Source organism: Nonomuraea sp. NPDC049709, assembly GCF_040674815.1.
GTDB lineage: Bacteria > Actinomycetota > Actinomycetes > Streptosporangiales > Streptosporangiaceae > Nonomuraea.
Genome location: NZ_JBFANM010000004.1, coordinates 57,672 through 170,318 on the forward strand (window position 1 = coordinate 57,672; position 112,647 = coordinate 170,318).

At 71.7% G+C, this 112,647-nt stretch carries 100 protein-coding genes and 1 tRNA gene (2 of these 101 running past the window's edge); 46 read left to right on the forward strand and 55 right to left on the reverse strand.

What is annotated here, in order from left to right; genetic code table 11:
- Window positions 1-532, reverse strand: partial view of a LacI family DNA-binding transcriptional regulator gene (locus AB0J69_RS05245; protein WP_364113061.1) — the 5' portion only. Its footprint begins 536 nt before the window's first position; only the first 532 of its 1,068 coding nucleotides appear in the window; it begins with the start codon at window positions 530-532; the stop codon falls past the left edge of the window.
- A gap of 68 nt (window positions 533-600) precedes the next feature.
- Here AB0J69_RS05245 and AB0J69_RS05250 point away from each other — a divergent pair, with 68 nt between their 5' ends.
- Complete coding sequence (locus AB0J69_RS05250) at window positions 601-1,431, forward strand: hypothetical protein (RefSeq protein ID WP_364113063.1); 831 nt, start codon at window positions 601-603, stop codon at window positions 1,429-1,431.
- A complete protein-coding gene (locus AB0J69_RS05255; RefSeq protein ID WP_364113065.1) occupies window positions 1,413-3,050 on the forward strand; it encodes a PQQ-binding-like beta-propeller repeat protein in 1,638 nt (545 codons plus the stop codon). Before AB0J69_RS05250 ends, AB0J69_RS05255 begins: the two co-directional genes overlap by 19 nt.
- A 91-nt stretch (window positions 3,051-3,141) precedes the next feature.
- Here the strand turns inward: AB0J69_RS05255 and AB0J69_RS05260 are convergent, their stop codons facing one another.
- Window positions 3,142-3,858 carry a DoxX family protein gene (locus AB0J69_RS05260; protein WP_364113067.1) on the reverse strand — a complete coding sequence of 239 codons (717 nt, stop codon included), beginning with the start codon at window positions 3,856-3,858 and terminating at the stop codon, window positions 3,142-3,144.
- Window positions 3,859-3,866: 8 nt separating this feature from the next.
- Window positions 3,867-5,396, reverse strand: coding sequence for an MFS transporter (locus AB0J69_RS05265; RefSeq protein WP_364113069.1), 1,530 nt, complete (start codon window positions 5,394-5,396; stop codon window positions 3,867-3,869).
- Window positions 5,397-5,657: 261 nt separating this feature from the next.
- Between AB0J69_RS05265 and AB0J69_RS05270 the strand changes: the two genes are divergently transcribed.
- From AB0J69_RS05270 to AB0J69_RS05305, 8 genes are all read left to right on the forward strand, one after another.
- On the forward strand, window positions 5,658-7,385 hold the full coding sequence (locus AB0J69_RS05270; protein ID WP_364113071.1) for a hypothetical protein: 1,728 nt from the start codon (window positions 5,658-5,660) through the stop codon (window positions 7,383-7,385).
- Between the two features lie 15 nt (window positions 7,386-7,400).
- The gene (locus tag AB0J69_RS05275) at window positions 7,401-8,297 is read left to right on the forward strand and encodes a haloalkane dehalogenase (protein ID WP_364113073.1); all 897 of its coding nucleotides are present in this window, start codon (window positions 7,401-7,403) and stop codon (window positions 8,295-8,297) included.
- 64 nt (window positions 8,298-8,361) lie between these two features.
- On the forward strand, window positions 8,362-10,725 hold the full coding sequence (locus tag AB0J69_RS05280; protein WP_364113075.1) for an AAA family ATPase: 2,364 nt from the start codon (window positions 8,362-8,364) through the stop codon (window positions 10,723-10,725).
- Window positions 10,726-10,880: 155 nt separating this feature from the next.
- Window positions 10,881-11,867: an ABC transporter permease gene (locus AB0J69_RS05285; RefSeq protein ID WP_364113077.1), complete on the forward strand. Its 987-nt coding sequence runs from the start codon at window positions 10,881-10,883 to the stop codon at window positions 11,865-11,867.
- Window positions 11,864-12,775, forward strand: coding sequence for an ABC transporter permease (locus AB0J69_RS05290; protein WP_364113079.1), 912 nt, complete (start codon window positions 11,864-11,866; stop codon window positions 12,773-12,775). Before AB0J69_RS05285 ends, AB0J69_RS05290 begins: the two co-directional genes overlap by 4 nt.
- On the forward strand, window positions 12,772-14,793 hold the full coding sequence (locus tag AB0J69_RS05295) for an ABC transporter ATP-binding protein (protein WP_364113081.1): 2,022 nt from the start codon (window positions 12,772-12,774) through the stop codon (window positions 14,791-14,793). Before AB0J69_RS05290 ends, AB0J69_RS05295 begins: the two co-directional genes overlap by 4 nt.
- 30 nt (window positions 14,794-14,823) lie before the next feature.
- Window positions 14,824-16,527 (forward strand): ABC transporter family substrate-binding protein, encoded by a 1,704-nt coding sequence (locus AB0J69_RS05300; RefSeq protein ID WP_364113083.1) that lies wholly within the window; start codon window positions 14,824-14,826, stop codon window positions 16,525-16,527.
- Between the two features lie 31 nt (window positions 16,528-16,558).
- Window positions 16,559-17,653, forward strand: coding sequence for a winged helix DNA-binding domain-containing protein (locus AB0J69_RS05305; RefSeq protein ID WP_364113085.1), 1,095 nt, complete (start codon window positions 16,559-16,561; stop codon window positions 17,651-17,653).
- 7 nt (window positions 17,654-17,660) lie between these two features.
- On the opposite strand, the gene AB0J69_RS05310 is transcribed toward AB0J69_RS05305, so the two are convergent.
- Window positions 17,661-17,912 carry a hypothetical protein gene (locus AB0J69_RS05310; protein ID WP_357867527.1) on the reverse strand — a complete coding sequence of 84 codons (252 nt, stop codon included), beginning with the start codon at window positions 17,910-17,912 and terminating at the stop codon, window positions 17,661-17,663.
- A 76-nt stretch (window positions 17,913-17,988) separates the two neighbouring features.
- A complete protein-coding gene (locus tag AB0J69_RS05315; protein ID WP_364113087.1) occupies window positions 17,989-19,101 on the reverse strand; it encodes an MFS transporter in 1,113 nt (370 codons plus the stop codon).
- 484 nt (window positions 19,102-19,585) lie between these two features.
- Here AB0J69_RS05315 and AB0J69_RS05320 point away from each other — a divergent pair, with 484 nt between their 5' ends.
- Window positions 19,586-19,753, forward strand: a complete 168-nt coding sequence (locus AB0J69_RS05320) for a hypothetical protein (protein ID WP_364113089.1) — start codon at window positions 19,586-19,588, stop codon at window positions 19,751-19,753.
- Window positions 19,754-19,755: 2 nt separating this feature from the next.
- Here the strand turns inward: AB0J69_RS05320 and AB0J69_RS05325 are convergent, their stop codons facing one another.
- Together AB0J69_RS05325 and AB0J69_RS05330 are read right to left on the reverse strand one after the other, a co-directional pair.
- Window positions 19,756-20,376 (reverse strand): pyridoxamine 5'-phosphate oxidase family protein, encoded by a 621-nt coding sequence (locus tag AB0J69_RS05325; RefSeq protein ID WP_364113091.1) that lies wholly within the window; start codon window positions 20,374-20,376, stop codon window positions 19,756-19,758.
- A gap of 20 nt (window positions 20,377-20,396) precedes the next feature.
- On the reverse strand, window positions 20,397-20,930 hold the full coding sequence (locus tag AB0J69_RS05330) for a helix-turn-helix domain-containing protein (RefSeq protein WP_364113093.1): 534 nt from the start codon (window positions 20,928-20,930) through the stop codon (window positions 20,397-20,399).
- Window positions 20,931-20,976: 46 nt separating this feature from the next.
- Here AB0J69_RS05330 and AB0J69_RS05335 point away from each other — a divergent pair, with 46 nt between their 5' ends.
- Together AB0J69_RS05335 and AB0J69_RS05340 are read left to right on the forward strand one after the other, a co-directional pair.
- Entirely contained in the window at window positions 20,977-22,323 is a 1,347-nt protein-coding gene (locus AB0J69_RS05335) for an MFS transporter (protein ID WP_364113095.1), read from the forward strand.
- A 19-nt stretch (window positions 22,324-22,342) separates the two neighbouring features.
- Window positions 22,343-23,197: an alpha/beta hydrolase gene (locus AB0J69_RS05340; RefSeq protein ID WP_364113097.1), complete on the forward strand. Its 855-nt coding sequence runs from the start codon at window positions 22,343-22,345 to the stop codon at window positions 23,195-23,197.
- A 15-nt stretch (window positions 23,198-23,212) separates the two neighbouring features.
- On the opposite strand, the gene AB0J69_RS05345 is transcribed toward AB0J69_RS05340, so the two are convergent.
- Both AB0J69_RS05345 and AB0J69_RS05350 read right to left on the reverse strand, forming a co-directional pair.
- Complete coding sequence (locus tag AB0J69_RS05345) at window positions 23,213-24,298, reverse strand: PrsW family intramembrane metalloprotease (protein WP_364113099.1); 1,086 nt, start codon at window positions 24,296-24,298, stop codon at window positions 23,213-23,215.
- Window positions 24,299-24,356: 58 nt separating this feature from the next.
- Window positions 24,357-25,568: an amidohydrolase gene (locus AB0J69_RS05350; protein WP_364113101.1), complete on the reverse strand. Its 1,212-nt coding sequence runs from the start codon at window positions 25,566-25,568 to the stop codon at window positions 24,357-24,359.
- 37 nt (window positions 25,569-25,605) lie between these two features.
- On the opposite strand from AB0J69_RS05350, the gene AB0J69_RS05355 reads away from it, so the two are divergent.
- Together AB0J69_RS05355 and AB0J69_RS05360 are read left to right on the forward strand one after the other, a co-directional pair.
- Window positions 25,606-26,004, forward strand: coding sequence for an ester cyclase (locus AB0J69_RS05355; protein WP_364113103.1), 399 nt, complete (start codon window positions 25,606-25,608; stop codon window positions 26,002-26,004).
- A gap of 29 nt (window positions 26,005-26,033) precedes the next feature.
- The gene (locus AB0J69_RS05360; RefSeq protein ID WP_364113105.1) at window positions 26,034-26,507 is read left to right on the forward strand and encodes a TIGR03618 family F420-dependent PPOX class oxidoreductase; all 474 of its coding nucleotides are present in this window, start codon (window positions 26,034-26,036) and stop codon (window positions 26,505-26,507) included.
- Here AB0J69_RS05360 and AB0J69_RS05365 read toward each other — a convergent pair.
- On the reverse strand, window positions 26,458-27,861 hold the full coding sequence (locus AB0J69_RS05365; RefSeq protein WP_364113107.1) for an MFS transporter: 1,404 nt from the start codon (window positions 27,859-27,861) through the stop codon (window positions 26,458-26,460). The two genes, AB0J69_RS05360 and AB0J69_RS05365, sit on opposite strands and share 50 nt — an antisense overlap.
- A 214-nt stretch (window positions 27,862-28,075) precedes the next feature.
- Here AB0J69_RS05365 and AB0J69_RS05370 point away from each other — a divergent pair, with 214 nt between their 5' ends.
- Window positions 28,076-28,909: a glycerophosphodiester phosphodiesterase family protein gene (locus AB0J69_RS05370; protein ID WP_364113109.1), complete on the forward strand. Its 834-nt coding sequence runs from the start codon at window positions 28,076-28,078 to the stop codon at window positions 28,907-28,909.
- On the opposite strand, the gene AB0J69_RS05375 is transcribed toward AB0J69_RS05370, so the two are convergent.
- The 4 genes from AB0J69_RS05375 to AB0J69_RS05390 all read right to left on the reverse strand — a co-directional run bounded on the left by AB0J69_RS05375 (window position 28,886) and on the right by AB0J69_RS05390 (window position 34,080).
- Window positions 28,886-29,716 carry a PQQ-binding-like beta-propeller repeat protein gene (locus AB0J69_RS05375; RefSeq protein ID WP_364113111.1) on the reverse strand — a complete coding sequence of 277 codons (831 nt, stop codon included), beginning with the start codon at window positions 29,714-29,716 and terminating at the stop codon, window positions 28,886-28,888. The two genes, AB0J69_RS05370 and AB0J69_RS05375, sit on opposite strands and share 24 nt — an antisense overlap.
- 24 nt (window positions 29,717-29,740) lie before the next feature.
- Window positions 29,741-32,560 (reverse strand): vitamin B12-dependent ribonucleotide reductase, encoded by a 2,820-nt coding sequence (locus AB0J69_RS05380; RefSeq protein ID WP_364113113.1) that lies wholly within the window; start codon window positions 32,558-32,560, stop codon window positions 29,741-29,743.
- Window positions 32,557-33,012, reverse strand: coding sequence for a transcriptional regulator NrdR (nrdR, locus tag AB0J69_RS05385; protein ID WP_364113115.1), 456 nt, complete (start codon window positions 33,010-33,012; stop codon window positions 32,557-32,559). Before nrdR ends, AB0J69_RS05380 begins: the two co-directional genes overlap by 4 nt.
- A 756-nt stretch (window positions 33,013-33,768) precedes the next feature.
- Window positions 33,769-34,080 carry a LysM peptidoglycan-binding domain-containing protein gene (locus AB0J69_RS05390; protein WP_364113117.1) on the reverse strand — a complete coding sequence of 104 codons (312 nt, stop codon included), beginning with the start codon at window positions 34,078-34,080 and terminating at the stop codon, window positions 33,769-33,771.
- A gap of 1,300 nt (window positions 34,081-35,380) precedes the next feature.
- Here AB0J69_RS05390 and AB0J69_RS05395 point away from each other — a divergent pair.
- The gene (locus AB0J69_RS05395; RefSeq protein ID WP_364113119.1) at window positions 35,381-35,659 is read left to right on the forward strand and encodes a hypothetical protein; all 279 of its coding nucleotides are present in this window, start codon (window positions 35,381-35,383) and stop codon (window positions 35,657-35,659) included.
- A gap of 28 nt (window positions 35,660-35,687) precedes the next feature.
- On the forward strand, window positions 35,688-36,395 hold the full coding sequence (lexA, locus tag AB0J69_RS05400) for a transcriptional repressor LexA (protein WP_364113121.1): 708 nt from the start codon (window positions 35,688-35,690) through the stop codon (window positions 36,393-36,395).
- A gap of 235 nt (window positions 36,396-36,630) precedes the next feature.
- On the opposite strand, the gene AB0J69_RS05405 is transcribed toward lexA, so the two are convergent.
- Entirely contained in the window at window positions 36,631-38,085 is a 1,455-nt protein-coding gene (locus AB0J69_RS05405; RefSeq protein WP_364113123.1) for a family 43 glycosylhydrolase, read from the reverse strand.
- A 409-nt stretch (window positions 38,086-38,494) separates the two neighbouring features.
- A complete protein-coding gene (locus AB0J69_RS05410) occupies window positions 38,495-39,337 on the reverse strand; it encodes an aminoglycoside adenylyltransferase domain-containing protein (protein WP_364113125.1) in 843 nt (280 codons plus the stop codon).
- A 164-nt stretch (window positions 39,338-39,501) separates the two neighbouring features.
- On the opposite strand from AB0J69_RS05410, the gene AB0J69_RS05415 reads away from it, so the two are divergent.
- Complete coding sequence (locus tag AB0J69_RS05415; RefSeq protein WP_364113127.1) at window positions 39,502-40,515, forward strand: aminotransferase class I/II-fold pyridoxal phosphate-dependent enzyme; 1,014 nt, start codon at window positions 39,502-39,504, stop codon at window positions 40,513-40,515.
- Window positions 40,516-41,142: 627 nt separating this feature from the next.
- Here the strand turns inward: AB0J69_RS05415 and AB0J69_RS05420 are convergent.
- Window positions 41,143-44,289 carry a PDZ domain-containing protein gene (locus AB0J69_RS05420; protein ID WP_364113129.1) on the reverse strand — a complete coding sequence of 1,049 codons (3,147 nt, stop codon included), beginning with the start codon at window positions 44,287-44,289 and terminating at the stop codon, window positions 41,143-41,145.
- A 147-nt stretch (window positions 44,290-44,436) separates the two neighbouring features.
- On the opposite strand from AB0J69_RS05420, the gene AB0J69_RS05425 reads away from it, so the two are divergent.
- Together AB0J69_RS05425 and AB0J69_RS05430 are read left to right on the forward strand one after the other, a co-directional pair.
- Entirely contained in the window at window positions 44,437-44,865 is a 429-nt protein-coding gene (locus tag AB0J69_RS05425) for a hypothetical protein (protein ID WP_364113131.1), read from the forward strand.
- Window positions 44,866-44,914: 49 nt separating this feature from the next.
- Window positions 44,915-45,883 (forward strand): TIGR03557 family F420-dependent LLM class oxidoreductase, encoded by a 969-nt coding sequence (locus AB0J69_RS05430; RefSeq protein ID WP_364113133.1) that lies wholly within the window; start codon window positions 44,915-44,917, stop codon window positions 45,881-45,883.
- Here AB0J69_RS05430 and leuS read toward each other — a convergent pair whose 3' ends face one another.
- The gene (gene leuS / locus AB0J69_RS05435) at window positions 45,884-48,364 is read right to left on the reverse strand and encodes a leucine--tRNA ligase (protein ID WP_364113135.1); all 2,481 of its coding nucleotides are present in this window, start codon (window positions 48,362-48,364) and stop codon (window positions 45,884-45,886) included.
- A gap of 458 nt (window positions 48,365-48,822) precedes the next feature.
- A complete protein-coding gene (locus AB0J69_RS05440) occupies window positions 48,823-49,047 on the reverse strand; it encodes a hypothetical protein (protein ID WP_364113137.1) in 225 nt (74 codons plus the stop codon).
- A 67-nt stretch (window positions 49,048-49,114) separates the two neighbouring features.
- Here AB0J69_RS05440 and AB0J69_RS05445 point away from each other — a divergent pair, with 67 nt between their 5' ends.
- Window positions 49,115-50,575 carry a hypothetical protein gene (locus AB0J69_RS05445; RefSeq protein ID WP_364113139.1) on the forward strand — a complete coding sequence of 487 codons (1,461 nt, stop codon included), beginning with the start codon at window positions 49,115-49,117 and terminating at the stop codon, window positions 50,573-50,575.
- A 9-nt stretch (window positions 50,576-50,584) separates the two neighbouring features.
- Here the strand turns inward: AB0J69_RS05445 and AB0J69_RS05450 are convergent, their stop codons facing one another.
- The gene (locus AB0J69_RS05450) at window positions 50,585-51,826 is read right to left on the reverse strand and encodes a cytochrome P450 (protein ID WP_364113141.1); all 1,242 of its coding nucleotides are present in this window, start codon (window positions 51,824-51,826) and stop codon (window positions 50,585-50,587) included.
- Window positions 51,827-52,055: 229 nt separating this feature from the next.
- On the opposite strand from AB0J69_RS05450, the gene AB0J69_RS05455 reads away from it, so the two are divergent.
- On the forward strand, window positions 52,056-53,072 hold the full coding sequence (locus AB0J69_RS05455; RefSeq protein ID WP_364113143.1) for a methyltransferase domain-containing protein: 1,017 nt from the start codon (window positions 52,056-52,058) through the stop codon (window positions 53,070-53,072).
- Here AB0J69_RS05455 and AB0J69_RS05460 read toward each other — a convergent pair.
- From AB0J69_RS05460 to AB0J69_RS05470, 3 genes are read right to left on the reverse strand one after another with little or no spacing between them, the layout of a single operon-like run.
- Entirely contained in the window at window positions 53,067-53,906 is an 840-nt protein-coding gene (locus tag AB0J69_RS05460) for an alpha/beta hydrolase (protein ID WP_364113145.1), read from the reverse strand. The two genes, AB0J69_RS05455 and AB0J69_RS05460, sit on opposite strands and share 6 nt — an antisense overlap.
- A 60-nt stretch (window positions 53,907-53,966) precedes the next feature.
- Entirely contained in the window at window positions 53,967-55,220 is a 1,254-nt protein-coding gene (locus AB0J69_RS05465) for a cytochrome P450 (protein WP_364113147.1), read from the reverse strand.
- Window positions 55,221-55,251: 31 nt separating this feature from the next.
- Window positions 55,252-56,799 (reverse strand): GMC family oxidoreductase N-terminal domain-containing protein, encoded by a 1,548-nt coding sequence (locus tag AB0J69_RS05470; RefSeq protein WP_364113149.1) that lies wholly within the window; start codon window positions 56,797-56,799, stop codon window positions 55,252-55,254.
- Window positions 56,800-57,049: 250 nt separating this feature from the next.
- Between AB0J69_RS05470 and AB0J69_RS05475 the strand changes: the two genes are divergently transcribed.
- From AB0J69_RS05475 to AB0J69_RS05495, 5 genes are all read left to right on the forward strand, one after another.
- Window positions 57,050-58,588 carry a long-chain fatty acid--CoA ligase gene (locus AB0J69_RS05475; RefSeq protein ID WP_364113151.1) on the forward strand — a complete coding sequence of 513 codons (1,539 nt, stop codon included), beginning with the start codon at window positions 57,050-57,052 and terminating at the stop codon, window positions 58,586-58,588.
- Between the two features lie 74 nt (window positions 58,589-58,662).
- Window positions 58,663-59,322 carry an HAD family hydrolase gene (locus tag AB0J69_RS05480; RefSeq protein ID WP_364113153.1) on the forward strand — a complete coding sequence of 220 codons (660 nt, stop codon included), beginning with the start codon at window positions 58,663-58,665 and terminating at the stop codon, window positions 59,320-59,322.
- 10 nt (window positions 59,323-59,332) lie between these two features.
- On the forward strand, window positions 59,333-60,292 hold the full coding sequence (locus tag AB0J69_RS05485) for a phosphotransferase (RefSeq protein ID WP_364113155.1): 960 nt from the start codon (window positions 59,333-59,335) through the stop codon (window positions 60,290-60,292).
- Between the two features lie 126 nt (window positions 60,293-60,418).
- Window positions 60,419-61,702, forward strand: a complete 1,284-nt coding sequence (locus tag AB0J69_RS05490) for a PHB depolymerase family esterase (RefSeq protein WP_364113157.1) — start codon at window positions 60,419-60,421, stop codon at window positions 61,700-61,702.
- 157 nt (window positions 61,703-61,859) lie between these two features.
- On the forward strand, window positions 61,860-62,033 hold the full coding sequence (locus tag AB0J69_RS05495) for a hypothetical protein (RefSeq protein WP_364113159.1): 174 nt from the start codon (window positions 61,860-61,862) through the stop codon (window positions 62,031-62,033).
- Between the two features lie 72 nt (window positions 62,034-62,105).
- On the opposite strand, the gene AB0J69_RS05500 is transcribed toward AB0J69_RS05495, so the two are convergent.
- The 4 genes from AB0J69_RS05500 to AB0J69_RS05515 all read right to left on the reverse strand — a co-directional run bounded on the left by AB0J69_RS05500 (window position 62,106) and on the right by AB0J69_RS05515 (window position 67,371).
- Window positions 62,106-63,365 carry a class I SAM-dependent methyltransferase gene (locus tag AB0J69_RS05500; RefSeq protein ID WP_364113161.1) on the reverse strand — a complete coding sequence of 420 codons (1,260 nt, stop codon included), beginning with the start codon at window positions 63,363-63,365 and terminating at the stop codon, window positions 62,106-62,108.
- Window positions 63,366-63,369: 4 nt separating this feature from the next.
- Window positions 63,370-64,719 (reverse strand): FAD-binding oxidoreductase, encoded by a 1,350-nt coding sequence (locus tag AB0J69_RS05505; protein ID WP_364113409.1) that lies wholly within the window; start codon window positions 64,717-64,719, stop codon window positions 63,370-63,372.
- A gap of 130 nt (window positions 64,720-64,849) precedes the next feature.
- Window positions 64,850-65,833: an NAD(P)-dependent oxidoreductase gene (locus AB0J69_RS05510; RefSeq protein ID WP_364113163.1), complete on the reverse strand. Its 984-nt coding sequence runs from the start codon at window positions 65,831-65,833 to the stop codon at window positions 64,850-64,852.
- Window positions 65,830-67,371: a serine/threonine-protein kinase gene (locus tag AB0J69_RS05515; RefSeq protein ID WP_364113165.1), complete on the reverse strand. Its 1,542-nt coding sequence runs from the start codon at window positions 67,369-67,371 to the stop codon at window positions 65,830-65,832. The genes AB0J69_RS05510 and AB0J69_RS05515 overlap by 4 nt, the downstream gene beginning before the upstream one ends.
- A gap of 207 nt (window positions 67,372-67,578) precedes the next feature.
- On the opposite strand from AB0J69_RS05515, the gene AB0J69_RS05520 reads away from it, so the two are divergent.
- Both AB0J69_RS05520 and AB0J69_RS05525 read left to right on the forward strand, forming a co-directional pair.
- Window positions 67,579-68,700 carry a CaiB/BaiF CoA-transferase family protein gene (locus tag AB0J69_RS05520; protein ID WP_364113167.1) on the forward strand — a complete coding sequence of 374 codons (1,122 nt, stop codon included), beginning with the start codon at window positions 67,579-67,581 and terminating at the stop codon, window positions 68,698-68,700.
- Window positions 68,697-69,848, forward strand: coding sequence for a cytochrome P450 (locus AB0J69_RS05525; protein ID WP_364113169.1), 1,152 nt, complete (start codon window positions 68,697-68,699; stop codon window positions 69,846-69,848). The genes AB0J69_RS05520 and AB0J69_RS05525 overlap by 4 nt, the downstream gene beginning before the upstream one ends.
- Here AB0J69_RS05525 and AB0J69_RS05530 read toward each other — a convergent pair.
- A complete protein-coding gene (locus AB0J69_RS05530; RefSeq protein ID WP_364113171.1) occupies window positions 69,805-71,028 on the reverse strand; it encodes an FAD-dependent monooxygenase in 1,224 nt (407 codons plus the stop codon). The two genes, AB0J69_RS05525 and AB0J69_RS05530, sit on opposite strands and share 44 nt — an antisense overlap.
- Before the next feature lie 80 nt (window positions 71,029-71,108).
- Between AB0J69_RS05530 and AB0J69_RS05535 the strand changes: the two genes are divergently transcribed.
- Window positions 71,109-71,627 (forward strand): TetR/AcrR family transcriptional regulator, encoded by a 519-nt coding sequence (locus tag AB0J69_RS05535; RefSeq protein ID WP_364113173.1) that lies wholly within the window; start codon window positions 71,109-71,111, stop codon window positions 71,625-71,627.
- Between the two features lies 1 nt (window position 71,628).
- Here AB0J69_RS05535 and AB0J69_RS05540 read toward each other — a convergent pair whose 3' ends face one another.
- Window positions 71,629-72,081 carry a GyrI-like domain-containing protein gene (locus AB0J69_RS05540; protein ID WP_364113175.1) on the reverse strand — a complete coding sequence of 151 codons (453 nt, stop codon included), beginning with the start codon at window positions 72,079-72,081 and terminating at the stop codon, window positions 71,629-71,631.
- Window positions 72,082-72,178: 97 nt separating this feature from the next.
- On the opposite strand from AB0J69_RS05540, the gene AB0J69_RS05545 reads away from it, so the two are divergent.
- Window positions 72,179-73,618 (forward strand): GuaB1 family IMP dehydrogenase-related protein, encoded by a 1,440-nt coding sequence (locus tag AB0J69_RS05545; protein WP_364113177.1) that lies wholly within the window; start codon window positions 72,179-72,181, stop codon window positions 73,616-73,618.
- A 15-nt stretch (window positions 73,619-73,633) separates the two neighbouring features.
- Here AB0J69_RS05545 and AB0J69_RS05550 read toward each other — a convergent pair whose 3' ends face one another.
- The gene (locus AB0J69_RS05550) at window positions 73,634-74,389 is read right to left on the reverse strand and encodes an SDR family oxidoreductase (RefSeq protein WP_364113179.1); all 756 of its coding nucleotides are present in this window, start codon (window positions 74,387-74,389) and stop codon (window positions 73,634-73,636) included.
- 76 nt (window positions 74,390-74,465) lie between these two features.
- Between AB0J69_RS05550 and AB0J69_RS05555 the strand changes: the two genes are divergently transcribed.
- The 3 genes from AB0J69_RS05555 to AB0J69_RS05565 all read left to right on the forward strand — a co-directional run bounded on the left by AB0J69_RS05555 (window position 74,466) and on the right by AB0J69_RS05565 (window position 77,732).
- Window positions 74,466-74,840: an FKBP-type peptidyl-prolyl cis-trans isomerase gene (locus tag AB0J69_RS05555; protein WP_364113181.1), complete on the forward strand. Its 375-nt coding sequence runs from the start codon at window positions 74,466-74,468 to the stop codon at window positions 74,838-74,840.
- A 153-nt stretch (window positions 74,841-74,993) separates the two neighbouring features.
- Window positions 74,994-76,517: an ATP-dependent DNA ligase gene (locus AB0J69_RS05560; RefSeq protein ID WP_364113183.1), complete on the forward strand. Its 1,524-nt coding sequence runs from the start codon at window positions 74,994-74,996 to the stop codon at window positions 76,515-76,517.
- 498 nt (window positions 76,518-77,015) lie between these two features.
- Window positions 77,016-77,732, forward strand: a complete 717-nt coding sequence (locus tag AB0J69_RS05565) for a septal ring lytic transglycosylase RlpA family protein (protein ID WP_364113185.1) — start codon at window positions 77,016-77,018, stop codon at window positions 77,730-77,732.
- Between the two features lie 497 nt (window positions 77,733-78,229).
- Here the strand turns inward: AB0J69_RS05565 and AB0J69_RS05570 are convergent, their stop codons facing one another.
- A complete protein-coding gene (locus AB0J69_RS05570; RefSeq protein WP_364113187.1) occupies window positions 78,230-78,823 on the reverse strand; it encodes a DUF1707 and DUF4870 domain-containing protein in 594 nt (197 codons plus the stop codon).
- A gap of 133 nt (window positions 78,824-78,956) precedes the next feature.
- On the opposite strand from AB0J69_RS05570, the gene AB0J69_RS05575 reads away from it, so the two are divergent.
- Window positions 78,957-79,301, forward strand: coding sequence for a hypothetical protein (locus AB0J69_RS05575; protein ID WP_237109850.1), 345 nt, complete (start codon window positions 78,957-78,959; stop codon window positions 79,299-79,301).
- A 427-nt stretch (window positions 79,302-79,728) separates the two neighbouring features.
- On the opposite strand, the gene AB0J69_RS05580 is transcribed toward AB0J69_RS05575, so the two are convergent.
- The 6 genes from AB0J69_RS05580 to AB0J69_RS05605 all read right to left on the reverse strand — a co-directional run bounded on the left by AB0J69_RS05580 (window position 79,729) and on the right by AB0J69_RS05605 (window position 86,296).
- Entirely contained in the window at window positions 79,729-81,069 is a 1,341-nt protein-coding gene (locus AB0J69_RS05580) for a DUF4192 family protein (RefSeq protein ID WP_364113189.1), read from the reverse strand.
- A gap of 351 nt (window positions 81,070-81,420) precedes the next feature.
- On the reverse strand, window positions 81,421-82,155 hold the full coding sequence (locus AB0J69_RS05585; RefSeq protein ID WP_364113191.1) for an EI24 domain-containing protein: 735 nt from the start codon (window positions 82,153-82,155) through the stop codon (window positions 81,421-81,423).
- Window positions 82,156-82,165: 10 nt separating this feature from the next.
- Entirely contained in the window at window positions 82,166-82,747 is a 582-nt protein-coding gene (locus AB0J69_RS05590) for a nucleoside triphosphate pyrophosphatase (protein ID WP_364113193.1), read from the reverse strand.
- 16 nt (window positions 82,748-82,763) lie between these two features.
- Window positions 82,764-83,360: a DUF937 domain-containing protein gene (locus AB0J69_RS05595; RefSeq protein WP_364113195.1), complete on the reverse strand. Its 597-nt coding sequence runs from the start codon at window positions 83,358-83,360 to the stop codon at window positions 82,764-82,766.
- A gap of 69 nt (window positions 83,361-83,429) precedes the next feature.
- A complete protein-coding gene (gene ftsH, locus AB0J69_RS05600; protein WP_364113197.1) occupies window positions 83,430-85,427 on the reverse strand; it encodes an ATP-dependent zinc metalloprotease FtsH in 1,998 nt (665 codons plus the stop codon).
- A 38-nt stretch (window positions 85,428-85,465) separates the two neighbouring features.
- Entirely contained in the window at window positions 85,466-86,296 is an 831-nt protein-coding gene (locus AB0J69_RS05605; protein ID WP_364113199.1) for a hypothetical protein, read from the reverse strand.
- Between the two features lie 170 nt (window positions 86,297-86,466).
- Between AB0J69_RS05605 and AB0J69_RS05610 the strand changes: the two genes are divergently transcribed.
- Window positions 86,467-87,435, forward strand: coding sequence for a DUF3616 domain-containing protein (locus tag AB0J69_RS05610; protein ID WP_364113201.1), 969 nt, complete (start codon window positions 86,467-86,469; stop codon window positions 87,433-87,435).
- On the opposite strand, the gene AB0J69_RS05615 is transcribed toward AB0J69_RS05610, so the two are convergent.
- Window positions 87,425-88,096, reverse strand: coding sequence for a peptidyl-tRNA hydrolase (locus AB0J69_RS05615; RefSeq protein WP_364113203.1), 672 nt, complete (start codon window positions 88,094-88,096; stop codon window positions 87,425-87,427). The genes AB0J69_RS05610 and AB0J69_RS05615 overlap by 11 nt on opposite strands.
- Complete coding sequence (locus AB0J69_RS05620; protein ID WP_364113205.1) at window positions 88,093-89,361, reverse strand: MFS transporter; 1,269 nt, start codon at window positions 89,359-89,361, stop codon at window positions 88,093-88,095. The genes AB0J69_RS05615 and AB0J69_RS05620 overlap by 4 nt, the downstream gene beginning before the upstream one ends.
- 70 nt (window positions 89,362-89,431) lie before the next feature.
- On the opposite strand from AB0J69_RS05620, the gene AB0J69_RS05625 reads away from it, so the two are divergent.
- The gene (locus AB0J69_RS05625) at window positions 89,432-90,382 is read left to right on the forward strand and encodes a helix-turn-helix domain-containing protein (RefSeq protein ID WP_364113207.1); all 951 of its coding nucleotides are present in this window, start codon (window positions 89,432-89,434) and stop codon (window positions 90,380-90,382) included.
- 83 nt (window positions 90,383-90,465) lie between these two features.
- Window positions 90,466-91,287 (forward strand): SAM-dependent methyltransferase, encoded by an 822-nt coding sequence (locus AB0J69_RS05630; protein WP_364113209.1) that lies wholly within the window; start codon window positions 90,466-90,468, stop codon window positions 91,285-91,287.
- 9 nt (window positions 91,288-91,296) lie between these two features.
- On the opposite strand, the gene AB0J69_RS05635 is transcribed toward AB0J69_RS05630, so the two are convergent.
- From AB0J69_RS05635 to AB0J69_RS05645, 3 genes are read right to left on the reverse strand one after another with little or no spacing between them, the layout of a single operon-like run.
- Complete coding sequence (locus tag AB0J69_RS05635) at window positions 91,297-92,745, reverse strand: FAD-dependent monooxygenase (protein ID WP_364113211.1); 1,449 nt, start codon at window positions 92,743-92,745, stop codon at window positions 91,297-91,299.
- Complete coding sequence (locus AB0J69_RS05640) at window positions 92,733-93,380, reverse strand: TetR family transcriptional regulator (protein WP_364113213.1); 648 nt, start codon at window positions 93,378-93,380, stop codon at window positions 92,733-92,735. Before AB0J69_RS05640 ends, AB0J69_RS05635 begins: the two co-directional genes overlap by 13 nt.
- A 46-nt stretch (window positions 93,381-93,426) precedes the next feature.
- A complete protein-coding gene (locus AB0J69_RS05645) occupies window positions 93,427-93,876 on the reverse strand; it encodes a MarR family transcriptional regulator (RefSeq protein ID WP_364113215.1) in 450 nt (149 codons plus the stop codon).
- Window positions 93,877-93,958: 82 nt separating this feature from the next.
- On the opposite strand from AB0J69_RS05645, the gene AB0J69_RS05650 reads away from it, so the two are divergent.
- The 4 genes from AB0J69_RS05650 (at window position 93,959) to AB0J69_RS05665 (ending at window position 96,371) form a co-directional block, all read left to right on the forward strand.
- The gene (locus AB0J69_RS05650; RefSeq protein ID WP_364113217.1) at window positions 93,959-94,360 is read left to right on the forward strand and encodes a hypothetical protein; all 402 of its coding nucleotides are present in this window, start codon (window positions 93,959-93,961) and stop codon (window positions 94,358-94,360) included.
- Between the two features lie 47 nt (window positions 94,361-94,407).
- Window positions 94,408-94,980, forward strand: coding sequence for an ABATE domain-containing protein (locus tag AB0J69_RS05655; RefSeq protein WP_364113219.1), 573 nt, complete (start codon window positions 94,408-94,410; stop codon window positions 94,978-94,980).
- Between the two features lie 84 nt (window positions 94,981-95,064).
- Entirely contained in the window at window positions 95,065-95,508 is a 444-nt protein-coding gene (locus AB0J69_RS05660; protein WP_364113221.1) for a VOC family protein, read from the forward strand.
- Entirely contained in the window at window positions 95,508-96,371 is an 864-nt protein-coding gene (locus AB0J69_RS05665) for a pyridoxamine 5'-phosphate oxidase family protein (RefSeq protein WP_364113223.1), read from the forward strand. The genes AB0J69_RS05660 and AB0J69_RS05665 overlap by 1 nt, the downstream gene beginning before the upstream one ends.
- A 28-nt stretch (window positions 96,372-96,399) precedes the next feature.
- Here the strand turns inward: AB0J69_RS05665 and AB0J69_RS05670 are convergent, their stop codons facing one another.
- The 5 genes from AB0J69_RS05670 to AB0J69_RS05690 all read right to left on the reverse strand — a co-directional run bounded on the left by AB0J69_RS05670 (window position 96,400) and on the right by AB0J69_RS05690 (window position 101,127).
- On the reverse strand, window positions 96,400-97,284 hold the full coding sequence (locus tag AB0J69_RS05670) for a MarR family winged helix-turn-helix transcriptional regulator (RefSeq protein ID WP_364113225.1): 885 nt from the start codon (window positions 97,282-97,284) through the stop codon (window positions 96,400-96,402).
- Between the two features lie 9 nt (window positions 97,285-97,293).
- Window positions 97,294-97,545 carry a hypothetical protein gene (locus tag AB0J69_RS05675; protein ID WP_364113227.1) on the reverse strand — a complete coding sequence of 84 codons (252 nt, stop codon included), beginning with the start codon at window positions 97,543-97,545 and terminating at the stop codon, window positions 97,294-97,296.
- A 73-nt stretch (window positions 97,546-97,618) separates the two neighbouring features.
- A complete protein-coding gene (locus tag AB0J69_RS05680; RefSeq protein ID WP_364113229.1) occupies window positions 97,619-98,935 on the reverse strand; it encodes a hypothetical protein in 1,317 nt (438 codons plus the stop codon).
- Window positions 98,936-99,423: 488 nt separating this feature from the next.
- A tRNA-Ala gene (locus tag AB0J69_RS05685) sits at window positions 99,424-99,496 on the reverse strand.
- A 116-nt stretch (window positions 99,497-99,612) separates the two neighbouring features.
- The gene (locus tag AB0J69_RS05690) at window positions 99,613-101,127 is read right to left on the reverse strand and encodes a von Willebrand factor type A domain-containing protein (protein WP_364113231.1); all 1,515 of its coding nucleotides are present in this window, start codon (window positions 101,125-101,127) and stop codon (window positions 99,613-99,615) included.
- Between the two features lie 223 nt (window positions 101,128-101,350).
- On the opposite strand from AB0J69_RS05690, the gene AB0J69_RS05695 reads away from it, so the two are divergent.
- On the forward strand, window positions 101,351-103,021 hold the full coding sequence (locus AB0J69_RS05695; RefSeq protein ID WP_364113233.1) for an asparagine synthase-related protein: 1,671 nt from the start codon (window positions 101,351-101,353) through the stop codon (window positions 103,019-103,021).
- Here AB0J69_RS05695 and AB0J69_RS05700 read toward each other — a convergent pair.
- Together AB0J69_RS05700 and AB0J69_RS05705 are read right to left on the reverse strand one after the other, a co-directional pair.
- Window positions 102,990-103,520 (reverse strand): isoprenylcysteine carboxyl methyltransferase family protein, encoded by a 531-nt coding sequence (locus tag AB0J69_RS05700; protein ID WP_364113235.1) that lies wholly within the window; start codon window positions 103,518-103,520, stop codon window positions 102,990-102,992. The genes AB0J69_RS05695 and AB0J69_RS05700 overlap by 32 nt on opposite strands.
- Window positions 103,517-104,536: a 3-oxoacyl-[acyl-carrier-protein] synthase III C-terminal domain-containing protein gene (locus tag AB0J69_RS05705; protein WP_364113237.1), complete on the reverse strand. Its 1,020-nt coding sequence runs from the start codon at window positions 104,534-104,536 to the stop codon at window positions 103,517-103,519. Before AB0J69_RS05705 ends, AB0J69_RS05700 begins: the two co-directional genes overlap by 4 nt.
- 42 nt (window positions 104,537-104,578) lie before the next feature.
- Here AB0J69_RS05705 and AB0J69_RS05710 point away from each other — a divergent pair, with 42 nt between their 5' ends.
- Entirely contained in the window at window positions 104,579-105,550 is a 972-nt protein-coding gene (locus tag AB0J69_RS05710) for a helix-turn-helix domain-containing protein (RefSeq protein ID WP_364113239.1), read from the forward strand.
- Here AB0J69_RS05710 and AB0J69_RS05715 read toward each other — a convergent pair.
- Window positions 105,540-106,625, reverse strand: coding sequence for a class I SAM-dependent methyltransferase (locus AB0J69_RS05715; protein ID WP_364113241.1), 1,086 nt, complete (start codon window positions 106,623-106,625; stop codon window positions 105,540-105,542). The two genes, AB0J69_RS05710 and AB0J69_RS05715, sit on opposite strands and share 11 nt — an antisense overlap.
- 89 nt (window positions 106,626-106,714) lie before the next feature.
- On the opposite strand from AB0J69_RS05715, the gene AB0J69_RS05720 reads away from it, so the two are divergent.
- Window positions 106,715-107,461 (forward strand): DUF2071 domain-containing protein, encoded by a 747-nt coding sequence (locus tag AB0J69_RS05720; RefSeq protein WP_364113243.1) that lies wholly within the window; start codon window positions 106,715-106,717, stop codon window positions 107,459-107,461.
- Window positions 107,462-107,643: 182 nt separating this feature from the next.
- Here AB0J69_RS05720 and AB0J69_RS05725 read toward each other — a convergent pair whose 3' ends face one another.
- The 5 genes from AB0J69_RS05725 to AB0J69_RS05745 all read right to left on the reverse strand — a co-directional run.
- Window positions 107,644-109,167 carry a carboxyl transferase domain-containing protein gene (locus AB0J69_RS05725; protein WP_364113245.1) on the reverse strand — a complete coding sequence of 508 codons (1,524 nt, stop codon included), beginning with the start codon at window positions 109,165-109,167 and terminating at the stop codon, window positions 107,644-107,646.
- Between the two features lie 55 nt (window positions 109,168-109,222).
- Window positions 109,223-110,728: an FAD-binding oxidoreductase gene (locus AB0J69_RS05730; RefSeq protein ID WP_364113247.1), complete on the reverse strand. Its 1,506-nt coding sequence runs from the start codon at window positions 110,726-110,728 to the stop codon at window positions 109,223-109,225.
- 22 nt (window positions 110,729-110,750) lie between these two features.
- The gene (locus AB0J69_RS05735) at window positions 110,751-111,143 is read right to left on the reverse strand and encodes a DUF3224 domain-containing protein (protein WP_364113249.1); all 393 of its coding nucleotides are present in this window, start codon (window positions 111,141-111,143) and stop codon (window positions 110,751-110,753) included.
- A 35-nt stretch (window positions 111,144-111,178) separates the two neighbouring features.
- On the reverse strand, window positions 111,179-111,961 hold the full coding sequence (locus AB0J69_RS05740; protein ID WP_364113251.1) for an LLM class flavin-dependent oxidoreductase: 783 nt from the start codon (window positions 111,959-111,961) through the stop codon (window positions 111,179-111,181).
- A gap of 90 nt (window positions 111,962-112,051) precedes the next feature.
- On the reverse strand, window positions 112,052-112,647 hold the 3' portion of the coding sequence (locus tag AB0J69_RS05745; RefSeq protein WP_364113253.1) for an FAD-binding protein. Its footprint extends 613 nt past the window's final position; only the last 596 of its 1,209 coding nucleotides appear in the window; the start codon falls outside the window, past its right edge; its stop codon occupies window positions 112,052-112,054.

Below are 112,647 nucleotides of genomic sequence, written 5' to 3' on the forward strand. Positions count from 1 at the left end.
CCGACACGGCCACGATGTCCTTGGGGGGCGGCGTCCTCGGGTCGATCACCACGAAGGGGAAGCCGCGGTCGCGCAGGCGTACGAGCTCGTCGCCGGGCTCCGGCGGCAGGATCAGGATCGCGCCCGCGACCCCCGGGCGGTCGGGCAGGCCGGGCAGCACCGCGCTCCCCTGGGCCGCCTCCCCGGCGCCGAGGATCATCTGCCGGCCGTGCAGCTCGATGGTCTCGCCCACCGAGGAGACGATGAGCCCGAAATAGTCGGTCAGCACGTACGGGCAGCGCACGTAGACGGCGCCCCCCGGGGCGTCGGGCGCCGCGCGGGGCCTGGGCGCCTGGTCGCCGAGCCGGCCGACGGCGCGCAACACCAGCTCGCGGGTGTGCGGGGCGACGTTGGACTGGCCGTTGAGCACGCGCGAGACGGTGGCGATGGACAGGCCGGTCTCGGCCGCGACGTCACGCACCGTCGCGCGCGCCCTGCCCTCCCTGGCCGCCATCGCACGCTCCCAGCTCGGCTGTGCCGCCAGGATATTCACCGGGCGAAGCCCATCTCCACCTCGACCAATCCTCACCGAATGTATTCGGTGCGTTACATTGAGTTCTCGTGCCGGAAAAGAATGAGCCCGAAGGCGGAAAGCGCACCAAGATCCTGCTATGGGCCGGTGGGATACTCACCGCGGTCATCACGGCGTGGGCGACCGACGCGCTCAGCCTGATCGTCCGGCCGGCCGACCTGCTCGGCCTCGGCAAGCCCGCGCTGCGTGCCACGGTGCTGCCCGCCACCGGCCGCAACCCGCACCTGGCCGTGCCCGCCCTGCCCGTGACGCCGCGGGACCGGGCGATCTTCCTGACCGGCCGCTTCGACGATCCCGCCTTCCTCGACCTGGCCGGGCGGCTGGGCGGCGCCTGGGTGGAGTGGATGCGCGTGCGCGTCGTGTTCGAGGCCGACCGCGCCCCCGTCCGCATCACGGACGTACGCGTGAAAGAGGTCACCGGCGACCGGCCGAACATCACCGGCGCCTTCGTCGAGTTCCCCAGCGAGACGGCGGAGCAGAACCCGCAGCTCACCGTGGACCTCGATGCTCCCCGCCGGTTCTTCACCAGCGCGGGCAGGCCCGGACAGCCCTACTTCGGGCGGCAGAGCCTGTCACTGAAACAGGGCGAGCAGACCGAGCTCGGCCTCGAGATCCGCGCCGGAGCCCGCAGTCACGCGTTCAACCTGGAGGTCGAATACGTGCCCGGCGGCGGCGACCGGGCGGAGCGCATCACGGTCACCGATCAGGCGGGACGGCCGTTCCGGGTCACCGGGGCCCCCGAGCGCCACACCGGTTACGGCACGGTCTACCTCAACACCGGCGTGGGGCTGCGGGCCGCCACCGGCCGGGCGGCCTGCGTGTTCTTCGAGCCGGACCGGGCATGCGACTCCGGGCGCTGATCGCCGGCGCGCTCGTCCTCGCCTGCGCCGCCGGGAGCCGGGCGGCCGAGCCGGAGCGGGCGGGGGTCACCGCCGCCTGGAGCGTCGACCTGGGGCCGCTGGGCGACGAGGGCATCGACCTCCACGTGCCCACGGCGACGATCCGCGGGCGCTCCCTGCTGGCCGTACGATCCGCCCGGCCGCGCTCCGTCCGCGTCCACGACGCCGGGACGGGGCGGCTGGTGAGCACCTTCCCGCTGGCCGAGCCTCCGCTCGGGGCCACGATGGACGTGCGTTTCGTCGGGGAGTCCCTCGCCGTGCGCGTCGACGAGGGGACCGGGCAGCGCATCAGCCTGCACGACCCGCTCGCCGGCGCCACGACGTGGTCCCGCGCGCTCCCGCACGCCAGGGCCTCGGCCCTGACGCCCACCGGCATCGCCTGGGCCGCGCACGACGGCCTGCGCGGGCTCGACCCGGCGACCGGCCGCGACACGTGGACCCTGCCGTGGCCGCCGGGCTGTGCCTCACCTGGCCTGAGCGGCGCCGGCCTCCCCGTCCTCACCGCGGACTGCCGGGGCAAGGGCGTGGTGCGCGGCGTGGACCCGCGCACCGGACGGGTGGCCTGGACCCGTGAGGTCCCCGGCGCGCCCGACCAGATCCTCAACACCGAGATCTCGTCCACCGGGCTGATCACCGCCTCGATCGACGGGCTCCTCACCGTCCTCGACTCCCGCGGCCGGCTCGTCGCGCGGGTGCCGGACACCTTCCCGCAGGTCGCCAGGACGACGGCGGTGCACGCCGGCGCGCTCACGCTGGTCGTCCACAGCGTGGGCGGCGCCCGGCTGATCACCGCGCTGCGCGACGGGCGGGTCGCCTGGCGGACGTCGCTGAGGCCGCGCACCGGAGCGGAGAGCCTCGAGGACCACCTGCCCGGCGCCGGCCATCTGACGGCTCGCCACGCGGTGGGAAATCTCTTCAGCGGGCTCGAACCCGGCCTGGTCGAGGTCATCTCCCTGGCCGACGGGACACGGGCCGTGCTGCGCCTGCCGGTCGCCCAGCGGGCCGCGTCCGTCGTCGGCTCCACCGCGCGCGACGTGCTCGTGTACGAGATCCGTCCCGGTGGTGGCCGCCTGACCGCCTACACCTTCCACGGGCGGACCGGGCTGCCGCCGTCGTTGCCCGTGCCGCCCGGGCGCTGGCCCGACGCGTGCGCGCTCCTCGGCCCGGCGGCGCCGCCCGGGTACCTCCCGGTCCCGGGCACCGGCGGGCATCTGGGGCTGCGCTGGCCGCGGCCGAGCACGTGCACGTTCGTCCCGCCGGACGACGCCGGGGCCCAGGTGCGGGTGGCCATCACGTGGGTCGCCGCGACGGAGGCCGACGTCCGGCTGCTGGCCGCCACGAAGGCCGCCGCGGACCCGGCGGTGCTGCGGCTCGGCGAAGGGGCCTACCTCGGCTCGGCACCCGACCGCGCCGGCCGGCGTACGTACGCGTGGGCGGCGGGCGGCCGGGTCCTGGCCGCCGTCCAGGCCGTCGGCGACCCGGCCCTGACCCGGCGCACGGCCCTGGCGGTGGCCGCCCGCCTCAGCAGCGCCGACGCGACGTACGGCCCTGGGGGTGCGGCGCACCTCCAGGGCCGCTGACACGCCCTGGGGTGCGGCGCACCGCCTGGGCCGCTGACACGCCGCATGCGCCATCACCCCTGGGGTGCGGCGCCGGAGCGAGCCCTCGGGGTCAGTCGGTGGAGGCGGGGCGGCGGCCGCGGGCCGCGGGCTTCTTGCGGCCCGCCACCAGCGTGTCGCCCGGCGCGGCCGACGGCTCCTCGTTGCGCTTGGGCTCCCCCGCCGGTACGCGGGGCCGCGGGTGCGGCGCCGTGTCGTCCGACTCCGTGACCGCGGTTCCGTCCTCCGGGGACGGGGCCGGGTCCGCGGCCGGGGTGCTCCCGGGCGGATCGGGCCGGTCCGGATCTCGGAACGAGGCGATGACCCGGTCGGCCTCCGTGTCGGCGGCGAACTCGTCGGCCGCCTCCGACTCCCTCCGCCGGATCACGACCATGTGGTCCACCGACACGCGCCCCGCGCCGACCACGGCGAGCAGGAGCGAGGCGGCTCCGAGGAGGATCAGCTCGTTCATGGTGATGGGATTGAGCGGAGGGGCCACCAGGAAGACCGCCAGTGCCTCGGCGAAGAGGATCAGCCCCGTGGCGGAGACCACGAGCCCGGCGATGAGCAGCGCGCCGCCGATCAGCTCGGCGAGCATGGTGACCGTGGCCCAGGCGCGGGGTGCGGGGGCACCCTGCTGGAGGAAGTTCGCCCCGGTGACTTTCAGACCGTCTTCCAGCTTGGTCCAGCCGTTGGCGAAAAAGATACCGCCCACACCAATGCGGGCGACTAAAGCGGCAAGATCACGAAGGACCTGTTTCACGGTACTTGACTGCCCTAATCGGGACATGGCACACCTCAATCACGGCTGAGCAGCACGGCCACCGCGACGGCGGTCAGGCTGAGCAGGACGACGCTCACGACCACGGTCGTGTGCAGGGCGTTGACGAAGGCCCACCGGGCGGCGTCGAGCAGCGCGCCGCCCGCGTTGCCGCCGATCTCGTGCGCGACGTGGGCGGCCGAGGCCAGCGACTGCCTGGCCTCGTCCATGCCGCCCTCGGACACCCCGGGCACGGCGGGCAGCCCCGGCGCGTAGACGATCGCGGTGATCGTGCCGAGCACGGCCACGCCCAGCCCGGCCCCCAGCTCGTACGCGGTCTCCTCGATGGCCGCGGCCCCGCCCGCCTGGGACTCGGAGGCCGACGCCATGATCGTGTCGGAGGCGGCCAGCAGCGCCACCTGCACCCCGAACCCGATGCCGATGAAGCACACCGCCAGCATCACGGGATGGCCCTCGACCCCCCAGGTCAGGGTGGGGGTAAGGGCCAGCGCGACGAGCCCGAGCCCGCCGCTCATGGTGGCCCGCATGCCGATCCTGGGCAGGATGTGGGCGGCGGCGAGCCCGCCGAAGATGGCGGAGACGACCAGGGGCAACATCCTGAGCGCCGCGCGCACGGGGCTGTCGCCGAGGACGAGCTGCAGGTATTGGGCGAGCATGAGCTGCAGGCCCACCAGCGCGAAGACGCCCAGCAGCACGCCGGCGACCCCGGTCGTGAACGCGCGCCGCCGGAACAGCCCGATCTCCAGGAACGGCTCGCGCAGGCGGGTCTGCCGCCGTACGAACGCCACGAGCAGCCCCAGCCCCGTCAGGAACACCACCGCCGCGGCCCAGAACGGCATCAGGCTGCCCGAGCCCGCCTCCTTGAGCCCGAACGCCAGCGCCAGGATGCCGAACACCGACAGCGCGGCGCTCACCGCGTCCCATGGCCGGCCCTTGCGCACGCGGGACTCGGGCAGCAGGCGTACGGCGGCGGGCAGCAGCACCAGCAGGATCGGCACGTTGATGAGGAAGACCGCGCCCCACCAGAAGCCGACGAGCACGCCGCCGATCAGCGGCCCGACCGCCGCTCCGGCCGCGGCGACGGCGCTCCAGACGCCCAGCGCGACGGCCCGCTCGCGCCTGTCGGTGAACACCTGGCGGATCAGCGACAGCGTGGCGGGCATGATCATCGCACCGCCCACGCCGAGCAGCGCCCTGGCCGTGATCAGCGTCAGCGGGGTCGGGGCGCACGCGGCGCCGGCCGAGGCCACGCCGAACAGGACGAAGCCCCACAGGACCAGCCGTTTACGGCCGTACCTGTCGCCGAGCGTGCCGAACACGATCAGCAGCGGCGCGACCACCAGCGAGTAGATGTCGATGATCCAGAGCAGCTGCACCGCGGAGGGTTCGAGGGCGGCCGTGAGCGCGGGGACCGCGATGTGCAGGACGGTGGCGTCGACCGTGATCAGCAGCAGGCTCAGGCAGAGCAGCACGAGAATGGCCCAGCGGCGGTCGTGGTGCTCCCGGTCGGCAGTCCGTACGAGGGGTGCGGCCTGTGTGACGGTCATGGGCCTCCTTGCAGGCCGATCCGTTTCCCAGGGCCCGCACGTGCTGTTCATCGACAGGCGGCGGAGCCATGGGGCGGCGCTCACTCCTCCCGAGCTCAGCCGCCTGGCTCCGGCGCTCCGGCTTGCGTGGCAGCTTAGGCCATGCCACGGACTTGTCATAGCGGTATCGGCTGATCCGGGGTCACCCCCTACCTCTCTAGAGAGATACAGCCATATGTCGGTATCTATCCAACATTGCCCCGCCAACCGATCATGGGACTCGTGGGGACCGACGCAAGTGGCACAAAAGGCAACTTTTCCGACTGGTCCTCACGCGAATGGTGTGACGAGGCCCTGACCAGGCTGAACGCCGGCCGCCCCGAGTCCGCGCTGGACGCCGCCCGCCGCGCCGCCGACCTGGAGCCGGCCGCCGAGTGGCCGCAGCGGCTGATCAGTCTCGCCCACGAGAGGCTGGGCCGCGACGCCGACGCCGTCCCCGCCGCGGAGCGGGCCGTGGACCTGGGCCGCGGCTCCTGGCCGGCCCGGCTGCGCCTGGCGGCGGTGCTGCGCCGCGTGCCCGGCCGGTGGGCGGAGGCGGTCGAGCACGCGACGCTGGCCCGGAAGTTCGCGCCGGAGGAGCCGGGACCCGAGGTCATGCTGGGCGACCTGGCCCTGCTGCGCGGCGAGCACGCCCGTGCCGAGCGGTCGTACCGGACCGCCCTCGCCCTGGACCCCGGCGATCCGCAGGCCCGGGTCAACCTCGGCCTGGCCTTGCTGCGCTGGGACCGGCCCCGGCCGCACCACGACCCGGCCTGGCCGGTCGACCCGCGCGACACGGGCCGGGCCAGGCGCGCGCTGGAGGTGTGGTCCCGGCAGGTGCGCCTCGTGGTCGCCCTGGCCACGGTCGCGGTCGCCGCGTGCGCGCTCTTCCTCGACTGGGGCGTCCAGGCGCAGATCGGCGGCTTCGCCATGCTCGTGCTGCTGGCGCCGCTCACGGTCAGGCAGGCGCGGCGGGTCGGGGTCTGGCCGTACGCGCGGGCGATGCTCTGCAGGGACCCCTGGCTCGGGGTGTCGGTCGCCTCGGCTGCGCTGGCGGTGGCCGCGTACGCCGCCTGGCTGCTCCTGGGGGCGGTGCCGGCGCTGCCGTCCTCGCTGGATCCGGTCTGGGCCGGGCTGGCGGGCATCGTGGTGCTGGGCTGGCCGGCGCTGGCGGCCGTGCGCGCGCTGGCGGAGACGTGGCGGGGGCGCCCGCTGCTGGCGCTGGCCGAGACGGTGCGCGCGACCGAGCGGACCGCCAGGCGGAACGCCGGGGTGACGCTCTGGATCGTGCTCGGCAGGACCTGGTCGGTGCTGGTGGCGCTGGCGGGCGTGGCACTGGTGCTGGAGCCGAGGGCGGCGGTGGCGGCGCTCGCGGTGCCGTACCCGATGGTGCGCGGCTACCTGCGCGCCCGGCGGGGCGGCGACCGGTGGCTGGCCACCGCGACCGGGCTCGTCCTGCTGTCCGCCGCCGCCTGCGCGGCGGGCGGGCTGCTGGGCTCGGCGTGGGCGTGGCGGATCGGGCTGGGCGCGCTCGGGGCGGCGGCGGTCGTGTTCGCGGCGCGCGCCGTGCGCGCGTGGTGGCGGGGCGGTCCGGGGCCGTGGCGGGCCTCCCTGCTCATGTGCGACCTGCCCATGGGGGCCGAGCCGTCGGTGGCGCTGGACTCGGAGGTACGCCAGACCTTCTCGTACGCCCGCAGCATCGTCCTGTCCTACGGCGACGCCCTCGGCCCCCGGGTCGCCGGGGCGGTGGCCTCCGTGACCTCCTCGGGCGAGCTGCGTCTGATCGCCGAGACGGAGGCGTGGGAGGCCATCGAGGAGGACCCCAGGGTGGCGGTGTTCGCGACCGACCCGCTGCAGCGGCGGTTCTGGGTCGAGGTGCGCGGGATCGCCCTGGCCGACTCGGACGTCCTGCGCGTCACGCCCAAGCAGGTGCTGGTGGGAGAGTTCCCGGGACGTCACCAGCGCCGCTGAGTAGAATCTTGTTCTATGCGAACCCTGCGCACGCCCGAAGAGCGCTTCGCGAACCTGCCCGACTTCCCCTACGAGCCTCACTACGCCGAAGTCGCCGACGGCCTGCGCATGGCCTACGTCGAGACGGGCCCCGCCGACGGGCAGCCGGTCGTGCTGCTGCACGGCGAGCCGAGCTGGTCGTTCCTCTACCGGCACGTGCTGCCGGAGCTGGCCGCGGCCGGGCTGCGCGCGATCGCGGTGGACCTCGTCGGCTTCGGCCGCTCCGACAAACCCGCCGACCTGGCCGACCACACCTATGCCAGGCACGTCGAGTGGACCCGCGCCCTGCTGCTCGACGCCCTCGGCCTCGGCGGCATGACGATCGTGGGCCAGGACTGGGGCGGCCTGATCGGGCTGCGGATCGCCGCCGAGCACCCCGAGAGCGTCGCCAGGATCGTGGCCGCCAACACGGGCTTGCCGACGGGTGACATTCCCATGCCTGACGTGTGGCACCGCTTCAGGGACGCGGTGCTCAAGGCACCGGTGCTGGACATCGCCCGGCTGGTCCAGGCGGGCTGCCGGAGCGAGCTGCCGGAGGAGGTACGGGCGGCCTACGACGCGCCGTTCCCCGACGAGTCGTACAAGGCGGGACCGCGTGCCATGCCCGGCCTCGTGCCGATCACGCCGGCCGATCCCGCCGCGCCCGCCAACCGCGCTGCCTGGCAGATCCTCACCACGCTGGACCGGCCGTTCCTGGTGGCGTTCTCCGACAGCGATCCGATCACGGGGGGCATGGCGCCCATTCTGCTCAAAACGATGCGCGGCGCGGCCGGCCTGCAACATCCCGTGATCAAGGGCGCCGGGCACTTCCTCCAAGAGGACGCGGGGGCGGAACTCGGGCGTCAGATAGCCCTTTTCGTGACCTCCACCTAGCGTGTCAGGTCCGCCCAATAGTCGGTCCGGTGCGGTATAACCGGGGGCGGACCGGGGAGGCGTGATGCGTGAGTCCGACAGCGCCGCTGACAGGGGCCAGGCCTTGGGGCGGGCCGCGGCGCGGGATCTGTTCGAGAAGGTTCGGCTGCGTTATTTCCAGATTCCCCCGGCCGTGCGCCGGGTGCTCTACGTGGTCGCCCTGGTGGCCGCCATGGGGGTGGGCGCGGCGCTCGGGTGGGACCTGCTCAAGACCTTCCCCCTGGTGCTCCTGCTGCTCGCGTTCGTCGCGCTGACCATGCGCTTCCCGCGCGCCGCCGCCACCGCGCTGGTGGTCGCGGGCTGGATCGTCCTGGCTCTGGTGGCGTTCTCCGGGCTGTTCCCCCCGGGCGCCGCGACCGTGCACGCGATGGTCGCGCTGGCCCTGCCGGTCGCCGCCGCGGCCCACCTGATCCGCTGGGTGACCCCGTGGATGAGCACGCTGATGGCGCTCGTCCCCGCCGGCCTGCTCGCCGCCGCGCTCTCGCCCGTCTCCGACGGCACCGCGGTCTGGGTCGCCTACGCCGCCGCCGCGGCCGTCCTCGTCCACCGGTTCGTGCTCGCCCGCAAGGCCAAGGCGGAGAGCGTGGCCGCCCAGGAGCAGCAGGTCCGCGTCAGGGCCCGCGAGGGCAGGCCCGAGGCGCCGCACGACAAGACCGGCGCGCCGCCGCAGATCTCCGTCGAGGAGGCGCTCGGCGAGCTGGAGAGCATGATCGGGCTGGCGCCGGTCAAGGAGCAGGTGCGCTCGATCGCCGCCTCCATCGAGGCCTCCAGGCTGCGCGCCGAGGCCGGTTACACCACCGGGCGGCCCACCAGGCACTTCGTCTTCGTCGGCCCGCCCGGCACCGGCAAGACCAGCGTCGCCCGCGCGCTGGCCAAGATCTTCTACGCGTTCGGCCTGCTGGAGACCCCCTACGTGGTCGAGGCGCAGCGGGCCGACCTGGTGGGCGAGTTCCTGGGCGCGACCGCGATCAAGACCAACGAGCTGGTGGACCGGGCGCTGGGCGGCGTGCTGTTCATCGACGAGGCGTACGGGCTGGTCAACTCCTCCGACGGGCAGCCCGACAGGTTCGGCGCCGAGGCCGTGCAGACCCTGCTCAAGCGGGCCGAGGACGACCGCGACCGGGTGATCATCATCCTGGCCGGCTACGAGCAGGAGATGGGCTCGTTCCTGTCCAGCAATCCGGGCCTGGCCAGCAGGTTCGCCACCCGGGTGCGCTTCCCCGGCTACTCCCCCGCCGAGCTGGTCGAGGTCACCGAGCTGCTGCAGCGGCGCAGGGGCGACACGATGGGCTCCGAGACCCGCCGGGTGCTGCTCGGCCTGTACGACGACGTGCACCGGCGCGGGCTGATCGACGAGCTGGGCAACGCCAGGTTCGCCCGCAGCCTGGTCGAGGCCGCCGCGCAGGCCCGCGACGTACGCGTGGTGGGCGCCGGCGGCACCCCGACCACCCAGGACCTGGTGACCACCACCACGCCCGACGTGACCAAGGCGTTCCAGGAGCTGACCGCCCGCTTCCGCGGCTACGTCGCCACCCCCACGCTGGAGGAGGCGCTGGCCGACCTCGACAGGATGGCCGGGCTGGCCCCGGTCAAGCGGCAGGTGCACGCGATCGCGGCCCAGCTCCAGGTGGCCAGGATGCGGCAGGAGCGCGGGCTGCCCACGCCGCAGCAGATGCGGCACTTCGTGTTCGCCGGCCCGCCCGGCACCGGCAAGACCACGGTCGCCCGGGTCCTGAGCCGCATCTTCGCCGCGCTCGGCCTGCTGGCCCGGCCCGACGTGGTCGAGGCGCACCGGGCCGACCTGGTGGGCCAGCACCTCGGCGCGACCGCGATCAAGACCAACGAGCTGGTCGACCGGGCGCTGGGCGGCGTGCTGTTCATCGACGAGGCCTACAGCCTGGTCAACCCCGGCTACCAGGGCGGCGACGCGTTCGGGGCCGAGGCCGTGCAGACCCTGCTCAAGCGGGCCGAGGACGACCGCGACCGGCTCGTCATCGTGCTGGCCGGCTACGAGCGCGAGATGGACGCCTTCCTGGCCACCAACCCGGGCCTGGCCAGCCGGTTCAACCAGCGGGTGGCCTTCCCCAGCTACTCGCCGGCCGAGCTGTCGCAGATCGCGGTGCTGCTGGCGGAGAAGTCGGGCGACTCGTTCGACGAAGAGGCGCTGAGCCGTCTCGACGAGGTGTTCGCCTGGGTGTGCGAGGAGCGGCTGATCGACGGGCTCGGCAACGGCCGCTTCGCCAGGTCCCTGTTCGAGCGGGCGGCCATGCGGCGCGACGTGCGGCTGGCCGCCCACGCCGCGCGCGGCGGATCGGCCAGCTCGGCCGACCTGACCACGATCACGAGCGAGGACGTCCGCACGGCCGTGGACGAGCTCGCCGGGCGCTGAAACGGCCGCCGCGCCCCCTCCCGGAACCCCACAAGGTAGGGGTCCCAGTCCATGGCATGTTGCCTCATAGTGTCCGCGTGATGTCGTAGAGTGAGCGGGTCGGTGATGGCCAAGCCCGGCACCGCTACGTGCGGGTGCGCGTCGGAGGGGGAGCGATGGCGGGGTTCCTGGCCCGCAGGCTGCTCAACTACGCCGTGCTCGTCGCCGTGGCGGCCAGCCTCGCCTACCTGCTGGCGGCCACCGCCCTGGATCCCCGCTCCAACTACGCCGACCGCACCCCCAAGCCCCCGCCGGCCGTGGTCGACGCCCAGCTCAGCGCGCTCAACCTCAACGACAAGACGCCGCTGCTGCAGCGCTACGCCACCTGGGCGGGCGGCCTGCTGCACGGCGACTTCGGCAGGACCGTCGCGGGCGCGCCGGTCAACGAGGACATCAAGCGCCGCATGGGCGTCACCTTCCGGCTGGTCGTGCTGGGGCTGCTCTTCGGCAGCCTGCTCGGGGTGCTCACCGGCGCGCTGGCGGCGGTCCGGCAATACGGGTGGTTCGACCGGCTCTCGACCGGCCTGTCGTTCGTGGTGCTCGCGGTCCCGGTGGTGGTGCTGGCCAACATGCTCATCCTGCTGGCCTCGTGGGCCAACGAGCACCTGTTCGGCCGCCAGGTGTTCCTGGTCAGCGGCGAATACAGCGACGGCCTGACGACCGGGTTCTGGGGGCACGTGGTCGACCGGCTGCAACACCTGGTCCTGCCGACGATCTCGCTGTCCATGGGGCTGATCGCGGTCTTCAGCCGCTACCAGCGCAACATGATGCTCGACGTGCTGGGGGCCGACTTCGTCCGTACGGCCAGGGCCAAGGGGCTCAGCAGGCGCAAGGCGCTGACCCGCCACGCGTTGCGCACGGCGATGATCCCGGTGGTGACCTATTTCGCGTTCACGTTCGGGGTGCTGCTGACCGGGGCCACGTTCACGGAGAAGATCTTCGGCTGGCACGGGCTGGGCGAGCAGCTGATCAACTCGATCTTCGGCAACGACGTCAACACCGTCGCTGCCATCTCCTTCCTGGCCGCCATCGCCGTGTTGTGCGCCTCGCTGGCCGCCGATCTGCTGCACGCCGCGCTCGACCCGAGGGTGCGGGCCCGATGACGCTGTCCGACGAGGAGCGGGCGGAAGAGCTCACCGACGGCGTTCTGACCAGGGCGCCGTCGAGGGCGCGGGTGGTCACCGGGCGGTTCTTCCGCTCCGCGCAGGGCCGGATCGGTTTCGCGGTGCTCGCGCTGATGTTCCTGCTGGCCTTCGTGGGGCCGCTGTTCAGCCCGTGGACCTACACCGACAAAGACTTCACCGCGTTCATGCAGCCGCCCTCGCCGCGCCACTGGTTCGGAACGCTCCAAACAGGCTCCGACGTCTTCGCGGTGACGCTGCGCGGCATGCAGAAGTCGCTGGTCGTGGGGTTGCTTGCGGCGCTGGTGTCCACGGCGCTGGCGGCCGTGGTGGGGGCGTTCGCCGGCTATTTCCCGGGGTGGACCGACCGGGCGCTGAGCTGGGTGACCGACCTGCTGCTCGTGCTGCCGGCGTTCCTGATCCTGGCGATCCTGTCGCCGCTGTTCGGGTCGGGGCAGTGGTGGCTGTTCGTGATCATGCTGGCATTGTTCCTGTGGATGGTGACCTCGAAGATCGTGCGCGGGATGGCGATCTCGGTGAAGGAGCGGGAGTTCGTGCAGGCCGCCCGCTACATGGGCGTGCCGCCGGTGCGCATCATCTTCCGCCACGTGATCCCCAACCTGTCGTCGCTGCTGATCGTGGACGCCACCCTCAACGTCAGCAGCGCCATCCTCACCGAGACCTCGCTGTCCTACTTCGGGTTCGGCATCCAGCCGCCCGACGTGTCGTTCGGGACGCTCATCGCCGACGGCTCCAAGACCGCGGTCTACGCGCCGTGGACGTTCTGGTTCGTGGCGGGGCTGCTGGTGATCACCGTGCTGGCGGTCAACCTCGTCGGCGACGCGCTGCGCGACGCGTTCGACCCGTCCTCGGCGAGGGGGGCGCGATGACCCCGGTCCTCGAGGTCAACGACCTCAACGTGTCGTTCGGCGACGTGCGCGCCGTGCGGGGGGTGAGCTATTCCGTACGTCCGGGCGAGGTGCTCGGCATCGTGGGCGAATCGGGCTCGGGCAAGTCGGTCACCTCGGCCGCCGTCATGGGGCTGCTGCCGCCGGGGGCGCGCGTCACCGGCTCCGTGCGCCTGCACGGCCAGGAGCTGATCGGAGCGCCGGAGCGCAGGCTCAACGCCGTCCGCGGCAAGTCCATGTCGATGGTCTTCCAGGATCCGCTGTCCGCGCTCACCCCGGTCTACCGGGTGGGCGACCAGATCGCCGAGGCCGTGCGCGTGCACCAGCGGGTCAGCAAGGAGACGGCCCTGGTCAAGGCGATCGAGCTGCTGGAGCTCGTCGGCATCCCGCACCCGGCCGAGCGGGCGCTGGCCTTCCCGCACGAGTTCTCCGGCGGCATGCGGCAGCGCGTGGTGATCGCGATGGCCATCGCCAACGACCCCGACGTGATCATCTGCGACGAGCCGACCACGGCGCTCGACGTCACCATCCAGGCACAGGTGCTGGAGGTGCTGAAGCGGGCGCAGGCCAAGACCGGCGCGGCGATCATCATGATCACGCACGATCTCGGGGTGGTGGCCGGGTTCGCCGACCGGGTGCTGGTCATGTACGCCGGGCGGCCCGTCGAGGTGGGCGGCGTGGACGACATCTACTACCGGATGCGGATGCCGTACACCGTGGGCCTGCTCGGCTCGATCCCGCGCGTGGACCGCGACGGGCGGCAGCCGCTGGTGCCCATCGAGGGCAACCCGCCGTCGCCCTCGGCCCTGCCGCCCGGGTGCCCGTTCGCGCCGCGCTGCCCGATGCGGATCGACGCGTGTGACGAGCGGGAGCCGCCGCTGTTCAAGGTGGGCGAGGAGCACCGGGCGGCGTGCATCCGCTGGGAGGAAGTGGGGCCGCGTGGCCCCGGCCGGCACGCGGCGCCGGGCGACGGCACCGCGCTGCGGGTGCGCGGCGAGCGGGCCGTGCTGGAGGTGCACAACCTGGTCAAGGACTACCCGCTGCTCAAGGGGGCGGTGTTCAAGCGGCGGGTCGGCACGGTGCACGCGGTGGCCGGGGTCAGCTTCGACCTCCGGCAGGGTGAGACGCTGGGGCTGGTCGGCGAGTCGGGCAGCGGCAAGACGACCACGCTGACGCAGATCCTGGAGCTGACCCCGCCCCAGGAGGGCGGCGTCGTCGTGCTCGGTCACGACACCGCCCGGATGAGCCGCGCGGAGCGCACCGAGGTCAGACGCGACATGCAGGTCGTCTTCCAGGACCCGCTGGCCTCGCTCGACCCGCGCATGACCGTCTACGACATCCTGGCCGAGCCGCTGCGCACGCACGGCCGGCGCGACCCCGGGCGGCGCATCGGCGAGCTGCTCGCCCTGGTGGGGCTGGATCCCGCGCACGCCGCCCGCTACCCGCAGGACTTCTCGGGCGGGCAGCGGCAGCGCATCGGCATCGCCAGGGCGCTCGCGCTGGAGCCCCGGCTGCTGGTGCTGGACGAGCCGGTCTCCGCGCTGGACGTGTCGATCCAGGCGGGGGTGATCAACCTGCTCGACTCGCTGCGGGCCAGGCTCGGCCTGTCCTACCTGTTCGTGGCGCACGACCTGGCCGTGGTGCGGCACATCGCCGACCGGGTGGCGGTGATGTACCTGGGCAGGATCGCCGAGATCGGCCAGGTGGACGCCGTCTACGACGCCCCGGCCCATCCGTACACGCAGGCTCTGCTGTCGGCGATCCCGCTGCCCGATCCCGTACGCGAGCGCTCCCGCGCGCGGATCCTGCTCGAAGGCGACCTACCCAGCCCGGCCAACCCTCCGACGGGCTGCAGATTCCGCACCAGGTGCCCCAAGTTCCGCGCCGAGCTCACCGACGAGCAACGCAGGCTCTGCGTCGACGTCGAGCCCGAGGTGCGGCTGCTGGGCGACGACCAGGGGGCGGCCTGCCATTACGCAGAGAGGCGCGAAGTCGTATAGACCTCGCTCGATCCAGGAGGAATTCGCTCGATGAAAGCATCACGTCTGGTCGTGGCCGCCACGGTGGTGGGCTCGCTGGCGGGCTCGCTGCTGCTGGGGGGTTGTGGGGGCAACCAGGGCGGCCCGGAGGTCCAGGACAGCGCCGGGGACGAGCGTACGATCAAGGCCTTCGACATCAACCCGCAGCCGCGGGACAAGGTCAAGGACGGCGGGACGCTGCGCTGGGGCATCAACGAGTTCCCCTCGCAGTGGAACAGGAACCACGTCGACGGCAACCTGGCCATGGCCGCCGTGGTCAGCAACGCGCTGCTGCCCTCGCCGTTCACGTCCAACGAGAAGGCGGAGATCTCGGTGGACCACGACTACGTGGTCGACGCCAAGGTGACCGACCAGCGGCCCAAGCAGGTGGTGACGTACACGCTGAACCCGAAGGCGAAATGGTCCGACGGGAAGCCGATCACCTGGGCCGACTACCAGGCGCAGTGGCGGGCGCTCAACGGGCGCGACTCGGCCTTCCGGATCGCCTCGTCCACGGGCTACCAGGACATCGAGAAGGTGGCGCGGGGCAAGGACGACCACGAGGTGGTGGTGACGTTCGCCAGGCCGTTCGGTGACTGGCAGGCGCTGTTCGGGCCGTTGCTGCCGGCCTCCACCAACCACGACGCCGGGGCGTTCAACACCGCCTGGCTGAACAAGATCCCGGTGACGGCGGGGCCGTTCAAGTTCGGCGGGTTCGACCAGACGGCGAAGACGATCACGCTGGTGCGGGACGACGCGTGGTGGGGCGACCGGGCCAAGCTGGACAAGATCATCTATCGGGCCTCCGAGCACGACGCGCTGATCAGCGCGTTCAGCAACGGGGAGCTCGACATCATCGACATCCAGCCGTCCGCGCCCGACTACGCGCGTGCCAAGGCCACCACGGGGGCCCAGGTGCGCGAGGCGGCCGGGCCCGACTTCCGGCACTTCACCTTCAACGGCTCCAGCGAGCTGCTCCGGGACCGCAGCGTGCGCCAGGCCATCCAGCTCGGCATCAACCGCCAGGCCATCGCCCAGTCGGACCTGCAGGGGCTGGACTGGCCGATCGCGCTGCTGAACAACCACTTCTTCATGAACACCCAGGAGGGTTACCAGGACAACGCCGGAGAGCTCGGCGCGTACAACCCGGGCAAGGCCCGGCAACTGCTGGACGCCGCCGGCTGGAAGCTGAGCGGGTCCGTCAGGCAGAAGAACGGCAAGCCCCTCGACCTGCGGTTCGTGGTGCCCTCCGGGGTGCAGATCAGCAAGTCGGAGGGGGAGCTGGCGCAGACCATGCTCGGCCAGATCGGGGTCAAGCTCACCATCAAGGCCGTGCCCAGCGACGACTTCTTCACCAAATACGTGATCCCCGGGAACTTCGACATCACGCCGTTCGCCTACATCGGGACGCCGTTCCCGGTCTCCAGCAGCTACGGCATCTACGCGAACGCGACCAACGGCCAGAACTGGAACGCGAACTTCGGGCGCACCGGATCGGCGGCCATCGACCAGGCCATGAGCCGGGCCGCGCAGAGCCTGGAGCCGGTGCGGGCCCGCTCGGCGACGAACGCGGCCGACAAGCTGATCTGGCAGGAGGTGAACGTGCTCCCGCTCTACCAGCGGCCGCAGATGGTGGCCGTGCGGCAGACGCTGGCGAACGTGGGGGCGCGGGGCTTCTACGACCTCCAGTACGAGGACATCGGCTTCACGGGCTGAAGTGTCGGCGGCCCGGTGTACTACTGGACGTATGACGACGAGGTTGACCTGGCCCCAGATCCTCTCCTGGCGCCTGCGCCGGCAGTTCGTGAGCGGGGCCGGCGCTGAGAACGCCGTGGCCGTCGCCCGGCGGTTGTGCGGCGTGCAGAGCCAGGTCGCCTCGTCGGCCCGGCTGGCGGTGGCGGTCAGGAGCGCCAGGCCCGATCCCGAGGAGATCGACAAGGCGCTGTGGAGCGAGCGCACGCTGGTCAAGACGTGGATCATGCGCGGCACCCTGCACCTGGTCCCCGCCGACCAGCTCGCCGACTACTGCGCGGCGCTGAGCACGCTGCGCTTCTGGGAGAAGGGCTCCTGGCAGCGCGGCCACGGCGTCACCGCCGATGAGATCGAGGCGATCATCGACGCGGTGCCCCGCGCGCTGGGCGAGCGGGCGCTGACCCGGGAAGAGCTGGTTGACGCCGTGGTGGAGGTGACCGGGGACGCCCATCTCCAGCAGGCGCTCACGTCCGGCTGGGGCGCCCTGCTCAAGCCGCTGAGCCGGCTGGGCGAGCTGTGCTACGGGCCGCCGCTCGACGGCCGGGTGGCCTTCACCGCCCCGCGCGCCTGGGTGCCCGGCTGGCCGGCCGGGTTGCCGCCGCACGAGGAGGCGGGGCCGCGCCTGGTCCGTGCCTTCCTGGGTGCGCACGGCCCGGCCACGCCGGAGATGTTCGACACCTGGCTGTTCGGCGGCGTGGCCAGGAAGGCCGTGCTGAAGGGCTGGTTCCGTGACCTGGCGCCGGAGCTGACGCAGGTCGAGACGGACGACGGCATGACGCTGACGGCGCTGACCGAGCACCTCGACGACGTCGCCGGCACCGAGCCGTCGGCCGAGGTGCACCTGCTGCCGGGCTTCGACCAGTTCGTCCTGGCCGCGCCCCGCGGGCTCGCCCCGCTGCTCCCGCCGGAGCTCAAGCCCAAGGTCAGCAGGCAGGCAGGGTGGATCTCCCCCGTGGTCGTCCACGAGGGGCGGGTCGCCGGAGTGTGGGAGGCCAAGGGCGGTGACATCACCCTCGACCTCGCCGCCCCGGTGCCGCAGGGCCCGCTCGACGAGGCGGTCGCGCGGATGCGCGCCCTGATCGCGGGCTAGCGGGTGCCTACGCCGAGGTGCCGGCCATCACGCGGTCGACGATGCCCTTGTTGCCCTCCTCGCGGGCGCAGTGGGCGCAGCAGTACCAGTGCTCGCCCGACTGCACCCCATGTCCGATGACCTTGGTGCCGCAGTGCTCGCAGATGGGCGCCATCGCCTCGATCGCGCACTGGAAGCAGTCGAAGGTGTGCACCGCTCCCTGCGCGTGCACCTCGAACGCCATGTCGTAGTCGTTACCGCAGGTCTCGCAGACAGCCATGGTGATCCCCTTTGCAGTCGATCCGCCGGGGGGATACCCGGTTCCTGGGTCTCTTTTCCCCAAGAAACCACCATATTCAGACCGCCTTCCTCCGTCGCGGGCGCTCGACGGCGAAGCGGGCCACCAGGGGCAGGCCCAGGAGCCCCAGCGCGCCCAGGGCGGCGGGCAGGCCGAGCCACCCGCTCAGCCCGGCCACGAGCAGCGGGCTCACCACGAACCCGGTGTAGGAGATGGTCGACACCCCCCACACCATCGTCCCGCTCGCGTCGTCGGCCGCGGCCCGGCTGAGCAGGGCGGGCACCAGCGGGCCGAGGGCCAGCCCGGTGACCGCGAACCCGGCCAGCGAGAGCGGCACGCCGCCGCCCAGCCCCGCCAGGGCGATCCCGGCGCCGCCGCCGAGGCCGGCCACCAGGTACAACGCCCTGAGCGGCGTCCGGGGCAGCGCCTGCACGATCAGCCGGCCGGCCGTCAGCGCCGCCATGTAGACCGAGGGCGCGGCGCTGGCGACCAGCGGGGTGGCGTCCCGGTGCTCCTCCAGCAGCAGCACCGACCACTGCTCGACCGAGTTCTCGATGACCAGGACGCAGGCGGCCAGCACCCCCAGCACCACCGCCGAACCCCACAGGCGCCGGCCGGCGCCGGCGGCAGGGGCGTCGGGCCGGCCGTGGCCCAGGGGCAGCGCCAGCAGGGTCAGCGACGTGGCGGCCACGATCAGCGCGACGATCAGGAGCACGGCGGCGACGTCGAGGCCGTACGAGCGGGCCAGGCCGGTGAGCGGCGCCGCCGCGATGACCACGACCGGGAAGGCGGCGTGCACGGGCTGGAAGAGGCGTCGGCCGCTCTCCCGCTCGGCGCGGCCGGTGGCCAGGTTCAGCGCGATGTCGAGGGCGCCGCTGGTGGCGCCGACCAGCAGCAGCGCCAGCGCGAGCTGCCAGGCGGAGGCGGCCAGCCCGATGGCGGCCACGCTGAGCGCGAACAGGCCCATCGTGACCATCAGCGCGGCGCGTTCCCGCCCGCGGGCCAGCCGACCCGCCAGCGCCATCGCGGGCAGCGCTCCCACCGGTACGGCGCTCAGGGCCAGCCCGAGATCCCCCGCCGACAGGCCGAGCTCCAGCTTGACGGCGGGAAGCAGGGCCGACCACGACCCCCAGAACACGGCCCACGCCGCACAGACCGCGATCAGCGGCATCTACCGGCCCCCTTCGGATTTCGGTCAGGCCATAGTAAGGATCTTCTTCCGGGCTCGGCCGCGCACATCCGGGCAGGGGGTGCGCGTCGAATCTCTTTCGCCGGAGTTGTCACAGAGGGCGGGCCGTCGCGGTCTATAGGGGCGTACGACGAATGTGTGCGCACTCGTACAAATGCATTGAGCGAGCCGGCCGGCCCGGATTAGGTTGGCGCGCATGGCGGGCGGCAAGCTCCCGCCGGCACGCCGCAGACCGGCGCGGCGCGGGATCTTGAGAAGGAGAACGGAACGCGCTTTCGGAAGGGGAGACCATGAAACGCGTCAGAGTCACGAAGTCGGCCGCCAAGCGGCGCACCCGGCTGAGCACGGAGCTGGACCTGCGGTCGCCGGCAGGTCGCAGACTTCCCTATTGACTTACTCCTTACACCAAACTTACGGGGGTATCTGTAGATAACATAGGTAACAGAAATATCACGGGGGGCTCACGATGAAGAGGCTTGTGGTGGTGCCACCACACGTTGCCAGGCACAAGATCCGCGACATCCGCTCGGCCGGGCACCGTAAGCCTCCCGCCGATCCCAAGGTGATCGACCTCCGCGCCTACACCGGCCGGAACATCATCCGCTTCCCCAGCGGCCCCACCCCCGCCGCCTGAGGTCAGCCGTACAGGCGCTTGGCGTACGACTCGCCGTAGTAGCTCTCGAGCTCCTCGAGACTCTCCTCCACCTTCTGCACGTCCTTGACCAGCCTCGCGTGCGACGGCAGGGCGTCGGACCCCCAGCTCTCCGGCTTCCACAGCGCCGAGCGCAGGAACGCCTTGGCGCAGTGGAAGAAGATCTGCTCGATCTCGACGACCAGCGCGAGGTGCGGGCGGTGGCCCTTGACGATCAGCTCGTCGAAGAACGGGGCCTCGCGGACGAGCCGGGCCCGGCCGTTGACGCGCAGGGTCTCGTTGCGCCCGGGGATCAGGAAGAGCAACCCCACGTGCGGATTTTTCAGGATATTGAGGAATCCGTCCGCCCGGCGGTTCCCCGGGCGGTCCGGGATCGCGATCGTCACGTCGTCGATCACGTGGACGAAGCCGGCCGGGTCGCCCTTGGGCGAGACGTCGCAGTTGCCCGCTTCGTCCGAGGTGGCGATCAGGCAGAAGGGCGAGGCCGCCAGCCACTCGAGGTCGCGCTCGTGCAGGCGCACCCGCTCCTTGGTCGCCGCCCTCGGCATGACCTCGCCGAGGAGCTCACGCAGCTCGGCCTCCGACTCGATCTCCGACCAGCTCATGCGATCTCCCTTCGGGGGTTTCACCCAATTTTGTCAGGAATCGGGGCCAACATCCGGTGGGGCGTCCGAAGGGCGAGACTCACCTGGTCCTGCCGCGTGTCTGTGCCGAGCCCCGGGCCGGGGCGGACCTCGACCTCCTCGATCGGGACGCTCCTGCCACAGGTGCAGCAGACCGACAGCGGGTCGAGCCGGGTGCCGCAGGGCACGTGGTGGAAGACGCGGCGGGGGCCGTTCGCGGCCAGGTGGCGGTCGCTCCACTGGCCCAGGGCCAGCACGGGCTGCCAGAGCTCGCGGCCGACGGGGGTCAGGAGGTATTCGTCGCGGGGCGGCGCGTCCTGGTAGCGGCGGCGCTCCAGCAGGCCCGCCTCGACGAGCGCGGCCAGCCGCTGGGACAGGACCGCCCTGGGGATGTCGAGGTGGGCCTGGAAGTCGCCGAAGCGGCGCACGCCGTACATGGCGTCGCGGATGACCAGCAGCGTCCACCGCTCACCGATCACTTCCAGGGCACTGGCCAGCGCGCAGTCCTGGCCGTCGTAGTTCTTGCCGAGCGCCATGGGACCCATGTTAGTTCATTCACCGAACCGTGCTAGCGTGCGCGGCATGAGTTCAATGACCGAACCGATGACGTCGCAGCACCGGGCGACGCTCGCCGTGGCGTCGTGGGCGCCGCTGCTCGTGCTCACCAACTTCACGCTGCCGATGGTGACGTTGCCGCAGACCGCGCGATCGCTGGGCGCGGGGCCGACCGGGCCGGTCTGGATCCTGGGCTCGATCGCGCTCGGGCTGTCCTCGATGTTGCTGGTCGCGGGCGGGCTGGCCGACGACTACGGGCGCCGGCGGGTGCTCGTCGCGGGCACGGGCGTGCTGGCCGCCGCCAGCGTGGTGGCCGCGGTGAGCCCGACCGTGCCGGTGTTCGTGCTGGCCCGGCTGGTGCAGGGCGCGGCGAGCGCGGCGATGCTGGCGGCGAGCCTGGGCATCGTGGGACATGCCTTCCCCACCGGGGCGGAGCGGGTGCGGGCCACCGGGCGGTACGGGGCCATGATCGGGCTGGGCACCGCGGTGGGGCCGCTGGTGTCCGGGCTGCCGGCCGCGGTGACGAGTTGGCGGGCTGCGTACTGGCTGATGGCGGCCGGCGCGCTGGTGCTGGCGATCATGTCGGCCCGGGTGCTGGAGGAGTCGCGCTCCGAGGTGCCGCGCAGGCTGGACGTGCCGGGGGTGGTGCTGCTCAGCCTGGGGGTGGCGGCGCTGGTCGCGGGGGTGACGGAGGGGCGCGCCGGGTGGGGCCGGCCGGTCGTGCTCGAGGCGTTCGCGCTGGCCGTGGTGCTGCTGGCGGCGTTCGTGGCGGTCGAGCTGCGGCGGCCGGAGCCGCTGCTGGACCTGGAGCTGTTCGGGCGGCCGGCGTTCCTGGTGGCGACCGGCGGGGCGCTGGTCGTGGGGGCGGCGGTGGTCGGGCTGCTCAGCTACCTGCCGACCGTGCTGCAGACGGCCCACGGGCTGGCGCCGCTGGACACGGCGCTGCTGTTCTGCGTCTGGTCGGGGCTGTCGTTCGTGGCGTCGCTGCTGACCCGGCACGTACGCCTCGGCACGGCCGCGCGGCTGGCCCTGGGCCTGGGGCTGAGCGCGGCCGGGTTCGCCGCGCTGCTGGGCGCGGGCTCCTCGCTGTCCCTGCCGCTGATCGCCGGCGGGCTGGCGGTGAGCGGGGTGGGATCGGGGCTGATCAACTCCTCGATCACGCACCTGGCGATCGAGAGCGTGCCGGCGCACCGGGTCGGCATGGGCTCGGGGGCGAACAACACCGCCAGGTACGTCGGCTCCTCGCTGGGCGCCGCCGGGATGGCGGCACTCGTGGGGGCCTTCGGCCTGGCCCAGGGCACGGCGGTCGCGGTGGCGGCCTGCGTCGTGCTCACGGGTGGCACGGCGCTGGCCGTGCTGGCCGTCCGGAAATGACCATGATGGAGTGGAGACCATGACCGAATCGCGGATGGCCGACCTCGACGGGCTGCGCATGCACTACCTGATCGACGGCGCGGGCCCGCTGCTCGTCCTGCTGCACGGATGGCCGCAGACCTCCCACTGCTGGCGGCACCTCATCCCCGCGCTGGCCGCGCACTTCACCGTGGTGGCACCCGACCTGCGCGGCTACGGCCACACCGACAAGCCGGCCACCGGCTACGACAAGCGCACGATGGCGGCCGACGTCCGCGCTCTGGCGCGCTCGCTCGGCCACGACCGGGTGCTGCTCGCCGGGCACGACCGGGGGGCCAGGGTCGCCCACCGGTACGCGCTCGACCACCCCGGCGAGGTGGACCGCCTGGTGGTCATGGACATCATCCCGACCAGGGAGATGTGGCGCAGGTACGACATGACGACCGGGCTGGCGGCCGGCACCTGGCACTGGACCTTCCACCTGCAGCCCGACCTGCCGGAGCGGCTCGCGGGCCAGGACGTGCGCGGCTACCTGGGCTACTTCTTCGACAAGTGGACGGTTCAGCGGTCGCGGCTGGAGGTCGACGAGTACGTGCGGGCCTTCGAGCGGCCGGGGGCGCTGCGGGCGGGGTTCGAGGACTACCGGGCCTCGTTCCCGTATGACGCCGAGCACGACGACGCCGACTGGGAGGCGGGCCGGCGGCTGGAGCTGCCGGTGCTCGCGCTGTGGGGCGCGGCCGGGCTGCCCAGCAGGGTGCCGGTGCTCGACATCTGGCGCGATTACGCACTTGACGTGCGGGGAGCCGAAATTCCCGACTGCGGGCATTTCCTGGCCGAGGAGCAGCCGGACGCCGTGCTCGCGCACCTGCGGGACTTCCTGCTGCCGAGGGACTGACCAGCCTTCGAGTGACTACCAGCGGCGGGCGTGCGCCATCACGCCGAGGAGCGCGTCGCGCTCCAGCCCGAACCTGCGCGGCTCCACGGCGTGCCGCTCCGCCCGCAGGTGCAGCAGGGTCAGCTCGGTCGCCGCCTGCTGGTAGTCGCTCATGGCGCGGCCGAGCCCCGCTCCCCTGGCCCACTTGCGGGCCGTCTTGCGGGTGGACAGCGTGGTCAGCATGCGGACGTCGGCGTCGGTGATCAGGCCGGTCTGCTGGTAGGCGGGCAGGTAGTAGGCCATCCGGGCGACGAGCTGGCGGCGCTCGACGACGGTCACCACGATGAGCAGGACCAGCGCGGCCATGATCACCAGGTAGGCGGCGCCCAGCCAGGTGAGCGAGCCCGTGGTGGCGGCGCCGTTCCAGAGGCCGTGCAGGAGGACCGCGCCCAGGTAGCCGAGCGGGATCGCGGCGAACCTGGCCGCCGTGCGGTGGGTCAGCGCGTACGCGACGCCGAGGCCGATCATGGAGGTGTAGATGGGATGGCCGAGCGGGTCGATCAGCCCGCGCACCACGAAGAGCTGGACCGCCGCGCCCGGGCCGTCCTCGCCGAACGCGAGCAGGTAGTAGCCCACGTTCTCCACGGCGGCGAAGCCGAGGCCGGCCATGGAGGCGTACACGATGCCGTCGGTCAGGCCGTCGATCTCCGCCCGCCGGCGCAGGAGCAGCAGCAGCGCCGAGCCCTTCAGCGCCTCCTCGACCACCGGCGCCAGCACCACGGCGCCGATGTCCTCGACGGCCGCGGAGGCGTAGCCCGCCCTGACGAACAGCTGCTGGCCGAGCAGCGTCAGGGCGATGCCGGCCACGATGGCCACCCCCGCGCCCCACGCGAAGGCGAAGGCGAGGTGCAGCTTCGGCTCGGGTTCGAGCCTGTCCAGCGAGAGGACGGCCGCGAGGAGCACCGGAAGGGGCGCCACGGCCAGCAGCGCGGACAGGCCGAACCCGACGGGACCGCCGGAGAACAGCATGATGGCCAGCACGATCAGGGCGAGGACGCCGGAGACGACCAGTCCGACCAGCAGAGCCTTGCTGGGGCGCGGGGCGAGCAACGGAGCAGTCATTTGGTGCCTCTCTTCCCGTTGGCTTCGCCCACTATGCGCGCCGCGCATCTACATGCGCTTAACGGTCACTTGATTCGCGATAATACGGATCAGCCACGACGGACTCACCGTTCGTGTACGAATACACCTCCCGGCCGGAAATGAACACCCGTAGCGCCCGGCTCATGACGTCCAGCGGGTCGCCGGACCAGATGACCACGTCACCGTCCAGCCCCGGCCGCAACGCGCCCACCCGGTCGTCCAGGCCCATGATGCGGGCCGGGTTCACGGTGATCGAGCGCAGCGCGGCGGCCGGGTCCATGCCCTCCTTGACCGCCAGCGTGGCCTGGTGCACGAGGAAGTTGATGGGCACCACGGGGTGGTCGGTGGTGATCGCCAGCTCGACCCCGGCCCGGTCGAGGATGCCCGGGTTGCGCAGGGAACGCTGGCGCAGCTCGACCTTCGACCGGGTGGTGAACAGCGGGCCGATGATGACGGGAACGTTCCGCTCGGCCAGGGCGTCGGCCAGCAGGTGCCCCTCGGTGCCGTGGTTGATCACCAGGCGGTAGCCGAACTCGCCGGCCAGCCGGAGCGCGGTGGAGATGTCGTCGGCCCGGTGGGTGTGCTGGCACCACGGCAGCTCGCCGTCCAGCACGCGGACCAGGACCTCCAGCGTGCCGTCACGGTCGAACGGCTTGCCCTCGTCCTCGGCGGCGGCCCTCCTGGCCCGGTAGTCCTGGGCCTTCATGAACGCGTCGCGGATCACCGCCGCCACGCCCTGGCGGGTGGACGGCAGCTTCTTCTGGTCGCCGTACACCCGCTTGGGGTTCTCACCGAGCGCGCTCTTGACGCTCACCGGCTCCTTGATCAGCATCTCGTCCACGGACCTGCCCCAGCACTTGATCGCGACCGTCTGGCCGCCGATCGGGTTCCCGGAGCCGGGTTTGATCACCGCGGTCGTCACCCCGCCGGACAGCGCGTCGCCGAAGGCCAGGTCGGCCGGGTTGATGGCGTCGAGAGCGCGCAGGCGGGCGCCGTTGGGGTCGGTCATCTCGTTGGTGTCCTGGCCGGCCCAGCCCTCGGCCTCCTCGTGCACGCCGAGGTGACCGTGGGCCTCCACGAAACCGGGCAGCACCCAGCCGCCCGCGGCGTCCACGACGGGGATCCCCTCGGGTACGGCCACGTCCCGGCCGACCGCGGTGATCTTCCCGTCCTGGATGAGTACGGTTCCGCCGTCGATGGGGTCGCCGTCGACCGGCACGACATATCCACTGGTAATGGCAAGATTCATGACTTGTAACCTACCGGCGAGTGGGTAGTGGGCCTGGATGATCGCGAACCTGTACAGACGATGGCTGCTCGAGATGTGGAACGGCGACTTCGACCTGGCGCACGAGCTGGTCACCCCCGGCTTCACCGGGCACTGGCCCGGCATGGACGTGTCCGGGCCCGACGGGCTGATCGAGGCGCTCCGGCAGGGGCACGCGCCGTTCGCCGACGTCAAGGTGACCCTGGACGTCGGGCCGATCGTGGACGGCGACCTGGTGTCGGCGCGGTGGACGTTCGGCGGGACGTACCGGGGCGGCATCCCCGGCGCGGAGACGGCCGAGGGCACCAGGATCGCCTTCAGCGGGCACGACATCCTGCGGGCCGAGGACGGCAGGTTCGCCGAATACTGGGTGATCTCGGACGCTCAGACGTTCAACCGAGAGCTCGGTATAGGGTGATATTTCCGGATCCGGGCTAAGGGTGATGCATGACGGTGAACTCCGGGGCCGGAGCGGGCCCCGAACCCCGGCCGCTCGGGGACGTGGAGCTGTCGGAGCTGCTGTCCAGGCAGCGGTTCGGCGCGCTGGCGACGAACAAGGGCGACGGCCACCCGTACCTGTCCACCGTCCTGTACGCCTGGGATCCGGAGCAGCGCGTGGTGCGGATCTCGACCCTCGCCGATCTGCCCAAGGTGCGTCAGCTGCACAAGGATCCCCGTGGCGCGCTCTACGTGGCCAGCGACGACTTCTGGTCCTACGCCGTGGCCGAGGGCAAGGCGGAGCTGTCGCCGGTGAGCGCCGAGCCGGGTGACGAGGTGGGCAGGGAGCTGCTGGCCATGCGCCCGTCGTTCGCCGAGCCCGCCGACACGGAGGCGTTCCTGCGGCAGGTGGTGGCCGACCGGCGACTGGTGATCAGGCTGAGGGTGTCGCGGCTGTACGGGACGCTGCTGCCCGCCGGATAGCGCGGCGCCGGTTGTAGGCCACGGTCGAGATCACGACCAGGACGAGGGCCAGGTTGATGCCCGCCGACCAGCGCATGGCCAGGACATGCCGCCCGCCCTCGGCGACGGCGAAGAAGACCGCGCCGATCACGGCCACGCCGCCCGCACCCGCGAACTGCTGGGCCGTGCTCAGGATGCCGGAGCCGATCCCGGCCTGGTGCGGCGCGACCTCGACCAGCGCCGCGCCGATGAGCTGCGGCAGGACCAGGCCGTTGCCCGCGCCGACGAGGATCAGCGCGGCCACGACGTACGGCAGGCCCAGCCCGGCCCCGGCCACCATCAGGCCCAGGCCGAGCGCCGTGACGGTGCCGCCGATCATGACGACGATCAGGCCGTACCTCCTGACCAGCCGTGTACCCAGCAGCGAGGTGATCGAGAACATCACGCCCATCGGCGCGAACACCAGCCCGGCCTGGAAGGCCGTGAGACCGCGCCCGGCCTGCAGCAGCAGCGTCAGCGTGAACATGAACGAGGCGAAGTACGCCATGAACGCCACGATCGAGCCGATCCCGGCCTGGTACGAGTGCACCTTGAGCAGCGCCAGGTCCAGCACCGGCTGCCCGCCGCGCGCCCCGAGCACCCGCTGCCGGCGCCAGGTGAGTGCGAACACCGGGACGCTCGCCGCCATGCAGGCCCAGGTCCAGACCGGCCAGCCCAGGCTGTTGCCCAGGCCGAGCGGCACCAGCACCAGCGCCAGCGCGGCGGCCAGGCCGGTGGCGCCCGGCAGGTCGAGCCTGGCCCGGCGGCCGGTCTCGACCTCCGGCAGCAGCCACCCGGCCAGCGGCACGACGACCAGGCCGACGGGCAGGTTGATGAGGAAGATGACCCGCCAGCCGAGCCCGAGCACGTCGGCGGTCAGCAGCAGCCCGCCGAGCACCTGGCCGGCGATCGAGCCCAGGCCGCCGGTGGCGCCGTACCAGCCGAGGGCGCGCCCCCGCTCCTCCGGCGGGAACGCTGCCGAGATCGTGGCCAGCACCTGCGGCACCATGACGGCGCCCGCCAGGCCCTGGAGCAGGCGGGCGGCGACGAGCTGGGCCGGGGTCGCGGCGATCCCGCACAGCAGCGACGCGACCGTGAACGCGGCCACGCCCCAGACGAACATCCGCCGGTAGCCGTAGCGGTCGCCCAGCCGGCCGCCGGTGATCATGCCGGCCGCGTACGTGAAGGCGTAGCCGCCCACGATCAGCTCCAGGGCGGCGGGTCCGGCCCGCAGGTCGTGCTCGATGGAGGGCGCGGCCACGTTGACCACGAAGAAGTCGAACTGGGCCATGAACCACGCCGAAAGGAGAACGGCCAGCGTTCCACCGACTTTCACGACGAACAGGCTAGAACCACCCGACCGTCCGGGCCTCGGCCGGGCCCTTGCAACCACGCCCGGATCCCCGGCGCCGCGAACCCGGAGCTCCTGAGTACGGGCCGCGTGTCGAATGCTCATCCCTGCGGCATCGCGCGGCTACTCTGCTCTCAACTTCAGGTCATGCGATCTTGTCATTGTCGAGTCGTTTGTCTCTCCCCAGCAGAGGAGACCCATGTTCAGACGACTCGTCGTCATCATCGCGACCTCCCTCACCCTCCTCGCCGAACCCGCTCTCCTCTCCTCCCCCGCCCACGCCGCGACCGTCATCAACGTCGCCCACAGAGGCGCCTCCGCCTACGCCCCCGAGAACACGATCGCCGCCTTCGAGCTGGCCGGCGCGCAGGGCGCCGACATGTTCGAGCTCGACGTCCAGGAGACCAAGGACCACGAGCTGGTCCTGATGCACGACACGACGCTGGCCCGCACCACCGACGTCGAGCGGGTCTTCCCCGGCTTGTCCCCCTGGAACGTCGGCGACCTCACGCTCGCCCAGATCCGCGAGCTGGACGCCGGCTCATGGCTGTCCGGCGAGTACGACGACGAGCCCGTGCCCACCCTTGGCGAGGCGCTGCGCGCGATGAGCGGCTCCGGCATGGGCCTGCTCATGGAGGTCAAGGCCCCGAACCTCTACCCGGGGATCGAGGCCCGCATCGCCGCCGAGCTGCGCCGCCATTCCGCCTGGCTCGCGCCGGGGCGGCTGGTGGTGCAGTCGTTCGACTGGGGGTCGATGCGGGATTTCGACGAGTTGCTGCCCGACGTGCCGATCGGGTTGCTCGGCACGCCCTCGACAGGTGAGCTGCCCGGGCTGGCGGCCTTCGCCGACCAGATCAACCCGCCGTACACCACGCTCACGGCCGCGTACGTGCGGCGGGTGCACTCCCTCGGCATGGACGTCCTGGCCTGGACCGTCGACAACCCGGACACCATGCGCCGCATGATCACCTACCGGGTGGACGGCATCATCACCAACAAGCCCGACGTCCTACGCGACGTGATCGACGCCTGAGCTCCGTGCCGCCGGCACGGCCAGCCGGATCCGGTTGGCCGTGCCGGTCTTGCGCATCAGGCTCGCCACGTACGTCTTCACCGTCGAAACCCCCAGGTGGAGGCGCTCGGCGATCTCCCAGCTGAACAGCGCCACGGCCACCATCGCCTTGATCGGCACCCCCACGCCGGTCCCGATCGCGTCGCCCACGACGAGCAGATCCCGCATCCGCCATCGGACCAGTTCGCGCCCATCACGTGGATCGATCAGCCAGGCCGCCGAACCGCTGCCCAACAGCACACCGTCACCGAACGGCGCCGGTCGTACCGTGGCCATGCGCTGCGGCGTCCGCCACAGAAGCCGCCCGTCCGCCAGGTCGAAGGCCGCCATAGGCGTATAACCGCGCCAACCGCCGACGACGACCGTGCTTCCACTGGCCACGACATGCCCGGTGAACCCCCGCAATCCGGCGCGCCACCGCACAGCCCCCGTCACGAGATCGAGGCAGGACAGCTGAGCTTCGTCCTGAGGGAGAACCAGGCAACAGTCGCCGGCGACCACGACGGCCGACGGCCAGGTCCCCACCGGACGGTCCCAGCGGACCGAGCCGTCGTGACGGTTCAGGCAGACCAGCCGCGTGAGGCGCTCATGCACCACGACCCGGCCTACCGTCGCTGCCGCTCTCGACGCCATACCCGGCTGATGAAGCCGCCGCTCCCACAAGGTCTGCCGATCATCACGGCATTTCACCAGGGAGGCAGTGGCATCACCAGCGGTTGACGGGCCGGGCGGGGAATCAGGGCCGTCCCCGATTCCCCGCCCGGCCACATCGAACTGCCGGCTACTGGATGATCAGCTGCAACCGCTGGTCGAGCCGCAACCCTCGCAGACGTAGCAGCTACCGGCCGGACGCATCTTCGTGCCGCACGTCATGCAGAGCGGCGCGTCCGCGGTGAAGCGCTGGTGGCTCTCCAGCGTCAGCTCCTGGGGCGCCTGCTCGGCCTTCGGCTGGGCCGCGGCGGACTCGATGGGGGCCGACTGCGCCAGCGCCTCACGGTCGACCGTCTCCTGCAGGGCCGCCGGGTCCTCGCCGCGCTGCTGCGCCGCCCGCTCGGCCGCCGAGAAGATGCCCAGCGCCGCCCGCTCGTCGTAGGGCAGGTGGTCCAGGGCCAGGCGGCGGAAGATGTAGTCCATCACCGACGTGGCCATCCGGATGTCCGGGTCGTCCGTCATCCCGGCCGGCTCGAACCGCATGTTGACGAACTTGCTCATGTACGTCTCCAGCGGCACGCCGTACTGGAGCCCGATGGAGATCGCCACCGAGAAGGCGTCCATGACGCCCGCCAGCGTCGAGCCCTGCTTGGACATCTTGAGGAAGACCTCGCCGAGCCCGTCGTCAGGGTAGGACGAGGCGGTCATGTAGCCCTTGGCACCGCCCACCGTGAAGCGGGTGGTCATGCTCGGCCGCTGGTTGGGCATGCGCCGCCGGGTCGGCCGGTTGACCTCGATGACCTTGACCTCGGGCTCCTTGACCTCCTTGGCCTCCTGCTTCTTGGAGCCGTCGCCGGCCGACAGCGGCTGGCCGACCTTGCAGTTGTCGCGGTAGACGGCCAGGGCCTTCAGGCCGAGCTTCCAGCCCTCCAGGTAGACCTGCTCGATGTCGTCGATCGTGGCCGACTCGGGCAGGTTGACCGTCTTGGAGATGGCACCGGACAGGAACGGCTGGGTGGCGGCCATCATGCGCACGTGGCCCATCGGCGCGATCGCCCGCTCGCCCATGGCGCAGTCGAACACCTCGTAGTGCTCCTGGCGCAGGCCGGGGGCGTCGACGACGTGGCTGTGCTCGGCGATGTACTCGACGATGGCCTCGATCTGCTCCTGCTGGTAGCCGAGCTGCCTGAGCGCCCGCGGGATCGTCTGGTTGACGATCTGCATGGACCCACCGCCGACGAGCTTCTTGAACTTGACCAGCGCGAGGTCCGGCTCGATGCCGGTCGTGTCGCAGTCCATCATGAGGCCGATCGTCCCGGTGGGGGCGAGGAGGCTGGCCTGGGCGTTGCGGTAGCCGTTCTTCTCGCCCAGCTTCAGGCACTCCGACCACTGACGCGACGCCTCGGCGTGGATCTTCGCGTCCATGGAGCCGATCGTGCGCAGGTCGTCGTTGGCCGCGGCGTGCTTGCGCATGACCCGCTTGTGCGGCTCGGCGTTGCGGGCATACCCGTCGTACGCCCCCACGACCCCGGCCAGCTCGGCACTGCGCCGGTAGGACACACCGGTCATCAGCGACGTGATCGCTCCGGCCACCGCCCGGCCGCCGTCGGAGTCGTAGGCGTGGCCCGTCGCCATGAGCAGCGCGCCCAGGTTGGCGTAGCCGATGCCGAGCTGCCGGTACGCCCGCGTCGTCTCGCCGATCTTCTCCGTCGGGAAGTCGGCGAACGTGATCGAGATGTCCATCGCGGTGATGATCAGCTCGGTCAGCTTGACGAAGTCGGCGACGTTGAAGGTGTTGTCGTCCTTCAGGAACTTCAGCAGGTTGATGCTGGCCAGGTTGCAGGAGGAGTTGTCCAGGTGGACGTATTCGCTGCACGGGTTGCTGGCGGTGATCCGGCCCGTCTCCGGGGTGGTGTGCCAGTCGTTGATCGTGTCGTCGTACTGGACGCCGGGGTCGGCGCACTCCCAGGCCGCCTTGGCCATCTTGCGGAACAGGTCCTTGGCGTCGACCTTCTCGATGACCTCGCCGGTCAGGCGCGCCCGCAGGCCGAAGTCGCCGCCCTTCTCCACCGCGCGCATGAACTCGTCGGAGACGCGTACGGAGTTGTTGGCGTTCTGGTACTGGACGGAGACGATGTCTTTGCCGCCCAGGTCCATGTCGAACCCGGCGTCCCGCAGCGCGCGGATCTTGTCCTCCTCGCGCGCCTTGGTCTCGATGAACTCCTCGATGTCGGGGTGATCGACGTCGAGCACGACCATCTTGGCCGCCCGGCGCGTCGCGCCACCCGACTTGATCGTCCCCGCGGACGCGTCGGCGCCGCGCATGAACGACACCGGCCCGCTGGCCGTGCCACCGCTGCTGAGCAACTCCTTGGAAGAGCGGATCCGGGACAGGTTCACCCCCGAACCCGAGCCACCCTTGAAGATCACACCCTCTTCCTTGTACCACTCCAGGATCGACTCCATCTGGTCGTCCACGGAGAGGATGAAGCAAGCGCTCACCTGCTGCGGCGACTGGGTGCCCACGTTGAACCAGACCGGCGAGTTGAACGCGAACACCTGGTGCGCCAGCGCGTGCTTCAGCTCGTGGTCGAAGATCTCGGCGTCCTCGTCACTGGCGAAGTAGCCGTGCTCGAGCCCCGTCTTGGTGTAGACGCCGACGACTCTGTCGATCAGCTGCTTCAGGCTCCACTCGCGCTGCGGGGTGCCCACGGCCCCGCGGAAGTATTTGGTCGTCACGATGTTGGCCGCGTTGACCGACCAGAACTCGGGGAACTCGACGCCCCGCTGCTCAAAGTTGATCGACCCGTCGCGCCAGTTCGTCATGACGACGTCGCGGCGCTCCCACTGGATCTCGTCATACGGGTGCACACCGGGCTTAGTGAAGATCCGCTTCATCTTCAGTCCCTTACGCGGACGCTTTCCCCCACGCGCGACTGAACCGCTGGCCGTCTCCGTCATGACTCCCCCTTCTCCGCCTTCAACTGTTTGATCTCGGCCTCGAAGTCCGCCAGGCTCTCGAAACCGCGATATACCGATGCGAACCGCAGGTAGGCCACCTCGTCGAGCTCCCGCAGCGGGCCGAGGATGGCCAGACCCACCTCGTTGGAGGGAAGCTCGGCCGCGCCCTTCGCCCTGATGGCCTCCTCCACCCGCTGCCCGAGCTGCGCCAGCGAATCCTCGCTGACCGGCCTGCCCTGGCACGCCCGCCGCACGCCCGCGACGACCTTGTCCCGCGAGAACGGCTCCGTCACTCCGCTGCGCTTGCTCACCATGAGCAGTACGGTCTCCTGCGTGGTGAACCTGCGCCCGCACTCGGGACAGGTGCGCCGACGCCTGATGGCCGCGCCGTCGTCCGTGGAGCGGCTGTCGATGACCCTGGTGTCAGGGTGGCGACAGAACGGACAGTGCACGCTTTCGCCTCCAAGACCTGCGGCCACCACACGCGCCAGAACCGTCCGCACGGGACGCTCGCGCACACTCCACGGCTATCCATGGAGCGGTCACGGAAACACAAGGTGTGGTGAACTACATCGGTGTAACTACTAGATGTTGTGGTCCAACCGTAGAAGCGCGCGACCATGAACGCAAGTTGAGCGACCCCATCCTGCTGAAGTCGCTGATCAGCCCCGCCGTCCCCACCGGACCCGGGCGTGTCGCCGGTCAGGCGTGATCTTCCCGCAGGTGAGGGCGTCACATGGGTTGTGCTGGGCCTCGCTCGTGAACAAACCTCACAACGGTACCCGAGGACTCATCCACCGCCTGCCACCCCTCCAGGCACCCGCCTTTCGAGGCCCCCTGAGAGCGCCGTACGCATCCCTCCCAAACCCGCACGCACCCCCATATCTGGCCGACTCCGCCCCGAACTCGCCCAAATACGGCCTTCGGGAGCCCCTCACCCCACGCGGTCTCAGTACGAGGAGTCCGGAGTCCTGCCACGGAACCCCAGGAACCCTCCCATCCGGAGGAACGTACTGGCGGTCGCCGGCGGGCAGACATCAGGAACTCCTGGGGCGCAGACACCCCCGGAGCCCTTGACGCCTTGCCACGCTTTCCTGCCGGGCACCACCTATGGGCCGGGACGACTGCGAGCCGCCGGTTCATGGGCCGGGGCGACTGCGAGCCGCCGGTTCATGGGCCGGCGCGACTGCGAGCCGCCTGTTCGACGATCAACGTAAGGCGGCAGTGTCCCCCGGGACGTAGAGACGGGTGCCCGGCCGGATGAGAGAGTCGGACAGGCCGTTCAGCCGCTTGATCTCCGCCACCAGGGCGCCCGGGTCATTCCCCTCGGAGAGCGCATCGGCGATCTTCCACAGCGTGTCGCCCTTGTGAACCTCGACCCACGGCAGCCCGGCCTGACCCGCCACCACGACCTGCACCTCCGCATGCCCGGCCGCCCGTGTGCCGAGCCAGAACCCGCCGAGGGCCAGCAACGCCATGACGATCACCAGCACGACACGCCCACGCCGGGTGAGCCGCACGGGCGTACGATCCCGCCGCGCAGGCGCAGGACCTCGCCGTGCAGGCGTATGACTCGGCCGGGCCGGAGCATGACCTCGCCAGGCAAGCGCATGTCCCTGCCGCCCGGGAGCAAGACCCCGCCGAGCAGAAGCGGAACCCCGCTGCGCGGACGCGGAATCTCGCTGCGCGGACGCGGAATCTCGCTGCGCGGACGCGAGACCTCGCTGCACGGAAACAGCATCTCGCCGCACAGAAGCAGTCCCCTGCTGCCCGGACGCGGGACCACGCTGCACAGACGCGGGACCTGGCTGCACGGATGACGCGGAAGCGGCAGCAGCGCCCCGCCACCCGGGAATGACCCGCCGCAGCCGGGCCGGCGACCGCCTCGCAGCAGCACCGGACAAGCGCCTCACGGCACCCGCAAGTCGTCCCGGCACACCGGGTCGCCGCCGCCCCTCCCCGCGCCCACGCGCAAAGCGCGCACTCGCGAGGCGCCCCTTCCTCGTACGGACAGCTCCTACGCGCAGTCCACCCCGTCGCACCTCACCCCCGCGCGCCCCATCACCCGGCACCGCATCGCCCTGCAGCCCAACACTGCGCCTCGCATCGCCCAGGAGCCCATCACCGCGTACGGCATCACCGCGCACAGCCTCCAGACGCGGGCCGTCCCCATACGCCTCTCCGCCACGCGCCCTCGCGCCACGCGACCCATCACCGCGCAACCTCGCGCTCCGCGCCTTCGCCGCGCGTGTCCTCTTTCCGAGCGCGCCCCCTTCATCGGGGCCACCACCACGTGGTCGCCCTCCCCGCGCAGGAGCTCTGCGCGGGCCGCCCGCGCTCATCTCCCCTCCTTGAGCCCCCTCGCCAGGCGGCGTCGCACCCCGTGCCGGCGCCCGGCGCGTTCTCCTCCCGCCTTTGCCACCTTCGCGCTCCCCGCGCTCTCGGTAAGCCTCGCGACCCTCGTAGGCCTCGCGACCCTCGTAGGCCTCGCGACCCTCGCCACCCCTTCCGCCTCGTCCCCCACCCGCCGAACCGCCATCCCCCTGTGCCCTACCGCCCGGCGCACTGTTCCCGGCGCCGGGCCTTCGGCTCGCCACTGTGTCGTCGCCTCCACCCGGCACTCCGGGCCCGCGACCACCCCGCGAGCCGGCCCTCGCCGGTGGGACGGTGTCGTCCGTGTCGCCGCCCTCGCGGGGCGGGGGGACGAGGCGCAAATGGGATCTTCCCCCACTACTCGAACGGGGCCCCAACCTCTTGCCGGAATTCCCCCGGACACCGGCCGCCGCACGCGTATTGTCTCCCCGTCGATCCCCACTCCGCGTGGCATCGGCGATCAGTGTGAGCTGGTTGACGTCTTCGCTGGTCGTGTCCGTATTTGTGGGCGTTCGCATGGTTGACCTCCTGCCGTGTGGCCTGAGGAAAGGCCAAATAAAGATCAGCAAATCGAACACGGTGTCGATCGAACTCCCGTACGATGTTGTACACCACACCGGCGACAATTTCGAGGAAGACTCGAACAATTGTTTGAAGATGATCTTCAACAGCGATAGCGTCGCTGTGTGCGACATCAAGACCACGGACCGGGAGGTTCGCCGGTGAGGCGGGCCGCCAGGCGAGGAGGAAGAGCATGACCGAGCGGGATGACGCAAACGGGGTCAGCGACCTCGCGGTGCGCCGGCGAGACTCCCTGGGCCTGACGCCCAGGCAGCGCAAGATCCTCGAAGTGATCCGCGACTCGGTACAACAGCGCGGATATCCGCCCTCCATGCGCGAGATCGGTGAGGCGGTGCAGCTGACCAGCACGTCCAGCGTGTCGCACCAGCTCACGGCCCTGCAGCGCAAGGGCTACCTGCGGCGCGACCCGCACCGGCCACGCGCGCTCGAGGTTCGCCTTCCGGGCGAGCCCGTGCTGTGGGTCGATCCCGACGCCACCGACGACGAGCCGACGATCAACCGGCCGACGGCCGCCTACGTCCCGCTCGTGGGCCGTATCGCAGCCGGTGGCCCGATTCTGGCCGAGGAGAGCGTCGAGGACGTCTTCGCCCTGCCGAAGCAGCTCGTCGGCGAGGGCACGCTGTTCCTCCTCCAGGTCGCCGGTGACTCCATGATCGAGGCCGCCATCGCCGACGGTGACTGGGTGGTCGTGCGCCAGCAGCCCGTGGCCGAGAGCGGCGACATCGTGGCCGCCATGATCGAGGGCGAGGCGACGGTCAAGACGTTCAAGCGCAAGGACGGCCACGTCTGGCTCGTCCCCCACAACCCCAACTACGAGCCCATCCCGGGCGACGAGGCCAGCGTCCTGGGCAAGGTCGTAGCGGTCCTGCGCCGGTTGTAGGCGGCCGGCCGACCGGGTAGCTGGCCGACCGGGTAGGTGGCCGACCGGTTGCAGGAAGCCGGAGGTAGTAGGGGCTCGGGGCCGGGCGCGCGTCCAACCGCCGTGCCGCGCACTGGCGCGCGCCGGAGCATGCACCCACGGGGTACGTACGACCCCGGGGGTGCTGACTGCTGTCCCTAGGGGTTGGAGCATTCCCTGAGGGTTCCGGCACCCGAAGGCCCCAGGCCGTAGCAGGTCACTCCAGTACGAAGCTCGCGCTCCCCCGGAACCCGCTGGACCCGTCGTCCCGCTCCACCCACACCTGCCCCGCCCGATGCCGCACGAAATACCCGGGGTAGTTCGCCGACTCCAGCGACACCGTCCCCGCCCCGGCCAGCCCACTCCTCCGTACGAAGCTCGCGTCCGCGTCGAACAGCCCCGACCCGTCGCGCTGCTGCACCCAAGCCTCGAAGTTCCGATGCCGCAGGAAATACCCCGGGAAGTTGGCCGACTCCAAGGACACCGTCCCCGTCCCGGACAACCCGGCCACGAGCCGGAACTGCGAGTCCGCCAGCGGCGTGACGTCGGCCTCCAGCCGGGCCCGGTAGTCCCAGTGCCGCACGGCCGCCCCCGGCGTGTCGTACGACATCAGCCGCACCGGCGTGACCCCGTCCGGCACCGGGATGCCGAAGTCGGGAGTGCCGTCGGCCCGCCAGTACACCTTCTGCACGCGTGTCCGCCGGTTCGGGTCGTTCAGCGGGTCGCCGGAGATGTCCCGGTAGTTACGGTCGTGGTAGACGAGGATGTCGCTCTGCCCGTCCTCCGAGGTGGTGAACGAGTTGTGCCCGGGGCCGTACTGGCTGGTGGCGGCGTTGCCGGCGAAGACCGGGTTCGGGCTCTTGGTCCACGATGACGCCTGGAGCGGGTCGGCCGAGGCGGACGCGGTCAGCAGGCCGAGGCAGTAGTTCGCGTCGGTGGCGCTGGCCGAGTACGCCAGGAAGAGCCGCCCGTTGCGCTGCAGCACCGAGGGCCCTTCGGCGACCTTGTACCCGCGCGTCTCCCAGGCCAGCGTCGGCACCGTCAGCCGGGTCGTCGCGCCGGTGATCGTCCACGGGCTGGCGCCCATCCGGGCGATGTACAGGTTGGAGTTGGTCGAGATGCCCGGCTCCTGCTGCGCCCAGAGCAGGTAGCGCACGCCGTTCGCGACGAACGTGGTGGCGTCCAGGGAGAAGGTGTCCCAGGGGGTGGTGATCCGGCCGCGCTCGGTCCAGGTGCCGGTCAGCGGGTTGGCGGCGGCGCTCTCCAGCACGTACATGCGGATGCGCCACACGTCGTCGGTCCGACCCGCCGCGAAGTAGACGTACCACTTGCCGTTGATGAAGTGGATCTCCGGCGCCCAGATGTGCGCGCCCATCTCGCCGGTCGAGTGCTTGCGCCAGATGACGCTCTCGGGCGCGGTGGCCAGGCCCTGGATGGTGGTGGCGCGGCGCAGCACGATGCGGTCGTACTCGGGGGCGGTCGCGGTGAAGTAGTAGTAGCCGTCGGTGTGGCGGAAGATGTGCGGGTCGGCGCGCTGCGCGGCCAGCGGGTTGGTGTACTGCACCGCCGGCGAGGCGTGCGCCGCGCCCGGCGACAGGAGATTGGCGGTCACGGCGAGCAGCGTAGCCAGGACGGCGAGGACCGCCGTCCGGCGGAGGGGGCGTGCGAGCATGGGCGTCCTTCCAGTACGCGGACAAGACCTTCCGGCTGGTACGCGGGCAAGACCTTCCGGCACGCGGCCCGGCACTCAGGCCGGCGGCGAGACGACCGGGCACAAGGCGTCGGAGGCGAACACCGGCCCCGGCTCCCGCAGGTCCGGCACCGCCCTCCGAACGCGGCGCCTCTCAGGACGGCGGCGGCCGGCAGCGCCGCACAGGCCCTCAGAGCGCTCGAACGACGTGCACGCAACCAGCGGCCCTCCGAGATGTTAGCGCTAACATCCCACCGTCCAGAGATGGGCCGGTGAGAGCATTCGCGGGCATTCGTATCCCGGCCCGGGACCGCCCGTCAATCCCCGCCCGGCGGAGTTGCAGCCGATGTGCAGTGGCAGGCCGGCAAGCCCCGTACAGGCCGAGGCAGGGTCAGCGGGCCTCGTACAACTCGTGCGCCGCCGTGATCGCCTGGCCGGCGAAGTCCAGCACGTCACGCCTGCGCTCGAACGGCGAGCCGTAGAGCGAGCGGCGCGGCGTGCCGAAGTGGTCGCCCAGCCCCGAGACCGCGCTCGCCAGCGTCGGCAGGGCGGCGTCCTCCTCGCGCAGCCGCAGCGCCTCGTTCACCACCCGGTGCCAGCGCTCGGGGAACACCTCCAGCGCGTACCGCCCCGCCCCCGTCTTGGAGGTGATGTCGCCGGTCGCCAGCGTGTAGTGCAGCCGGGCGACCCCGGTGACCACCCACACGACGCCGTAGCCGCCCAGGCAGTTCAGCCACCACGGGGAGGGCGGGTGCGAGGCGCGGGTGACCAGCCGGCGCCAGTAGCCGTCGAGGTTGCCGTCCGTCCAGGCGGCCAGGGCGCCGGGATCGTTCCAGATCTTCAGCTCTTCCGGCTTGGGCCCGCGGCAGGTCAGCCCGTGGCAGGCCAGCGTGTGCCAGGTGACCGGGTTGACCTGGCCCCGCCGGTTGAGCCGGCCCGCGTGCGCCTGGGGGCGTTCGCCCAGTTCGGCGGGGTCGTGGCCGAGATCGTCCCAGGTGAGATAGACGCCGTCGAACGGGTGGACCCCGAGTCTGGTGTGGATCCGCTCCAGCACCCCGGCCGGTGGCGGCTCGGCCGTCACGGCCACGAAGTCGACGTCGCTCGTGCCGGGCCGGTAGTCGCCCAAAGCCGCGGAGCCTTCCAGATAGAGCCCCTCCACCAGGCCGGGAGCCTCCGCGTCGGCCAGAGTCAGGTACGTGTCGACGATCGCATCGATCTTCGGGTGGGGCGTCATGGCCGCCCAGCCTGCCACAATCCGCGCTGCCGCCTCATCACATTCAAGAATCCTAGAATGGCGGAGTGAATGACGCATATCCCCCTTTAGACCTTAAGTCCACACATGATGGTCTGAAATGGGCGGCGGTCGAGCCGGGAGTGATCCCCGCCTGGGTGGCCGACATGGACCTGCCCACGGCGCCCGAGGTGGCCGACGCCCTGCGACGGCGGGCCGGCGGTGACCTCGGCTACCCGGCCTGGCTGCTGGACCCGAGCAGCGGCCCGCTGGCCGAGGCGTTCGCCGAGCGCATGTCCGGCAAGTACGGCTGGCAGGCCGACCCCGGGCTGGTGCGCTCGTTCAACGACCTCAACCAGGCCCTGCAGGTGCTCCTCCAGGTCTGGACCAGTCCGGGCGACGGGGTCGCCGTGCACGTACCGGCCTATCACCCGTTCCTGACCACGCTGAGCACCATGGAGCGCCCGCTCCACCCCATCCAGCTGGAGCCGGACGGCGACACCTGGCGCTTCGAGGTGCCCGACCTGTCGGCCTGCCGCGTACTCCTCCTGGTGAACCCGCACAACCCGACCGGCCGCGTGTTCACCCGCGCGGAGCTGACCGAGCTGGCCGAGCACGCCGAACGCCACGACCTGCTGGTCATCGCCGACGAGATCCACTCCGACCTGGTCTACGAGCCGCACCGGCACATCCCGTTCGCCACGATCCTGCCGGAACGCACGGTCACGCTCACGTCCGCGACGAAGGCGTTCAACCTGGGCGGCATCCGCTGCTCGGTCGCCCACCTCGGCCACCCGGGCGTCCGCAAGGCCCTGGAGGACCAACCCCCGTTCGTGTACGGCTCCGCGAACGTGTTCGGCGTCGAGGCCACGGTGGCGGCGTGGCGGTACGGCGATGCCTGGCTCGCCGAGACCCTGACCCTGCTCGACCGCCACCGGCGCACGATCGCCGACCGCCTGCCCGGCGCGTTCCGGTACCGGGTCCCGGAGGCCACCTACCTGGCCTGGCTGGGGGTGGGCCGGGCGGGGATGGCGGAGGTGCTCGAACGCGAGGCCCGGGTCCGGCTGAGCGACGGGGCGGCCTTCGGGCCCGGCGGTGAGCACTACGTCCGGCTCAACTTCGCCACCACGGAGGCCATCCTCACCGAGATCCTCGACCGCCTCATCGGCGCCTCCGGCTGAGGGGGCGCGTCGGGTTCTCCCTCACCCACCGCACCTCGGCAGAGGTCCTTGAAGGGAGGGAAAAGGGGCCCGCAGCGGCGGCCGGGATGGGGCACGCCCTCGGAAGCAGGCCCCCGCGACCGCCGGGCGGCGGGGAGGGACGGCGGGAGGGACGGCGGGGAGGGACGGCGGGGAGGGACGGCGGGGAGGGACGGCGGGGAGGGACGGCGGGGAGGGACGGCGGGGAGCCCCAGCGGCCGCCGGGAAGGGCCGCATCCCTCGGCAACAGGCCCACAGCAACCGCCGGCGGCGGGGAGAAGCTGCGGGAGCCCGCCGCAGCCGACGGGAACCCGCAGCAGCCACCCGGAGACCCACCGCGGCCGACCGCAGGCCGCGGGTGGCCGACCGAGGGCCGCGGGTGGCCGACCGAGGGCCGCGGGTGGCCAGCCGGAGCCGCGGGCGGCCGGCGCCCGAGGCTCGCGCGGGTCGCCGTCAGCGTGCGAGCGGCGCCCGCGCAAAACCCCAGGGTCGAGCGGCGCCAGCGCGAACCCCCGGAACAGGCCCCAGGATCGACCGGCGCCCGCGCGAACCCCGGAACAGGCCCCAGGGTCAAGCGGCTCCCGGGCGAACCCCGGGGACGCCCGCGGGTCAGGGCAGTGGGGGCAGGTCCGGTGGGGTGGCCGCCGGGGTCTGCTCGATGGCGGCGAGGGCGAGTTCGATCGCCTTGTCGAGCTGCGGATCCCGCCCCGCCACCCGGTCCTGCGGCGTGATCACCACCTCGATGTCCGGATCGACCCCGTAGTTCTCCACCCCCCACCCCGGCCCGTCGAGCCAGAACGAGTAGCGCGGCTGCGTGACCCGGGTGCCGTCCACGAGCGAGTAGCGCGAGTCGATCCCGATCACCCCGCCCCACGTCCGCGTCCCCACCAGCGGCCCGATCCCGCGGTTCTTGATGCCCGCGCTCACGATGTCGCCGTCGGAGCCCGCGAACTCGTCCGTGACCGTCACCACCGGCCCCCGGGGCGAGTCGTCCGGGTAGCGTCTCGGCTGGTACCAGCGGGCGTGTGCCCAGCCGGTCACCTTGCGGGACAGCTTCTCCAGCACCAGCTCCGACAGGTGCCCGCCGCTGTTCTCGCGCACGTCCACGACCAGCCCCTCGAAGGCCATCTCGGTGCGCAGGTCGCGGTGGAACTGCGCCCACCCGGAGGCCACCATGTCGGGCACGTGCAGGTAGCCGAGCCGCCCGCCGGACGCCTCCCGGACGTGGGCCCGCCGGCTCTCCACCCACTCGTGGTAGCGGAGCTGGCCCTCGTCGGCGATCGGGCTGACCACGACGCGGCGTACGTCGCCGCCGGAGGCGTGCCGCACGGTGAGCTCGATGGGCTGGTTGGCGGTGCCGGCCAGCAGGGGCAGCGGGCCGCGTACCGGATCGACCGGGCGCCCGCCCACCGCGAGGATCGCGTCGCCGGCACGGATCGCGACACCGGGCGCGAGCAGCGGCGAGCGGGCGGCGTGGTCGGAGGACTCGCCGGGCAGGATGCGCACGACCCGCCACACCCCGTCGCCGTCCCTGGCCAGGTCCGCGCCGAGCAGGCCCTGGCGGCGCCGGGGGTCGGCGCCGGAGCCGTTGGCCACGGCATAGGCGTGGGAGGTGCCCAGCTCGCCCTGCGTCTCCCACAGCAGGTCGATCAGCTCGGAGTGGGAGCCGATGCGGTCGACCAGCGGCTCGTAGCGGTCGAGGACGCCCTGCCAGTCGACGCCGTTCATGTCCTCGCGCCAGAAGTGGTCGCGCATGAGCCGCCCGGCTTCGCGGAAGCCCTGCCGCCACTCGGCGATCGGGTCGATCTGGACGTTGATCCGGTCGAGGTCGATGGTGACGATCTCGTCGCTCTCGCTCGCGGCGCGGGTCTGCAGGCCGTTCTTGCCGTTGGTGACGAGCCTGGAGCCGTCGCCGCTGACCTCGAACGCGCGCACCTCCCTGCCCAGCTCGGCCTTGGCGCGCTTCTTGAGGTCATAGCGTTCGAGCACGGTCTCCGCGCTCTGCTCGGTGCCGTCGCCGAGCTGCCCGGTGAGCGGGAAGCGCAGCCAGAGCAGCGCGTCCTTGGCGGTGCGCAGGTTGCCGTAGCTGGCCGCGGGCACGGGCACCGGCACGACGCGGGAGGCCAGCCCGTCGGGATCGACCTCGGTGCGTGGCGGCGTGTCGTCCTTCTTGTCGTCCTTCGAGGGCTTGTCGTCCTCGCCGTTGAACCCGCGCCCCTGCAGCGAGGGGTCGAACGGCGAGGGCGTGGTGGCCTGCAGGGGCACGATGTACGGCTTGCAGCCCTGGGGGAAGGACAGGTCGAAGACGTGCGCGTCGTAGACGGGGTCGAACGTCCGGACCGACAGGAACGCCAGGTGCTTGCCGTCCTTGGTGAACACCGGGTCGTAGTCGGCGAACCGGGCGGGAGTGACCTCGATCACCGAGGTCCCGTCCACCCGACCCATCCTGATCTGGGTCAGCCGCCGGTGGTGCGGGTGCTCCCAGGCCAGCCACCCGGAGTCGGGCGAGAACGCCAGCCCGCTCACATCGCCCTCGTCGGTCCGGTCGAGCTCCCTGACGTTCTCGGTGGCGAGGTCGATGACCAGCAGCCGCCCGTCGTGCATGGCCACGGCCACGTGCTTGCCGTCGGGCGCGGCGACCAGCTCCAGCACCCGCCCGAGCTGCCCGGAGGCCATGGTCCTGACCTCGCCGCCCGGGGTGCCGATCTCGAGCCCGTCCTCCCCGCTCGCGTCGGACACCCACACGGCCTTGCCGTCGGCGTCGAGCACCCGAGGCAGGCGGACGCGCACGCCCGGCTGCGCCCGCAGCGCGCCCGCGGGCCCGTCGCGGTGGGTGACCCAGTGCGCGGTCCCGCGGATCTCCACCGCGCTGGCCCGCCCGGTGGCGTCCGGCGAGAACGAGCCGACCCGCGTGGGCACCAGCCGCCTGGACCGCCCCGGCCGCGGCCCGCCCAGCCGGATCTCCAGCGGGTGGGGCTCATCGTCCAGGCTCTCCAGCAGCCACAGGTCCCCGGCGTGGCCGTAGATCACCCGCTCGCCGTCGCTGACGGCGTGCCGGGCGTAGAACTCCTCGTGGGAGCTGTGCTTGCGCAGGTCGGACCCGTCGGGCAAGGCGGAGTAGAGGTTGCCGACGCCGTCGGTGTCGGACAGGAACACGATCCGGTCCCCGACCCAGCTCACCGACCAGTATTGCGCCGTGCTGTCGGCGAACAGCCTGGTGAACTCCCCGTCGCCCTCGGCGTCCACCCAGAGCTTGCCCGCCGTGCCGCCCCGGTATCGCTTCCACTGCGAGGGCTCGCGCCATATCGACGAGACGGTGGCGACCTTCCCGCCGCTGACGGCCGCCTCGCTCACCCACCCGTACGGCAGCCGCGTGGCCGGACCTCCGTCGAGCGGCACCGCGTACGCCCAGCGTCTGCTGCTGGAGCCCTCTCCAGTCGCGCTGATCGCGAGCACGTCGCCGTCCGCGGTCCACCCGCGGACCGAGGTCGTGGCGTCGCCCCAGTGGGTCAGCCGCTCGCCCTCGGCTCCGTCGACCTCGGCCGCGAACACCTCGGGAGCACCCTCTTTGGTGCTGGTCCAGGCGATGCGTGCGCCGTCGGGCGAGAACCTCGGATATGCCACCGGTACGCGGTCGGCGGTGAATCGCCACGCGCGTCCCCCGGCCCGCGGAGCGAGCCAGACGTCGTCGTCGGCGACGAAGGTGACCAGGTCATCGTGCAGGTGCGGGTATCTCAGATATGCGCCAGTTGCCACAGCTGCACACTAGTGCGAGATGCCAAGAGGAGCCCATGGATTCCTCCCCGGGCGGACGTACGACGGCCCGGGAATGACCAAGTCCGGGATGCGGATGTACGTACAGGGAAGGGAGGATATGCCCGATTTAGCGCCCTGTGAGGAATCATGAAGATCTTCGCCCGTACGCATCAGCTCCCGCCCCGCCTGGCCGCCGGGGCCTTCATCCTGAGCTCCGGGCTGGACCTGGCGCACGCCGGCGAGGAGACCGCCGCCTCCCTGCACGGCATGGCCGCGGGCCCCTACCCGTTCCTGCGCCGCATGGACCCGGCGGTCTTCGTCCGGCTGCTGTCGAAGGGCCAGATCGCCGTCGGCACGGCGCTGCTGGTGCCGTTCGTGCCGTCGTTGCTGGCGGGGGCCGCGCTGACCGGGTTCGCGGCGGGGCTGCTCGGCATGTATCTCGGCACGCCCGCGATGCGCCAGGAGGGCAGCCTGCGGCCGAGCCCGGGAGGCACCGCCGTCGCCAAAGATGTCTGGCTGCTGGGCATCGGCCTGGGCCTGATGGTCGAGGAGCTGCGCGCCCGCGGCCACCATTGATCTCCGATCCTTGACCGCTAACGTTGACAAAGTCGGGTAGCCCGGACGCATGGTACAAATCGGCTACACCTTGATGTCCGAACAGACCCCGGCCCGCGAGCTGGTCGACTACGCCGCCGCGGCCGAGCGGATCGGCTTCGACTACGCCGTCATCTCCGATCACTATTTCCCGTGGCTCGAGGAGATGGGGCACTCGCCCTACTGCTGGTCGGTGCTCGGCGCGGCCGCCCAGGTCACCGAGCAGTTGCCACTCATGACGTACGTGACCTGTCCGATCATGCGCTACCACCCCGCCGTGGTGGCGCAGAAGGCGGCCACGATGGGCGTGCTGAGCCAGGGCAGGTTCACGCTGGGCCTCGGCGCCGGTGAGAACCTCAACGAGCACGTCATCGGCGAGGGCTGGCCGCCCGTGGACACCAGGCACCAGATGTTCGCCGAGGCCGTGCAGATCATCAGGGAGCTCTTCAGCGGCGAGTACATCACCTACCAGGGCGAGTTCTACGACGTGGACTCGGCCAAGTTGTACGACCTGCCGGACACCCCCGTCCCCATCGGCATCGCCGCCTCGGGCGGTCAGTCGGCCGAGATCGCCGCGGAGCTCGGCGACGTGCTGGTGGTCAACGAGCCGATGCCCGAGGTGGTCCAGCAGTTCAACGCCGCCGGCGGGCAGGGCAAACCGGTCTACGGGCAGCTCGCCATCGCGTACGACACCGACGCCGAGGCCGCCAAGCAGCGCGCGCACGAGCTGTGGCGCTGGGCGAGCGTCGGCGGCTGGAAGGTCATGGCCGAACTGCCGGGACCGGTGAACTTCACCGCGGCCGCCGGCACGGTGCGCCCGGACGACGTGGCCCAGAGCGTGCCCTGCGGCAACGACGTGGACGCCGTCGTGCAGGGCGTCCGGAAGTTCACCGAGGCCGGATACACGCACGTGGCTCTCGTCCAGATCGGGCACGACCAGCAGCAGCCCTTCTTCGAGTGGGCGGAGAAGGAGCTGCTGCCGGCCTTGCGCGAACTGTGACTACGGGACGATGTTGACCAGCTTGGGCGCCCGCACGATCACCTTGCGCGGCATGCCCTGCAGGTAGGGGGCGACCTTGTCCGAGGACAGCGCCAGCTCCCGCAGCTCGTCCTCGGCGATGCCCGGCGGCACCTCCAGCCGGTCGCGCACCTTGCCCGCCACCTGCACCACGCAGGTGACCGACTCCTGCACCAGCAGCGCGGGGTCGGCCACCGGCCACCCGCCGAACGCGACGGACCCGGTGCGGCCCAGCCGCTCCCAGCCCTCCTCGGCGGTGTAGGGGGCCACCAGCGACAGCATGATCGCCAGCGACTCGGCGGCCTCGCGCACCGCCGGGTCGGCGGGACCGCAGCCGGAGTCGATGGCCTTGCGCGCGGCCGAGGTCAGCTCCATCATGCGCGCCACCGCCACGTTGAAGCGGTAGGACTCGACCAGCTTGGTGACCTCGTCGATCGTGTGGTGGGTCACCTTACGCAGGTCGACGTCGCCGTCCGCGAACGGGACGCCCGGCTCGCTGGCGACCTCCGACATCACCCGCAGCGCGCGGGCCAGGAACTTCTGCGACGCGGCCGGCGACAGGTCGGCCCAGTCGATGTCGTCCTCGGGCGGCCCGGCGAACACCATGGTCAGGCGTACGGCGTCCACGCCGAAGTCGTCGATCTGCTGGCCCAGGTCCACGCCGTTGCCCAGGGACTTCGACATGGCCTTGCCGCCGTTGATCACCTGCCCCTGGTTGAGCATGCGGACGAACGGCTCGGTGAAGTCCACCATGCCCATGTCGTGCAGGACCTTGGTGAAGAAGCGCGAATACAGCAGGTGCAGCACCGCGTGCTCGATGCCGCCGACGTACTGGTCGATCGGGCCCCACTTACGCACCTGCTCGGGGTCGAACGGGCCGTCGGTGTAGCCCGGCGAGCAGTAACGCAGGAAATACCACGACGAGTCGACGAACGTGTCCATCGTGTCGGTGTCGCGCTTGGCCGGCCCGGAGCACTTGGGGCACTCGACGTTGACCCACTCCGTGGCGCTGGCCAGCGGGGAGACGCCCTTGGGCGCCAGCGCCTCGCCGCGCAGGTCGGGCAGCGTGACGGGCAGCTGCTCGTCGGGGACGGGCACCTCGCCGCAGTCGGGGCAGTGGATGATCGGGATCGGCGTGCCCCAGTAGCGCTGCCGGGACAGCAGCCAGTCGCGCAGCCGGAAGTTGACCGCGCCGGCACCCTTGCCCTCGACCTCCAGCAGCTCGATGATCTTGGCGATCGCCTCGGTCTTGGCCAGGCCGTCCAGCGGGCCGGAGTTGACCAGCGTGCCCTCGCCGGGCGTGGCCTCGCCGGTCTCGCCCGGGTCGGCCAGGCCGGTGTGCACGACGACCTTCACCGGCAGGTCGAACTTGCGGGCGAAGTCCAGGTCGCGCTGGTCGTGGGCGGGCACGGCCATGATGGCGCCGTGGCCGTAGTCGGACAGCACGTAGTCGGCGGCCCAGACCGGGATGCGCTCGCCGTTGACCGGGTTGATCGCGTGGCGGCCCAGGAAGACGCCGGTCTTCTCCTTGTCGGTGGACAGCCGCTCGATGTCGCTCAGCTTGGCGACCTCGGCACGGTAGGCCTCGAACGCCGGGCGCTGCTCGTCGGTGACGATCTCGTCGGCCAGCGCGGCGTCGGCGGCGACCACGAAGAACGTGGCGCCGTACAGGGTGTCGGGGCGCGTGGTGTAGACGTGGACCGGCGCGTCGCGGCCCTCGATCTCGAACAGCACGTCGGCGCCCTCGGAGCGGCCGATCCAGTTGCGCTGCATGGTCAGCAGCCGCTCGGGCCAGCCGTCCAGCTGCTCCATGTCGTCCAGCAGGCGGTTCGCGTAGTCAGTGATCTTGAAGTACCACTGCGTCAGCTCGCGGCGGATGACGTCGGCGCCGCAGCGCTCGCACTTGCCGGCCACGACCTGCTCGTTGGCCAGCACCGTCTGGTCGTTGGGGCACCAGTTGACCAGGCCGCCCTTGCGGTAGGCCAGGCCGCGCTCGAAGAAGCGGTTGAACAGCCACTGGTTCCAGCGGTAGTAGTCGGGGTCGCTGGTGTGCAGGCGGCGCGACCAGTCGAAGGCGATGCCGTAGCGCCGGAACGAGGTGGCCTGCGTCTCGATGTTGGCGTAGGTCCACTCGGCGGGGTGGGCGTTGCGCTTGATCGCCGCGTTCTCCGCGGGCAGGCCGAAGGAGTCCCAGCCGATCGGGTGCAGGACGTTGTAGCCCTTCTGCATCCAGAAGCGCGCGACGACGTCGCCGATGGCGAACACCTCGCCGTGGCCCATGTGCAGGTCGCCGGACGGGTAGGGGAACATGTCGAGCATGTAGCGCCGCTCGCGGGTGTCCGCGGCGTCCTCGCTCGCCCGATAGGTGTCCTGCTCCTCCCATCGCTGCTGCCACTTGGCCTGCAGCGCCTGCGGGTCGTACTCACTCACGGCTACTGTCCTTCTGGCTTGATTCGGACCCATAAGAAAACCCCTCGCGCACACAACGAGGGGTGAAGCCGCGACGGCGAGAGCTCAGGGCCGTCGCGGCCCGCTAAGAAGCAGGGTCGCGGAACGCACGTGTCAAGCCTAGCGCACGTCTTCGGCTGAATGCAGAAACTCGATCGAGGTCCGCGGGCACAATGGTCTCTTCAGGTCCGGTGAGACCTGATGGTGATGTATCCGTTGTGACCTCATTCGTCCCAGAAGAATAGCCTTGTCGCCGTGGTATACCCAGCTGAGCCCGATCGACCGGAGGGCGGCCTGCCGTTGCAGGACCCGCCCACCGATCCACATGGCTTCGCTCGTTTCGCTGCGGAACCACCTGGGTCTCCTGGAAAATCCCATGAGATCATGCGTGACACGTCAAATCCGGATATAACGGGACATCCGGACACAACCTCGGGAGGGCCGGCAGCAATGGCAACGGAGAATTCCGGACCTCACCTGCCATCGTCCTGGCCGGAGGCACCACGACGCGACGCGGCGCCCTCCTGGCCGGACTCCCCCCCGGCCGAGGTCCCCACGTCCTGGCCCGAGTCCTCCAGGCCGGCCCAGCCGGAACCGTCCTGGCCGGAGCCGCCGCGCAAGGACACCTCCTGGCCGGAGCCGCCGGGCGCCTCCCGCAGCGGCCCGGCCGGCCCTCCGTCGTGGCCCGACGCGCCCACGCAGGGACCGTCCTGGCCCGACGCTCCCCGCCAGAACGGGGGCCGGCCCGAGAGCTCGCCGCACGACGTGCCCATCGCGTGGCCGGACGCGCCGCCGCAGAGCACCGGGCCTGCCCCCTGGCAGGACGCTCCCGCGCACAGCACCGGGCCCGCCGCCTGGCAGGACGCTCCCGCGCACAGCACCGGGCCCGCCGCCTGGCAGGACGCTTCCGCGCCGGGCATCCCCACGCCCCCGCCGGGCCAGCCGGTCGTCCCGGACCCGGTGCCGGCGTGGGCGCAGCCGCCCACCCCCTCCCCCGGCGCGTGGTCCAACCTCGCCAGCCCCGCCCCCTGGCCCCAGGCCGAGCGCGCGGCGGCGGCCGACCCGTCGGCCGAGCACACGATGATGTACGACAGCCTGAACGCCCCGGCCGGCAACCTGAGCCCCCAGCAGGCCGGCCCGCACACCGCGCCGCCGGCCGCCCCGCCGCAGGACGGGCCGCCCGGTCCCCAGCCGCCCCAGGGCCACCCGGCCGAGGAGCGCACGGTCACCTACGCCCAGCACTCCGAGAACCTGCTGAACGACCGCGCCGTCCCCTCCGCCCCCATGGACTCCGCGCACGTCGGCGCGCCTCCCGGCGAGGACCAGTCCGGCCGCCCCGGCTCGAACCTGAGCCGCGACCCCTCCGACCCGGAGCACCGGTTCGTCACGGCCGGCCAGATCAGCGGCTCCCGCACCCCGCCGCCCGAGCGCCAGCAGGAGCTCTGGAACACCGTCTTCGGCGACAACTACCAGTCCATGGGCGAGCGGGACTCCTTGGACGACGACGAGCCGGGCAAGCCCATCTGGATCTACGCCCTCGGCGGCTCCGTGGCGATCGCGCTGGTCGCCGCGCTGCTGTGGGCGTTCCTGTGGGGGCCGCTGGCCGGCGAGGAGCCGTCGAGCGCGAACGTGGCCGGCGGCAAGGCCACGGCGTCGCAGGAGCCGAAGACCACCAAGACCTCGACCTCGATCGGCCCGCTGCCGAAATACTCCGGCAGGGCCGCCCCCGTGATCGGCCGCGTTCCCGTCGCCGCCGCCGGGGTCTCGATCCCGCGCCTGGGCGGCACGTGGCAGCTCGACCAGCGTGCCACGGTCAAGGGCACGTACGGCTTCGACAGCCGCCAGTACGTCCAGGTGGCGCCGGAGAAGTACGCCGAGCTGCTGGTCGGCCCGCTGTCGCCGAGGCTGGCCTCGTACTACGAGCAGGACAACCTGGAGCCGGTGATCAAGCAGGTCGTGCTGAGCGCCCGCAAGCGCTTCTTCCCGCCGGACAACAAGGTCCGCAAGATCGCCCAGCAGCCGATCAAGGTGAACGGCCAGACGGGACGGCTGATCGCGTACTCGCTGACCTCGGAGACCGAGAAGGCCACGATCGTGACGATGGCCGTCAACACCGGCGCGAACGTGCCGGCCATCGTCTACATGTCGATCCCGTCGGACAGCAAGCAGCTCCTGCCCGACATCCGCACGGTGATGAACCAGATGAGGCTGGCCGGCCAGTCGTGACGGCCGCCGCTAGAAACTGCACTCCATGTGCTTGATCCCGTTGATGAAGCTGGAGTGCAGGCGGTCCGGCCGGCCGCCCTCGATGGCCGGCACGCGGCGCAGCAGCTCGCGGAACATCACGGTGATCTCGCGCCTGGCCAGGTGGGCGCCCAGGCAGAAGTGGGGGCCGGGGCCGCCGTAGCCGACGTGCGGGTTGGGGTGGCGGGTGATGTCGAAGCGCAGCGGATCGGCGAACACGGCCTCGTCCCTGTTCGCCGCCCAGTAGAACAGCACCGCCTTCTGGCCCTCGCGGTAGAGGTGCCCGTTCATCTCGAAGTCCCTGGTGACCTTGCGGCGCATGAAGTTCACCGGGGAGGCCAGCCGGACGATCTCCTCCACGGCCCCGGGCGCGCGCCCGTCGATGTCCTCCAGCCAGAGCGCGCGCTGGTCGGGGTTCTTGGTGAGCAGGCGCAGGCCGTACGAGATGGCGTTGCGCGTCGTCTCGTTGCCGGCCACGACCAGCAGGATGAAGAACGAGCCCAGCTCCTGCATCGTCAGCCGCTCGCCGTCGATGTTGGCGTTGACCAGGGACGAGGTCAGGTCGCCGGTGGGGTTGTCGGCGCGGTGGGCGGCCAGGTCCTGCACGAGCTGCTGCAGCTCCATGCCGGCGTTGAGCAGCCGCTCGGCGAGCTGTTCGAGGTCGCCGCCGGTGTATTCGGGGTCGAAGCCGCCGAGGATGATGTTGGAGCGGTCGAAGACGAACTGGTAGTCGCGCTCGGGGATGCCCATCATGTCGCAGATGATCTTCAGCGGCAGCCGGGCGGCGACCTCGGTCACGAAGTCGCAGCCGGGACCCTTGGCCACGAGGTCGTCGACGATGCCGACGGCCGCCGACTCCACGTCGGTCTCGAACTGCTTGATCATCTTGGGCGTGAAGGCGCGGGAGACGATCCGGCGCAGCCGGGCGTGCCGCGGGTCGTCCATGTTGATCATGGAGCCGAAGTACTCGGCGAACTCCGCCGGCATGTCGGGGATGTTGGTCGCGCCGCCGTCGCCCGAGCAGAAGATCTCCGGGTTGCGGCTGGCCTCGAGGATGTCGGCGTGCTTGACCAGCGCGTAGTAGCCCGGGCCTTGCGGCGCGTACGACATCTCCATCTCTTCGAAGAAGGCCGGGGTGTCACGCGCGCGCAACCGCTCGAACGCCTCCTCGCGCTCGCTCATGGGCTTGGCCCAGAAGTCGCGGTCCGACAGGTCGAAGTCCAGGACGCTCATGACCCAATCATTGGAAAAGCAGCCACTTACGTCAATGGGTGCGACGTACACCGTACGTACGAAGGCGGAAAAACCTGTGGCTCCCGGTACCCCGTGTCCCTAAGGTGTCCTCCATGACCTTCTTCTACCTCCGCTAGCGATCCGCCGGCGGGTCGCGGACGACCCACCGCCGGCGATGCGGGACGGCTGAGCGACCACCGTCCCGGGTCGCGACGTGGGAGAAGGACAGTTGGCTACCTTTGCCGTGGCCAGGGCCGTGCGTGGCATCGAGCCCCTGGTGGCCATGGAGATTCGACGTTCCCGCATCGGCGTGGTGCGCGGTGTGCGCCATCGCGAGGTGTGGTTCGAGGCCCCGCCGGGGGCCGACCTGCTGAGCCTGCGCACGGCGGACGACGTGCTGCTGGCCGCCGCCGTGGTCGACGGGATCGGCCACGACCGCTCGGCGCTGGGCCGGCTGGCCAGGGCGGCGCGCGAGCTGGACACCGGGCTGCTGGCGCGGGCGGGCGACGGGCTGGAGGTGTCGGCGTCGTTCGTGGGACGGCGCAACTACACCAGGTTCGAGATCGAGGACGCGGTGGGGACGGAGCTGGCGCGGCCGCTGCGGCTGCCGTACCACTCAAGGCGGGACGGCGGGCGGCCGCCACTGGACGCGATGTCGTGGCGGGTCACGATCGAGGGCGACCAGGCGGTCATCGCGGTCCGGCCGGGACGGCGGCCGCTGCACCGCAGGGCGTACAAGACGGCCTCGGTCCGGGGCACGCTGCACCCGCCGGTGGCCGCCGCCATGGCGCAGCTCGCCCGGCCGGCCGGGGCCGGGACGGTGCTCGACCCGTGCTGCGGGGCGGGCACCACGCTCATCGAGGCCTGCGCGGTGGCCGGGCCCGGCGTGCGGATGCTGGGCTTCGACCACGACCCGGCCGCCGTCGCCGCCGCCACCGCCAACTCGGGGGACCACCGGGCGTCGTTCGCCTGGGCGGTGGCCGACGGGGGGCGGATCCCGGTGGCCTCCGGGAGCGCGGACCGCGTGCTGGTGAACCCGCCCTGGGGCCGCCAGGTGCCGCCGGCCGGGCGGCTCGCCGGCGGCCTCGGCCCGCTGTGGAGGGAGGTCCGGCGGGTGCTGGCTCCCGGCGGGCTGGCCGTGGCGCTGGTCCACGACGAGATCCCGCGCGGGTTCGCGGTGGAGGAGACGATCCGGGTGAGCCTGTCGGGGCAGCACCCGGTGATCGCGGTCCTCAGCGTCTCATGAGGCCGGGCCGAGCCAGTCCAGGATGAGCCGGTTGACCTCGGCGGGCCGTTCCAGGTGGAGGAAGTGCCCGGCGCCCGCCACCTGCTCGGCCCGCGAGCCCTCCGGCAGGTGGTCGAGCGCGTTCTTCACCAGCTCGGCGCTCAGGCACCCGTCCTGGGCGCCGTGCAGGTAGAGGACGGGACCCGCGACCCCGGGCTCGACGGCCGGGTAGCGGCCCGAGGGCGGCGTGGTGCCGAGCATGGCCCGGTAGTAGCCGATGGCCGCGCTCAGGTTCGCCGGGTCGCCGAGGCTGCGCCGGACGAACTCCAGGTCCTCACTGGCGTCGTAGCCGGGCGACCAGTCGCGCCAGAGGTTGTCGATGAAGCCGGGGGTGGCGGCGGCCGCCTCCGCCAGGCCGGTCTGGAAGAGGAAGATGTAGAACGAGCGCTTGAGCTGCTCGTAGTCGAAGAACACGCCCGCCAGCGAGCCCGGCGGCGGCACCGCGAGCGTGACGGCGCGCCGGAAGCGGCCGGCCGTGGCGTAGACCGGGAAGCTGCCCCAGTCGTGGCCGATGACGACGGCGTCGTCACCGCCGCCGAGCTCCTCGTGCAGGCCCCGCAGGTCGGCGACCAGCGCCGCGTCCTCGTAGGCGCCGTCGGCCGGGACCTCCGTGGGCGCGTAGCCGCGCAGGAACGGCGCGACCGCGCGGTAGCCGCGCTCGGCCAGCGCGGGCATCAGGTGCCGCCAGGTGTGCGCGGTGTCAGGGAAGCCGTGCAGGCACAGCGCCAGCGGCCCCTCACCCAATGACAGATACGCGAACTCCACCCCATTGGCGTGGATAGTCCTGATCTCCATGACTGCGAAACCTAGCATTCGACTCGCTCGGAGGGTGGCACAACACGTGGGACCCGCTGGTCAGAACGTGTAGCGGAGGTGCTTGACGCCGTTGATGAAGTTGGACAGCAGGAAGTCGGGCTCCCCCACGGCCCTGATGTCCGGCAGGCGGGTGAACAGCTCCCGGAACATCACGGTCATCTCCCTGCGCGCGAGATGGGCGCCCAGGCAGTAGTGCGGGCCGGGGCCGCCGAACCCGACGTGCGGGTTGGGGTCGCGGGTGATGTCGAACGTGTCCGGGTCCGCGAACACCGACTCGTCGCGGTTGGCCGAGTTGTAGAAGAGCAGCACCTTGTCACCCTTCTTGTACGCGGTGCCGTTCATCTCGTGGTCCCGGGTCAGCGTTCGGCGGAACTGGATGACCGGCGTGGCGTAGCGGACGATCTCGTCGCAGGCGCCGACGATGCGGCCGTCGAAGTCCGCCAGCAGCAGCTCGCGCTGGCCGGGGTGGTCGGTGAAGAGCTTGAGCCCGTACGCGATCGCGTTGCGGGTGGTCTCGCTGCCCGCCACGACCAGCAGGATGAAGAACGAGCCCAGCTCCTGCGAGCTGAGCCGCTCCTCGCCGTTGACCAGGAGGCTGACCAGGTCGCCCGTGGGCCGCCTGCGCCGCTCGTCGCCCAGGCGGGCGGCCAGGCGGTTGAGCGAGAAGCCGGCGTGCAGCAGCCTGACCAGGCCGCGGGCGACGTTGATGCGGCCGAACTCGGGGGCGATGCCGGTGTATTCGGAGTCGGCGTTGCCGAGGATGACGTTGGTCCGCCGCAACACCATGTCATGAAATTTCGGGGGGATGCCCATCATGTCGCAGATGACCCGTACGGGGAGCCTGGCCGCCACCTGCGTGACGAAGTCGCCCGGACCCTCCTCGATCGCCCGGTCCACGATCTCCCTGGCCGCCCGCGCCAGGTCCTCCTCCATCTTCGACAGGATGCGCGGCGTGAACGCCCGCGAGACGATCCGCCTCAGCCTCGCGTGTCTCGGGTCGTCCATGTTGATCATCGAGCCGAAGTAGACGCTCAGCCAGCGCGGCATGTCGGGGATGCTGTTGGAGCACGGCTCGCTGCTGAACACGGCCGCGTTCCTGCTGGCCTCGGTCACGTCGGCGTGGCGGACCAGGGCGTGGTAGCCCGGCCCGCCGCCGATGAACGGCACCGTCTGCTCCGGCACGAAGGCCGGGCGGTCGAGCTCGCGCAGCTTGCGGAAGGCCTCCATGCGCTCGGCCTGCGGCAGCCCCCAGAACGGGATCTGCGACAGGTCGAGGTCCGCGGGCATCGTCATACCGACGAGATTACGCAAGTGACCACTTACGTCAAGGCTTGCTCCCCCTGATCAGGTCGGCCCCCTTCTCGCCGATCATGATGGCCGGCGCGTGGGTGTGGCCGCGGTTCAGGGTCGGCATGATGGACGCGTCCACGACCCTGAGCCCCTGGACGCCGCGCACGCGCAGGGCCGGGTCCACGACGGAGTCCTCGTCGGCGCCCATGCGGCAGGTCCCGACGGGGTGGTAGAGGGTCTCGCCGCGCTCGCGTACCCACTGGGCGAGCTCCTCGTCGGTCTCCGGCGCCCAGTAGGGCGCCATCGGCCCGCCCGCGTACGGCCTCATCGCGGCGGTGGCGAACACCTGCTTGGCCATCCGCAGCCCCGCGACCAGGCGCCTGACGTCGGCCTCGGCGGTGAGGTAGCCGGGGTCGATCACCACGTCCCTGCCGCTCAGCCCGACCCGGCCGCGGCTCTCCGGCTGCAGCAGCACGACCCCGACGGTGAGCCCGTGGCCGGTCGGCGGGGTGAGGCCGTGGTCGATGAACGGCCCCGGCGCGAAGATCAGCTCGATGTCCGGCGCCGGCTCCCCGTCCGAGGTCTTGATGAACGCGACCGCCTCCCCCACGTTCGTGGTGAGCATGCCGGAGCGCAGGACGATGTAGCGCAGCAGGTTGCTCATCGACTCGGCCTTGGTGAGCGTCACCGGCTGCTTGCACTCGATGAACACGCCGCTCGACAGGTGGTCCTGGAGGTTCCTGCCGACCTCGGGCAGCTCGTGCACGATCGGGACCCCGGCGTCGCGCAGCTCGTCGGGGGCGCCCACGCCGGAGCGCAGGAGCAGGTAGGGGGAGCCGATCGCGCCCGCGGCCAGGACGACCTCGAGCCTGGCCTTGATCTGGGCGCCGCCGCTGTGCTCGATGCCCGTCGCCCGCTTGCCGTCGAACGTCACCCGGTCCACCGTGGCACCCGTGATCACGTGGAGGTTGGGCCGCGAGGTGGCGGGGCGCAGGTAGGCGTCGGCGGAGCTCCAGCGCCTGCCCCGGTTCTGGGTGACGGGGGTGGGGCAGTAGCCCTCGTTGGAGCGGCCGTTCAGCTCGCCGAGGCGGCTGAGGCCGAGCTCCTCGCACGCCCGCAGGAACGCGGCGGTGGTCACGTTGGGGCTGCGCAGCTCCGAGATGTACAGGGGGCCGGTGGTGCCGTAGACGCCGCCCTGGTTGGTGCCGACGCGGCGCTCGGCCCTGGTGAAGTACGGCAGGACGTCGTCGTAGGCCCAACCCTGGACGCCCCACTGGTCGTAGTCCTGCTGGCAGCCGCGCACCCACATCTGGGCGTTGAGCGAGGAGGAGCCGCCGAGCACGCGACCCCGCGGCCAGTAGAGCTCACGGCCGGACATCTCGCCCTGTTTGGCCGTGGTGTAGTTCCAGTCGTAGTCGGTCTTGAACAGTTTGGCGAAGCCCGCGGGCATGCGGATCTCCAGCTTGTCGTCCGTCCCGCCCGCCTCGACCAGCGCCACCGACACACCCGGATCCGTGGATAGTCGGTTGGCCAGCACGCATCCTGCAGAGCCCGCCCCGACGATCACGTAGTCGTACTCCATGACCCCCTCCAAGGGGTAAGTAACTTCCTACTTGCTTACTCGACGTAGGCGGGCGCGTCCATATCCAGTTGTGACCCGCGTTGCCTCGCGTGGTCCGCGTTCAGCGGACTGCTGCAGGTGGCATTGAAATTGCCCCTACAGTGGTCCGCGTCCAGCGGGCCACTGCAGGTGGCAATGAAATTGCCCCTACCAACCGGTATGCACGGCCTGCGAGGATGGCGCCGAAGCCGTTCAGAGGGAGGAAGGCGTCATGCTCAACTTGTCGGTCGTCTTGGAAGACAGCGCCAGGAACACCCCCGACCGCACCGCGATCGTCTTCGGCGACATGCGGCTGCCGTACTCCATGATCGACACGGTCGCCAACCAGGTGGCGAACCTGCTGGTGACGCGGGGCATCGGCAAGGGTGACAAGGTCGCGCTGGCCTGCCCCAACCTGCCGTATTTCCCGTTCGTCTACTACGGCATCCTCAAGGCCGGCGCGACGGTGGTGCCGCTCAACGTGCTGCTGCAGTCGCGCGAGATCGCCTATCACCTCGACGACAGCGACGCCAAGGCGCTGTTCTGCTTCGAGGGCACGCCCGAGCTGCCGCTGGGTGAGCGTGGCAAGGCCGGTTTCGAGGCGGCGCAGGGCTGCGAGCACTTCTTCGTGCTGCCCGCGACCCCGTTGGCGACCGAGTCGGAGTACGGCGAGTCCATCTGGGCCGCGCTCGGCGGGATGGCGGCGGAGTTCGAGACCGTGCAGACGTCACCCGACGACACCGCGGTGATCCTCTACACCTCGGGCACCACGGGCCAGCCCAAGGGAGCCGAGCTCAGCCACCAGAACATGCTGATGAACTCCATGGTCAGCGACAAGATGTTCCCGCGGGAGGAGGGCGCGGCCGACACCTACCTGGCGGTGCTGCCGCTGTTCCACTCCTTCGGCCAGACGGTCGTCATGAACACGGGCTTCCTGCGCGGCGCCACCGTGGTGCTGATGCCGCGCTTCGACCCCGGCGAGGCGCTGTCGATCATGGTGAAGGAGAACGTGACGTTCTTCGCCGGGGTGCCCACGATGTACTGGGGCATGCTCACGAAGATCCACGCCGAGGGGGCGGAGGTGCCGCGCTCGGTGCGGGTGGCCGTGGCGGGTGGCGCGTCGTCGCCGGTCGAGGTGCTCAAGGACTTCGAGCAGACGTTCGGCATCGGCATCCTGGAGGGCTACGGCCTGTCGGAGACGTCGCCGGTGGCCAGCTTCAACCAGCTCGGCCGGCCCACCAAGCCCGGCACGATCGGCACCCCCATCTGGGGCGTGGAGATGAAGCTGATCGACGGCGACTGGAAGACCGTCGAGGGCGAGGGCCCCGGCGAGATCGCCATCCGCGGCCACAACATCATGAAGGGCTACTACGGCCGGGCGGAGGCGACGGCCGAGGTCATGAAGGACGGCTGGTTCCGTACCGGCGACATCGCCACGCGCGACGCCGACGGCTACTACTCCATCATCGACCGGGCCAAGGACATGATCATCCGGGGCGGGTTCAACGTCTACCCGCGCGAGCTCGAAGAGGTCCTCATGACGCACGAGGCCGTGTCGCTGGCCGCCGTGGTCGGGGTTCGGCACGAGTCGCACGGCGAGGAGATCAAGGCGTACGTCATCCGCACCCCCGGGGCCACGATCACCGAGGACGAGCTGATCGCCTGGGCCAAGGAGAACATGGCGGCCTACAAGTACCCCCGGATCATCGAGTTCCGCGACTCCCTGCCGATGACGGCCACGGGCAAGATCCTCAAGCGCGAGCTCCGGTAGCCGGCCGGTCTCCCGATCCTCGAAGGCGCGGGCCCGGCCCGCGCCTGCTTTCTCGCCGGCCCATGGGATGCCCGATGCTCGCGCTCTTCGACCTGGACAACACGCTGATCGACCGGCTGGCGGCATTCGAGCGGTGGGCCGCCGGGTTCGCCGCCGAGCGGGGGCTGGGCGGCGAGGCGGTGGCCTGGCTGGTGGCGGCGGACGCGGACGGGTCGGTGCCGATGGGCACGTTCTTCGCCCTCGTACGCGAGCGGTTCGGGCTCGCCGAGCCGGCGGAGGACCTGTGGCGGGCGTACCGGGCGCGGCTGCCGTACCTGGTGCGGTGCCGGCCCGAGGTGCTGGAGGGGTTAAACCGCCTGCGGGCGGCCGGCTGGTCGGTGGGGATCGTGACGAACGGGATGGCCGACAACCAGACGGGCAAGATCCGGCACAGCGGGCTGGCCACGCGGGTGGACGGATGGGCGATCTCGGACGCGGAGGGCGTACGGAAGCCGGACGTCCGGCTGTTCGAAATCGGCGCCGCGCGCTGCGGGGCCTCGTTGCGCGACGGCGGGTGGATGGTCGGGGACGACCCGGAGATGGACATCGCGGGCGGGCGCGGCGCGGGCCTGCGCACGATCTGGATCGACCGCGGGCGCGTGCCGGAGCCGCCCCGGGCGGACCACGTGGTGACCGACGCCGTCGCCGCCATGGACCTGCTTATCCAGGTGAAGTGGCCCAGGCCGGGCCGATAGCTTGCTCGGTATGCGCGATCGACCGGACGACTTCGACGAGGGGCTGCTGCGGCCCGCACTGGGCGAGTGGGGGATCGAGGCCGCCACGCTGGACTACGCGCCGGTCGGGTTCGGCGACTTCCACTGGGTGGCGGGCGACACGGGCGGGCGGCGCTGGTTCGTCACGGTCGCGGACGTGCGGCGGCGCACCTTCGACGGCCTCCGGCTGGCCATGGAGACGGCGGCGGCGCTGCGCGAGGAGGCGGGCCTCGGGTTCGTCGTCGCGCCGCTGCGCGGCGCCGACGGCACGACGCTGCGCCGCCTCGACCGCCACCGGTACGCCATGAGCGTGTTCCCGTACGAGGACGGCACCCCCGGCCACTTCGGCGACGAGCAGCCCGCCGGCGAGCGGGCCCTCGTCATCGACCTGCTGGCCGAGCTGCACGCGACCCCGCCCCCGCTGCCGACCCCCGACCGCCCGGTGGAGCTGACCGGCCGGGCCGGGCTGGAGCAGGCGCTGCGGAACACGTCCCTGCCCTGGCTCGGCGGCCCGTACGCCGGGCCCGCGCAGGAGCTGATCGCCGATCACACCGGGGTGCTGCGGCGCGGGCTGGAGGAGTTCGACCGGCTGGCGGGCAGGCCCGGGGAGCCGGTGGTCACGCACGGCGAGCCGCACCCCGGCAACCTGCTGCGCGCCCCCGGCGGGCGGCGGCTGCTGCTGGACTGGGACACGGTCGGGATGGCCGTGCCGGAGCGGGACCTGTGGCTGGTGGCCGGGACCGACGACGACCTCGCCCGGTACGCGGAGGCGACCGGCCGCGAGCCGGACCCCGGCGCCCTCGCGCTCTACCGGCTGCGGTGGGCCCTCGACGACGTGGCGGAGTTCGTGGCGTGGTTCCGGGGGCCGCACGGTGCCACGCCGGACGCCGAGCAGGCGTGGCAGGGCCTCACCGGCACGCTGCGCGAGCTGGCGAAACTTTCATCGTCCTGACCGCTTGAGCTGCGCCTCTTGGCAGCTCACCGCCTTCCGTCTCGCGGGATCGTACCTGGCCCGTTGCGTTGCCGAAATTTTCTGTGGACACTCGCAATATTTCGGCGGACGAGCGAGAGGAACTCGATGAAGCTGAGAGCTCGAATAGCAAGCGCCGTGATCGCCGCCGCGGCACTGGTGGCCGCCGGGCTGATGGCCGCGCCGCCGGCCTCGTCCGCCCAGCTCACGGAAGTGACCGGCTTCGGTACGAACCCCACCAACCTACGCATGCACCTGTACGTCCCCGACGGTGTCCCCGCCCGGCCCGCGCTGCTGGTGGCCGTACATTACTGCACGGGATCCGGCCCGGCCTTCCACTCCGGCACGGAGTTCGCCTCGCTCGCCGACCGGTACAAGTTCGTGGTCATCTACCCGTCGGCGACCAGGAGCGGCTCGTGCTTCGACGTCTCCTCTCCGCAGGCGCTGCGCCATGACGGCGGCAGCGACCCCGTCGGGATCGTCTCCATGGCCAGGTACGTCCAGCAGCGCCACAACGCCGACCCCGCCCGTACGTTCGTGACGGGCGCCTCCTCCGGCGGCATGATGACCAACGTCCTGCTGGGCGCCTACCCTGACGTGTTCAAGGCGGGAGCGGCCTTCATGGGCGTGCCGTTCGGCTGCTTCGCCACCACCGACGGCTCCAGCTGGAACAGCGCCTGCGCCAACGGCCAGGTCACCAAGACGCCGCAGCAGTGGGGCGACCTCGTACGCGCGGCCTACCCCGGATACACCGGCGCGCGGCCGCGCATGCAGACGTGGCACGGCACCGAGGACACCACGCTGCGCTACCCGAACTTCCAGGAGCAGATCAAGCAGTGGACCGACGTCCACGGCCTGAGCCAGACCCCCAGCCTCGCCGACCAGCCCCGATCCGGCTGGGCCCGAACCCGGTACGGCGGCACGGGCACCATGGCCCCGGTCGAGGCGATCAGCCTCCAGGGCGTGGGCCACAACCTGCCGCAGAGCGGGATGGCGGCCGCGGTGATCGACTTCTTCGGCCTGTCGGACGGCGGCGGCGACCCCACCACCACGCCGACCACCTCACCCACCCCGCCGACCGGGGCGTGCCGCGTCACGTACACGACGAACACCTGGAACACCGGCTTCACCGCCGCCGTCACCATCGCCAACACGAGCACGACCCAGGTCTCCGCCTGGAACCTAGCCTTCACCCTGCCGACCGGCCAGACGATCACCTCGACCTGGAACGCCTCGATCTCGCCGACCAGCGGCCAGGTGACGGCCAGGAACGCCTCCTACAACGCGGCCATCGCTCCGGGGGCGTCCGCGTCGTTCGGCTTCCAGGCCACGCACGGCGGCAACACCGCCCAGCCATCCTCCTTCACCCTGAACGGCGCCACCTGCACCTGATCCGCTCCCTCTTGCCTGGCCCGGCGACCTGGTCAGGGGCCGCCGGGCCGGCTCCTTCCCTGAAAACTGCTTCACCTTTACCGGGTTCCCGCTTGCCCCGATGCCGACTGTAGCCATACGGTCACTTTAAGCAGTTGGGAGAGTCTAAGGAGATCACGTGGGCAGGCACGCGAAGCCCCACAATCCCAAGGAGCAGCCGCTGGAGTCACCAGAGGACTCCAGCACGGACGAGCACCATCCCAGCAGGGGGCGGCACGCCAAGGACAGGCACCATCGCATGGCGGCCGGACACGGCGAACAGGCTGATTCCCTGTCCACGTCCGCGGGGTAGCGACGGAGCTTGCGTCAACCGCAAGCTCCGTTTCGCTTCGGACACCGACCCTTGGTGCGGATCGGCGTCGCCTCAGGGCCAGTCGATGGCGGGCCGGAGCGGGACGCCGGAGCGGCCTTGCTGGTCGAGCTTGACGCCCAGCACCTGATGGAGCTGGACCTTGTTGCGCTCGAAGCCCACGATGCACCCCGCCATGTACAGGGCCCACACCCGGGCCGTGCCCATGCCGACCTCCTGGACCGCGTCGTCCCAGTTGGCGTCCAGGTTGTCGCACCAGTGCCGCAGGGTCTTGGCGTAGTGCTCCCGCAGGTTCTCCTCGTGGCGGATCTCGAAGCCGATGTCCTCCATCTGCCGGATCAGCCAGCCCACCGACTCCAGCTCCCCGTCGGGGAAGACGTAGCGGTTGATGAAGCCGCCCTTGTTGAACGTCTTCTCCTTGCCGGTCGGCCGGGTGATGCAGTGGTTCAGGATGCGGCCGCCGGGCCTGAGCTTGCCGTACAGGAACTGGAAGTACGACGGCACGTTCGCCTTGCCGATGTGCTCCGTCAGGCCGATGGAGCTGACCGCGTCGAAGCCCGACTCCTTGACGTCGCGGTAGTCCATGAAGCGGACCTCCGCCAGGTCCTGCAGGCCCGCGTCGGCGATGGCCTTCTGCGCCCACTCCGCCTGCCGGCGGCTCAGCGTGACGCCGAGCGCCTTGACGCCGTAGTGCTTGGCGGCGTGCATGACCATGCCGCCCCAGCCGCAGCCGACGTCCAGCAGGCGCATCCCCGGCTCCAGGCCGAGCTTGCGGGCCACCAGGTCGAACTTGGCGTACTGGGCCTCCTCCAGCGTCGAGTCCTCCGTCGGGAAGCACGCGCACGTGTAGGCCATGGACGGGCCCAGGACCCACTCGTAGAAGCGGTTGGAGACGTCGTAGTGGTGGTGGATGGCCTCGGCGTCGCGCTGCTTGGCGTGCCGGGAGCCCAGTCTCGCCAGGGTGCTCTGGCGGATCTCCTGCGGTGGCGGCGGCACCCGCATGAGGAGCGGCTTGACGCCCAGCGACCGGACGGCGGCGACCTTCTCGGAGGTCGTCAGGTCGTTGGTGGTGATGTTCCACATCCGGTCCAGCAGCGCGTACAGGTCGCCGTGAACGTCAATGTGACCGGAGATGTACGCCCTGGCCAGGCCCAGCTCGCCCGGTGCCTGGGCCAGGTAGGCCACCGCGATCGGTGATTTGACCTCGAGGGCCAGGTCGGCGCCGTCCGGCCCGGCCTTGCTGCCGTCGTAGGCCATGAACGCGAGGTTCGCTTCCGTGCCGACGATTTTCTCAAAGATGGTTGCGAGAGCCATCAACTCACCTTCCCCGTACACACTTTTCGTACAGGTCCAGCAGGCGACCGTTCGGGTCGTATTCCCGCTTGACCGGCCAATAGGCGTCGCCGTTGTACAGCTGCCAGAACTGCTCACGGGCATAGAACGAGGTCGAGTAGAGCGACTTGTGGCCATCGAGATCGTGCACCGAAGACTCGATGAGCCGGTTGTAGTAACCGTCGAACCGCCCCCGTGGCAGCGGCACCATTCCCCAGAAACCGAAATTGACGTAGAGCTTGCCCGGCTCGAGCGGGTAGAGCGGCCAGCGGGTCGAGGCCCGCAGCGGGCACATCCACACCGGGGTCATGCCCACCTTGTCGTGGAAGAACTCCAGGAACTCGGCCCCGCGCTCGACCGGGGTCTCGACGTCCTGGATGACCGACTCCTGCACCGGCTGGTCGCGCCACCTGTCGACGCGGGCGGTCAGGCCGTATTTCCGGTCGAGCGCCACCAGGCGCCGGTAGACGTCGGAGCGCATCCAGCGGCGCGGCATGAGCGAGCGGACCACCGGCTGCTGCACGCCGAAGGCGCGCGAGCACCAGAACCAGTCGGTGTCCCAGCGCCACAGGTAGTCGCGGATCGTCAGCCAGTCGCGGCTGCGCTGCCTGATCGACTGGTAGTAGATCCGCATCCCGGTGTAGTCGGAGATGTAGGGAGCGCGCTCGGCGAAGCGGCCGAGCGTGAGGTACATCTCACCGGGGGCGAAGAAGACGCCGTCCACGAAGTCGACGCTCTCGCCGTCGTACACCATGCTGTCGCAGATCTCCTGCATGGCCAGCATGCACTTGCCCGCGTCGGTGAACTTGACGTGGGTGAGATGCACGTACGGCTGGACCTTGCGGAGCTTGATCCGGATGCGCAGGGCGTAGCCGAGCGTCCCATAGGAGTTGGGGAACGCGCGGAACAGGTCGCGGTGCTCGTTGTCGTCGCGGGCCACGACGACGCGCCCGTCACCGGTGAGGATCTCGAGCTCCTCGACCGACTCGTGCGGCAGCCCGTCCCTGAAGCTGGTGGACTCGATCCCGAGCCCGGTGACGGCGCCGCCCAGCGTGATCGTCTTGAGCTGCGGCACCACATAAGGCATGAGCCCGTGCGGCAGCGTGGCGTCCACCAGGTGCTCGTACGTGGTCATGCCCTGGACCTCGGCCGTCATCGTCTCGGGATCGACGCTGATGACCTCGTCGAGATCCCGGGCCGAGAGCTTGGCCGTCCGCCCGCCGTCGCGGAACCTGAAGAGGTTGGACGTGGACTTGGCCAGCCGGGGCGCGGCGTCGCCGGGGATCGCGGCGTACGACTGCCGGATCTGCTCTACTGCCCGTTGGTGTGTCGACATCGTCGTCGTCACGAAAGCACCCCCTTGAGCTGGTAGAGATCGTCCGTAAGACGGTATCTCCCATGAGCGATCCGGAACAGACCGGGGTCGTTAAAGACACGAAAACTGTTCATCGTGCCAGGTGGATCCCCTACGTGGTAGGCGATTCCGTAAACTTTCGGTTGATCACCGGCGATATTCCGTTAAGTACACCGTCGACCTCCCGTCCCTCGACGGCGGCGGTCAGATTGTCCAGGGTGGCGGTGAGCAGGCGGCCGGTGGCCTCGGGCGTGACGCCGGCGACGTGCGGTGACAGCAGGACGTTCGGCAGCTCGCGCAGCGGGTCGCCGGCGGGCAGCGGCTCCACGTCGAAGACGTCCAGCGCGGCCCCGCCCAGCCGGCCCTCGCGCAATGCGGCCACGAGCGCCGGCTGGTCGACCACGCCGCCCCTGGCCGCGTTGACCAGCAGGGCGCCCGGCTTCATGCGACCGGGGTCGACGAGGCCGCGGGTCTCGTCCGACAGCGCGATCACGACGACCACGACGTCGCTCGCGGACACGAGCGTCTCCAGGTCCTCGAATCCGGGGTCCGGGCGCGGGGTGCGCGTCCAGTAGGACACCTGGCAGCCGAGCGCGCGGAACATCTCCGCGCAGGTGGCGCCGATCGGGCCGTATCCGACGATGCCCACGCGCCGGCCGCGCAGCTCGTGGGGCTGCAGCCCCTGCTGGGGCCACTCTCCCGCGCGTACGGCGGCGTCGGCGGCGGCCAGCTTGCGCGACAGCGACATCGTGGCGGCCAGGCACCACTCGGAGACCGCCACCGCGCTGACCCCGGGCGTGTTGGCCAGCGGCACCCCGGCCGCGGCCAGGGCGCCCAGGTCGTGGCCGTCCACGCCCACCGACGGCTGCTGCACGAACGCCAGCCGGGGCGCCGCCCGGACCGCCCCGGCGTCCATGACCAGCGTGCCCGTCCAGTCGCCGAGCACGATCTCGGCCTCCGGCAGTGCCGCGAGGAGCGCGTCCCGGTCACGGGAGGCGGGCACGCGCACCGCCACCCGATCGCCGAGCGGCGCCAGCAGGCGGCGCATGACCTCTTCGGGCAGCGGTGGCAGTGCGAGCAGGTTCCAGGGGCTCATGCCCCCACAGTAAAGCTGTTGATCACCTGTCGCATAAGAGCCCGGTTGCGCCGCCACTGGTTCTCGGTGACGGTCCAGGACAGCAGGTAGGCGGTGTCGCCGATGGCGACGGCCCGGCGTACCTCGTGGTAGCGGGTGCCCGGCCGCTGCCACGGCGCGTCGCCGGCCGCGCCCGCCGTCCAGGAGAACTCCCACTCCACCGCCTGCGCGCCCTGGTGCGTCACCGTCCGCCGGGCGCGGTTGACCACGTTCTGGGCGGTCTCCGCGAGGGTCTCCTGGGAGTTGCGGATGAGCTGGCTCGGGTCGAGGTTGGAGTAGACGGCCTCGACCCCGAGGTGGGCGTTGCCGTCCCTGCGGGTCCACTCCGTGTACGCCTCGGCGCGCGCTCCCCGCCAGCCGGTCGGCCGCATGATCGACCAGCCGTCCCGCGACCTCCACGCCCGCACGACGGGCACGACCCTGCTCACGCTGGGCGTCGGGGTCGCGGAGGGCGTCGCGTCCTGCGTGGTCGGCGCGGCGGTCGGGGTGAGCGGGGCGGTCGCCGCGGCCGGCTGGGCGGTCGCGCGCGGGGTGCCCTCGGCCGGGGAGGCGATCCTGAAGTACGCGACCGCGCCGCCCGTCAGGACCAGCACCACAGCCGCGGCCGCCGCGAGCAGCGCCCGGCCGGGACCCTCGCCCTTCTTCCGCTCGGGCGGGTCGAGGTCGGCGGAGGCGGGCCTGGCGGCGGCGATGGCCGCCAGCAGCCGGTCGGCCTCCTCGGCGGTCACCCGGTCCTGGGGCTCCTTCCGGAGCAGCCCCTTCAGGATCGGGTGCATGGCCGGCGGGATCCGGCGGTAGTCGGGCTCCTCGGTGAGCAGCGCGTTGAGCGTGGCCATGGGGTCGCCGCGCTCGAACGGCGAGCGGCCGACCATGCACGCGTACAGCGTGGCGCCCAGCGACCACAGGTCGGAGGCCGGTCCCGCGTTCTCGGCGCGGACCCGTTCCGGGGCCAGGAAGCTCGGCGAGCCCGTGACCATGCCGGTTCTGGTCAGCGACGCGTCACCCTCGACCGTGGCGATGCCGAAGTCCATGAGGACGGCGCGGCCGTCGTCCGCCAGCAGGATGTTGCTCGGCTTGACGTCGCGGTGCAGGATGCCCGCCTCGTGGGCGGTCCTCAGCGCGGACAGCACCTGCCTGCCCAGGTCGGCCGCCTCCCGTACCGGGAGCGCGCCCGTGGTGAGCACGACCTGCTCGACCGACGGATGGCTGACCAGCTCCATCACGATCCACGGCCGGCCGCCCTCCTCGACCACGTCGTAGACGGCGACGACGGAGGGGTGGTTCAGCTTGGCCGCGGTGCGAGCCTCGCGGGCGGTCCTTAACAGCTGACGCTCCTGGTCGCCCGGCGACAGGCCGTCCGGCAGCAGCACTTCCTTGATGGCCACCTGCCGGTTCAGCAGTGTGTCGCGGCCTTCCCAGACCACGCCCATGCCCCCGCGGCCCAGTTCGCGCACTAACTGGTAGCGCCCTGCGATGAGCCGGTTGCTATCCGAAACCATGTCCTACCCCTGTATCGGCGCAAGCGCCTGATGCGGCATCGAACGCCTGCTGCAGACGGTCGCTGAACGCACCCGTCTTCAGACCACCCGAACAGTGGGCAAGTTTCCCATACCTCCCACCACTTCGCCGGAAGGTCGCCAAGGCCGCTTGCACCAGATCACCGAATGTTGTTCTACTGAGGCAGGGTCCAGAGCAAGGAGAGGTCGATGCCAGAGGTTCGCCGGGGTCCGCTGTCCGGGGTGCGCGTGCTGGAGCTCGCGGGGCTCGCACCGGGGCCGTTCGCGGGGATGATGCTAGCCGATCATGGGGCGGATGTCCTGCGGGTGGACCGGGTGAAGGCGGTTTCCGACCGTCCGCGGACGGATGTCATGGACCGCGGCAAGCACACGATCGGCCTGGACCTGAAGGCGTCCGAGGGCGTGGCGGCGTTCAAGGAGCTGGTCCGCCACGCCGACGTCGTGATCGAGGTGTTCCGCCCGGGCGTGGCGGAGCGGCTCGGCATCGGGCCCGACGACCTGCACGCGGTGAACGAGCGGCTGGTCTACGGCCGGATGACCGGGTGGGGGCAGGACGGGCCGCTCGCCCCCACGGCCGGGCACGACATCGACTACATCGCCGTCTCCGGCGTGCTGTCGATGCTGGGGCGCGACGGGGACAAGCCGACGCCGCCGATCAACATCCTGGGCGACTTCGCCGGGGGCGGGCTCATGCTGGCGTACGGGGTGCTGCTGGCCCTGTTCGAGCGCGAGCGCACCGGCAGGGGCCGAGTGATCGACGCGGCCATGGTGGACGGGGCGGCGATCCTGTTCTCGATGTTCTACCAGGGGGTCCAGAGCGGACATTGGGGCCCGCGGGGCACGAACCTGCTGGACACCGGCGCCCCGCAGTACGACACGTACGAGACCGCCGACGGGCAGTACGTGGCCGTGGGCTCGCTGGAGCCGCAGTTCTGGGAGGCGATGGTGACCCTCATGGGCCTGACCGACCTGCCCGACAGGAACGACCGGGCGCAGTGGCCCGCGCTGAAGGCCCGCCTGGCGGAGGAGTTCGGGAAGCGGACCCGGGCCGAGTGGGAGGCGGTCTTCGAGGGCTCCGACGCCTGCGTCTCGCCCGTGCTGTCCATGTCCGAGGCCGCCGGCCACCCGCACAACACCGCCCGCGGCTCCTTCGTCGAGGTCGGCGGCGTCACCCACCCGACGCCCGCGCCCCGCCTGCTCGGCGTGCCCGCCCAGGACCTCTCTCCCGCCACCCGCCTGGCCGACCTGTCCGGCTGGGGCCTGTCGCAGGAGGAGGCGGACAAGCTACGCGGCCAAGGAGTGCTGACATGATCGACTTACTCGACGGCGACCTGTACGCCGGTGACCCCACTTCCGTGTACGCCTGGCTGCGCGAGCACGCCCCCGCCTACTACGACGCGGCCAACGGCCTGTGGGGCATCTCCCGCCACGCCGACATCTCGGCCATCGAGCGCGACCCGCAGCTGTGGACCAGCACCGTCGGCTACCGCCCCCAGTTGCCCTCAGAGCCGTCCATGATCGGTCTGGACGATCCCGAGCACGCCGAGCGCCGCCGGCTCGTCTACCGCCGTTTCACCCCCCGCCACGTACACGAGCGCTACGCCGCCCGCGTCCGCGAGGTCGTCGTCGAGCTGCTCACCCGCGCCCTGGAGAAGGGCACCGTGGACGTGGTGCCCGAGCTGGCGGCGCCGCTGCCGGCCCGGATGATCGGCTGGCTGCTCGGGTTCCCCGACGAGGACTGGCCCAGGCTGAAGCACTGGTCGGAGACCACCATCGTGGCCGGGGGCGGCCTGCGCTACGTGACGCACGAGGCCGCCGTGGCCGCCGGCGAGTACGGGCAGGCGGTGCTGGAGCTGGCCGCCGAGCGCCGTGCCCACCCGCGCGACGACCTGCTGTCCGTGTGGTGCGCCAGCCCCGGCTACGACGACGAGAGCCTGGCCAACGACGCGCTGCTGCTGCTCGACGGCGGCGCCGAGACCACCAGGACGGTCATCGCCACCGCGATCGACGCGCTGATCCGCCATCCGGACCAGTGGCGGCTGCTGCGCGAGGACCGGGGGCTCGTCGAGGGGGCGGTGGAGGAGTTCATCCGGTGGACCACGCCGATACTCAACATGTGCCGCGCGGCCACCCGGGACACCACCCTGCACGGGCAGGACATCCGCGAGGGGCAGCAGGTGCTGCTCATGTACGGGTCGGCGAACCGGGACCCCGAGGTGTTCACCGACCCGGACGTCTTCGACGTGACCAGGAAACCGGGCGGGCACATCGCGTTCGGCCTGGGCACGCACTTCTGCCTGGGCGCCGCGCTGGCCAGGCTGGAGCTGCGGATCTTCTTCGAGGAGTGGCTCGACCGGGTGGGGACGGCCTCCTACGCCGACACGGACGGGCCGCGGATCCTGCCCAACGCCTTCGTCAGGGGCGTGACGTCGTTCCCTGTCGTGCTGCGTAGTCCTTGAGCCTGATCGAGTCGTGCAGCCGCACGCCCTTGCTGCCGGCCTTGACCGCGGCCCTGGTCAGCGCGACGGGCAGGCGGTTCACCAGTCGCGCGCCCCGGGTCAGCGCCCACAGGTCGAACCTGCTGCCGGGCACGATGCCGCGGGCCGCGCGGACGGCGAAGGCGCGGCTGCGGCGCACGTACTCGCCGAGTTCGGCCTCGTACGCCGGGAAGGCCCGCGTGTGGTCGCCGCCGTGCGCGGCCAGCTCGCCCGCCAGCACGTACGCCCCCACGACCGCCAGGCTCGTGCTCCCCCCGACCGCCGGCCCCGGGCAGTAGCCGGCGTCGCCCACCAGCGTCACCCGGCCGCGCGACCAGGTGTCCAGGCGGAGCTGGGTGATCGAGTCCATGTAGAACGCCGGCGCGCGGTCGATCTCCTCCAGGATCCTCGGCACCTGCCAGCCCAGGCCCCCGAAGCGCTCGCGCAGCAGCTCCTTCTGCCGGGCGACGTCCCGGTGGTGGTAGTCGAGCGGCTCCGGGGTCCTGAACAGGAATCCCGCCCGCGCGTCGTCCATGTGCACCGCGCTGTACAGAGCCGCCATCCAGCCCACGCCGGCCATGCCCTCCATCCGATCGTCGAGCCCGAGGAAGTCCGGCACCGTGGCGACGGCCAGGTAGGCGCCGATCCAGGTGGTGAAGCGGGACTCAGGGCCGAAGACCAGGCGGCGGACGTTGGAGTGCAGGCCGTCGGCACCCACCACGAGGTCGTAGGCGCCCGTCCGGCCGCTGTCGAACGCCACCTCCCCGTCGTCGGAGACGGACGCGATGGAGTCGCCGAAGACGTAGTCCACGTCGTGCCGGGTCGCCTCGTAGAGGATCTCGCTCAGGTCGTCGCGCATGATCTCGACGTGCCGGTCGGAGACGGCGGCCATCACGCGCCGCAGCTCCAGCTCCACCGGGCGGCCCCCGTCCTCCGTGTGGAGGGTGAGCCACTGCGTGCCGGTCTTGGCGGCCAGCACCGGCTCCAGGACGCCCATCCGCTCGACGATGTCCATCGCCGGTCTGAACAGATCCACCGCGTGGCCGCCCGCCTTCCTGAGCGCCGGGGCCCGCTCGACGACGGTGACCTCGAAGCCGTACCTGCGCAGCCAGTACGCCAGCACCGGCCCCGCCACGCTCGCACCCGAGACGAGAACCTTCATCGCCCTCTCCTTACCTATCGTTAAGTAAGCACGCTAGCACGACAGCTTACTTAACGGTAGGTAAGGGATAGTCTTGGCCCATGCCCAGTGACACCAAGGCACGCATCCAGGCGGTGGCGCGCGAGCTGTTCGTGCGTCAGGGCGTGCAGAACACCAGCCTGCGCCAGATCTCCGAACGGCTGGGCATCACCAAGCCAGCGCTCTACTACCACTTCGCCTCACGCGACGACCTGGTGCGCAGCATCGTGCAGCCGATGGTGGAGGACATCGAGCGCTTCGTCCGCGACCGCCGCTCCGGCGATCCGCGACAGCTGCTGGACGACTACTTCGAGCTGATCTGGCGGCATCGGGACGTGCTCGTCATGATGATCCGCGAGCTGTCCACGCTGAGCTATCTGGACCTGGGCACGCGCATGTTTGACTGGCGGCGCGAGCTGATCGCCATGCTGCTGGGGCCCGAGCTGACGCAGGCGCAGCACATCCGGGCGACGGTGGCGCTGGGCGGCATGTCGGACTGCGCGGTGGAATATGCGCACCTGCCGCTGGAAGAGGTCAAGCCGACGGCCGTCGAGGCGGCGGCCGTCGTGCTCGGCATCTGACTCAGACCGCTATGTAGAGATCCACCCCGTCGGGGTGGTGCACCTCCAGATCCGTCGTGAACGCCCGCGACGGCGTGCCGCCCGACTCGGTGTGCTTCCACAGCTGCTGCCACGCCTCCACCAGCGCCTGCGGCATCTGACCGCGGACCTCCAGCTTCAGCGCCTGCCCGGCCGGCACGCGCACCGCGACCATGCCCTCCGGCAGCCGGGGCACGGTGCGCACCCCGGTGCCGACGATCTGCGTGTAGGCGCCGTGGTGATCGCTCTCGTAATCGGTCAGCACCGCATAAAGGTTCTCGTCCACGCGACCGGGAACATGCGCGAAAGCCCCCGGCGCGCCCGCGCGCTGCCAGAGCGCCGGAAGCCTGGCCCGGCCCGGATCCATTTCGTCGGCGTTGGTGGTGCGTACGGCGAAGCCGACCACTACCAGCTCGGCCCGTTCGATGACGTTCACAGGCCCTCCCCTCCCCCAAAAGTGTCCCGGCCGATCATAAGCCCCCGAGAAAGGGGGAAACCCCTTGTTGACCTGTCACCACATAAGATGGATGAACGTGAAATTTCTCAACGACCTCGAGCCCCATTACGACCTGACCTATAGCGACGTTTTCATGGTCCCGTCGCGTTCTGCGGTCGGTTCCCGGCTCGCAGTCGATCTCTCGACGAACGACGGCACGGGCACCACCATCCCGATCGTCGTGGCGAACATGACCGCGGTCGCCGGCCGGCGCATGGCCGAGACCGTGGCCCGGCGGGGCGGCATCACCGTCATCCCGCAGGACATCCCGCTGGACGTCGTGGCGAACGTCGTCGACTGGGTCAAGAAGCGCGATCTCGTCCACGACACGCCGCTCACGCTGACCCAGCACGACACCGTCGGCGAGGCCCTGCAGCTGTTGCCCAAGCGGTCGCACAACGCGGTCGTCGTGGTCGACTGGGAGAACCGGCCCGTCGGCGTGGTGACCGAGGCCGACTGCCAGGGCGTGGACATGTTCACCCAGCTCTCGCAGGTCATGTCGAGCGAGTTGCTCACGCTGCCCGCCGGGCTCGACCCGCGCGGCGCCTTCGAGCGGCTGCACGAGGGCCGGCACCGGCTGGCCCCCATCGTGGACGAGGAGGGGCGGCTGGTCGGCATCCTCACCCGTACGGGCGCGCTGCGCGCCACGCTCTACGAGCCGGCCGTGGACGCCCAGGGGCGGCTGCGCATCGCGGCCGCCGTGGGTGTGAACGGCGACGTGGCCGCCAAGGCCAAGGAGCTGCTCGAGGCCGGCGTCGACTGCCTGGTCGTGGACACCGCGCACGGCCACCAGGACAAGATGATCTCGGCCCTGCGCGCCGTCACCGCCCTCGACCCCGGCGTGCCGGTCGCGGCGGGCAACGTGGTGACCGCCGCCGGCGTGCGCGACCTGGTGGCCGCCGGGGCGGACATCCTCAAGGTCGGGGTGGGGCCGGGCGCCATGTGCACCACCCGGATGATGACCGGGGTGGGTCGGCCGCAGTTCTCGGCCGTGCTGGAGTGCGCCGCCGAGGCGCGCCGCCTGGGCCGGCACGTGTGGGCCGACGGGGGCGTGCGGCATCCGCGCGACGTGGCGCTGGCGCTGGCGGCCGGGGCGTCGAACGTGATGATCGGGTCCTGGTTCGCGGGCACGTACGAGTCGCCGGGCGACACGCACACGGACGCCAACGGCCGCAAGTACAAGGAGAACTTCGGCATGGCCTCCGCGCGGGCCGTGCGGCTGCGGACCGCCGAGGACTCGGCGTTCGACCGGGCCAGGAAGTCGCTGTTCGAGGAAGGCATCTCGACGTCCAGGATGTACCTGGACCCGAAGCGGCCGAGCGTGGAGGACCAGATCGACGCGATCGTGGCCGGGTTGCGGTCGTCGTGCACGTACGCGGGGGCGTCGAACCTGGAGGAGTTCCACGCGCAGGCGGTCGTGGGGATCCAGAGCTCGTCCGGGTACACGGAGGGCATGCCGCTGCACCAGAGCTGGTAACCGGCTCGTCCCGGCTCAGGTCCTGCGCCACCCGCCCGCGGCGTTGATCCCGCCGTCCACGTGCACCGTCGTCCCCGTCACGAACCTCGCCAGGTCGCCGGCCAGGAACACGGCCGCCCCCGCCGCGTCGCAGGGCTCGCCGAGGTGGCCGAGCGGCGGGATGCGTACGGGGTCGTACGGCAGCGGGCGGGCCAGCATCCGCTCGCGCACGCCCGACTCGCCCTCGGTCCGGAGGGCGTCGGGCGCGATCGCGTTCACCCTGATGCCCTTCGGGGCCAGCTCCAGCGCCAGCGACTTCGTCAGGCTCTCCACCGCCGCCTTCATCGCCGCGTACACCGCGAACCCCGGCGCCGCCTGGTGCGCCTCGCTCGAGGTCACGTTGATGATCGACGCGCCCGGGCGCATCATCGGCAGCAACCGCCGGATCATGCCGGTGACCTGCGTGAAATTCTCCTCGATGAGGACCTGCTCGCCGCGCGGCGAGGTGTCGGCGAACCCCGCGTGGAAGGTGCCGCCCGCGTTGTTGACCAGCACGTCGACCCGGCCCCAGCGCTCGCGTACGGCCTGGGCGAACACCTCCACCGCCACCGGGTCGCGCACGTCGAGCGTCATCGCCAGCTCGGCGCCCGGCTTGTCGCGGTCGCAGACGGCGACGTGCGCGCCGAACGCGGCGAACGCCTCGGCGATCGCCAGGCCGATCCCCCTGGCGGCTCCGGTGACGACGGCCACGCGGCCGGTGAGCAGGAACGCGTCGGGAGAAAGGGCGGCCATGAACGATGACGATATCCCGACCGCATAGAGTCGTCGGGTCCATTCTCATCGTCAACAATGCCAACAGGAGCACTTCGTGGCACTCGAAAAGCCCGAGATCGACTTCCCGGGTGGCAACCCGCCCGCGAACCTCGAGATCGAGGATCTGACCGTGGGCGACGGCCCGGAGGCCAAGCCCGGCCAGAACGTCAAGGTCCACTACGTGGGCGTCTCGTTCTCGACCGGGGAGGAGTTCGACGCGTCGTGGAACCGCGGCCAGCCGTTCGACTTCCCCCTGGGCGCCGGGCGCGTCATCGGGGGCTGGGACCAGGGCGTCGCGGGCATGAAGGTCGGCGGCCGGCGCAAGCTGGTCATCCCGCCGCACCTCGGCTACGGCCAGCGTGGCGCCCCGCCGCGCATCAAGCCGAACGAGACGCTCATCTTCGTCGTCGACCTGCTCGGCGTCAGCTGACGTCCGCGGACGTCGGCTGACGTCCGCACGGCGTCGCCTGGCGGCCGCACGGCGTCGGCCCATGCGGGGCCGGCGCCGCCCCCCGACCGACACTCAGCGGATACGCCGAGATCGGGTGGGGAAAATGTCGCCGCCGTGAGGCACCATAGGCGTGTGCTTCTGATCGACGTGGTCCGGGTTTCCGAGGCGGTGACGCGCACGTCCGCCAGGCTCGGCAAGATCGGCCACCTGGCGGAGCTGCTGGGCCGGGTGGGCCCGGACGAGGCGGAGATCGCCATCTCCTACCTCTCGGGCGAGCTGCCCCAGCGGCAGGTGGGCGTGGGCTGGCGCACGCTGGAGGACGTCCCCCAGCCCAAGCTGGCCGCCACCGCCACGCTGACCGCGGTCGACGAGCTGCTGAGCCGGATCAAGGCCGTCTCCGGGCAGGGCTCGCAGGCGGCGCGCAAGGCCCTGGTCGCCGAGCTGTTCGCGGGCCTGACGAGCCAGGAGCAGCAGTTCATGCGGCGGCTGCTGCACGGGGAGCTGCGGCAGGGCGCGCTCGACGGCGTGATGATCGAGGCCGTGGCCAAGGCGTCCGGCGCGCCGTCGGCCGACGTGCGGCGGGCGCTCACGCTGCGCGGCTGGCTCCCCGCTGTCGGAGCGGCCGCGCTGACCGGCGGGGTGCCGGCGCTGCACGCGTTCCGGCTGGAGGTGGGGCGGGCGGTCTCGCCCATGCTGGCGGGCAGTGCGCCCAACGTGGCCGCCGCGCTGGAGAAGGCGGGCACTCCCGCCGCGCTGGAGTGGAAGCTCGACGGGGTGCGCGTGCAGGCCCATCGCTCCGGCCCCGAGGTTCGGGTCTTCACCCGCACCCTCGACGACATCACGCCGCAGGTGCCCGAGGTGGTCGAGGCCGTCCTGGAGATGCCGTCGGACGACCTGGTCCTCGACGGCGAGGTGCTGGCCCTGCGACCGGACGGCCGGCCGCACCCGTTCCAGGTGACGGCGAGCCGCGTCTCCAGCAAGACCGACGTGGCGCGGTTGCGCGAGCGTACGCCGCTGAGCGTGTTCTTCTTCGACGCCCTGCGGGTCGACGGCGCCGACCTGCTCGACCTGCCCTACTCCCGGCGCCAGGAGGCCCTTGCCCATGCGGCCCCGCAGGGCCTGCTGACGCCGCGGCTGGTGACGGGCGACGTGGCGGAGGCGGAGAAGTTCTTCACCGACGTGGTGAAGGCCGGGCACGAGGGCCTGGTCGTCAAGTCCCTCGCCTCTCCCTACGCGGCCGGGCGGCGGGGGGCGGGCTGGATCAAGGTCAAGCCGCGCCACACGCTCGACCTGGTGGTCCTGGCGGCCGAGTGGGGCCACGGCCGCCGCGAGGGCAAGCTGTCCAACCTCCACCTGGGCGCCCGCGACCCTGAGGGCGGGTTCGTGATGCTCGGCAAGACCTTCAAGGGGCTCACGGACGAGCTGCTGGCCTGGCAGACCGAGCGCTTCCTCGAGCTGGCCGAGGGTCCCACCGACGAGTGGACGGTCACGCTGCGGCCGGAGCTGGTCGTGGAGATCGCCTTCGACGGGGTGCAACGCTCGCCCCGCTACCCCGGGGGCATGGCCCTGCGCTTCGCCCGGGTGCTGCGCTACCGGCCGGACAAGCGGGTCGAGGACGCCGACACGGTCGAGACGGTGCGCTCGCTCATGTTGTAGGCAAGGTGTCAACGGTGCCGCCCTGACCTGCGGGGATGCGGGAGAGGGTGCACCGCACCGAGACGGCACGCGAGGCGACGGCGTACGGCCACCCGTGCAAGAGGCCTGCCCGGCCAGGAGAGACCCACGCCGGGACCACCCCCACGAACGTGGCAGGCGGCACCCGGACGCCCATCCAGCCCTGTCACGCCTCCCACCTCAAGCCGAGACAGCGGCCGAACGGGTCTCCACACACCCCACCGATCGCCCCTCTTCCCACGTTCCCCGGAAACCCGAAGATCCACAGCGTACGCTCAGCGCTCTGGGCAAACTTGCGGCATAAGTGAGATATATCACTTGATGTCCCATTAAGTTACCTTTACCGGCTCTTTGTCCCTTATGTTCGTCCTCATTGCGCGGGACCCCCCGTCCCGCCCGCGGATCGGCCGCCGAACGCCCCCACCCCCACCGGGCCCGGCCTTTCCCTGCCCTATCCCCTAGCTAGGACCGTGGTTTACCTTGGGCCAGCACTCCCGTACGCCGTCTCCCCAGGACCGCAAAGCCCCAGCGAGCAAGCGCCGCTGGGCCACCGTCGCAGCCGGCGCGGCCGTCCTCGCCGCCGCCTCGACCACCGCCTGGGCCGCCATCGGCAACGACGGCTCCCCCAAGCGCACGGCGGTCGTCAACCCGCCTCCCTCCACCCCCGGCACCGCCAGGACGGCCCCGAACCCGGCTGCGGCCTCGAACGAGGCCGCCCGCCGCCTCACCCCGAAGCCGTCATCCCCGGCCCCCAAGCCCCCGGCAGCCGCCCAGCCGAACACGACCTCCCCGGCCACCACCAGGTCCCCGCAGCCCGCCAAGACCACGGAACCGGCCAAGACCACGGAGACCTCGGAAGCCGCCGAGACCTCCGTGACGTCCAAGACCGCGAGGTCCAAGTTCCGCGTGCTCTCGTCCGGCGCCTGCGGCGCCTCTTACTATGGCGAACCCCAGATGACGGCCAGCGGTGAACGCTTCAACCCCGCCGCCATGACGGCCGCCCACAAGACCCTGCCGCTGGGCAGCAAGGTACGCGTCACCAACCCGAACAACGGCGATTCCGTCACGGTCCGCATCAACGACCGGGGCCCGTACATCGGCGGCCGCTGCCTCGACCTGTCCGAGGCCGCCTTCGCCGCCATCGGCAACATCAGCGCAGGGGTGATGCGAGTCAAGTACGAGGTGCTCGGCCGCTGACCCCCGCCCGGCGGCCCACCCCGCCAGCCGCGCACCTTCACACGCGCTGATGCGCCCCCGCCTGCCTCGCGTGGCGGTCGCACGTCCGCGTGGCGGTCGCACGTCCGCGTGGCCATCGCAGCTCCGCGTGGCCATCGCGCGTCTTCGTGCGTTCAGTTCCACACACCACCCCCTTCGCCCCACCCAACGGAAATGATCTCCACGCAGCACTCAGAGCTCATCCCCAGCTACGTGAGACGACAGGAGCAACCGTAAAAGGGGCGATCACGCGAGGCGCGTGACGGCCGGCACACAGCGATCGCGCGCTACCGGAATAGGCACAACGGTTGAACGGCGAACGCCGGATCAACCCTTGGTCGTTACATTTGCGCAGGTCAAAAGGCGAAAGTCGCAGTCCGGCGGTCGTGGAAAACCCGTCCGCCCCGCCGAGGCCAGGGGCCTTCGCGGGGCGGAATTCAGGCTGTGGTGGCGAGAAGTTCATCTCCGGTCGGTTTCGGTCACTTCACCATGCGAATCGTCAGCGGGTAACGGAAATTGCCCTCGGTCAGCGCCGCGACGCCACCGACGATGGAGAGGATCACGGCCGCGACCCAGATGAACGGCACGAGCACGATGCCGATGAAGGTCAGCGGGAGAAGCACCGAAGCCCCCACCACGGTGATCTGGAAGTTGAGTGCCTCCAGGGCGTGCTTGCGGATGTAGGGCGAGGTCTTGCCGCCGGTGAGCAGCAGGAGCAGCGGCCCGACGATCGGGAAGCCGACGACGGAGAGCAGATGGGCGAGGGCGCCGCCGAGGCGCTCGTTGCTCTCCGTCGGACCGTGGGTCCGGACCGGTGGTGGCAGCGGGGCGGGCCGGACAACGGCCTGGGAGCCGTACAGCTCGCTCATGATGGGCGTCAGATCACCGTGCGTGCGCGCCGTCATGGCACGCTCCAGCCGGTCGTCGAACTCGAGCTTGTCGAAGCGGCCCTCCGCGTACGCGGCCTTGACATGCTCGACCACGTTCTCTCGGTCCTGGTTGGTGACGCGCAGTTGAGCTGGCGGCACCTGTCCCGGCCCGGGGGTTTTCGGTACCCCAGCCATAATCGCCATGCCTCTCCTTAGAGAATCGGACTGTCACCACTCATACTGCGTCCCGCGAACGTCAGGTGCCATCGGGAGAATCCCGGATTTGTCCCCTAGATCATCCCCGACGCGAGGGCTCCAGACGGTATAAAAAGGATTCATGAGATGGCGAGACCGCTACGGCATTCGTCGACTGCGCGGCCGAAAGATCGCGAAGTTCGACCGCGAGGCGACAGACGCCGACATCGAGGCGCTCATCGCCTTTGCTCGTTCACGGCGTGGTGTCGAGTTTTACGTCGAGCCAGAGACTTTTGCCACTGACACGACCGCCGTCGCGGTGGCCGACGACGGCGAGTGGACCAGGCGCAGGGTCGGCTCTCCCGCGGTGATCCACAAGGTCGCCCGCGATCTTGCGTTGCCGGTGTACGACGTTCAGCTCACTGGATATCCGCAGCGTATGCGGGCCTACAACGAGCGGCGCAGGAAGGAAGAAGGCGGCCTCTAGGCTCCCCCTTCCAGACCTGGGCCGGCCGACCTGCCTGTCAAGACGCCCCACGGCTCTGCCCCCTCGGCATGGCGTGCGCATGCACGCTGTCGGGCTCCTCCCCCATCGCACGGATGCACGCCACCGGGCCTCTCTGCACGGCACTCGTCCAGGACGGTGGCCCCATGTCCCCGGGTTCCCCGTCCCAACAGCGTGCAGGGTGCGCGAAGTATGGGCTCGATGGCGTGCTGGTGCGTGGCCAGGGGTTGGGTTCCAACGGCGTGCAGCCCCAGTGCGCTCCTCGGGGTTCCAACGGAGTTTCGTGTAGCTGTGAGGCGTGGGGAGAGCCGCCGCCGTGCGTCATCGCGGCACAAGGGCAGTCGTGCGAGCTTGGTCCAGCCCTGGGGTCGGACATGCAGCCGAGAGGGCCAGGCGTGTGGGTTGGTGGCTATTCGAGGGTGGGGGGTGGGTCGTCCTCGTCGAGGAGGTTGATCAAGGGGAGCAGCCAGGCGGCGTTGGCGGGGCCCATGGTGGCGTCCAGTTCGGCCGGGGTCGGGAGGCGGTCGCGGAGGATGGCCGGGGAGAGGAGGTTCTGGAGGGCGTGCATGAGGAGGTTGGCCATCGAGTAGCCGGGATCGGTGGTGAGGGCGCGTTCGAGGGCGATGGTGGCCTGGACGCTGTTGCCCGCACGCCAGGCGGCCATGGCCAGCAGGGACGCCGCCGGGGGCATGAAACGGGGCTCCAGCCTGCGGGTCAGGTCTTTCCAGAGCAGGGAGTGGGATTCGTGCATGAGGGTCCACGCCTCGTCGCGGACCCTCATGATCGCTAGGTCCAGGCCCAACCTCGCCACCGCCGCGTCGTCCAGGCGGCCGCCCTCGGCGTGGGTCGCCAGCGCGGATCGCACCCTGGCCAGGCCGTCGGACACGAACCGGGTGGCGAAGGTGTCCAGGTCTGTGGCGTCCATGAGCTGGGCCCGGAACTCCGCGATCGCCTCGGCCGTGGCTCGGCGCATCGCCATCCGTACGGGGCCGGTGACGGGGGCAAGCGTGCGCTCCAGGGCCTCGCGATCCGGGAGGGCCACCAGGCCGCACACCGTGGCCTCGGCCGATATCTGGCTGGTGGACAGGTCGTACGGGGTGCCTTCTGCTGGACAGCATGTCGCCAGATGGCAGACGTATGACCAGTAGCGGCCCTCATGCGCCCGCAGGGCCTCACCCACGTGGACCCCCGCCTTGGCCGCGAGCAGCCTGGCCTCGTCGGCCGCCGGAGTGACCAGCTCTCCAGGGCCGTAGCCGACGATGACGATCTCCGTGATGCCCTCGCGGTCGAAAAGGGGGGTCATGGGGTCGAGAGTGCCCCGCGGGAAGGGCAGGCCCCACCTGGCCACCATCTTCGCCTGACCGCGGGCCAGGCCGATGACGATGAGGCTGGCTGTGGGATGGAACCCGACGAGGTAGGGAACGGCGGCCAGGATGTCGGTCGGGCTGGTCAGGGTGAGGCAGGGCTGCGAGTCGAAGGCAGTGGAGGGGGAGGAGGCGCCAGAGCCGGATCTGGGGCTGGGGATGGAGGCGGGGCCGGGGGTCTGGACGGAGGCATGACCAGGGCTGGCGCTGGGGCTGGGGGCGGGGGTGAAAGCGGCGCTGGGGACGGGGAAGGGAGCGGAAGCGGGGCTGGGGGTCTGGGCGGAGGCGCGACCTGGGCCGGGGTTGGGGATGGACGTGGCGGCATGGGCGGAGGTCGGCGTGGCGTTGGTGGGGCTGGGATTGGGGGTTGGGTGGTTGGTTGTCATGGGCCCATAGGGTGGCGGGCCTGGAGAGGGCCATGCAGGGCCGAACCGGGTTCTGTGGAGGACGACGGGTTGTCCACAGTCTTGCGGTGGTCCTGGCCTTCGCCTGGACCACGGCGGTGGCGGCAACCGACGAGCTTGTGGAGACCGGGGCCAGGGCTTGCCCCGATCGCGCGCCTCACCGGGATCGGGCTGTACGGTCTTCTGCGCCTGTGCCGTCCGAGGCTCGTCCGGATGATCCCGCCGCGAAGGGTGTCGCAGTGCGATCTTCGGTTCAGTGTGTACACGCGAAGATGCCTCGCCCTCGGCCGTCTCCGCCCCCCGCCTCGGCGACCAGATCCCTGTCGCCAGGCTCTAGGAGGCCGGGGCCAGACGAGTGCGTACGAGCAGTGCGGCGCCCGCCACCGCGGCCGGCATGGCGATGACGGCCACGAACGGCACCAGGAACAGGACGAACACCGCCACCCCGAACCCCAGCGCGCCGGCCTTGTTGGACCTCAGGAGGGCGAAGCGCTGCTTGCGGGCCATCCCGCGGCGCTCCAGGGCCAGCGTCGTGAGCTCCACTGTCAGGAAAAATCCGGAAACGGCGGCGCCCAGGACCGGCACCACCGTCTGCCCCACCACCGGCACGAAACCCAGGACGAACAGCGGGATCGTGAACAGCAGCACGTAGAAGAGCGTCACCAGGCTGTCCCGGATCGAGCGCGGCAGCGTACGCCACCACGGCTGCTCCTCCGCGCCCTCCAGCGGATCCACCGTGGCCGACAGCTTCTCGTAGAACGGCTCCCCGATCGCCAGCGTGAGCGCCGCGAACGTCAGCACCGCCAGCGCCAGCCCCCCGAGGAACAGCGCGATCCCCACCAGCGTGCGGAACGACTCCCGCCAGCTCCACGAATCAGCGAACGGCGTCAGGAACTCGGCCACGGACGACGCGTTCGTCCCGAGGAAGACCAGCGCCACCACGTAGACGGCGAACGCGATCAACGCCGGGATCAGCCCGAACAACCACCACCGGGTGTTCTTGGCGACCCAGCTGAACCCCTGGAAGAAAAAGCCGACACCGGCCATGAAGTCGCGCACTGATCGCATGCCCGGCAGGCTAGCGCCAGAACGACGTGACCGCGTAGCCCAGTTCGGCGAACAGCTCGCGCAGCAGCGGGAGCGAGATGCCGAGCACGTTGCCGTGGTCGCCCTCGATGCCCTCCACGAACCAGCCGCCGCGCCCGTCGATGCTGAACGCCCCGGCCAGGCCGAGCGGCTCGCCGGTGGCGACGTAGGTGGCGATCTCTTCTTCCGATGGCCGGCCGAAGTGCACGACGGTGGTGGCCACCTCCGCCACCTGCCGGTCGGCGGGCACGTCGATCACGCAGTGGCCGGTGACGAGGCGGCCCGTGCGGCCGCGCAGCAGCCGCCACCGCTCCAGGGCCTCCTCCGCCGTGCCGGGCTTGCCGTAGGGACGGCCGTCGAGCTCCAGGATCGAGTCGCAGCCGATGACCAGCCCCTCTTCGAGCCCCTCCGCGACCGCCTCGGCCTTGGCCTTGGCCAGCACCAGGCTGAGCGCGGCGGGCGAGTGGGCGGAGAAGGCGTCCTCGTCGACGCCGCTGACGATCACCTTCGGGTCGAGCCCGGCGCTGCGCAGGAGGGCCAGGCGGGCGGAGGAGGCAGAGGCCAGAACGATCACCGGCCCAGCCTACCGGTCACCAGTCGGGGTTCGACGTCCCCGGAGCGACCTCGCGCTCCGTCCGGTACGGCTCGTACGGGCTGCTCTGCTGCGGCACGGCCCCGCCGAAGATGTTGCCCAGCATCCCCCCGAGCAGCTCCCCCAGCCCGCCGGGGATCGACGACTGCTCGCGGTTGAGGTCGTCGGCCACGGCCCCGGCGTCCATGTCCCGGCTGGCAGCCCGGTTGGCCAGCAGCGACATGATCATCGGGGCGATCAGGGGCAGCAGCTTCATGATGGTCCCGGAGCCGACCCCGGCGAGCTGCGAGAGCTCGGCCGCGGCCTGTTCGGTCCCCTGGCCGCCCAGTACGTGACCGAGGATGCTGTGCCCGTCACGCGTCAGCGAGGCCACGTCGCCGTTGAACGGGTCGGCGTCCATGTGATCGTCCAGCGCCCCGCGCAGGGCGTCGGCGCCGTCCGGGTGTTCGGCGTTGCGGGCCATGCCGCCGACGATGGTGCCCGCCACGGCCTCGACGACCTTGCGGGCCGTGAGGGTGTCCGTGCCGAGCATCCCGGCGATCTGTTCCAGTCCTGAGTCTCCGAGCCCGGCGAGAAGCTCGTCATTCAGTGTCACGACGGTCCCCCGATCAGTGTGTCTCGGGTGACCTGCCCTCGCCGGGCCAGGGCGAACGTCCGGATTGTCCTAATTCTCGGAAAAGGTCACCGCAGGGCCGCCCCCGGGAGCGGAAGCCGCCACGCCGTTCTCGGAGGCCCCGGCGATGGCCGGGCGGACCTCCGCGGCGGACGTCCGGGACAGGCCCGCGGCCGCGTACGCGCCGGCCTCGTCGAGCGTCTCGTGCTCGAGCAGGGCCCCGACGATCCCGTCCAGCTTGTCGCGGTTGTCGGTGAGGATCTGGATCGCGCGTTCGTAGCACTCGTCCACGATCCGCCGCGCCTCCTCGTCCACCATCGCGAGCGTGACGGGCGAGGCCTGCGGCGGCTGGCCGTCGTTGGGCAGGATGGTCAGCGGGCCGACCTTCTCCGACATGCCCCACCGGCCGACCATGCCCCGGGCGATCATGGTGACCTGTTCGAGGTCGTTCTCGGCGCCGGTGGTGATGACGCCGTACACGACCTGCTCGGCCGCCATGCCGCCGAGCGCTCCGGTGATGCGGCCGCGGAGATACTGCTCGTCGTAGGCGTAGCGGTCGGTGTCGGGGGTGGAGAGCGTGACGCCGAGCGCCCGGCCGCGCGGGATGATCGAGATCTTCCTGACCGGGTCGGCGCCCGGCTGGAGCATCCCGAGCAGCGCGTGACCGGCCTCGTGGAAGGCGGTCCTGGTGCGCTCCTCCTCCGGCATGACGATGCTGCGGGCCGCGCCGAGCTGCAGCTTCTCCAGCGCGTCGGCGAAGTCGGCCATCGTGACCTTGTCCTTGCCGCGCTTGGCGGCCAGCAGGGCGGCCTCGTTGACCAGGTTGGCCAGGTCGGCGCCGGTCATGCCGGGCGTGGTCTTGGCGAGCTGGTCGAGCACGACCGCGCCGTCGAGCGGGACGCTGCGCGTGTGCACGCCCAGGATGGCCGTGCGGCCGGCCGCGTCGGGCAGGCCCACCTGCACCGTACGGTCGAAGCGCCCGGGACGCAGCAGCGCCGGGTCGAGGATCTCGGGACGGTTCGTGGCCCCGATGACGATCACGCCCTCGGCGCCGGAGAAGCCGTCCATCTCGGTGAGGATCTGGTTGAGCGTCTGCTCGCGCTCGTCGTGGCCGCCGATGCCGCCCGCCCCGCCGCGGGCCCGGCCGATGGCGTCGATCTCGTCGATGAAGACGATCGACGGCGCCACCTTCCGCGCCTCCTCGAACAGGTCGCGCACGCGCGAGGCGCCCACGCCGACGATCATCTCGATGAACTCGGAGGCGCTGGCCGAGAAGTACGGCACCTTGGCCTCGCCCGCGACCGCCCTGGCCAGCAGCGTCTTACCGGTGCCGGGAGGGCCGGCCAGCAGCACGCCCTTGGGCAGCTTGGCGCCCAGCCTGCGGTATTTGTCGGGGTCCTTGAGGTAGTCGACGATCTCGACGAGCTCGTTCTCGACCTCGTCGATGCCCGCGACGTCCTCGAACGTGACGCGCACCTGCCCGGCCTCGACCGGCTTGGCCGCCTTGGACTTGCCCAGCCCGCCCAGGCCGCCGCCCATCATGCTGGCGCCCCGCCGCATGATCCAGATCCACAGCCCGGCCAGCAGCAGCACGGGCAGCAGCGACAGCATCAGGTTGGAGAAGAAGCCGCGTGTGATGGGCTTGGAGGTGATCTCGACCTGTCCGGTGGAGAGCTGCTGGTCGAGCTGGTCGGTGTTGGCGAAGGCCGGGATCTCGGTGGCGAACCTCGTGTAGGAGGCGCCGCCCTCGGGGTTCTTCGCCGCCGACCGCAGGTCGCCCTCGACCGACAGGCCCTCGGCGTAGATGTCCTTGACGTTCTTGGAGTTCACCTGGTTGGTGAACTCGGTGTACGAGATCGTCTCGACGGATCCGCTGTCGACGAACGACGAGACCACGAAGAAGCCCGCGTACACCACGAGCAGGGTGACGACGAAGCGCCACCAATTGATCTTGGGCCGGCCTCCGGGTGTGCCTGGCAGGCCCTCCGAGCGCCAGGGCGGCTTGCCCTTGCCCTTGTCCTGAGCCTGCGGCGGTCCAGAGCGTTCCACGGCGTCAACTCCCCCACATCGCCGCATTCATGATCTTTCTAGCCTAGAACACGCACCCCTGAGGCCACGCGGCCGATGTCACGCCACTGCTTGCGCTGCGAGTCTGGCACTGTGACGAACGCAAGTCCGGGCTTGCTCATTCCCCCGTCCATGACCACGACGGCCGCCCGCGAGGCGTGCTTGCCGTACGTGACGCGGTAGGCGAGCATCCAGCCACCCTTGACCGGCTGCGAGGCCAGCCAGGTGATCCGGGAGCCCTTGGGGTGGTGGTTGAGCGTCCAGCGGGCGGCCAGCAGCGCCGTGTCGCGCGGGGATCTCTGCTCCATGATGGGCAGCGGGCAGGTGACGAACATGCCGCGCAGGCTCGTGCCGCGCTGCTTGGGCAGCACCTGCTTGGTGGTGAACGGCGCCGCCCCGTACGACTTCCACGGCCCCGGCAGCCGCGGCACGGCCAGGCCGCTCCGCGTGTCCTTGACGAACCGCCGGCCGGGCGAGGCCATAGGCATGCGCTTGACCCCGCTGGTGAGCTTGGGGACGCGCGGGTCGGCGTACAGGGCTTCCATGGCCGTGTAACCGGGCGCGAGCGACGAGCCGGGGCTCGGCGTCACGCGCTGCCCCGGGGCGGCGCTGGAGGCGGGCCCAGAAGACGGCGGGGAAGACGGCCCGGAAGACGGCGGGGAAGACGGCAGGGGGGAGGACTCCGCCGGGCTGGGCGACGGTGCGGGGCCGGACGAGGGCGGTGCGGCCGGCGGCGCGGTTACCGGCCCCGCCATCACCTCGTCCGGCTCCGACGGGAGCACCAGGACCACGGCCACGGCGACGGCCGCGACGGCGGCCACCACGGCCAGCCCCCGATACACCACCCGCATGCGCAGATCGCCTATGCGGGAGCGCCTGGGCGGGGAAGCGGGGACCCCGGGCTTCGCAGCGGTTCTCACTCGGGAACCCTTGATCTCATCTTCCCCATCGAGCACGACGGGAGCGTACGACAAATCACGCCATTGCGCTTATGAAGCAACCGAAGTGCAATCATGACGATGTGGAACAGGTTGAGCTGCGATTCGACCACGCCTCGCAAGCGTCACAAACGCACACAAACCTCTCAGCGATCCGGCAGAGCTCAACGGGCCTCTGGATCGCCGGGGACGAGACCGCGACCTTCGAACACCTCACATGGACGGGCGACCACTACGGCGCCCAGCGCACGTTCCGGCTCGACGACTACGTCACCCTCCCGGCCGGCCCCGAGGACGAGGCCGACATCGAGGGCATGGCCCGGGCGAACGGCTACCTCTGGCTGGTCGGCTCGCACGGTCTCAAGCGCAAGAAGATCAAGTCCAAGGACCCGGAGAAGGCCGCCGAGCGGCTGGCCACGGTCATCAGGGAGGAGAACCGCTTCATCCTCGCGCGCCTCCCCCTGAGCCACGACACCGAGGCGCCCGGGCCTGGCTCGATCCTGGCGGGCTCGACCAACCTGACCGCCCACCTGAAGGACGACCCGCACCTGGGGCCGTTCCTGGCGCTGCCGGGCAAGGACAACGGCTTCGACGTCGAGGGCATCGCGGTCACGCCGGACCGCGTCTATCTGGGGCTGCGCGGTCCCGTGCTGCGGGGCTGGGCGGTGGTGCTGGAGCTGCGGATCGAGGACGCGGGCAAGGGGCGGTTGCGGCTGCGGGAGCCGTACCGCAAGCACTTCCTGGACCTGGGCGGGCTCGGCGTGCGGGACATGTGCCCGGACGGCGACTCGCTGCTGCTGCTCGCCGGGCCGACCATGGACCTCGACGGGCCGGTACGCGTGCTGCGCTGGCGGCTCGGCCGCAAGCGGCCGGGCATCGTCCCGGCGGACGAGCTGGAGGCCGTGGTGGAGCTGCCGTACGGCGTGGGCTGCGACCACCCGGAGGGGCTGGCGCGGCTGGCGGACGGCAGGCTCATGATCGTCTACGACAGCCCGTCGCCGGCCCGGATCACCCCGGCCGGCGGCGTGCTGGCGGACGTGTTCACGATCTAGCGACGCGCCCGCGGAGCCAGGGGGCGTCGGCGACGAAGGTGCACGAGCCCGGCTCGATCTCGGTGAACCCCGCGTCGCGGACCACGGGCAGCCCGGAGGCGGCCATGGCGTCGAAGTCACCCTGCGCGGTGGCCGTGCGAACGGACATCGCCAGGCCGCGCTCGCGCCAGGCCGCCCGCTCCTCCGCGTCGCTGGCCCACCAGGCGAGCTGGGCGGCGTGCCCGGCCTGGGCCATGGCCTTGCCGGCGGACATCTCCAGCGCCGGGTTCGCCCACAGCACCGGCGGCTCGGCCGGCCCGGGGCCGGCGGTGTCGGTCAGCTCGGTGCCCGACACCTGCAGCCGGGCCAGGTCGCGCGGCCAGTCGTCGAGCGGCACGGGCGGGTGCACGCGCACCTCGGCCGTACGGTGCTCGACCGTGCGGCCCGGCAGCGCGAGCGCCCTGCTCCACTCGGCGCCCCTGGCCCGGCGCACCACCTTGCGGATCTTCCCGGTGGACTGCCAGGCGTGCAGCTCGGCGGCCCACTCCCCCGGGTCGTCCAGCAGGCTCAGCACGGCCATGGCGGCCGCCTCCAGGGCGTCGGTGCGCTCAGGAGGAGTGGCTCGCTCGATCCTGACGACCAGCGGCAGGACGTACAGCTCTGTGTTCGGTTCCGGGTTCATCGCCCTCTAGCATGCCCGATGGCCAGGGACATGCCGGCGGCGAGGAGGCAGAGGGCGCCGGCGCCGTACCAGGCCAGGTCGTAGGCGCCCAGGTGGTCGCGGGTGAGGCCGGCGCCGACGGCGGCGATCGCCGCGCCGACCTGGTGGGAGCCGAACACCCAGCCGAACACCACGGCCCCGTCGGCACCGTAGATCCGGCGGCACAGCGCCACCGTGGGCGGCACGGTCGCCACCCAGTCCAGGCCGTAGAACACGATGAAGATCAGCATGCTGGGCTCGGTCGTGGCCGCGAACAGGCTGGGCAGCACCATCAGCGACAGCCCGCGCAGCCCGTAGTAGACGCCGAGCAGCACCTTCGGGTCGATCTTGTCGCTGAGCCAGCCCGAGGCGATCGTGCCCGCGATGTCGAAGATGCCGATGACCGCCAGCAACCCGGCCGCGACGGGCTCGGCCATGCCGTGGTCGTGGGCGGCGGGGATGAAGTGGGTGCCGACCAGGCCGTTCGTGCTCGCGCCGCAGATCGCGAAGCCGCCCGCGAGCAGCCAGAACGGCCGCGTCCTGGCCGCCGCGGCGAGCACGGAGACGGCTCTGACGGCCGCGTTGACCTTGCCCTGCGGCGCGGGGCGCGGCGCGTCCGGGTCGGCGCCGAGCGCCGTCGTGCCCACGTCCTCGGGCCGGTCGCGCAGCAGCCACCACACGAACGGCACCACGGCCAGCGCCGCCGCGGCCACGGTCAGCGACGCGAAGCGCCACCCCGGCCCCACGGCGAGCTGGGCGAGCACGGGCAGGAAGACGAGCTGCCCGGTGGCGCCGGCCGCCGTGAGAACGCCGGTGACCAGGCCGCGGTGGCGGACGAACCAGCGGTCCACCACGGTCGCGGCGAACACCAGCGCCATCGACCCGGTGCCGAGCCCCACCAGCACGCCCCAGAACAGCAGCAGCTGCCAGCTCGCCGTCATCAGCACGGTGAGCCCGCTGCCCGCGGCGATCAGCAGGAGCGCGACGGCGACCACGCGGCGCATGCCGAAGCGGTCCATCAGGGCGGCGGCGAAGGGGGCCGTCAGTCCGTAGAGCACCAGGTTGATCGACACGGCCAGCGAGATCGTGCCGGCCGACCAGCCGAACTCCTCCCGCAACGGGGTGATGAGCACGCCGGGGGTGGCGCGGAAGCCGGCGGCGCCGAGGATCGCCACGAAGGCGACGGCCGCGACGAACCAGGCCCGGTGCAGTCGGCGGCGGGTAGGGGCGGTGGTGCTCGCTGTCATGCGCCAATACTGATTTATCCCCTTACATGGTTCGAGTGGCCGGATAGCCAATATGTGAAAGAATCTGGCCATGACCCATCGGATCGCGGTCGTCGTGCTCGACCACTTCGCCCCGCTCGACCTCGGGGTGCCCGGCCAGGTGTTCTGGGCGGCGGAGACACCGGCGGGCGAGAAGCTGTACGAGGTCGTGACGTGCTCGGAGGGGCGGGCGCCGGTGCGGTGCAGCGCGGGCTACAGCGTGCTGCCCGACCACGACCTCGACGTGCTCGACACGGCCGACACCGTCCTGGTGCCCGGCATCCACGCGGGCCGCGCGCTGAAGGACGGCACGATCTCGGACACGCTGTCCGCGGCCCTGCAGGGACGGCCCAGGACGATGTCGATCTGCACGGGCTCGTTCGTGCTGGCGGCGGCGGGCCTGCTCGACGACCGCCCGGCCACCACGCACTGGCGCGAGGCGGCCCGCTTCTCTCGCCTGTTCCCGCAGGTCAAGCTGGATCCCGACGTGCTGTTCCTGGACGACGGAGACGTGCTGACCTCGGCCGGCGTGGCGGCGGGCCTGGACCTGTGCCTGCACGTGGTCAGGCGCGACCACGGCAGCGAGGTGGCCAACCGGACGGCCAGGCGCTGCGTCATGCCGCCGTGGCGGGAGGGCGGCCAGGCCCAGTACATCGACCGGCCCCTCCCGTACGGCACCGGCGGCGGCACGGCGGCCACCCGCGACTGGATGCTCGCCCACCTCGACGCCCCGCTCGACCTGAACGCGCTGGCCGAGCACGCCAGGATGAGCGTGCGCACGTTCACCAGGCGCTTCCGCGAGGAGACCGGCGTGAGCCCGGCCAGGTGGCTCAACGGGCAGCGGGTGCAGCACGCCAGGCACCTGCTGGAGACGACGGACCTGGGCGTGGAGGAGGTGGCCAGGCGCTCGGGCTTCGGCACGGCGGTCTCGCTGCGCCAGCACCTGCACGCGGCCGTCGGGGTGCCGCCGCTGGCCTACCGGCACACCTTCCGGCGCGCCTGATCGGCCGCTCATCGCAGGACTTGCGGCAATTGCTCCCATTCCGCCTAGAATCCGGAGAAGAGGATCAAGGAAAGGGTCGTCACATGGCCGAGGCGGACCACTTACCCGCCGGGATCAACCCGCACGTGCCCAGCGTCGCCCGCATGTACGACTACTACCTCGGCGGCCGGGACAACTTCGCCGCGGACCGCGAGGCGGCCGAGAAGATGATCGAGCTCGGCCGGCGGATGGGCAACGACGCCCGGCAGATCGCCCTGGCCAACCGCGGCTTCCTCGGCCGCGCCGTACGCATGCTGGCCGAGGCGGGCGTGCGCCAGTTCGTCGACATCGGCGCCGGGCTGCCGACCCAGGACAACGTGCACCAGGTCGCCCGGCGGCACGTCTCCGGCTCCCGCGTCGTCTACGTGGACAACGACCCCATGGCGCTCGCCCACGCCCGCGCGCTGCTGGCCAGGGAACCGGACGTGATCGCGCTGGAGGGCGACCTGAGGGACCCGGACGCGATCCTGGACGACCCGCTCGTCACGGGACACCTCGACCTCCACGAGCCGTACGCGGTGCTCATGGTCGCCGTCCTGCACTTCGTCCCCGACGACGCCGAGGCCGCCCGCATCGCCGCCCGCGTCCGGGAGCGCCTGCGCCCGGGCTGCCACCTGGTGCTCTCCCACCTGTACGCGGGCAACGCCACCGACGACGAGACCCGCGCGGGCCAGCAGGTCTATTCGGGCACCACCTCGGGCGGCCTGGCCCGCCGGGACCGCGCCGGCATCACCGCCTACTTCGACGGCCTGGAACTGCTCGGCCCCGGCGTCGTGCCGGTCGCCGACTGGACCCCGGACGCCTCCCCCGACGGGACGTACGACTTCGTCAAGTCGGGCATCCTCGCGGGGGTCGGCCGCGTCTGACCTCCGCGCCTACGCGGCCTCCAGGGTCTCGCCGAACCAGGTGTCCAGGGCCTCGTCCAGGGTCTCGTCCGGCGTGCCCGCCCAGGCCACGTAGCCGTCGGGCCGCACCAGCACGGCCTCCGGCCCGCCGGAGGGCACGACGTCGACGCGGCCGTGGCGTACGCGCAGGCCGCCCGTCGCGTCCAGCAGCACCGGCCGGGCCCGGGCCGCCGGACCGGCGGGCAGCTCGGGCAGGAACCGGCCGACCAGCGGGTGCGGCGGCGCGGGCATCGGGTAGGCCACGTCCGACCCGGCCAGCAGGGAGGCGATGCGGCGCCGCGCGCCCGGGTCGCCCAGCAGCTCGCCGAACACCTCGCGCAGCGCCGTGACCGCGGAGCCGGGCGCGGCCAGCGCCAGCTGGGCCTGGGTGTGCATGGCGACCCGCCCGGCGGCCGGGCGGCGCTCGGCGTCGTAGGTGTCCAGCAGCCCGGGCGGCGCCCAGCCGTGCACCTCGGCGGCCAGCTTCCAGGCCAGGTTGGCGGCGTCCTGCAGGCCCAGGTTGAGGCCGGGCGCGCCCATGGCCGAGTGGACGTGCGCGGCGTCGCCGGCCACGAACACGCGGCCCTCGCGGTAGCGGTCGGCCACCCGGGTGTTGCGGCCGTTCAGCCGCCTGAGCAGGTGCGGGCCGGGGCCGGTGGGGCCGGCCAGCGGCACGTCCACGCCGAGCACGCGGGCCAGGCTCCCGCGCAGCTCCGCGACGGTCATCGGCACGTCCTCGCCGGGCGCGCCGGCGTCCCACTCCATCGCCGCCACCATGAGCAGGCCCGGCCCGGCCGGCAGCATCGCGTACGCGCCGCGCTCGGTCCTGTGCCACGTCCACAACCCGAACGTGCCCACCCCCGGCACCTCCAGCTCGGCCCGCTCGGGCCGGACCACCGCGCCCGGCACGGTGACGTGGGCGGTGCGGCTGACGACATCGGCGGCGCTGACGCCGGGAAAGCCGATGCCGGCCAGCTTCCTGACCGCGCTGTGCGCCCCGTCGCAGCCCACCAGGTAGCGGGTGCGCAGCTCGTAGCGCCCGTCCGGCCCCGCCAGCTCCAGCGTCACGCCCGCGTCGTCCTGGGCGAGACCGGCCAGCTCGTGCCCGCGCCTGATCCGCACGCCGAGCTCGGTCGCGCGCTTCTCCAGCAGCTCCTCCAGGGCGGGCTGGCTGATCCCCATCCCGTGGAGCGGGTTGTCGTCGAGCCCGGCCAGGTCCAGCGGCATCGCGCCGAACACGAACCCGGGCATCGGCGCCTCCTGGTCGGTGAGGCCGCGCAGGCGCAGCAGCCTGACGACCTGGCCGACGATCCCGTTGGCCTTGGGCTGGTCGCTGCGCCGCGGCAGGCGCTCGACGACGGTGGGGCGGACCCCGGCCAGGCTCAGCTCGCAGGCCAGCATCAGCCCGTTGGGGCCACCGCCGGCGATCACGACGTCCATGAGGTCTCTCCTTGTTGCGAAGGGGGTCCGGAAGGGGCGGGCAGGCCCGCGGCCAGCGCGCGCAGCGAGTCGCGCAGCAGCGGGACGAGCGGGACCGGAGGGTCGGCGCGCAGCCAGTGGCCGACCGCCGCCTGCACCGCGGCGGTCACGGCGGCGGCGACCAGGTGGGGGTAGAGGTCGCGAGCGGGGTTGGTGCCGCTGCGCTCGGCCACGGCCGCGGCCAGCTCGCCGTCGGCCGCGAACGCCACCCGCAGCGACTCCGCCCGCAGCGCGGGCTCGTCGCTCAGCATCCGGATGCTCGCCAGCAGCTCGGCGGGCGGGGCGGCGTCGGCGGTGCCCGCGTGCTGCTCCCACGGGAGCACCATGGCCTCGGTCACGGCCTCCCAGAAGGGCTCGCCGGGCGGCCGGGCGCGCAGCGCGGTCACGGCTCCCAGCACGCGGTCGGTGTGGCGGGCGGTGATCGCCTCGTACTTGCTGGCGAAGTAGTTGTTGTACGTCCTCGCCGAAACCCCGGCCGCGGCCGCGATGTCCTCGACGCGCACGTTCTCCAGCCCTCGTTCCAGAGCCAGCCGGAGGGCGGCCGTCATCAGCGCCTCGCGCGTGGCCTGCTTCTTCCGCTCTCTCAGTCCGCTCATGCCGCGAGCCTACCGCAAATATTTGCGTGATGCGAAAATTTTCTGGTCACGCACAATCTGGGTCGTGGGCGGCGTACAGGCGGGCGACCATGTTGTTCAGCAGCGAGCGCTCGATGGGCGTCAGCGGGCCGAGGAAGGCGGCCTCGGCCTCCGCCATGTGGGCCAGTGCGGCCGCCACGACGCGGGCGCCCTCGTCGGTCACCGTGATCAGGTATTTGCGCCGGTCGGCGGTGTTGCGGACGCGGCGTACGTACTGGAGCTCCTCCAGCTTGTTGATCACGGCGGTCATCGTGGTGCGGTCCATGCGCGAGACGGCGGTGAGGTCGCGCTGGGACCTGGCGGCGTCGTGCGCGTAGGCCAGCACGCGCAGCTCCTTGCCGGTGATGGACCAGCGGGCGAGCTCCTCCTCGATGCGCTGCCGCGCGAAGTCGCCGATGCGCACCAGCATGTAGCCGGTGGCCGTGGAAATCCGCTCAGCCGCGCCACGCTCACTCATGCCGTCCAATGTAGGACCCTTGAGCTTCCGGAAATTCGTCAGCTATGCTGACGGCTGTCGTCACTCGCCAGGAGGTTCTCCCATGTCTCTGCCCGCCCGCGCCGAACCCGCCCTGCGCGTGTTACTCGCGCTGATCGGCGCCATCACCACGCTGCCCGCCCTCGCCCTGGTGAACGTGGGCATCCTCGACTGGAACTACGGGGTGGCCGACCCGGCCCCGATGACGCAGGCGCTGCTGCAGCACCGCGGCATGCTGCAACTCCTGCTCGGGGCCGCCATCATGTGGGCCGCCTTCCACCCGCCCGTGCGCCTGGCGGCCTCGCTGGCCGCCGTGGCGGGCAAGACCACGTTCCTGGCGCTGATCCTGCCCAACGCGGCCATCCGGGGCGACCTGTCGCCGCTCAGCGTCTGGTTCGACCTGTTCTGCATCGTGGTGCTGGGACTGCTGGCCGCCCGCCTCCTCACCCGGCCGAGAGAGGCGTGATCCGGCGTCTCACGGGTGCAGGTGCTGTTTGGCGTTAGATTGAGGAGATGTCCTACCTGATCCTGGAATTTGTCAGCACGATCAGGGCCGACCGGTCCGGCCCGGTCGACCACCTGTCGGGCGTGGACGGCATGACGGCCTGGGTCCGCGAGCACGCGGCCGACCTGGGCCTGGACCCGGGCTTCACGGCCACGGAGGAGTTGCGGCAGGAGACCGTACACCTGCGCCAGGCCGTACGCGCCCTGTTCGCCAGGGCCGTGAGCCCCGACCCGCCGAGCCGGGCGGACGCGCCGGACCTGCCCGCGTTCGAGAAGGCGCTGGCCCTGGTCAACGCCACCGCCCTGGCCGCGCCCACGGCCCCGCAACTGTCCTGGAACGGCGAGCCGGCCCTCACCACGACCCCCGCCGCCGGGGCGGACGAGTCCGCACTCCTGCGCGGCCGGCTCGCCACGGCGGCCGTGGAGTTCCTGGCGAGCCCGGACCGGAGCCTGCTGCGCACGTGCCAGGCCCCGCGCTGCGTGCTCTATTTCGTCAAGGAACACCCACGCCAGGAGTGGTGCTCGACGGCCTGCGGCAACCGTGCCCGGGCGGCCAGGCACTACCGGGAACACAAGAAATGACCCCTTCTAACGCCAAGGGACGGAATTTGCCGTTATAGTTCTTCTAACGGCAAATCAGCCAGGCAAGCGTTAGAGGAGTGTGGGATGTCCTTCCAGACCGGGCACATCGGGCTCAACGTCACCGATCTCGACAAGTCCAAGGAGTTCTACGGGCGCGTCTTCGGGTTCACGGTGGCGGGCGAGTCCCAGGAGGACGGGCGGCGCTACGCGGTCCTGGCGCAGGACGGCACGCTCGTGCTGACGCTGTGGCAGCAGAGCGAGGGCCGCTTCGCCACCAGCCGGCCGGGGCTGCACCACCTGTCGTTCCAGGTGGCGGACCTCGACGCGGTGCGGCGCGCGGAGACGGTGATCAAGGAGCTGGGCGCGACCCTGCACCACGGCGGCATCGTCCCGCATCGCGAGGGGGCCTCCTCGGGCGGCGTGTTCTTCGAGGACCCCGACGGCATCCGGCTGGAGATCTTCGCTCCCGACGGCGGCGGAGACCGGCCCGCGCCCGCCTCCGACGCGCCGACCTGCGGGTTCTTCTAATGGGAAGGCATCCGGGAGAGGTCGCCGTGCAGCGGCGGGCGGGGGTGCGGCTGGAGGACCACGGCAGCGCCCGCGCCCGGGCGGAGATCCCCGAGGTGGCGGCCGGGTTCCTGCGGAACCAGCGGATGATCGTGGCCGGCGCCGCCGACGACCTCGGGCGGCTCTGGGCGGGCGTGCTCACCGGGCCCGCCGGGTTCGCCGCCCCGGAGGACGACCGCACGCTCGTGCTGCACGCCCTGCCCGCCGCCGGCGACCCGCTGCACGGGCTGTTCGCGGCGGAGCGGGACGTGGGCCTGCTGGCCATCGAGCCGCACACGCGGCGCAGGATGCGCGTGAACGGCACCGCCGTACGCGCGGGGGACTCCCTCGTGGTCTGGACCGAGCAGGTCTACGCCAACTGCCCGAAATACATCCAGACGCGCGAGCCCATAGCAGAGCCCGGCACGCCCGCCGGTCTCGGCCGGGGCGACTCCCTGGGGCGGCGGCACCTGGACTGGATCGCGGCGGCGGACACGTTCTTCATCGCCACCCGCGCCCAGGGCTTCGGCGCGGACGTGTCGCACCGGGGCGGCAACCCCGGCTTCGTCCGCGTCACCGGCCCGCGCTCGCTGGAGTTCGCCGACTACCCGGGCAACGGCATGTACATGACCCTGGGCAACCTGGAGCTCGACCCGGCAGCCGGGCTGCTGTTCCCCGACTGGGAGCGTGGCGAGACGCTGCACCTCACCGGCCGGGCCCGGGTGGAGTGGGGGGAGGACCGGCCGGTGGTGCGGTTCGACGTCGACGAGTACGTCCACCTCGCCGGCACCCTGCCCGCCGGATGGACCGCCCCCGGATACCACCGCTTCAATCCACCCGTGTGAGGAGGCGGCTCGGGCGTCCACCGCGGGGTCACAGCCGCTTCTCGAACCAGTGGTGGGCGTAGGGCTCGTCGTTGAACGCCGCGACCTCCGCGTAGCCGGCGGCCCGGTAGAGGGCGATCGCCTCGGTGAGCGCGCGGTTCGTCTCCAGCCGCAGCATGCGGGCGCCGCGCCCGGCCGCGCGGGCCTCGGCCTCGGCGAGCAGCCGGCGCCCCAGCCCCAGCCCGCGGGCGGCCGGGTCGACCCACATCCGCTTGATCTCGGCCATGGCGTCGCCGGGGTGCAGCTTCAGCGCCACGCAGCCCACGGGCTCGGCGTGCAGCGTGGCGACCAGCAGCATCCCGGCGGGCGGCCGCAACTCCTCGTCACCCGCCGGGATGCTGCGCTCCGGGTCGAAGCCGTCGTCGAAGCGGCGGGCCAGCTCGGCGACGTACGCGCGGATGCAGTGCCGGGCGGCGGGATGGCTCGGGTCGAGCGCGTCGATCGCGACCATGGAGGCCGCCAGCAGGCGCTCGACCTCGCCCATCGCGGCCACCAGGCGCTCGCGGCAGTCGGCGGGGAGCGGCTGGAGGATCGCGGCGGCCGCCTCGTCGGAGCGCCGGTCGAGCTCCTCCCGCTCGGCCAGCCCGGCCGGGGTGAGCCGGGCCGTGCGCACCCTGCCGTCGGGGCCGCTCCCCTCGACCACGACGAGCCCGTCGGCCTCCAGGGAGCGCAGCAGCCTGCTCATGTAGCCGGAGTCGAGGTCGAGCCGGGCCCGCAGGGCGCGGATCTCGCTGCCCTCCGGCCCGATCTCCCAGAGCACCCGGGACTGGCCAAGAGGCCGGTCCCGGGCCAGGAACCTGTCGTTGAGCGCGCCGATCCGCTGCGTCACGGTCCGCTGGAAGCGGCGCACCTGCCTTATCGCCGTGCCGTCCATTCTCTGACTTTAGTCAGAGAATGCTTCCCACGTGAAGGGGTCGGCGATCGGGACCGCGCTGTAGTCCTCGCCCGCGACCGGGTGGATCTCCTCCCAGCGCACCCAGCGCGCTTCCAGCGTCGTCGGCGGCCACAGCAGGTATCCCCACCGCGCCCCCTGGGCGTCGTCGCCCCAGGCGAGCAGGTAGCGGGCCGCGCCGTCGCGGATCGCGTGCTCCACGATGGGCGGCCTCCAGATCTCGGGCAGTTCCACAGGAGTCATGATCCCAGTGTACGAACTCCAGTTCGATATTTCCATCAGGCGGGCCGGCGGGCGGGCCCTGAGGGGCCGGGGCTCATTTCAGGCCGGTGACGAACGTCCTGGCCAGCTTGGTCAGGGCCCGTTCCGCGGCGGCGGGCTCGAGGACCGGCTCCTGGTAGCCGTCGGCGCCGACGACGCCACCCCCGGCCGTCGTGCCCCTGAAGGTGAGATCGACCGTCCGGTCGCCGGTCAGCACCTTGACCAGGATCTCCCGCATGGGCTTGTCGTCCGGCTTGTTCGGCCTGGTGGTCGAGGAGAGCACGACGAACGCCTGCTCGCCGAGCCCGGAGAGCTGCCGGCGGGGCTCGTAGTCCGTGTGGGTGGTGGTGTCGCCGATGCCGCCCTTGGCGCGGTAGCGGTCGTATTTCGCGGCCTCCCGGTCGAACTGGAACTTCGCCCCGGAGTCGCCGCCGCCCCAGTCGACCAGGTGGACGCGCAGCTCGCCACCCCTGGCGGTGAACTCCTGGCCGGGCTCGTGCGCGACCTCCTCGCTGATCCGCCAGGTGCAGGTGGTGTGCTTGATGCGGCCGTCGCTCCCGCCGACCGACGGGCCCTCGGCGGTGCGGAAGAGCGCCGACTCGACGTTCCCGGCCGTGAGGATCGCGCACGGCCCGTCGAGCTTGACCTTGCCGGCGGCCTTGGCCATCTCCGCGGTGACCCGCTCGGCGACCTTCCCGGCCGCGGCCCGGACCTCGTCTCCGGAGGGGTACTTGGCGCCGGTGCGGTTGCTGCCGCCGTACTCGACCTGGATCAGCCAGGGCCCCTGGCGGACGAACACGGCGGCCTTGAGCCCGCTGTGCCCGATCGAGCTCTGGCTGTAGGACGCGTCGCCGTGGTCGAGCTCCTTGAGCTCGCCGAACGCCGAGCCGGAGGTCCTGCCGTCGGTCCGCTTGCCGTCGCGGACGTTGACCCGCCGCTCGTGCCCCTTCCGGTCCGCCTCGAACCGGTCCTTGGCGTGGTCGAGCGCGCTGCCGCCATCCGGGCTCCGGGCCGAGACCGCGATGGTCAGGCTGCGATGGCCCAGGACGCCGCCGCCGACGTCCATCTTGCTGTTGTGCCACGCGCAGGCGGCCCGCTTCTCGGTCTCGGTGGCGGCCGACGTGGACGCCTGCCTCCCGCCGTACCGGCCGTCGGTGACCAGGCTCTTGCGGAGGGCGTCCGGAACGGCGGAGCAGAGCTGGTCGCCGGTGACCGCCCGCAGTTTCACCGGCTTGGCCGACGGCGACGGCGACGTGACCGTTCTGCGCCGCTCCCCCGTCGAGCTCGCCGGGGGTTCGGGCTGTCTGCTCTGGAGGAAGAACCAGATCCCGGCCGCACCGGCGGCGAGCAGCACGACGGCGGCCACGGCCACCAAGGCGATCAGCGGCCCCTTCGAGCCCCCGCCACCACGCCGGGGAGGCGGCCGGTGCCCGCCCGCGTGCCTGCCCTGCGCTCCGGGCGGCGGGAAGCCGCCCCCCTGCGGTCCCGGCGCCCCATGCGGCCCCGGCGCCCCATGCGGCCCCGGCGCCCCATGCGGTCCCTGGCCTCCATACGATCCCGGCCCTCCATGCGGCCCCGGCCCTCCAGGCGGTCCCGGCGCCCCGGGCGGCGGGAAGCCGCCCGGGTGCGCGCCCGCTGCCCCGGCCATGCCGAACCCCTGCGGCGGCCAGGCTGGCGCGGGCCCCGATGAGGGCGGGTACGGGGTGGACATCGGCAACCTTTCGGAGAAGCGGTTGCGAGCCTACGGACGACCGATGCGCGAGCGTGTCAGGTGAACACCCGACAATGCGGCGCCACGGCTCCCCGCACATGCGAAAAAGGCCGCCCCCGGATGACGGGAACGGCCCTCTTTCGCACCTGTGGAGCTATGGGGATTCGAACCCCAGACCTCCTCCATGCCATGGAGGCGCGCTACCAACTGCGCCATAGCCCCTTGTTTCGTGTACGAGTGTAGCCGACTTCGCGACCCCCGATGCACACTCGCGAATCGCCCGAAGCCCCCCCACAGGGCGGCTCGACCGGCCAGGCCCGGCCGAGCCGCCCCGCGGGTCACCCGACCGACTTGGCCCGTTCGACGAGCGTGGCCAGCTCCGACACCATCGGGTCCTCGGCGGCGGAGGCCAGCCGGGAGGCGTGCTCGCCCAGCGTGGGCAGGTCCAGCCCGAACGCCTCGCGGTCGCGCATGTACACCGCGAACGCCGCCACCACGACGTCCACCTGCAGCCGGATCGGCGCCTCGTCCCAGATGGAGGCGGCCAGGTCGCCGGACTGCAGCGACCCGCTGACCTCCGACGCGCCCCTGGTGTCGGGGTCCTGCCAGCGCACGGTGGCCTGGGCGAGCTGGCCCTTGGCGCCGGGCTTCAGCTTGATCGAGTACAGGGCGGTGACGGAGTGGCCGGGGCCGATCTCGCCGCCGTCGCGGCTGTCGTCCCGGAACTCCTCCGTGGCCAGGGCGCGGTTCTCGTACCCGATGAGCCGGTAGCTCTCCACCACCGCCGGGTTGAAGACGACCTGCGCCTTCGCGTCGCGTGCGCGCAGCTCGATGTTGGCGGGCAGTTGCGTGGCGAAGATCTTGGCGGCCTCCTCCTCGCTGCTGATGTACACGGCCATGCCGTCGCCGTTGTCGGCGAGCTGCTCCATCAGCTCGTCGCCGTACTCGCGGCCGACACCCACCGTGAGCAGCGTGACCTGCTTGCCCGCGTACTCCTTGACCCGGTCCAGCAGGGCCTGCCACTGCGTGCTGCCCTGGTTGGCCAGGCCGTCGGAGAGCACGATGACCCGGTTCGTGGCGGCGGGACGGAACGACTGGGAAGCCTGCTGGTAGCCGGTGACCAGCCCGGACTCCAGGTTCGTGCCACCGGCGATGGCGAGCTGGTCGATCGCGTGGCTCAGCTCGTTCCTGGCGGTCAGCGGGGTCATCGAGGCCAGCACCGTGGCCTGGTCGGAGAAGGAGACGATCGAGACCTGGTCGCCGGGTGCGAGCTGGGTCAGCAGCTTCTGCAGCGCCGCCTTGACCAGGTCCAGCCGGCCGGCCTCGGCCATCGAGCCGGACACGTCCACCACGAACGTGAGGTTGGCGGGCCGCCGCTCGGCCGCGTCGGACGCGCGGGTCTGCAGGCCCACGCGCATGACGGCCTCGTCGCCCGACGGCAGCTTCGCGCCGTCGACGTGCACGGTGAAACCGTCGTCCGGGGGCTGCGGGTAGTCCTGCCGGAAGGCGTTGACCCACTCCTCCGGGCGGATCTCGCCGGGCTCGGGCCAGCGGCCCTCCTGGAGGGTACGGCGGGCGTAGCCGTACGAGGCGGTGTCCACGTCGAGGGCGAACGTGGAGATCTGCGCCGTCGTCGTATCCCGCTCGCTCTCGTCCTGGTCCTTGCCCTCGGCGTCGGCCTGGGCCGGCTTGGATGATTTCCGGGGAACGGCGGGTTGCTCGTTCTGACTCGACAGGGGTGCTTTCTGACCATTCGTGGCGCTTTCCCCGCCGCCGCTGCTGCCGCCGCCGCAGGCCGCCAAGCCGAGAAGGGCTGCAAGCCCGACACCGACCACCAAGGGACGAAATTTCATCTCAACCACCTCCGAGTCGTACGACGGAAGCCGGTTCACCCTGGCCTGGCCGGTGACTCAAGCGAGTGCAAACCGCGATCTACGCGTGATCGGTTGTGGCAAATGAGGTAATTGAGGTAGGCATGTCCGGGTGCGCGTCTATTTGGGCATAGCCACAAAGCGGCAGGACATTTCCGCCCATGTCCTAAACAGAGTTCGATCCGTTATCGAACTGGCCTTTCCCGTGCCACCCGACGTCATTCGCGGCCGCGAATGGCACGGCCGGGGTGTCTCGCTGTTCGCGTGGACCAACGAGCCCGACGACTCGCGGCAGCCGCCACTGATCTCCGAGCACGACGGCCGGATCGTCGGGCTGAACGGCCACCTGGCCGACCCCGCCGACGTGACCAGGCTCCCCGACGACTCCGTGGGCGGCTGCTTCTCGGCCTGGATCGCCCGCGACGGCGAGCTGACCGCGAGCACCGCGATCAACCGGGTCTGCCCGGTCTTCTACGCCGAGACGCCCGAGCTGCACGTGGTCGGCAGCCGCGCCCTGCTGGTGCACCTGGCGGCCCGGCCGGACGACCGGGTGGAGCACGACGTGCTCGCCCTCCAGACGATGGTCAGGCAGGGGTTCTTCCTGTCGGACGAGACGCCGTACAAGGGGGTCTCGGCGCTGCGGCCCAGCTCGCGGCTCGTCGTGCGTGACGGCGTGCGCGCCATCACCGAGACCCCGCTGCCGGAGGCGGCGCCCACGCCGACGTCGGCGCGGCGCAAGCGGGCGGCGATCGGCGAGCTGGCCGACGCGCTGCTGGCCACCGTGGCCCCGCTGCGCGAGCTGGACGAGCCGGTGAACCTGGCGCTGACCGGCGGGCGGGACACCCGCATCCTGACGGCGCTGCTGCACGCGGCGCGGGTGCCGTTCCGGGTGACGACGAACGGCCTGGACACGCACCCCGACGTGATCATCGCGCGGCGCATCGCGGCCCGGCTGGGGGTGGAGCACACGGTCATCGCCCCACCGCAGACCGCCGCGAAGGACGCGGTGCTGGTGGAGCACCCGCTCAGCCGGGCCTGGGAGACGCTGCGCACGTGCGAGGGGATGACCTCGGCGTACGAGTCGATCGTGAGCTACCTCCCCTACTCCGGCAAGCCGACCATGTCGGGGCAGAGCGGCGAGACGCTGCGCGCGGGCAGCCTGAACCTGCTCCAGACCGACCTGAGCGACAAGGCGCTGCTGCGGCGCATCGACAACACCTTCCGCAAGGACGAGAAGCTGTTCACCGCCGAGGCGAACGAGCACGCGCGCGAGCTCGCCCGGCCGTGGCGGGCCCGGCCGAACCAGCTGGAGGCGCTGGACCACATCTACATCTGGTACAAGGTCGGCCGCTGGCAGGCCAGCGCGCGGGCGGGCGCGCTGCGCCGCGGCGACCCCGTACGGCCGTTCCTGGACAACCGCGTGGTACGGGCGGCGCTCAGCCTGGACCAGGGCTGGCGCCTCTCCGAAGAGGTGATTTATGCCCTTATTTTGCGATTCGCCCCGAAGCTACGGGACGTCCCGATCGAGGGGAAGCCGTGGCGGTTCGCCGAGGGCATGACCCGGCCCTTCTGGCGCCGGCGCCTGCCCGAGCACATGCCCACCGCGAAGACCGGAGGCGGGTGGAGCTGGCGCACCAGCCCCGGCCCCGCGCTCACGGACGTGCTGCGCGAGCAGGTGCTCGGCAGCCTCGACGCCCTCGCCCCCATCGTGCACCCGGACCAGGTACGCGCCCTCTTCGCCGACCCCGTGGTCCAGAAGCCCGCCCTGGCCTGGCACCTCTACACGGTCAGCACGCTGCTGACCGGCCTCCACCCGGGGAAGCCGCCGGAGGGCCTGGCGGAGATCATGGTCTCCCGGCCGGATCCGGCCCGATGAGCGCCAGGGCCCGATCCTCCACGCGGATCCGCACGACGAGCAGCACCGCGTTCGCCACGGTGAACGCCAACGCGGTCAGCCAGGCCGTGTGGACGAGCGGCAGCGCGATCCCCTCGGCCACCACGGCCACGTAGTTGGGGTGCCGCAACCACCGGTACGGCCCCCGCCGCACCAGCGGCATCCCCGGCACCACCACGACGCGCGTGTTCCACTGCCGGCCCAGCGTCGCCACGCACCACCAGCGCAGCCCCTGGGCCAGCGCGACGACCGCGAGCATGGGCCAGCCGAGCGCGGGCACGAAGGGGCGGCCGAGCAGCCAGACCTCGGCGGGCGCGGTGACCAGGAGTGCCACGTGGGCCAGGACGATCCAGGGATAGTGCCGCCTGCCGTACTCGACGCCGCCCCGGGACCGGGCCCAGGCCAGGTTGCGCCGGGCCACGACGAGTTCGGCCAGCCGTTCGAGGACGACCAGCCCGATCAGCAGCGCGTACGCCGTCACCAGTGCAGCAGCAGCAACTCGGCGGAGAACCCCGGCCCCAGCGCCATCATCACGGCCGGGGTGCCGGGCCGGCCGCGGGTCTCCTGGAGCACATGGAGCACCGAGACCGACGACAGGTTGCCGTACTCGCGCAGCGAGCGCCAGGTCACGTCGAGGGCCTTGGGCGCCAGGCCCAGCGTCTCCACGATCTTGGCGATGACCTTGGGCCCGCCGGGGTGGCACACCCAGGTGGCCACCTGCTCGGGTGTCAGGCCGTAGTCCGCCAGGAACGCCTTGATGTCGGCCGCCAGCACCTCCTCCACGAAGTCCGTCAGGTCCGCGTCCAGCACGATGCGGAACCCGTGGTCGCCCACGTCCCAGCCCATGAGGTGCTCGGTGCCGGGGTAGAGCCGGCTGCGGGTCGCGACGACCTCGGGGCCGTGCCCGCGCCCGGTGGCCACGACGGCCGCCGCGCCGTCGCCGAACAGCCCGCTGGCCACCAGGTTCGCGATCGAGGTGTCGTCGCGCTGGATCGTCAGCGAGCACAGCTCCACGCAGACCAGCACGGCGACGTGGTCGGGCCAGCCGCGCAGGTAGTCGTGCAGGCGCGAGAGCCCGGCCGCACCCGCCGCGCAGCCCAGGCCGAACACCGGCACCCGTTTCACGTCGGGCCGCAGCCCCATCCGCTGGGCCAGCTTGGCGTCCAGCGAGGGCGTGGCCAGGCCGGTGGTCGAGCAGAACAGCAGGTGGTCGACCTTCTCCGGGCGCACGTCCGCCTTGCGCAGCGCGCCCCGCATGGCCTGTTCACCGAGCTCGAGCGCCTGTTCGACGTAGGCGTCGTTGGCTCTGGCGAAGGAGTCGAGCTTGGCGTAGTCGGCCAGTGGCAGCGCCAGGTTACGGCCTTCCACCCCGGTGGCCGCGTGGAATCGTCTGAGCAGTTCCTCGTCGCACTCGGTCAGCCGGGAGAACGCCTCGGTGATCTCCGCCTGCTCGTAGCGGTGATCGGGCAAAACGGTCTGTACTCCCGAAATGTGCATATATCTCCTCTGCCGCTGAAAAGCTCCGGCTAACATGCGGGCATGCTGTTGCCATCGCCGACCAGGCCACACCGGATGGCCGTGCTCGCGTTCGACGGCATGGCGCCGTTCGAGCTCGGCTGCGTGGTGGAGATCTTCGGGCTGCCCCGCCCCGAGCTGGAGCTGCCCTGGTACGACCTCAAGGTGTGCGCGGAGACGCCGGAGCCGCTCCGGGTGGTAGGCGGGTTCACCATGCGGGCGGACCACGGGCTCGACGTGCTGGCCGGGGCCGAGACGGTGATCGTGCCCGGCGTGGCGGACGTGCGGGGACCCGTCTCCGGCCCGCTCGTGTCCGCGCTGCGGGAGGCGCACGGGCGCGGCGCGCGCATGGTCTCGATCTGCTCGGGCGCGTTCGCGCTGGCGGCCGCCGGGCTGCTGGACGGCCGCGCGGCGACCACGCACTGGAAGTACGCCGAGCTGCTCCAGGAGCGCCACCCCGAGATCCGGGTCAACCCCTCGGTCCTGTACGTGGACGACGGCGACGTGCTGACCAGCGCGGGCAGCGCGGCCGGGCTCGACCTGCTGATCCACCTCGTACGCCGCGACCACGGCCCCGGCGTGGCCAACACCGTGGCCCGCCGCCTGGTCGTCCCGCCGCACCGGGAGGGCGGCCAAGCGCAGTTCATCGAGGCCGCGGTCACGCCGGTGGAGGACGACGACGCGGTGGCCAGGGCCATGGCGTGGGCCCTCGACCACCTGACGGACCCGATCACCGTCGCCGACCTGGCCGGGGTCGCGCACATGTCGGAGCGCACGTTCATCAGGCACTTCAAGCGGCAGACCGGGACCAGCCCGCTGCGGTGGGTGATCTCGCAGCGGGTGGCCGCCAGCCTGCCGATGCTGGAGTCGACGGCGGCGCCGGTGGAGGAGATCGGGGCGGCGGTCGGGTTCGAGAGCCCGGTGACGTTCCGGCACCACTTCACCCGCGCCATGCGTACGTCGCCGTCGGCCTACCGCAAGGCGTTCAGCGCCTGAGCCGCCACAGCGAGGTCACCTCGGCGGCGCGGGCCGCGTGCAGCGGGTCGTCCGCGTCGCGCGGCCGGCGGTGGCGGGGCGCGACGTCCATCCGGGCGGCCACCCGCAGCCCCGCCCGCTCGAACGCCTCCAGCAGCTCGGCCCTGGTACGCAGCCCGAGGTGCTCGGCCAGGTCGGACAGGATCAGCCAGCCCTCGCCCGCCGGCTCCAGGTGCTCGGCCAGCCCGCCCAGGAACCCGCCCAGCATCCGCCCGCCCGGATCGTAGACGGCGTGGTCGAGCGGCGAGGACGGCTTGGCGGGCAACCACGGCGGGTTGCAGACGACCAGCGGCGCCCGCCCCGGCGGGAACAGGTCGGTCCGCACGACCTCCACCTGGTCGTCCAGGCCGAGGCGGGAGACGTTGTCACCGGCGCACTCGACGGCCCGGCGGTCGAGGTCGGTGGCCACGACGTGCCGGACACCGCGTCTGGCCAGCACGGCGGCCAGCACGCCGGTGCCGGTGCCGACGTCGAAGGCCAGCCGGTCGTCCGGCAGCGGCGCCTCGGCGACCAGATCCACGTATTCGCCGCGGATCGGGGAGAACACGCCGTGGTGCGGGTGGATGCGGGCGCCGAGCGCCGGGACGTGCACGCCCTTCTCGCGCCACTCGTGCGCGCCGATCAGGCCGAGCAGCTCGCGGAGCTGGCCGACCGCGGGCGGGGCGTCGGGGCCGTAGACCTCCGCGCAGGCCGGTCGTACGTCCGGCGCCCGACGCAGCGGCACCACGTGGCCCTCGGCGTAGGGGATGAGCAGCATGCCGAGCGTGCGGGCGCGCTGGGAGCGGGCCTGGCGGTAGCGGTAGAAGTCGCTGCCGGGGGCGGCCGGCTTGCAGCGCCGGGCCATGGCGTCGAGGAGCTGGCGGGCGTTGTGGAAGTCGCCGCGCCACAGCAGCGCGGTGCCCTCGCAGGCCAGGCGGTAGGCGGTGGCGGCGCTCATCCGGTCGTCGGCGACGATGACGCGCCCTGGCGGCGGCACGTCCAGCGCCGAACGCCAGATCGCCGATCGTTCCTGCCCTGCCTCGGTCCACCGGATCATCAGAACCCGACCGTTTCACAGGCCGCACCCTCGCGGCCACCACTTTTACGCTACAGCGCCGACCGTTCCCGAGGCATACGGTGTGAACCATGACGTTCGCCGGGACCCCTCGCCCGCGCCCGCGCTGGTACCACGCTCGGACGGACCTGGACGACTTCGCCATCATCAGCTACCGGGTGGACGCCGACGCCCTGGCCAGGCACCTGCCCCGGGGATTCGCCCCGATGAAGGCGGACTTCGGGGACGGCCCCGGCGCCCTGGTCTCCGCCGTCGCCTTCACCGACCGGGACTTCCACTTCCGCTTCCTGCCGCAGGTGGGCATCGACTGCGGGCAGATCAACTACCGGGCGTACGTCACCGCGTACGGCCGGCCGGGCGTCTGGTTCTTCGGCACCGCGCTCGACCACCCCGTGGTCGCGATCCCGCGCCACCTGTGGGGCATGCCGTGGCACCGCGACCGCATCCGGATCGAGGCGGACTGGGCGGCCACGCCGGCCGGTTGGCGGCTGCGCGCCGGGCACGCCCGCTGCGAGGCGACCGAGCTGCCCGAGCCGCTCGGCCGCCTCGACGGCTTCGCGGGCGAGCCCGACTGGCTGGAGCGGCTCACCCATCCCACCCTCGGCTGGTACCGGCGCAGGGGCGGGCGGGTGGGCACGTACAGCATCTGGCACCCGGTGATGCGCCCGCGTCACCTCACCGCCACGTCCGCGAGGTTCCCCGTCTTCGAGCGCCTGGGGCTGATCACCCCTGACACGGTGCCGCACTCGGTGCTGGCCCAGCCCCGCCTGAGCTTCGACATCCACACCCCGCCCCGCCGCTTCCGTCCGGGCGCCTGAGGCCCGCCGATCAGAGGCGGGCGGTGGCGTTCGGGGCGCCCGGAAGTCGAGGATCGTAAGTCAGGACGGCGGTGGGGCCGGGGTCCGGGAGTCGAGGTCCGTGGGTGCGGGCGGCGGTGGGGTCGGGGCGCCCGGGAGTCGAGGTCCGTGGGTTGGGGCGGCGGTGGGTCGGGGTCCGGGGGTCAGGGGCGGGCTGCGGGGTTCGGGCCGGGGTCCAGGACCGCGTAGGCGTCGTGGACCCACTCCGTCAGGGCGGGGCGGGTGTGCGCCGGGTCGATGATGTCCTCCACCAGGAACGCCTCCGCCGTCCTGAACGGCGACCTGACCGCCTCCAGCCGCTCGGCGATCTCGGCCTTCAGCGCGGCCGCCTCCGGGCCCGCCTCGGCCAGCATCCGTTTGAAGGCCACCTCCAGCCCGCCCTCGATCGGCAGCGACCCCCAGTCGCCGGAGGGCCAGGCCACGCGCAGGCTGTAGCGGTCGTGGGGCCGGTGGGCGGCGCCCGCCACGCCGAAGACCCGCCGGACCAGGACCGAGGCCCACGGGACCGTCGACTGGTAGACGGCCGCCAGGGCGCGGGCGCCCCGCCGGATCGTGCCCGCCCGCTCCGCCGCCGTGCCGATCACGAAGCCGGGCTGGTCGACCAGGTGGACGACCGGCAGGTGGAAGGTCTCCGCCAGGTCGACGAAGCGGGCCATCTTGTCGGAGCCCTGGGCCGTGAGGCCGCCGCCGTACACGCTCGGGTCCGAGGCCAGGACCGCCACCGGGTGCCCGTCCAGGCGGGCCAGGGCGGTGATCACGGAGGGGGCGAAGCGCCGGCCCAGCTCCATGACCGTGCCCGTGTCGAAGACCAGACCCAGGATCGCGCGCATGTCGTAGGGGCGGCGGCGGTCCCGGGGCACGATGTCGCGCAGCTCGGGCGAGACCCGGTCCGGGGCGTCGGCGGGCGTGCCGACCGGGGGTGGCTGCCAGGCGCTCTGGGGCAGGTACGACAGCACCCGCGCGGTCAGCTCGAACGCCTCCGGCTCCGAATCCGCCACCAGGTCGACCGTGCCGGCCGCCGACACCGTACGCCAGCCGCCGAGCTCCTCCTTGCCCACGCTCTCCCCCATCCCCGCCTCCACCACGGCCGGGCCCGCGATGAACACCTGCGAGAGCTCCTTGACCATGATCGAGACGTGGGACGTGACCAGCCGGGCCGCGCCCAGCCCGGCGACGGGTCCCAGGGCGAGCGCGACCACCGGGACCCGGCCCAGGTTGGCCACCACCTGGTCCCAGCCGGGGTTCGCCGGCACGTACGTGCGCCCGTACTCCTCCATCTGCTTGACGCTGCCCCCGCCGCCCGTGCCGTCGATCAGCCGGACGAGCGGCACCCGCATCTCGCCCGCCATGCGCTCGGCGAGGACCTGCTTCTCGTGGATCGCGGCGTCGGCGGCCCCGCCGCGCACGGTGAAGTCGTCCCCCGCCACGACGACGCGGCGCCCGGCCAGCCGGGCCCGCCCGATGATGACGTTGGACGGCGTGAACCCGTCGGCGTTCGCGTGACCGGTGAGCGCCCCGACCTCCTGCCAGCTGTCGGTGAGGGCCGCCAGCCGTTCCCGGACGGTGAGGCGGCCCGTAGCGTGCTGGCGGGCGACCCGTTCCTCGCCTCCCATGCGCTCGGCCTGCTCCCTGCGGCGCTGCAGTTCGGCGAGTTCGGGGTCCCACACGACGCGCTCCTCCCGTTACATACCGGCTGGTCGGCACATTACTGGAAAGAGCGGATCAGATCAGCACCCCCGGATTGAGGATCCCCCGGGGATCCAGGGCGGCCTTGGCGGCCTTGAGCGCGAGGGCGAACGGGTCGGGCCGCTGCCGGTCGTAGAAGGGGCGGTGGTCGCGGCCCACGGCGTGGTGGTGGGTGATCGTCCCGCCCATGCGCAGGACGGTCTCGGAGACGCGGCGCTTGAGGTCGTCCCACTGCTCCAGCTCGGCGCCCTTCTCGGCGGGGACGACGATCGTGTAGTACGGCGCGGGCCCGTCCGGGTAGGCGAAGGCCAGGCGGCACGTCGTGGTCCCGGCCTCCCCTTCCGCCATGACGGCCTCGTGCAGGGCCGGGAAGCGGTCCCAGGTGACGGCCGTCTCGACGGTCTCGGCGATCACGCCCAGGCCCGGGTAGGCGTTGCGCAGGTAGGGCATGCGGGTGAACGCGCCCTTCCACGCGACATCCTGACGGGCCTCGCCGGCGGCTCCTCCGTGCCAGGAGACGATCTCCAGGGCCCGCGACACCCACGCGTCCACGGGATGGTCGGCCGACTCGAAGCCGAGGATGAGCACGGCCTGCCGCCCGTCGCCGCCGGAGGTCAGCGCGGCCTCCCGGGCGTCCAGCAGGCGGCAGTTTGCGGGGTGCAGGCCCGACTGCGCCAGGTCGTGCACGGCCATCACCCCGGCCTCCCACTCCGCGAACCGCACCGGCAGCGAGACCTTGTGCTGCGGGCGCCGGTGGACGCGCACCCAGGCGCGGGTGATCACACCCAGGGCGCCCTCCGAGCCGAGCAGCCAGCGGTCCGGCGACGGTCCCGCGCCGGAGCCCGGCACCCGGCGCGACTCCCACACGCCGGCGGGGGTGCTGGCCCGGATCGACTCGACGAGGTCGTCGATGTGGGTGTGCAGGGTGGCGAAGTGCCCGCCGGCCCGGGTCGCGATCCAGCCGCCGAGCGTGGAGAACTCGTACGACTGCGGGAAGAAGCGCAGCTGCAGCCCGTCGGGCAGCCCGGCGTTGATCCCGGGCCCCGTCGCGCCGGCCTCCACGAGGGCCGCCTGCGAGGTCTCGTCCACCTCCAGGACGCGGTTCATGCGGCCGAGGTCCAGGCACAGGGACGGGCCGTCGAAGCGGGCCTCGACGCCGCCCACGACGCTCGTCCCGCCGCCCCTGGGCACCACCGGCACGCCCCGGCCGGAGGCCCACTCCAGGACCTGCGCGACCTCGTCCTCGTTCCGGGGCAGCGCCACCAGGTCGGGGGCGTTGGTGAAGTCGCCCCGGTAGGCGCGGATCAGGTCGCGGTAGGCCTGCCCGTAGGTGCGCACGGCCCGCTCGTACGGGTCGTCCGTGCAGAACGGCAGCGGCGGCACGGGGAGCCCGGACCTGGGCACCAGTGCCGGGGAGAACGGCACGGGCGGCTCCCACGAGGCCGGTTCGCCCAGCCCCGTGTGCTCGCTGAACAACCGGGCGATCTCCCGCAGTTCGGGCTCGCCAGGTTCGGGCCCCCACGCCCAGTGACTTGTCGGCATGGCACGATTGTCGCGCCGAACTTCAGAATGTGTAGTCGAAGGTGTACGAGTGGGTGCCGTCGGCGGCGACGGCGATGCCCATCTCGCCCCGGAGGCCGCGCAACTCCCCCGTCGCCGAGTCCGGGACGACTCTGACCCGCAGCGACTGCTCGCCGTTGTCGCTCACCGCGTCATGCTGCACCACGAAGCTGCCCGCCCGCCCGTCGAGGGTCGCCTCAACGCGCTCCAGGGCTACGTACGACCGCGAGGTCTCCACCGGGGTGGTGGCCACCATCATGGTGACGACGCTGGTGCCGGTCAGGTCCCCGCGCCAGGTCTTGTCCAGGGTCAGGAGCCCGAGAGTGACGCCGTCGCGGTCGTCGAAGGGCGGCTGGGGAGTCCAGTTGGCGGTGTCGAAGGTTCCCTTGGCGGTCATGGGACGATCGTGGCAGCCGTACCTGTCAGGTTGCGTCAGGTACCGGCGAGCCTTTCCACGACCGGCGCGAAGGCGTCCATGAACTGGGCGTTCACCGACACGTACGAGACCCCGAGGCGGTCCCTGCGCCGCAGCAGCGTGTCGGCCATCTCCTGGGGCGTGCCCGTGAGGACGCCGGTGCCGGTGCGGCCGAAGCGCTCCAGGGCCCATGGCGGGGGCTCCGCCCCGGCGCACGCCAGGTTCATGCCGAGCTCCAGGTCGTGGAAGCGGTCGCCGGCCAGCTCGTACAGCTCGTCCAGCTTGGCCGCCACCTGCTCCTCGGTGTAGTGCGGGGGCACGCCGAGCGCGACCGTGTCGGCCTTCATGGCGGCCAGGCGCAGCAGCTTCGTGCCTGCCGCGGCCACCAGGACCCGCACGTTCTCGACGGCGTCGATGGTCTGCGCGAGCCGCTCGATGCGCTGCCCCGGCGTGCCGAACCTGACGCCGAGCGTGGCCGCGTCGCGCTCGGCGTCCGGCCGCCCGGCCCCGAGGCCCAGCTCGAACCGGCCGTCGGTGAGCTTGTGCAGCGTGGCGGTCTCCCACGCCACGGCCTGCGGCGTCCGGTTGGGCGCGCTCAGGACGTACGTGCCGACGCGCAGGGTCGTCGTGGCCGTGGCGGCGACGGCGGCGGCCGTGAACGGCGACAGCGTGCCCAGCGTGTCGGGCACCAGCAGGGTCGAATAGCCGAGGCTCTCCGCCCGGCGGGCCAGGCCGGCCCACGCGCCGGCGTCGGGGGCTTGTCCGGCGACCGTGCCGAACCTGAACGGGTGATCGGTCATGCCCCAACGATGTCCGACGCGCGGGCCCGGCACATCGTCCCCCGGACCGGTGGACCACTACGTCCGGGGGCGCAAGCCCTCAGGGGCGCGCTACTCCCCCAGCAGTATCCGCGTGAAGTCGCTGGAGAACTTGCCCTCGGGGTCGAGCCGCCCCACCAGCGAGCGGAACCGCTCGGGGCACTGGGGCCACCGGGTGAACAGCTTGCCCCAGTGCGGCCGCGGGTCGAACGGCGCCAGCGTCTCCTCCACCAGCTCCAGCACCGGCATCACCGCGGCGACGTCCTTCACCCAGGTGAAGTGGATGCCCACGCTGTCGCGGCCGTGGAAGGGGCTGAGCCACAGGTCGTCGGCGGCCACCGAGCGGACCTCGGAGATCTGCAGGACCGGGCGGATGCGGTCGCCGATCGCGAACAGCTCGCGCAGCGCCTTGACCGCGTGCTCCCGGGGCAGCAGCAGCTCCGACTGCAGCTCGTCGCCGGCGCCGCTGGGCGGGAAGTCGGGGCGGAAGTGCGGCAGCCGCTCGTGCCAGGGGCCGGGGACGCCCATCTGCACCGTGCAGCTGTCGGCGGGCATGGTGGGCAGGGGGTGGCGGGGGGCGTCGGCGGGGGTGGTGCCGTACCAGTCGGGGCCGGTCAGCTCCTCCGCGCGCTTGAGCCAGACGCGGGTGTCGCGGTAGTCGGTGAAGA

Excerpts from the sequence above, each read along its gene's own strand:
- AB0J69_RS05625 (WP_364113207.1), top strand. The coding sequence starts at position 89,432 with ATGACCCATCGGATCGCGGTCGTCGTGCTCGACCACTTCGCCCCGCTC.
- AB0J69_RS05710 (WP_364113239.1), top strand. The coding sequence starts at position 104,579 with ATGCTGTTGCCATCGCCGACCAGGCCACACCGGATGGCCGTGCTCGCG.
- AB0J69_RS05330 (WP_364113093.1), bottom strand. The coding sequence starts at position 20,930 with ATGGCGCTCGGCAAGAACTACGACGGCCAGGACTGCGCGCTGGCCAGT.
- AB0J69_RS05640 (WP_364113213.1), bottom strand. The coding sequence starts at position 93,380 with ATGAGCGGACTGAGAGAGCGGAAGAAGCAGGCCACGCGCGAGGCGCTG.
- AB0J69_RS05285 (WP_364113077.1), top strand. The coding sequence starts at position 10,881 with ATGGCGGGGTTCCTGGCCCGCAGGCTGCTCAACTACGCCGTGCTCGTC.
- AB0J69_RS05315 (WP_364113087.1), bottom strand. The coding sequence starts at position 19,101 with ATGCCGCTGATCGCGGTCTGTGCGGCGTGGGCCGTGTTCTGGGGGTCG.
- AB0J69_RS05605 (WP_364113199.1), bottom strand. The coding sequence starts at position 86,296 with ATGCGGGTGGTGTATCGGGGGCTGGCCGTGGTGGCCGCCGTCGCGGCC.
- AB0J69_RS05490 (WP_364113157.1), top strand. The coding sequence starts at position 60,419 with ATGAAGCTGAGAGCTCGAATAGCAAGCGCCGTGATCGCCGCCGCGGCA.
- AB0J69_RS05730 (WP_364113247.1), bottom strand. The coding sequence starts at position 110,728 with ATGCCGACAAGTCACTGGGCGTGGGGGCCCGAACCTGGCGAGCCCGAA.
- lexA (WP_364113121.1), top strand. The coding sequence starts at position 35,688 with ATGACCGAGCGGGATGACGCAAACGGGGTCAGCGACCTCGCGGTGCGC.
- AB0J69_RS05325 (WP_364113091.1), bottom strand. The coding sequence starts at position 20,376 with ATGAGCTGGTCGGAGATCGAGTCGGAGGCCGAGCTGCGTGAGCTCCTC.
- AB0J69_RS05300 (WP_364113083.1), top strand. The coding sequence starts at position 14,824 with ATGAAAGCATCACGTCTGGTCGTGGCCGCCACGGTGGTGGGCTCGCTG.
- AB0J69_RS05320 (WP_364113089.1), top strand. The coding sequence starts at position 19,586 with ATGAAGAGGCTTGTGGTGGTGCCACCACACGTTGCCAGGCACAAGATC.
- AB0J69_RS05350 (WP_364113101.1), bottom strand. The coding sequence starts at position 25,568 with ATGAATCTTGCCATTACCAGTGGATATGTCGTGCCGGTCGACGGCGAC.
- leuS (WP_364113135.1), bottom strand. The coding sequence starts at position 48,364 with ATGGGTCCGAATCAAGCCAGAAGGACAGTAGCCGTGAGTGAGTACGAC.
- AB0J69_RS05430 (WP_364113133.1), top strand. The coding sequence starts at position 44,915 with ATGGTACAAATCGGCTACACCTTGATGTCCGAACAGACCCCGGCCCGC.
- AB0J69_RS05335 (WP_364113095.1), top strand. The coding sequence starts at position 20,977 with ATGAGTTCAATGACCGAACCGATGACGTCGCAGCACCGGGCGACGCTC.
- AB0J69_RS05740 (WP_364113251.1), bottom strand. The coding sequence starts at position 111,961 with ATGACCGATCACCCGTTCAGGTTCGGCACGGTCGCCGGACAAGCCCCC.
- AB0J69_RS05705 (WP_364113237.1), bottom strand. The coding sequence starts at position 104,536 with ATGCACATTTCGGGAGTACAGACCGTTTTGCCCGATCACCGCTACGAG.
- AB0J69_RS05475 (WP_364113151.1), top strand. The coding sequence starts at position 57,050 with ATGCTCAACTTGTCGGTCGTCTTGGAAGACAGCGCCAGGAACACCCCC.
- AB0J69_RS05460 (WP_364113145.1), bottom strand. The coding sequence starts at position 53,906 with ATGGAGATCAGGACTATCCACGCCAATGGGGTGGAGTTCGCGTATCTG.
- AB0J69_RS05340 (WP_364113097.1), top strand. The coding sequence starts at position 22,343 with ATGACCGAATCGCGGATGGCCGACCTCGACGGGCTGCGCATGCACTAC.
- AB0J69_RS05305 (WP_364113085.1), top strand. The coding sequence starts at position 16,559 with ATGACGACGAGGTTGACCTGGCCCCAGATCCTCTCCTGGCGCCTGCGC.
- AB0J69_RS05570 (WP_364113187.1), bottom strand. The coding sequence starts at position 78,823 with ATGGCGATTATGGCTGGGGTACCGAAAACCCCCGGGCCGGGACAGGTG.
- AB0J69_RS05405 (WP_364113123.1), bottom strand. The coding sequence starts at position 38,085 with ATGCTCGCACGCCCCCTCCGCCGGACGGCGGTCCTCGCCGTCCTGGCT.
- AB0J69_RS05690 (WP_364113231.1), bottom strand. The coding sequence starts at position 101,127 with ATGAAATTTCGTCCCTTGGTGGTCGGTGTCGGGCTTGCAGCCCTTCTC.
- AB0J69_RS05525 (WP_364113169.1), top strand. The coding sequence starts at position 68,697 with ATGATCGACTTACTCGACGGCGACCTGTACGCCGGTGACCCCACTTCC.
- AB0J69_RS05635 (WP_364113211.1), bottom strand. The coding sequence starts at position 92,745 with ATGGACGTCGTGATCGCCGGCGGTGGCCCCAACGGGCTGATGCTGGCC.
- AB0J69_RS05425 (WP_364113131.1), top strand. The coding sequence starts at position 44,437 with ATGAAGATCTTCGCCCGTACGCATCAGCTCCCGCCCCGCCTGGCCGCC.
- AB0J69_RS05295 (WP_364113081.1), top strand. The coding sequence starts at position 12,772 with ATGACCCCGGTCCTCGAGGTCAACGACCTCAACGTGTCGTTCGGCGAC.
- AB0J69_RS05655 (WP_364113219.1), top strand. The coding sequence starts at position 94,408 with ATGTCCTACCTGATCCTGGAATTTGTCAGCACGATCAGGGCCGACCGG.
- AB0J69_RS05620 (WP_364113205.1), bottom strand. The coding sequence starts at position 89,361 with ATGACAGCGAGCACCACCGCCCCTACCCGCCGCCGACTGCACCGGGCC.
- AB0J69_RS05410 (WP_364113125.1), bottom strand. The coding sequence starts at position 39,337 with ATGACGCCCCACCCGAAGATCGATGCGATCGTCGACACGTACCTGACT.
- AB0J69_RS05380 (WP_364113113.1), bottom strand. The coding sequence starts at position 32,560 with ATGACGGAGACGGCCAGCGGTTCAGTCGCGCGTGGGGGAAAGCGTCCG.
- AB0J69_RS05550 (WP_364113179.1), bottom strand. The coding sequence starts at position 74,389 with ATGGCCGCCCTTTCTCCCGACGCGTTCCTGCTCACCGGCCGCGTGGCC.
- AB0J69_RS05580 (WP_364113189.1), bottom strand. The coding sequence starts at position 81,069 with ATGACAACCAACCACCCAACCCCCAATCCCAGCCCCACCAACGCCACG.
- AB0J69_RS05720 (WP_364113243.1), top strand. The coding sequence starts at position 106,715 with ATGACGTTCGCCGGGACCCCTCGCCCGCGCCCGCGCTGGTACCACGCT.
- AB0J69_RS05290 (WP_364113079.1), top strand. The coding sequence starts at position 11,864 with ATGACGCTGTCCGACGAGGAGCGGGCGGAAGAGCTCACCGACGGCGTT.
- AB0J69_RS05465 (WP_364113147.1), bottom strand. The coding sequence starts at position 55,220 with ATGACGATGCCCGCGGACCTCGACCTGTCGCAGATCCCGTTCTGGGGG.
- AB0J69_RS05535 (WP_364113173.1), top strand. The coding sequence starts at position 71,109 with ATGCCCAGTGACACCAAGGCACGCATCCAGGCGGTGGCGCGCGAGCTG.
- AB0J69_RS05575 (WP_237109850.1), top strand. The coding sequence starts at position 78,957 with ATGAGATGGCGAGACCGCTACGGCATTCGTCGACTGCGCGGCCGAAAG.
- AB0J69_RS05505 (WP_364113409.1), bottom strand. The coding sequence starts at position 64,719 with ATGTCGACACACCAACGGGCAGTAGAGCAGATCCGGCAGTCGTACGCC.
- AB0J69_RS05735 (WP_364113249.1), bottom strand. The coding sequence starts at position 111,143 with ATGACCGCCAAGGGAACCTTCGACACCGCCAACTGGACTCCCCAGCCG.
- AB0J69_RS05485 (WP_364113155.1), top strand. The coding sequence starts at position 59,333 with ATGCGCGATCGACCGGACGACTTCGACGAGGGGCTGCTGCGGCCCGCA.
- AB0J69_RS05530 (WP_364113171.1), bottom strand. The coding sequence starts at position 71,028 with ATGAAGGTTCTCGTCTCGGGTGCGAGCGTGGCGGGGCCGGTGCTGGCG.
- AB0J69_RS05670 (WP_364113225.1), bottom strand. The coding sequence starts at position 97,284 with ATGGACGGCACGGCGATAAGGCAGGTGCGCCGCTTCCAGCGGACCGTG.
- AB0J69_RS05585 (WP_364113191.1), bottom strand. The coding sequence starts at position 82,155 with ATGCGATCAGTGCGCGACTTCATGGCCGGTGTCGGCTTTTTCTTCCAG.
- AB0J69_RS05275 (WP_364113073.1), top strand. The coding sequence starts at position 7,401 with ATGCGAACCCTGCGCACGCCCGAAGAGCGCTTCGCGAACCTGCCCGAC.
- AB0J69_RS05415 (WP_364113127.1), top strand. The coding sequence starts at position 39,502 with ATGGACCTGCCCACGGCGCCCGAGGTGGCCGACGCCCTGCGACGGCGG.
- AB0J69_RS05665 (WP_364113223.1), top strand. The coding sequence starts at position 95,508 with ATGGGAAGGCATCCGGGAGAGGTCGCCGTGCAGCGGCGGGCGGGGGTG.
- AB0J69_RS05280 (WP_364113075.1), top strand. The coding sequence starts at position 8,362 with ATGCGTGAGTCCGACAGCGCCGCTGACAGGGGCCAGGCCTTGGGGCGG.
- AB0J69_RS05645 (WP_364113215.1), bottom strand. The coding sequence starts at position 93,876 with ATGAGTGAGCGTGGCGCGGCTGAGCGGATTTCCACGGCCACCGGCTAC.
- AB0J69_RS05660 (WP_364113221.1), top strand. The coding sequence starts at position 95,065 with ATGTCCTTCCAGACCGGGCACATCGGGCTCAACGTCACCGATCTCGAC.
- AB0J69_RS05715 (WP_364113241.1), bottom strand. The coding sequence starts at position 106,625 with ATGATCCGGTGGACCGAGGCAGGGCAGGAACGATCGGCGATCTGGCGT.
- AB0J69_RS05310 (WP_357867527.1), bottom strand. The coding sequence starts at position 17,912 with ATGGCTGTCTGCGAGACCTGCGGTAACGACTACGACATGGCGTTCGAG.
- AB0J69_RS05650 (WP_364113217.1), top strand. The coding sequence starts at position 93,959 with ATGTCTCTGCCCGCCCGCGCCGAACCCGCCCTGCGCGTGTTACTCGCG.
- AB0J69_RS05615 (WP_364113203.1), bottom strand. The coding sequence starts at position 88,096 with ATGAACCCGGAACCGAACACAGAGCTGTACGTCCTGCCGCTGGTCGTC.
- AB0J69_RS05345 (WP_364113099.1), bottom strand. The coding sequence starts at position 24,298 with ATGACTGCTCCGTTGCTCGCCCCGCGCCCCAGCAAGGCTCTGCTGGTC.
- AB0J69_RS05515 (WP_364113165.1), bottom strand. The coding sequence starts at position 67,371 with ATGGTTTCGGATAGCAACCGGCTCATCGCAGGGCGCTACCAGTTAGTG.
- AB0J69_RS05360 (WP_364113105.1), top strand. The coding sequence starts at position 26,034 with ATGACGGTGAACTCCGGGGCCGGAGCGGGCCCCGAACCCCGGCCGCTC.
- AB0J69_RS05470 (WP_364113149.1), bottom strand. The coding sequence starts at position 56,799 with ATGGAGTACGACTACGTGATCGTCGGGGCGGGCTCTGCAGGATGCGTG.
- AB0J69_RS05675 (WP_364113227.1), bottom strand. The coding sequence starts at position 97,545 with ATGACTCCTGTGGAACTGCCCGAGATCTGGAGGCCGCCCATCGTGGAG.
- AB0J69_RS05630 (WP_364113209.1), top strand. The coding sequence starts at position 90,466 with ATGGCCGAGGCGGACCACTTACCCGCCGGGATCAACCCGCACGTGCCC.
- AB0J69_RS05260 (WP_364113067.1), bottom strand. The coding sequence starts at position 3,858 with ATGTCCCGATTAGGGCAGTCAAGTACCGTGAAACAGGTCCTTCGTGAT.
- AB0J69_RS05370 (WP_364113109.1), top strand. The coding sequence starts at position 28,076 with ATGTTCAGACGACTCGTCGTCATCATCGCGACCTCCCTCACCCTCCTC.
- AB0J69_RS05265 (WP_364113069.1), bottom strand. The coding sequence starts at position 5,396 with ATGACCGTCACACAGGCCGCACCCCTCGTACGGACTGCCGACCGGGAG.
- AB0J69_RS05510 (WP_364113163.1), bottom strand. The coding sequence starts at position 65,833 with ATGAGCCCCTGGAACCTGCTCGCACTGCCACCGCTGCCCGAAGAGGTC.
- AB0J69_RS05450 (WP_364113141.1), bottom strand. The coding sequence starts at position 51,826 with ATGAGCGTCCTGGACTTCGACCTGTCGGACCGCGACTTCTGGGCCAAG.
- AB0J69_RS05520 (WP_364113167.1), top strand. The coding sequence starts at position 67,579 with ATGCCAGAGGTTCGCCGGGGTCCGCTGTCCGGGGTGCGCGTGCTGGAG.
- AB0J69_RS05255 (WP_364113065.1), top strand. The coding sequence starts at position 1,413 with ATGCGACTCCGGGCGCTGATCGCCGGCGCGCTCGTCCTCGCCTGCGCC.
- AB0J69_RS05500 (WP_364113161.1), bottom strand. The coding sequence starts at position 63,365 with ATGGCTCTCGCAACCATCTTTGAGAAAATCGTCGGCACGGAAGCGAAC.
- AB0J69_RS05355 (WP_364113103.1), top strand. The coding sequence starts at position 25,606 with ATGATCGCGAACCTGTACAGACGATGGCTGCTCGAGATGTGGAACGGC.
- AB0J69_RS05480 (WP_364113153.1), top strand. The coding sequence starts at position 58,663 with ATGCTCGCGCTCTTCGACCTGGACAACACGCTGATCGACCGGCTGGCG.